This window comes from Vibrio sinus (genome assembly GCF_023634645.1).
Taxonomy (GTDB): domain Bacteria; phylum Pseudomonadota; class Gammaproteobacteria; order Enterobacterales; family Vibrionaceae; genus Vibrio; species Vibrio sinus.
Genome location: NZ_JAMKMR010000014.1, coordinates 1 through 115,343 on the forward strand (window position 1 = coordinate 1; position 115,343 = coordinate 115,343).

Genomic DNA, 115,343 nt, shown 5'->3' on the forward strand with positions numbered 1-115,343 from the left:
ATGTAGACGTTTAGATAACTGGGTTGAATCCGTTTCACCCTGCTAACGTGTGGCTAACTACCACTCGCTAGACGCAAAGAATGTGGGTCATCGCCCCTGTCTGAGTCGGTTTTAAATGTACCCATTAATCGCGTCAGCTTCTGCGCTAAGTCATCCATCGATTGGCTCGCAGCAGATGTCTCTTCAACCAATGACGCGTTTTGTTGAGTCATTTCATCCATTTGGCCAATGGCTTTATTGACTTCGTTAATTCCCAAAGATTGCTCTTCACTGGCTTTGGTGATGTCCTCAATAATTGAGCCTACCCGTTTCACCGATTCCACAATGTCTGCTAACGTGGTACCTGACTCGTTAACAAGGTGGCTACCTTCTTCGACTTTTACCACGCTATCTTTAATTAAGTCGGTAATATCCCGCGCTGCAACACCTGTTCGCTGCGCCAGGTTACGGACTTCCGCCGCGACGACGGCAAATCCACGCCCATCTTCTCCGGCACGAGCCGCTTCCACGGCCGCGTTAAGTGCGAGTAGGTTGGTCTGGAAAGCGATCTCTTCGATAACGGCAATGATGTCGGCAATTTTCTTACTACTTGCGCTAATGGCATCCATTGCTGATACGGCTTGATTAACGATTTCGCCACCTTTTTCAGCCTGGGTACTTGTTTCAGCAGAAAGTTGGTTCACATATTGGGTACTTTCGGTATTTTTCGTTACCGTGGTTGTGAGCTCTTCAAGGCTGGCTGCGGTTTCTTCAAGAGACGCAGCTTGCGCTTCAGTTCGGGTACTTAAGTCTAAATTACCGGTGCGGATTTGTTGTGACGCGGTACTGATACTGTTTGATGAGCCAAGTATCTCTTTAACAAGATTTGAGAGGTTGCTGACACTGGTGTTGACCGCATCTCGCAATATGGCAAACTCACCTTGGAAATCGCCTTTCATGGTTTCGGTGAGATCGCCATCTGCTAGTGCACTCAACACACTTTTACACTCATTGATTGGCGGAACTATCGCATCGAGTGCGGAGTTTACACCGACAATAATATCTTGGAAATCACCTTGGTGCTGCTGCTCATCGGCCCGAGCGGAAAGCTCTCCTTGTACTGCGGCATTCGCGAGTTTATTGGCGTCTTTAACCAGTAGGTTAATGGCGGCAATACAAGTGTTCAGATTGTTCTTGATGTGATTAAAGTCACCTTGATAGTTCGCTGTGATAGGCTCTGGGATATCGCCTTTCGCAATGCGGTTCACGTATTCTGCAGCGGTGTTAAGTGGCGTCACTACTGCATCCAAGGTGGCGTTGACGCCTTCGATGATCTTACGGAAATCGCCTTGGTGTTTGGACTCGTCTGCTCTTGCTTTGAGCTCACCTCTGACGGCTTCATCCACTAAGGTATTGGCATCGCCAACCAAGCGGTTAATCGCAGCTATACAGGTATTTAAGTTGTTCTTGATTTTGTTGAAGTCGCCTTTGTATTCATCGGTAATTGGTTCAGGGATATCCCCTTTGGCGATACGATTCACATAATCGGCAGCCATGTTGAGCGGGTTGACCACGGCATCAAGTGTCGCGTTGACCCCTTCGATGATCTTACGGAAATCCCCTTGGTGTTTGGATACATCCGCTCTTGCTTTGAGCTCACCTCTGACCGCTTCGTCAACTAAGTTATTGGCGTCGTTAACCATCTGGTTAATGGCCGAAATACAGGTATTTAAGTTGTTTTTAATTAAATTGAAATCCCCTTGATATTGTTCAGTAATTGGCGCTGGGATATCCCCTTTGGAAATGCGTTCGACATAATCCGCTGCTACGGTCAGTGGACCAACGATAGCGTCTAACATTTGGTTGATACCGTCGGCTAGGGTATGCATGAAGCCTTGGTATCTAGAGCTATCTAAGCGTTTATCGAGTTGTCCCGAGACCGCGGCATTGATGACGGAAGCAACTTGAGTTTCTGCATCACGCTGTTCAGTCATATCAGCCCATTCAACCACAGTACCCAAACGTTCTCCTTTGTCGCCTAATACCGGGTTGGCCACAATATTGAAGATGCGCCCCCCAATAGTGATTTCCTCGCGATGTGTGCCTGTGATGCCTTTTAGTTGACTGAATACCTGAGTAGATGATTTATCGAAGACATCGATATTGGTGCCACGAAGGTTTGCAATATTGAGAGAAGGTAGGTCTTTTTTAAGCTGATTTTCATTCTGGCTTAGAAGCTGCTTAAACGCATCGTTGTAATAAATGACGGTATTTTTCGCGTCGGATACAATCACATTGGCTGACACATTGTCGAGTGCTTGGCGTATGCGATTGTTTTCCGCCGCCTGTTTGCGTTCTTGTTCTATCTGCGAACTGAGGTTACTTTGCATGGTGCCAAGCGATCTTAACAACTCACCAACTTCGTCAGTGGATGTTGAGTTGATTTCATTGTCGAGCTTGCCATTGGCTATCGCATTCGCAATGTCAACAGAGCGAGATAATGGTTTAGTGATAAGACGTTGGACAAAAATCAAAAATGCAACAGTAAGGCCGAGTGCCACCACTGTCGTTATAATGGACGCATTGAGTGCTTGGCCTGCGTCGACTTCAAGCTCATGTGAAAAGTCGACCAAGTCAGTAGAGAGTCTGTCTTCTACTTTTTTTAACGCATTAATTTTGTCTGTTTGCATTTTGAACCAATATGCGGGGTCTACCCCAAATTGGCCGTTAGCCTCGTTTTCTAAGGCGATTTTACGCATATTATTCGTCGCGTCGATGAACTCGCCTTGCATTGTGTTTTTATAAAATGCGATGTGTTGGGCGGTGGCTAATGATTTAAAGACATCCATATACACATTTTGGATAGTAATGAGGGATTGGAGTCTATTGAATACGCCTGGTCCAAATTTGTCTTGAGAGAAGACGCCTGCTAATACCGCACGCTCTACACCGGCACGCTCTTTACTGTTTAGGAAGTTATAGTAGGCGGCCCCCATGTTTGCTAGCTGACCATCTGAACTTAACAAAGGTAACAAACCAACGATATCCAAATAAGCTGCGTTCTTTTTGTTGTAATAGGCGATGGCATCTTTGAGTGGAATACTGAGGTCAGAAATAGCTGTTCGTTGTTTGTTTAACTCTTCGCTCAGGTTCGTTGCTGCGTTCAACTGGTTGATAAACTTCTCACCAAATTGAGTGGCATCGAAGGTTTTAACAAAATTGAGCAAGGTTGCCAGTCTTTTGTCGACTTCAAGGCGTTGCTGTTGCAGCTCGTTGACAAACTTTTTGCCCCCGCTTCCAACGTAACCTGCGGTATAACCACGCTCTTTTTGCATTTCATGTACCAGAGAACTCGCTTTTACTGATAATTTTGCAAGCTCTTGTATTTGTTTGTTTTCATGCTCGGTTCTCCAGTCCAATCGTATTTCTATTTGGGCAAAAAACAGCATGCAAATGATAGGGAGGAGCACTAGAGTAACGAGTTTCCACTTGAAACTCAAGTTATTGAAGAATTCCATAGCCGATTCCTGACAGATCGTGGTTAATGTAAGTTCCATCTCTTTCTGCGTTTTTGGGGCATTTGCTCTACGACAGACTCACAGTTTGCCTTCAGTACTTTAACGCTAGTACTTTAACGCTAGCACTGATTATGTTATATGCAAGTTCAATCACTCATTGGCGGGGCTGATATACCCAAACTCTCAGCGTGGCCTGGTTTGGGTATATTCACTGGTTAATACTCTATAATTCAGGGGACTGCAGGTGTGTCCGAGTGGGCTGAATATCAGTTGAAAGGCGAATGTCACGCATGAGCATCATGTATACGACGACGCTTAAGGCGATATTAGACAGTGGGAACGCAATCCAAATACCGGTGACGCCGTAGAGCTTGGGCATGACGTATAGAAATGGCAGCAAAATTAACACGTTCCCTATGGTGACAAACATGGCTTTGCCTCCTTTATTGACGGATTGGTAGTAGGCGGCAGCGACAACTAAAAAGCCATCTAAAAACAACGCAAACATGTGTAAATGAATACCAAGTACTGTACTTTCAATGAGTGATTGGTCCGTATTGTTGAAGATAGACACAAATGCGTGTGGGAATAGGTTCAATAAAATGACGAACGCGACACCACCTAGAACGGAACTGCCCATCGCCACCTTGAGCAGTTTGCGGATATTGTCTTGATTTCGCGCCCCGTGATTGTAGCTTACTAAAGGTTGCATACCGTTCGCGATGCCTTCGGCGACCAGGTAGTAAATAATGACAATGTAGCCAACGATGGCATAAGCGCCAATTAAGAGCTCATTGCCATATTGAGCGAACAAAGCGTTGTGTACGGCGACCATCACCGAGCTGTAGGCGTACATGAAAAAGCTTGAAGTGCCAATTAATATAATTTTCGGGATAAGATTAAATTGCACTTTCATATCACGCAGAGTTAAACGTAATTGCGCTTTGTTAGTGAAAAAGTAACTGACACCTAATAGGGTTACTACCAGTTGTGCGATACCAGTAGCAAGCGCTGCGCCCATGAGCTCCCAACCAAGGTAGGCGATAAAAATATAGTCCAGCACAATGTTGACCACGGCACCAATGACCATCAAGGTGGTGGCTAAATTTGGATTTCCATCGTTGCGCAGTAGAAACGGAACCGCAATAGAGCCGAGAGAAAATACACTCGCGATGCTCAATATGTGCAGATACTGAAGCCCGAGTTGATAGACTCGGCCTTCTGCGCCTTGCCAGCGGATAAAGTCGTCTGAGTAAAGTAGCAAGGTTGCGGTGACGATTGGCATTAATGCAACCAACAATAAAAGACCTGTGCTAAGCACACGCTTCGCGCCTTCAATATCGTGCTCACCTTGACGTATTGATGCCAAGGCCCCAGTACCCACACCCACCATCATGCCGATGCCTAAAATTGAACCAATAATGGGCCAGGCTACGTTGATCCCGGCTAATCCATCGGCCCCGACATAGTGGCCGATAAAGACCCCGTCAATCACTTGGTAGAGGCCATTTACTAACATGGCCGCAACGGTTGGGATGGTGTATTTCCAAAACTGTCTATAGATTGAGTTTTTCATGTTCAATACCAATAGTTAGCAAGGCTAACTAAATAGTTAAATTTTTTCGGGTTTTAAGGCCATAGTGCCTAACCGCCTAGGGCCTTGTTCAAAAGTCGCTGAAGCTGCTGAGCTTCTTCGTGACTGAGTTTATGATTCATTTTTTCTGCAATGTCTTTATAAACCACTTCCTCTAAAGACATTTTGTCCGTTACGTCTTTGGTCAACATAACTCGTTTAGAGCGCGCGTCTTCAGGGCATATAATGCGTTTTACTAAGCCCTTTTTCTCTAAACGCGCCACCATATTCGAAGCTGACGGTTTGGTCACTAACAACTCTTTAGCGAGGTCTGTGATACGCACACCTTCAGAGTGCATTTGAATGACACGAAGATAATCAAATTCGTTGAAACTCAAACGCGAAAGCGGATCTTCTTTTGCGTACACACGCCAAGACTTAGCACAAAAACGCTCTAAATCTATCAAGCTTTTTTCTAACGCCATATTTCTAACGCCACAGGTTCGATTATTTAGTTAGCTTGGCTAACTATTCTAATCGAGCTTTGGTTAAATTACAACAAGCTCAAAAACTATCCGCAGCATTTTTTGTATTTTTTGCCACTGCCGCATACACATGGGTCATTGCGTCCAGGCTTCTTACTGCTTGATGGAGCGCTAGTATCGAGTGTGTCGGGAAAGGTGCCATCTATGTAGTACCAAAGGCCATTTTCTTTGACAAAGCGGGAGCGTTCTTGCAAGCACAGTTCTTGCCCATCTTCGATAAGATAAGCTTGAAAAGTAACGAAGCCTTCGTTGGGATGTTGGCTGGATTCAGCGGAGACAACGTTTAGGCTAGTCCAGTGGCTCTCGATTGACTGTTGGATGGCGTCTCTTTGCTCCTCTGCGTGGCAACTTGGGTGATAGGTAAGAATGACGTAGTCGACAAGTTTTAGGACGTGTGCGGAATAGCGCGAGCGCATTAGCTTTTCAGGTGTTGTCGCTTTGGCATGGTCTAAGTGGATAGGCTCGCAACAAGAGGAATATGGCAGGTTACTTCCACAAGGGCATAAAATCATAGCAAAGATCACGATTAAAAATAAGGTGGGATAAGTGTAGGGAGGCTATCAAAAGTTGCAATCTAAATTTGAACTGGAGTCAATCAAGAAACCACGGACAGGAGCTCGGTCGTCCATACGAGCGCTTCGTCATAGCTCTCACTTAGGTCGTCTTCCTGAATGCTGATATTGGATGCCAGTTGAGTGACTTTGTCCCATTCGGCTTTTTCATAGGCTATGGCTAGAGTGAGAATGTCGCCTAAATGCCCTTCACCGTTAACTAGTGCAGACTTCACGGACTCGCCGATGGGCATTTCTTCAACCAGAGCGTCGAGTGGTTGATCGAGCAGGCTATCTAACAGAGAAAACATTCCAGTGAGAAATGCAGAGCCTTCCTCAATTTGCTGTTTAATGTTGCACTTGGAGTAGATCAACTCGCAGTGCCGAGCTCGCTGAATCGATAAGCTGTATAAGTAATCTGGTTTTGAGTTTTCTTCGGTTGATGCGATGGCGACTAAAGAGACAAATTTGCGCAAGCGCTTTTCACCCAGATACACCAAAGCTTGTTTAAAGGATTGAATCTTAGTGCGAACATAAACTGAAGAGTTAACGTAGGTCAGCAATTTGTAGGATAGAGACACATCCTTGGCGACCAGCTGCTCGATGGCGTCGTAATCGATATTTTGTCGCGATATTTCTTTACACAAACTGACCACAGTTAAAAATGAAGGCTCTAGCGATTTTTTTTGTATCAGTTCAGGACGGCTAAAAAAGTAACCTTGGAAGTAATGAAACCCGGCCGCTTTGGCTTGGTTAAACTCCTCGTGCGTTTCGACTTTTTCGGCTAAAAACTCAATGTCTAGCTTTTTAACGCTGCGCATAAAAGTTTTTGCTCGCAGTATCGAAACCAGCTTAATGTCGAATTTAATGATTGAAATATATGGATAAAAAGATTTCCATTCTGGGCTTGGGATAAAGTCATCTAACGCAAGTTTGTAGCCCAGCTCTGACATTTCTTTTACCGCATCTAATAGCTCTTTGGTGGGTTCGCAATCTTCTAAAATTTCAACGACGAGGCTTTCTGAAGGAAACAACGTCGGTATGCGGTTGATGAGACTTTTGTAGGGAAAGTTAACGAAGCCTAGGTGATCACCCAGTGTCTTGTAGTGGGTAGATAAAAAGTGATCAGACAGTAGCCTGCTTGTCGCCAGCTCAGGGTCGATTTCAGGGAAGGTGTTATTGGGACCATCGCGAAATAGCACTTCATATCCGATCGTCTTTTTGTCGCCATCCAATATTGGCTGCCTAGCTATGTATGAATTTTTCAAGTCGACATTACTTATTTTAGTTAGTGAGATGACTTTGAGCTAAATGGGCGCGTTTGCAGTTCATACCCAGTTTTATCATAGACTAATACTGAACCTTGCGTATACCAATCACCTAATACCACACGAGTTTTTTCTCCTTTTGTGCTATTGATACGGTGTACGTTTGGTCTGTGAGTGTGTCCATGTATCATTAAGTCGACATCGTGCTGGTCCATCACTTTTTCCACTTCGCTAGCGGTCACATCCATGATATCGAGTGACTTATCGCGCTTGTCATTTTTGATGTCAGACTGCACTTTGCTAACGATTTTCTCTTTCCATGTAAAGGGTAGGCGGTTGAAAATCCATTGCAGCCAAGGTTGGTGAACCTTTTGACGAAATTTAAGATAATTGATATCTCGTGTACAAAGCGTATCACCGTGAAGAATGACGGCTTTTTTGCCATACAAATCGACGACGGTTTCTTGCTGCAAAATTTGAATGCCCGTTTGTTTGGCAAATCGCTTACCTAGTAGAAAGTCGCGATTGCCTTGGATAAAGTAGCAAGGAATACCCAAGCCAGTAAGTTGCTGAAATTCATGCTTGATCTGAGTGGCAAACTCGGAACGATCATCATCACCTATCCAAAATTCAAACAGATCACCCAACACGTATAAAGCGTCGGCGTGTATCGCTTCTTCGCGCATAAATTGGATGAAACATTCGGTGGTATCAGGGGCGTCGGGGGTAAGGTGTAAGTCAGAAATAAATAAAATGGCCATAGCGATTAAATAGGAGAGCAGTGCCGCTCTCCTTAATAGGTTCTCTTAACTGGTGGATTATTCAGCGATAGTCGTGCCAGTGATGATCACTTCTTCAAGAGGAACATCTTGGTGCATGCCCATTGAACCTGTGCTTACACCTTTAATTTGGTTAACGATTTCCATGCCTTCTACAACTTCACCGAATACACAGTAACCCCAGCCATCAGGTGTCTCTGAGCGGAAGTCTAGGAAAGTGTTGTCGTTCACGTTGATAAAGAACTGAGAGCTAGCGGAATGTGGTTCCATCGTACGCGCCATTGCAAGTGTACCCACTTTGTTGCTTAGGCCATTGTTTGCTTCGTTTTTGATCGTTTCACGAGTTGGCTTTTCACGTAGGCCAGACTCCATGCCACCGCCTTGAATCATGAATCCGTCGATAACGCGGTGGAAAAGCGTGTTATCGTAAAAGCCGTCACGGCAATATTGAGCGAAGTTTGCACTGGTTACTGGTGCATTTTCTTCATTTAGCTGAATTTTAATATCGCCAAAGTTAGTGTGAAGGGTGATCATGACAAATACCTTTTCTGTGTTTATGGTTTGAAGACGCGATTCTATCTTATCGTAGTATACCCAAACAACCTGAAGATGCAGAATTCAAGTAAACGGTATTACCTAAACTCTGAACTATTGATATACTCGAACATCCAATTTTTTTCATCAACTTATTAGATAGAGATCATGTTAAAGATATATAACACACTCACACGACAGAAAGAGGAATTCAAACCAATCAATGCTGGCAAAGTTGGCATGTATGTCTGTGGGGTAACCATTTATGATCTCTGTCATATTGGACATGGCCGCACGTTTGTTTCTTTTGATGTCGTGGCTCGCTATCTTCGTTATGCGGGTTACGATCTAACCTTCGTCAGAAACATCACAGATATCGACGATAAAATCATCAAGCGAGCTGCGGAAAATAACGAAACTTGTGACAGCCTAACTAATCGCCTGATTGGTGAAATGCACAACGACTTTGATGCGCTCAATATGAAAAGGCCAGATGTCGAGCCAAGAGCCACGGAATTTATCAAAGAAATCATCCAAGTTGTAGAAAAGCTCATTGAGAAAGGCTTTGCGTACGTTGCTGACAACGGTGACGTGATGTTTGAAGTCAGCAAATATGATGAATACGGCAAGCTTTCGAAACAAGATCTTGAACAATTGCAAGCCGGAGCCCGTGTGGGCGTCGACCTTGCCAAACGCAGCCCACTTGATTTTGTGTTGTGGAAAATGTCTAAACCTGGCGAACCGACTTGGGAATCCCCATGGGGCGCGGGCCGCCCAGGCTGGCATATCGAATGTTCTGCGATGAACTCCTCTATTCTCGGTGATCATTTCGATATTCATGGTGGTGGCTCGGACTTACAATTCCCACACCATGAAAATGAAATTGCTCAATCTGTATGTGCCCATGGGACTCAATATGTGAATACCTGGATGCACAGTGGCATGGTGATGGTAGACAAAGAGAAAATGTCCAAATCTCTTGGTAACTTCTTTACCATCCGTGATGTGCTTGCTCACTATGATCCTGAAACGGTTCGCTACTTCTTGATGTCTGGCCATTATCGTAGCCAACTCAATTACAGTGAGGAAAACTTAAACCAAGCACGCGCTTCATTAGAAAGGTTATACACATCTCTACGCGGGCTCGACTTAACGGTTGCAGCGAGTGGTGGTGACGAGTACAGAACTCGCTTCGTTGACGCGATGGATGACGATTTCAATACGCCAGAGGCTTACTCAGTGCTATTTGACCTCGCGAGAGAAATCAATCGCTTAAAAGGCGATGATCTGGAAAAAGCCAATCAACTTGGTGCACTACTTCGAGAGCTAGCCGACGTGATCGGTATATTAGGTCAAGAGCCAGAAGCCTTTTTGCAAGGAGGGGCTGGAGATGATGATGAAGTGGCTGAAATTGAAGCTCTCATCAAACTGCGCAATGATTCTCGTGCTGCAAAGGATTGGGCAAATGCCGATCTAGCACGTGACAAACTGGCGGCAATGAACATCGTGTTGGAAGATGGTCCGCAAGGGACGACCTGGCGTAAAAAATAACACCTTTCATATATTATTTTAGGGGTTGTGTATCAGCCCCTTTTTCTTGGCTTTGATACAGAAATTAAGGGTACAACCACGTGGCACAGATGTATTTCTATTACTCAGCAATGAATGCTGGCAAGTCGACCACACTTTTGCAATCTTCTTTTAACTATCAAGAGCGGGGAATGAACCCTGTTATTTTCACCGCGGCATTGGACGATCGTTATGGTGTGGGGCTGGTGAGTTCTCGAATCGGCTTACAGTCTGATGCGCAGCTATTTCGTCAGGATACCAATCTACTTGAGCTTATCGAATCTTTGCATCAACAAGAGCCACGTCATTGTATTTTGGTGGATGAGTGCCAGTTTTTATCCAAAGCGCAAGTATATCAGCTTAGTGAAGTGGTAGATAAACTGGGTATTCCCGTTTTATGTTATGGATTGCGTACTGACTTTCTTGGCGAGCTATTTGAAGGAAGCCAATATTTGTTGGCTTGGGCAGACAAGCTAATCGAGCTAAAAACCATTTGCCATTGTGGTAGAAAGGCCAATATGGTGATTCGCACCGATGAAAGGGGTAAAGCGATAGCGGAAGGTGATCAAGTTGCTATCGGTGGCAATGATAAATACGTGTCGGTATGTCGTCAGCATTACAAAGATGCACTAGGTAAATAAAAACGAAAAACGGAGCAATTAAGCTCCGTTTTTTTGTGTTCGTTATTAATTATTAACGAGCACGGAAGACGATGCGGCCTTTAGATAGGTCGTACGGTGTCATCTCTACAGTCACTTTATCGCCAGTAAGAATACGGATGTAGTTTTTACGCATTTTACCAGAGATGTGAGCAGTCACTACGTGACCGTTTTCTAGTTCAACGCGGAACATAGTGTTAGGTAGAGTATCAAGGACAGTGCCTTGCATTTCAATTACGTCTTCTTTAGCCATTTAATCCTCTTTAGACATCGGGCATTTTTTAACGGCATAGATTCTGCCGTTAAAAGTCAATTATGTAAAGTTGGGCGTATTCTACCCTTGCCAACGCTGATTTACTAGTTTTTGATGGCGTTGAAAACGTGTTTTGTAGTTCATGGCGGGGCATTCATTGATTTGATAACCCAAATAGAGCCATTGTTTGCCCTGTTGTTGACAATGTTGCAGCTGTAACAGGACACAAAGTGTGCCGAGCGAAAGCTTAGCATCAGGATCAAAGAAGGTGTAAAACGCACTCGCGCTATTGGTTAAAATATCCGTTACGGCGACCGCGATAAGGGTGCCTTCCGAATAAATATGCAGGTATTGAGTATTCAGCCATGAACAATTGGAAAATTGGCTAAACTCAAGCTTTTTCGGAGGATACATCGTACCATTAAGGTGTCTTTCATTGATGTACCTCGAGTATAAACCAAACCAGTTGTCATCGAGTTTATCTTTCAGCATCCAGCTAAATGACTTGGCCTTGGCGAGCAAGCGTTTTTGGCTTTTTGAAGGAATAAAGTCGTGGACAGAAACACGAATGGGGACACAAGCCTTACATTGGTCACAGTGGGGTTTGTATATGGTATCGCCGCTGCGGCGAAAGCCGTTAGCAAGTAAAACTTCATAGCTAGATACCGAATGCATTTGATTATCTAATGCAACGGCAACTCTTTCCTCTTTATTATCAAGGTAGCTGCATGCGTGGCTGTCGGTTAATCCGATTCGAATTTCTTGTAAATCTGAACTCATTTACGTACCTCTTAAGCTTTGCATGTTAGCCACTGAGCATTGAAGCATCCAGAATGTAAGGGCTTATCCTTAAAGGATAGCAAGTAATGCATGAATTGATCACGCTCTAATTCAAATGCTCCTAAAGACTTAAGATGAGGGTTCATCACCTGACAGTCAATGAGTTGTCCTCCATGGGCCGAAAAGTGTTGGCAGAAGTACCAAAGGGCAAGTTTTGAAGCGTTAGTTTGCAGGCTAAACATCGACTCACCACAAAATATTTTGCCAATGGAAATACCGTATAATCCACCAATTAATTTGCCATCTGACCAAACTTCTGTGGAATGGCAGTGTCCAAGTTCTGCGAGTAAAGAGTAGGCGTGAATCATATCTTCATTAAGCCACGTCTCTTCTGCTGTGCGTACGCTAGAGCAGCAACGGATCACTTGTTTGGTTGCAGAATTGATACTGACTTGGTAGTTATGCTTGCGTTGAAACTTTTTTAGGCTTTTTGACGGCGTGTATGTGTTAGGATCAAAGACAGCTCTAGGTGCAGGACTCCACCATAAAATAGGCTCTCCAGGTCCATACCATGGGAATATACCGTTTTGGTAACCTGATAAAATTCGGTCAGGGGATAGATCTCCACCGAATGCGAGCAATCCGTTGGGATCGTCCAATGCGCGCTCAGTTGGAGGGAAATGGTGAGTATTTTTGTCGAGTTCAGTTAAATAGATCGCCATAGTAATTAAATTATATTAAGAGGAAAGCGAAGTGAGAAATTGGTTATGGATCTTATTGATTTTTCCGCTCATTGCCAATGCGAGTTATGATCGAAATACCGCGCGGCCCGTCAATAAAATCGTATTTGGTCATGTGGATTCGGTGCGTTACATCAGCAAAGAAGATATCCGACGCTCACATGCGAACGGATGGGAAACATTGTTAGGTGGTGTTATCGGCGGCATTATTGGCTATCAATTTGGTGGCGGAAGAGGGCAACAAGTCGCCACTGCGGTGGGCGCGGTCGCTGGTGCAGGCATTGCACAAAGTCAGCAAAGTCAAGAGTATCGCGTCGAGTATAAGCTTGTTGAATTGCTGATCAAAACCGATAAAGGTAAGTTCATTGATGTGATTCAAGACGTAGACCCAGATATGTTGTTCCATCGAGGAGACAGCGTTCGAATTTTGTATTTTGATGATGGCGTCCGTGTCGATACCACCTACGATTCGAATTATTAATTGAGACCTAGCTCAATTATGCTGGAGTTAATGTACAAATTTCGTTAGTCTGACTCCACGAAGAATTGAACCGCCCTTAAACAACATGAATCTTACGGGCGGTGTAGGAAACTTAACGCTAATGGATACCCTTACTTTAAACCCAATTAGCTCAGTCAATGGTGAAATTAATTTGCCAGGCTCGAAAAGCGTGTCAAATCGTGCGCTGCTCTTGGCAGCGCTAGCGAAAGGCAAAACACGCCTTACTAATCTATTAGACAGTGACGATATCCGTCATATGTTAAACGCACTCACTAAACTTGGCGTGAGCTATTCACTCTCTAGCGATAAAACCGTCTGTGAAGTTGAAGGCTTGGCTGGTGCGTTTAGCTGCGAATCTGCACAAGAATTGTTTCTTGGTAATGCGGGCACCGCTATGCGCCCACTCGCTGCTGCACTTTGTGCGAGTACGGGTGAGTTTGTATTGACAGGCGAACCTCGAATGAAAGAGCGCCCTATTGGGCACCTTGTCGATGCACTCCGTCAAGCTGGCGCTGATGTGCAATTCCTCGAAAATGAAAATTATCCGCCGCTTAAGATCAAAGGTACGGGTATCCAAGGTGGCACCGTTTCTATTGATGGTTCAATTTCTAGTCAGTTTTTAACCGCGTTTCTGATGTCGGCTCCGCTTGCGAGTGATGATGTTACGATTGAAATCGTGGGTGAGCTGGTTTCCAAACCCTACATTGATATTACTTTGCATATTATGCAGCAGTTTGGTGTGGAGGTTATCAACCAAGACTATCAAACCTTTATCATTCGCTCAGGTCAGCAATATGTTTCACCTGGTGACTTTCTAGTGGAAGGCGATGCCTCATCGGCCTCTTATTTTCTAGCGGCTGCAGCGATTAAAGGCGGCGAAATTAAAGTCACAGGTATTGGTAGAAACAGTATCCAGGGTGATATTCAATTTGCCGACGCGCTTGAGAAAATGGGCGCTGAGATAGAGTGGGGCGATGACTATGTGATTGCTCGTCGCGGTTCGTTAAAAGCGATTGATATGGACTTTAACCATATTCCAGATGCGGCAATGACCATTGCGACAGCGGCATTATTTGCTGAAGGTACAACGGCCATTCGTAACGTCTACAACTGGCGGGTAAAAGAAACTGATCGTTTGTCTGCAATGGCGACAGAGCTACGCAAAGTAGGGGCAGAAGTAGAAGAGGGTGAGGACTACATCATCATTACTCCTACCAACAACTTACAACATGCGAGTATCGACACCTACGATGACCATCGTATGGCGATGTGCTTCTCACTGGTTGCCTTGAGTGATACTCCTGTGACAATTAATGATCCAGGCTGTACCTCAAAAACATTCCCAGATTATTTCGATAAACTTCAATTACTCAGTCAATAGACGTTGTTTTATTGATATATCGAGCCCGCCAAATTTTGGCGGGTTTTGTCGTTTTATCCAGCTCTAAGTTTGTCGGTAAAGCCGGACATTATACTGGCTATCCATCCAGTTCTTTATTATCATTCGAATATATATTCTCTAGTATTAGGTATCAATGTGATAGGTCGTCTTCGAGGAACCCTGATAGAAAAACTGCCCCCTGAGCTGCTCATAGAAGTGAATGGTGTTGGCTACGAAGTGCAAATGCCAATGAGCTGCTTTTATGAACTCCCTAACGTTGGTGAAGAAGCCATTATCTATACTCACTTTGTCGTGAGGGAAGATGCCCAGTTACTTTATGGCTTTAATACCGTAAAAGAACGGGCACTCTTTAGAGAAGTCATCAAAGCGAATGGTGTCGGGCCAAAACTGGGTTTGGGCATTCTTTCAGGAATGACGGCAATGCAGTTTGTTTCTTGTGTAGAGCGAGAGGACATCTCCACTTTAGTGAAATTGCCTGGAGTCGGGAAGAAAACGGCCGAGCGCCTTGTGGTGGAGATGAAAGACAGGCTTAAAGGCTGGGGGGCGGGTGACTTGTTTACACCTGCTGACGAAGTCGATTTATCCGATACTGGTTCACCGGTGAGTTCGAACTATGAAGAAGAAGCAATCAGTGCTCTGCTGGCACTAGGGTATAAGCCAACACAAGCATCAAAAGTGGTGTCACAAGTTGCTAAGCCAGAAATGAGTAGTGAAGCTTTAATTCGAGAAGCGCTTAAATCAATGGCATAACAGGAAGACAGTTTATGATTGAGGCAGATCGCTTAATCGCACCCAACAACCCAACATTCAAGGAAGAGGATGTCATTGACCGCGCGATACGTCCAAAGAAGTTAGAAGATTACCAAGGGCAGGATCATGTGCGCGGGCAAATGGAAATCTTTATTAAAGCTGCACAGCTACGCAATGAAGCATTAGATCATTTACTTATCTTTGGACCGCCGGGGCTTGGCAAAACGACGCTAGCCAATATTGTTGCCAATGAGATGGGGGTTAATATTCGGACCACATCTGGCCCAGTATTAGAAAAGGCGGGCGATCTCGCCGCGCTTTTAACCAACCTTGAAGAAAATGACGTCTTATTTATTGATGAAATTCACCGCCTGAGTCCCATGGTGGAAGAAGTGCTCTACCCCGCGATGGAGGACTACCAACTCGACATCATGATTGGCGAGGGGCCAGCCGCCCGCTCGATTAAGATAGACTTGCCGCCTTTTACGCTTATTGGTGCGACGACTCGTGCAGGCTCATTGACCTCACCACTGCGAGATCGATTCGGAATCACGCAGCGATTGGAGTACTACCAAATTGGTGATTTACAAAATATCGTTCAACGCAGCGCGCAATGCCTTGAGCTTTCCATGGAACCTGAAGGCGCGTTAGAAATAGCAAGACGCGCTCGCGGCACTCCTCGAATTGCCAACCGCTTACTTCGCCGTGTCAGGGATTACGCAGAAGTGAAAGCAGACGGTCATATTTGCGCCAGTGTTGCCGATAAAGCGCTCAACATGCTTGACGTTGATGTGCAAGGCTTTGATTATATGGATCGCAAGCTTCTTCTCGCCATTATGGAAAAATTCTCAGGTGGGCCTGTAGGCTTAGATAATATGGCAGCGGCGATTGGTGAAGAAAAAGATACCATTGAAGATGTACTTGAGCCTTACCTTATTCAACAAGGTTATTTGCAGCGGACACCGAGGGGCAGAATCGCGACAGATCGGGCTTATTTACACTTTGGAATTGAAAAGTAAAGTTTCACGCTAAAGTATTTGTATGGCCCTTTCTCGTGTGATAAGGGTCACAAAATGTAACATTATATTTGATCCAATTCGGTAACTTTTCCAGTTGAGTTGTTAACGCTCTGTATGTCAATTAGGACAAAAAATAGCCTGGGTAACCGAACCGTAACATCCCACCCATTTCGACTTTGATCTAAATCAAGTCATGTAATTTTGCAAAAATGTACCTAGTTACATTTTGACCAAAATCAACGCGACAGACATCAATAATTTTTTTGAATCCACCTGTTTTTGACAGTAGTATTAGGTCCGGCTATTAAGGCTGATGCGTAACATTTTTCTAACCACTTTGGTACATATCTGCATCTATTTGGTGCTGTTCTCATCCAGAATAGACAATATGTTGCACTATGTAGAGAGTGTCAAACAGCTGGCACACAGGAGTTATCATGATTGACATAGTTGATCTGTCGCGATTGCAATTCGCGATGACAGCAATGTATCACTTCTTATTCGTACCTTTGACTCTTGGCATGACTTTTATTCTTGCCATCATGGAGTCTTTGTACGTAATGACCAATAAGCAAATCTACAAGGACATGACCAAGTTCTGGGGTAAGCTTTTCGGTATTAACTTTGCGCTTGGTGTGGCTACAGGCCTAACCATGGAATTCCAGTTCGGTACAAACTGGGCATATTACTCACACTACGTGGGCGATATATTCGGCGCACCTCTAGCGATTGAAGGATTAGTTGCATTCTTCCTCGAATCTACAATGGTAGGTTTATTCTTCTTTGGCTGGGACAGACTATCTAAACGCCAACACTTAACCGTGACTTGGTTAGTGGCTATTGGTTCAAACTTCTCAGCACTTTGGATCCTGATCGCAAATGCCTGGATGCAACATCCTGTTGGCGCACACTTCAATTTTGAAACGATGCGTATGGAGATGGTGAGCTTCTCACAAATCATCTTCAACCCAGTTGCGCAAGTTAAGTTCGTGCATACTGTGGCTGCTGGTTACACCACAGGTGCAATGTTTGTGTTAGGCATCAGCTCTTACTACATCCTCAAAGGTCGTGATTTACCGTTTGCTCGTCGTTCATTTGCTATCGCGGCCTCTTTTGGTATGGCAGCCATTCTTTCGACGCTCATACTAGGTGATGAATCTGGTTATGAAGTGGGTGAAGTACAGAAAGTAAAACTGGCCTCCATCGAGTCAGAGTGGAACACTGAGCCACCTCCAGCCGCCTTTACCTTGTTCGGTATTCCTAACCAAGAGCAAGGGAAAACGGATTATGCTGTTCGGATCCCATACGTATTGGGCCTCATCGCGACACGTTCGACCGATACACCAGTTATTGGCTTGAACCAGCTTCGTGAACGCAACGTTGAACGCATCAAAACGGGTATGATTGCTTATGGCTTGTTGGAAAAACTGCGTGGCGGTGACAAGTCGGAAGCAACAATTCAAGCCTTTGATAAAGTTAAGCATGATCTCGGCTACGGTTTACTGCTGAAACGCTATACTAAGCAAGTGACCAACGCGACGCCTGAGCAGATCCAAAAAGCAGCGGATGACTCTATCCCTGAAGTATGGCCGATCTTCTGGTCGTTCCGTATTATGGTGGCGAGTGGCATTATCATGTTGTGTGTATTTGGTGCCGCATTCATTCAAGTATGTCGTCAGAAAATTGGAACGAGTAAGTGGATACACAAAGCCGCGCTTTACAGTATCCCATTGCCTTGGATTGCCGTAGAAACTGGCTGGTATGTTGCAGAAGGTGGGCGACAACCTTGGGCGGTCGGTGGCGTTCTTCCAACTTACGATGCGGCCTCTCCATTAACGGCCTCTGATCTGTGGACATCGATCGCGGTTATCATTGCTTTCTATTCATGCTTACTGGTCGCAGAAATGTATCTGATGATTAAGTTCGCACGTAAAGGACCTAGCAGTCTGAAAACTGGCCGATATCACTTCGAAAATGGTGGCAGCTCTATCGAAGATAAAGTTAATCGCCAAGTAGAATCTTAAGGCGGGAGAAGAACTCACATGTTTGAATACGAAACGTTAAGACTAATTTGGTGGGTGCTGATCGGCGTTCTATTTGCCGGCTTTGCAATCACTGATGGTTTCGATATGGGCGTAGGCGCGTTATTGCCTATGCTAGGAAAAACGGATACTGAGCGCCGTGTAATGATGAACACGATTGCACCGCACTGGGATGGTAACCAAGTATGGTTAATCACCGCAGGTGGTGCGTTGTTTGCAGCTTGGCCTTTGGTTTACGCTACGTCTTTCTCCGGTTTCTACCTAGCCATGATTCTGACGTTGGCCGCACTTTGGTTACGTCCGGTTGGTCTCGATTACCGCTCAAAGATCGAAAACAAAAAATGGCGCGCAATTTGGGATAGATGTATCTCTGCGAGTGGCCTTATTCCACCAATCATTTTTGGTGTCGCGTTTGGTAACTTGCTTCAAGGTGTACCATTTAACTTAAGCGAATACTTGATGCCGACGTACCATGGTTCATTCTTTGGTTTGTTGAATCCATTTGCCATTCTTTGTGGTTTGGTTAGCTTGTTCATGATTTTGCTACAGGGAACAACTTGGCTACAAATGAAGACAACGAGCGATTTGCACAACAGAGCGAAGTCTTTGTCTCAAGTATTGGGCCTTCTTGTTATTGTCACTTTTGTAGCGGCAGGCTTTTGGGTACAACACATTGAAGGTTACGTGATTACTAGTGCAATCAACTACAATGGCCCATCTAACCCGTTGGATAAAACGGTAATAAGAGAAGCTGGCGCGTGGATGCATAACTTCAAAGAGTACCCATTAATGTGGATTGCTCCGGCTCTGGGTGTTTTGATGCCAATCGTCGCTATTTTAGCGTCTCGTGTTGAGAAAGCGGGTATCGCGTTCTTAGCGTCGAGCTTGACTGTTGGTGGTATCATCTTTACCGCTGGATTTGCTATGTTCCCATTCATCATTCCGTCAAGTTTGGCACCAAGCCACAGCTTGACCATTTGGGATGCGACAAGTAGTCATCTAACGATGGAAATCATCACAGTGATCGCATTTGTGATGGTACCGATTATCCTCTGCTATACAACTTGGACTTACTACAAGATGTTTGGTCGTTTGGATACTAAGTACATCGAAGACAACAAAACTTCAGCTTACTAATAGAGGAGCGTTTACAATGTGGTATTTCGCCTGGGTTCTAGGTGTGCTACTTGCTTGTGCATTTGGCATCATTAACGCTCTTTGGTTAGAGCACACAGAGATGATGGATAAAGACAGTGAGTAAACTCGCTGAGCAACTAGAAAAGGTACACGCTCCATTGGATAAGGGGCTACTAAGGCTCTTATCCTTGGTTCTTGGTATTTTCCACGTCGCCATGGTGATGTGGGAGCCCCACCAATATGCCAATAAGATTGGCGGCTTTGATGAAGTCGTCGGTCCGTTACTCATCTGGGCCGTTTGTTCCAGTATGATTTATGGCGTTGGGTTTAAGCCGAGATTCTGGTTGTGGCAAATAGTATTTAGCCCATACATTTCTCTAACCATCCTTATTTATCTAACGGTTTTATACGTTATGTGATAGTAGGGTGGTTTGGAATTGCATAAAATGGCATCGCTTTTATAAGGGATGCCATTTTTTTTAACAATTTTATAGGGATTAAACTAACTAGCGCTTGCAAATCTAAGCGGGAGCTGCGATATAGTAAGCCTAACTGGCAAGGGTGAAAAAACAGGATACGTTGTGCAAAACGATAATACCGTGTTTAGCTGGCCAATAACCGTCTATTACGAAGATACCGATGCGGGTGGTGTTGTATATCACGCGAATTACTTAAAGTACTTCGAACGGGCTCGCACTGAATATTTGCGCTCTATTGGTTTTAAGCAAAATGACTTGTTACAGCAAAACATAAGTTTTGTGGTGAGAAACATCGACGTTGATTTTATCGAACGAGCGAGGTTAGATGAGCAGCTAATCGTTAGGTCCTACGTATCCAAACTAAAGAAAGCTACCGTGATGTTCTGTCAAGAGATCGTAAATCATCAAGAGGTGACATTGTGTAAGGCAATGGTTAAGGTAGCATGTATCGATATTGAAAAATTGAAGCCTATCGCTATACCGCATTACATCTATCAGGAGATTTCAAACGGTGACATCTGATCTTTCTATACTCGATCTTTTTTTACAAGCCAGCTTTCTAGTTAAAATTGTCATGCTCATTTTGCTTGGAATGTCGGTGGCCTCCTGGGCGATGATTTTTAAGCGTAGCCAAGCGCTGACCAAAGCGACTAAAGATACCGATTCATTTGAAGACAAATTTTGGTCTGGCTCTGACTTATCTCAGCTCTACCAGGAAGTGAAGAAAAGAAAAGACTCACTCAGTGGTACAGAAGAAATTTTCTACTCAGGTTTTACTGAGTTCGCTCGTTTGCGTAAAACCAACGCTACCTCTCCGGATTTTATTATGGAAGGAACGGGCAGGGCGATGCGTGTTGCTGTTGCGCGAGAAGTTGAAGAGCTGGAAACCAATCTACCATTCTTAGCGACAGTTGGCTCAATTAGCCCTTACATCGGCTTGTTTGGTACGGTTTGGGGCATTATGCATGCGTTTGTTGCTCTGGGTGCCGTTAAGCAAGCGACGTTAGCCATGGTCGCACCTGGTATCGCAGAAGCACTGGTTGCAACAGCGATGGGTCTGTTTGCTGCGATTCCCGCGGTTATGTTTTACAACCGTCTGAGCAATCGCGTTGGGAAACTAGAGCATAACTTCGCCACCTTCTCTGAAGAGTTCCATAGTATTTTGCACCGTCAAGCAATGGCAGGCAGGGCTTAATCTATGGCTGGTTACCAACCAAAAAAGCGTAAACTTACGGCAGAGATTAACGTCGTCCCTTATATCGACGTGATGCTCGTGCTTCTCATCATCTTTATGGTTACATCGCCCTTTGTCACTCAAGGGGTGGATGTGAATCTACCCAAAACGTCAACGGCGAAACCTGCTTCCGATCTGGCTGGTGATAGTAACAGCGATTTCATTATCGTTCAGATTGATAAAAATGGTGAGCTAGGGCTCAGTTTGAATAATGAACCCGTTCAGCAAGGTATGACGTTGCGAAATCTGATTATTCGCATCAAAGCTGAGCTATCATTAAAGCCAAATTCTCCTGTAGCAGTTGGCGGGGATGCCGCTACACCTTATGCCAACGTTGTCTCCGTGCTTGATCAACTTCGCCAAGCTGGAATTCCTAAAGTTGGGTTGTTAACGGATATTAAGGACAATATTAAATAAGTTCCGATTATTCATGAAAACGACAAAAAATAATAAAAAAGACTATCTGAAACCCACCATTATCTCTGTGGCACTGCACTTGCTGCTTATCGCCATTTTGTTATGGGGAACTGACTTTCATATGTCTGAGCCCAAACCTACGGGGCAAATGGTGCAGGCGGTTGTTATTGACCCTGCGTTAGTTCAAAAACAAGCTCAACAAATTAAACGACAAAGAGATGCGGCGGCGAGAAAAGAACAAGATCGCCTCGATAAACTTCGTCGTGAAAGTGAGCAGTTAGAGAAAAACCGCAAAGCAGAAGAAGAGCGAATCCGTAAACTCAAAGAGCAACAAGCCAAAGCAGCTCAAGCCGCACGCGATGCAGAAAAGCAGCGCATTGCGCAAGAGAAACAGCAAGCAGAGGCGGCGAAAAAGGCCGCGCTTGAAAAGAAACGACTCGCGAAGTTAGAAGCGGAGCGTAAAGCTCAAGCAGCGGCAGCTGCAAAAGCCAAACAAGAGCGCGCTGCACGTGAAAAGGCAGCCAGAGAGCGTGCTGCGAAGGCCGCAGCAGAGAAAGCTCGTCAGGAAAAAATTGCCAAAGAGAAGGCCGCTAAGGCCGCCGCTGAAAAAGCGCGCTTAGAAAAAGAGCGTCAAGCTAAGCTGGCGGCGGAGAAGAAAGCGAAAGAAGCGGCATTGAATGATATCGCAGCTCAATTGAAGACAGAGGCGGCTCAAAGTAATTCAGCGCGAGCTCGGTTTGTCGCCAGTGAGGTCGATCGCTACGGTAGCATCTATACCAATTTAATTGAGAGTAACTTGTACGTTGATGATAGTTATAAAGGCCTAGTGTGCAAAGTGCACCTTAAGCTGGTTCCAGCTGGCACTAGTGCTTTTGCAACCATTTTGGACGTTAGTGGTGATAGAACGGTTTGTGGTGCTGCAAGGCGAGCCGTGGCTCAAGTGGGTAGTTTTCCATTGCCGAATAATGAACCTAAGGTTGTGGAACAGCTTCGTGATATAACCCTAAATGTCAAACTTCAGTAAAAGGAAATGAAAGTGTTAAAGCGATTATTATTCGTCTGTTTTCTATTTACATTTAGCAGCTTTCAATACGCGAATGCGTCTTTGGAGCTATACATCACTGGCGGCATTAACTCCGCCAGGCCAATAGCGATTATTCCTTTTAAATACGAAGGCTATGGGCAGCCGCCACAAGATGTGTCCGCCGTAATTGCATCGGATTTACAACGCAGTGGCAAATTTAACCCTATCGAAGTGAGTAAAATGCCGCAAACGCCTTATAGCGTGGCCGATGTTGATTTTAAAGCGTGGGGCAAACTAGGTGTTGATTCATTACTCACGGGGACGATTACTAAAGCGGCCGATGGCAATTACGTAATTACCTATCAGCTTATTGATATTGCTCGTGGTCAGCTGAGCAAAGGGAAAAACCTCGTTCTTAGTAAAAACGGTCAGTTGATTTCTACACAAGATCACGTGTTGTTTACTAAACGCGCGACTGTGCCACCGAATCGTCTACGTGAATACGCGCATCGTATTTCTGACTTGGTTTATAAGCAGTTAACAGGCGAGCGTGGTGCATTCTTGACTCGCATCGCTTATGTCGTGGTTAATTACAAAGATGCTTATCCATATCAACTCAGAGTGGCGGATTACGATGGCTACAATGAAAGGTTAGTGCTTCGCTCTAAACAGCCAATTATGTCTCCAGCGTGGTCACCGGATGGAAAAGAGCTGGCGTACGTGAGTTTCCAAAATGGTCATGGTGAAGTGTATATCATGAACATTTATACCGGTAAGACTGAACTAGAGTCATCGTTCCCTCGTCACAATGGCGCACCAGCGTTTTCGCCAGATGGTTCTAAATTAGCGGTTGCCTTATCTAAGTCAGGCACGTTGCAAATTTATATTCTGGACCTAAAAACTCATAAGTTCACCCAGCTTACTCATGGTAACTCAAACAACACGGAGCCAGCTTGGTATCCAGATGGTAAGTCTTTGATATTTACCTCTGACCGTGGGGGATTACCACAAATTTATAAAGTGAATTTAGCGACTGATGCGATTTCTCGTGTCACTTGGCAAGGCCGCCAAAATCAAGATGGGCAAATTACCCCTGATGGCCGCTATTTAATTATGGTGAACCGCAGTCCAAGTGGTTTCCACATAGCAAAACAAGATTTAGAAACAGGAACTGTCCAAATCTTGACAAAAACTTTCTTAGATCAATCACCGAGTGTGGCACCTAATGGCAGTATGATTATCTACAGTTCCAGTTACAACAACAGAGACGTTCTTAATTTAGTTTCTACTGATGGGCGTTTTCATGCTAGATTACCGGCCACAAATGGGCGAGTTAAATCGCCTGCATGGTCGCCGTTTTTATAGCAATTATTATAAATAGTAAGGAAAAATAAGATGCAACTTAATAAAGTTCTTAAAGGGTTGATGATCGCGTTACCAGTATTGGCAATGTCTGCATGTAGTTCTACAGACGGCACTACAAGCGACTCTGGTAAAGCTACAAACAATGCGGCGACAACTTCAGCAAGTACTGCAGCAAATCAAAATGGTACAACTGATACAACAGTCGTATCGCCTATCGGTGGTCAACAAGGTCAACTTTCTGAGCAAGAGCTAAAAGAGCAATCACTTCGTGAGAAGAAAACCGTGTTCTTTGCTTTCGACAACGCAGTTGTTTCGAACGATTACAAAGATATGCTAGAAGCGCATGCAGCATACCTAGTTAAGCATCCAGACGTAAAAGTTACTATTGAAGGTAACACCGATGACCGTGGTACTCCAGAGTACAACATTGCACTAGGCGCACGTCGTGCAGAAGCCGTATCTAAATATCTTCAAGCTCTAGGCGTTCCTTCTAGCCAAATCTCAATTGTGAGCTATGGTGAAGAGAAGCCAATCGCTCTTGGTCAAAACCCGAAAGCATGGGCTAAAAACCGTCGTGCAGTTATCGTATATTAATTGAGGAACACCTCATGTTCAGTAACTTCAAGCGCGTAATGACGCTTACGTTACTGGCAAGTGCAGCGGGCTCAGTGTCCGCTGCACCGGCTCCAGTATCCACTTTGAATTTAGGTAGTTCGTCTGCTGGCTCATCTGGTCAAGTTGCAGCGGCGGGCTCACCACAATCTGAAATACAAAGGTTGCAGCGCCTGATTGAAAGCCGCAACCAATTTAACCTGCAGCTGCAACAGCAGGTGTCAAACATGTCTCAAGAAATCAGCCAGCTACGTGGTCAAGTGGAAGTGAATAGCCACCAAATGCAGCAGATGCTAACGAGGCAACGTGAACTATTTATCGAGCTAGACAAGCTGCGTAGTCAAGTAAATGCGCCCAAGATAGATACCACGACGACCGCACAGCAAGAGAGCCACGATACTGCTGCGTTTAGTAGCAATGCGACCGAGCAAGAAGCGTATCAAAAGGCCATCGACCTTATCTTGAATAAACGAGATTACAAAGGGGCGATATTTGCACTGCAAAACTTCCAAAAAGACTATCCGGATTCCAAGCTCACGCCAAACGCAAATTATTGGTTAGGACAGCTGTATTTTGCTGATCAAGAATTTGATAAATCGGCACAAAACTTTGAGGCTGTACTTAAGTTCAAAGACTCGCCAAAACGTGCAGATTCATTGGTTAAGTTGGGCGATATTGCTAAGCAAAATAAAAATACAAAGAAAGCCAAAGCCTATTATGAGCAAGTGCTAAAAGAGTATCCTAACAGCGCTTCCGCCCAATTGGCGAAAGAGCGTTTAAAATAAACTAGGGTATATACAAACGAGGTGCAACAACGCACCTCGTTTAGGTTTATACTTCCTGCGTTCCAAACAACCTTTCTATCTCGTCGATCTGCTTGGTTTTTGTAAGAGCTAGCATAAGCAAAATGCGTGCTTTTTGTGGATTGAGAAAGCCAGACGCTATCGCAAAATCTTTGTGTGTCACGTAGCCATTGCCAGTTCGGGTGGATAAAACAATGGGATAGCCTTGTGTTTTCAATTCCTGTAACTTGCTTTTGACGTGAGTGGGAACCGAACCATTGCCGCTGGTTGCTATCACAAGTCCATCAGATCCAGCTTCTATCATGGCGTTGAGGTGCTTCTCGGAAATATCTTGATAGCAATACAAAATATTCACCTCAGGTAGCTGGTCCATAGCGGTCACATCAAAATTGGCCAGCCCATTCACCCGGCTCGGCTCATAGTAAAATTTAGCCTTACCACCAACAAATTGTCCAAGGTAGCCTTGATCTGGCGCTTTAAAAGTATCCAGCGATGTTGAGTGTGTCTTGCTTATATAGAAGGCTGAGCCGATATAATCATTTAGAGCAATCATGACGCCTCGACTGACAGCATCTGGGCTAGCGGCCAAATTGATAGCATTGAGCAAATTCATTGGTCCGTCAGCACTTATGGCTGTGGCTGGTCGCATCGCTCCAACTAACACGATTGGCTTTGCGGTTTGCGCCGTTAGCTCAAGAAAAAACGCCGTTTCTTCCATCGTGTTGGTTCCATGAGTAATGACGATACCAGACACATTGCCATGTAAAAGGGCATTGGCGCGTTTGCTCATGCTTAATAGAATATCTGAAGTGATATCAGAGCTAGAAGTATTGGTCACCTGAGTGGCAGAGATATTGGCAACTTGGGCAATTTCGGGAACATTCTCCAACAACGATTGAACGGAGAATTCACCGGATTGATAGTCAGTGACATCGGTGGCGCTATTCGAACCGCCAGAAATGGTTCCTCCCGTGCCAAACACTTCAACGTTAGGCAAAGCGCTGTCAGTCAGCGAAGTAAGATTTTCTTGGGTAGAGCTTGTTGGTGTAGCGAGGTTATCTTGCATTATCTAATACTCCTAGCAAGTTTGTGAAAGCGCAATCAGCAATAGGTGATGAAGAGTTGAACAGGCTTAAAACTAAGCATCATTGTTTATAATTATCGAACTTTGATCCAAGGCATCTTTAGGGTGTACAATACTCGGATTATTTCATTGTTGCATAGAACCAACCCTGTGAGCCACATACAAGATAGAATTGAAACGGTTTATCCGTTTCCACCTAAACCTACGCCAATTAGCGACGAGCAAAAACAAATCCATATCTCTAACATTAAGAAGCTCTTAAAAGAACAAGACGCCGTTTTGATCGCGCACTATTACACCGATCCAGAAATTCAGGCTTTAGCAGAAGAAACTGGGGGCTTTGTCGGTGACTCTTTAGAAATGGCGAAATTTGGTAACCGCCATCCGGCTAGCACGTTATTAGTCGCTGGTGTTCGCTTTATGGGTGAATCTGCAAAAATATTAACACCAGAAAAGCGTATTCTGATGCCAACACTTGAAGCTGAGTGTTCGCTAGATTTAGGCTGTCCAGCGGATGAGTTCACCATGTTCTGTGACTCTCATCCAGATCACACCGTTGTGGTTTATGCCAATACTTCCGCGGCAGTAAAAGCACGCGCGGATTGGGTGGTCACTTCCAGTATCGCTCTAGATATTGTTGAGCACCTTGACTCGATGGACAAACCTATCATTTGGGGGCCAGATAGACACTTGGGTTCCTATATCGCCAATAAAACCGGGGCGGACATGCTGCTTTGGCACGGTGAGTGTGTTGTGCACGACGAGTTTTCTGCTGATGCATTGCGCAAAATGAAATCAGTTTATCCGGAAGCGGCTATTTTGGTTCATCCAGAATCCCCTGCTAGCGTTGTTGAATTGGCTGATGCCGTTGGCTCGACTAGCCAGCTAATTAAAGCCGCAAATACCTTGCCAAATAAACAGCTTATCGTTGCGACGGATAAAGGCATTTTCTATAAAATGCAGAAATTGGTGCCAGAAAAAGAGCTAATTGAAGCGCCTACTGCTGGCGCAGGTGCGACTTGTCGTAGCTGCGCACATTGCCCTTGGATGGCGATGAATGGCCTAGCAGCCATTGAACAATCGTTGACTGAAGGTGGAAAAAATCACGAAATTTTTGTTGATGAGTCGGTGCGTGTTAAATCACTTATTCCTCTAAACCGCATGCTAGATTTCGCTGAGACTCTGAACCCATAACAGCGATATTGTTTTTGCCATTTAAACCAGCCAGCGAAATGCGGCTGGTTTTTTCTTTTATGCTCAATCACCTGAGCCTCGCATCTTAGGACGATTTAGGTATAGAATATCTCGAACAAGACTCAAGATTGGATGAATGATGTCTATATGGCTTCTATTTAAAAAATGGTTTCATAGCCGGCTATTCAAGCTCAGTGGTCGCAATATCGCGTTGTTGTTTGTTCTCTATGCCCTAATTAGCTGGGTATTGCTTCATTTCGCGGGAGAAAAACAACTCACTCATGATCTTTCCGCCTTCATTTACTTCCTAGTGGTGACCGCATCGACGGTAGGTTATGGCGATTATTCTCCACAGTCGGCTTTGGGGCGATGGATCGTAATTTTGTTTGTTATACCTGGTGGGTTAAGCTTGTTTGCCGCCTTACTTGGTAACATTGCTAGCGTGGCCGTGGAATATTGGCGAGCGGGGATATTAGGTAAAAGGAGAGTGAAATTGGAGAACCATATTCTGTTGTTGGGCTGGAATGGTCAGCGTACCATGAACCTGATTCGTATGCTGCAGCATGAAGAAACTGGCAAGCGACCCATTATTTTGTGTAGCCGCTCGGATATTGAAAACCCGCTACCTGGTGAGATTGAATTTGTGCGAGTGAACAGTTACACCGATGATCGAGAGATGCAAAAAACCAGCTATACGGAAGCCAGTTGTATCGTTGTAGATAACCTAGAAGACGACATCACCTTATCGGCCGCCCTTTATTGTGCTAATAAAAATCCGGCTGCGCATCTATTGGCCTACTTTAATGATGAATCACTCAGTCAGTTATTGAGTCGCCATTGTCCGAATGTTGAATGTATCCCGGCAGTCGGCGCTGAAATGCTAGCCAAAGCGGCGGTTGATCCTGGCTCTAGTGCGCTTCATCAAGAGCTTCTCGCATCAACGCAGGGGATGACACAATACTCCACCATTTATCCCAACTATCTTGCAACGACTTCAGTACAACCAATTTTTAACTATATGAAAGCCCAGCATCAGGCAACACTGATTGCTATCGATTGTGGTGAAGGAATTAAACTAAACCCTGATCTGCAAAGTACGGTGAGCTCTGGAGCGAAGCTATTTTATATTGCGGATGAGCGAATTGACGACTTTAAGTGGCAAGAACTGGCTTAACGGGTTGATGAGAAGTAGGCGAAGCGTTAAGCGACGCCTAACCTATGCAATCACTGTTCTACAAGCAATGCTGCGCGAATGGCTAGGCCGCAAAGCATCGTTGGCACACCATTAAAGATTTCCGTGAACTGATCTAAGCCTTCGACACCATTTTCTTTTAGTGTCTCAAGTGAGGTTTCTGGATCATACAGCATACTTAGTGACAAAATCACACCGCCTAGCAACGCATTATCTTCGCTATCTTCAGGCATGATGTTCTTCCAATCGTCTTGGGTGAATTGCCAACCCTGTAACACACCTTCACAAAAGTCTCTCGCATATTCGTTAACAATGTCTTCTTCATCCAGCTGGCATCCCGTTGGCCAATCCCAGCTATTTCCCAATAATGCTGGACGGTAATCATTCCAGATAGCAATCATGTGCTCAATGTAGGTTTCTAACTGCTCGCCATCGGAAAAGGGTGCGACTTCGTCGCCGCCCCATAAAAGGGGTAGCCATTCTTCAGGTGGAAGCACATGCGGTGCGGCAGCAATAGAAGTAATAAAACCGAAGGTTTTCGCTTCATTGAGTAACTTACCTTCCAACTCAGGTAAGGCGAGAAGTTGTTGTAGTGTCAAAATTTCGACCAGTTCGAATGAGTTTAATATGGGTATAGTAACAGTCATATTCTGAGATAAAAAGACTTGCGACATTCTATTGATAGCTATACGTTTTATTAAAAGGACAAAGATTCAGGGATATATGAATATACGATCGTCATTAAAACGCAAGAGTATTGTTGCGTTGGCTGCCTACATGTTTTTCGTGATTACTTTAGTTGGTACCGTGAGCTACATGGTGGTTGAGCCTCCTGTTCGATCTAAGCTCATCCAGAACCTGGATCTGAACACTCAGCTGATTTCTAACCAGATTAACGCCCCACTTAGCAGCTCACTTGGTGTGTTGCAAAGCATTGTAAGCATTGGCAATACAGGCACTCCGCAAGCTGAACAAGCCGTAATGTTGCATTCTCTCTTTACGGTACTCGATGGTATTGCAGTCAGCGGTGGATTGTGGCCCGAACCTTATTCCGTCGATCCTAAAAAAGAATACACCAGTTTGTTTTATAACAGAGCCACAGACGGTGTGATTGACAAAATCGATTCATGGAATAATCCGGAGACAGGCGGCTACAATCGGCAAGATTGGTACTTATCCGCAGCGAATCAGCCACTCGGTACGGTGACTTGGTCGCAAGTTTATATCGATGCCTACACCCATGTTCAAATGATCACCGCTTCTTCTCCCTATTATGTCAACGGCAGATTTGCTGGGGTGGCTACCATAGATTTATCGCTGAAAGACTTGGTCGAGTTCGTGAATAAACAAGCCGAGGATTTAGGTCTAGGCGTGTTAGTGAAAGACGGCTATGGGGAAGTCATTACAGAGCATAACTTTAGGGCGGTCAAAGGTATTTATGTTAGCAAGCTGACTTTCGGCAACTTCAATTGGTCTGTCGATGTCGTCAATGCGAAAAAACTGATCAGTGAACGTGTTTTTGAGATTATCAGTAATGTCGAACTTGGCATTATACCGCTCATGCTCCTACTCGTGATGGTCGGGTATTTTTTGATTAGCCGCTATCTCATCAAACCAATCAGTGTGATTGCGCAAAAAGTGGATGACTCGAAAGAAGGCGGAGTGATTGACTTGGCGTACAAAAGTAACGATGAGATCCGACACTTAATCGATACCTTTAACCAAAAAACCGTTTACCTTGAAGCGGAAAAAGTCAAAGCGCAAGCGTCAACCCAAGCTAAGAGCTCATTTTTAGCGACCTTATCTCATGAGATCCGCACCCCCATGAATGGGGTACTTGGTACAGCACAGCTGCTACTCAAAACCAATTTAAATGAAGAACAACGAAAGCATCTCAAAAGCCTCTATGACTCAGGGGACCATATGATGACGTTGCTCAATGAAATTTTGGATTTTTCTAAGATAGAACAGGGGCATTTAGAGCTTGAACGAGCGCCGTTTCCACTGGCTTCTATCATCGGCAGCATCAATAGTGTTTACCACACATTATGCACTGAGAAAGGCTTAGTGTTTAAAGTGTACTCCGAGATATCGCCTGAACGTTGGTATATGTCGGACAAAGCGCGCGTTCGGCAGGTGCTATTTAATTTGCTCAACAACGCCGTGAAGTTTACATCGCGCGGTTTTGTCGAGGTGAACTTCAAAGAACAAACCATTGACGATCAAAGCTATCTATTACTGACCGTGAGAGATACTGGGATTGGTATTTCGCAAGAAGCACAAGACAAGATATTCCGACCGTTTGAGCAAGCAGAATCTTCGACAACTCGCCGATATGGCGGTACGGGGTTAGGGCTGGCTATCGTTAAGCAGATCTGTGAGCTGATGGATGGGGATATTTCGGTAACCAGTCAAACTGGGATAGGGACCAGCTTCGAAGTGAACTTGCAATTGGAAATCTGTGAGCCTGGTTCGGTAGAGATCAAGTTACACCGTAAGCTCAACTATGACGGGTTGCAGGTACTGATTGTTGAAGATAATCGAACCAACACCATCATCATTGACAGCTTTATGAAAAGTAAGGGCTTCACCTGCCATTGTGTGGAAAATGGTGAAGAAGCCATTCGAGCCATTTCCAATCAGCATTTCGATTTAGTGTTAATGGATAATCACATGCCGATAATGGACGGGGTCGAAGCCAGTAATACGATTCGTACTTTGCCCGGAGAGCAGCGCCATACACTGATTTTTGGCTGCACCGCCGATGTGTTTAAAGAAACCCGTGAAAGAATGTTAGGCGCAGGGGTGGATTACATCATCGCCAAACCGATTGATGAGAACGAGTTAGATGATGCCTTATACCGATATTCTGAAAAGCTATACCAGTTCCACCCAGAGCAAAATGCACGCTTAGATGCTATCGATTTTGAGGATGTATTGGTTAATCTCTATGTCTCAATTGAAAACAAGCAATACGAAACCGCTGAATCCTTACTGGAGAAACTGATTTGCAGCGTTGATGACACACAAAACCCTCAAATCGGTGAAGCGCTTGAGAAAATTCTTACGGATTTGCGCAATCAAGTCGAGCCGAGTAAAGAGGACCTAGATCTAATTACGGTTCTTATGGCTGAACAATGTCACATGTAAGCTAAGCAAACTTGCAAGAGCTGGCCTAATGTAAGGTCAGTTAATGAGCATATATGTTAAAGAATAGGCAAATAAACAGATTGGCCGATTTTTTTCAACATTTGGGCTTGACCAACCACTGTAGAATCATTAAATTAGCGCCTCGTCAGCACAACGCTGACACGACATTACGGTGAGTTGTCCGAGTGGCTGAAGGAGCACGCCTGGAAAGTGTGTATACGGCAACGTATCGAGAGTTCGAATCTCTCACTCACCGCCACATTCTTGAAAAAAGACGTCTTCGGGCGTCTTTTTTTGTGCCTGCGTTATATGTTCATAGGAACTATAGATTTATGAGTCCTGAATCAAAAGCGGAAAAACTAGCAGAAAACTTGCTACTCGAATTAGGCAGTTCTGCCGAAAGCTATCAATTTCTTATTCCAGATTGGGAACCACAAGATTGCTCAATGGCCATACGTTGGCTCAAGTCTCAGATATGGGAAGGCTTTAAGGTATCTTTCGAGGTAGACTCAGCCGCGAAAAAGGTTTATCTCAAATCTTGGGAAGAAGGATTTGATTGAGCTCCCGGACTCACAGTAAGGTCATCAGTATCGCTTCCAAAAGGCTAGATTCACAAAATAGACGTCTATCTAGCCAAAGACGGTTCAGAAAAAACGATTCTGAACCGTTGTATTCTTAAAAATTACTTCAAAGCCGCTAAAATAGTCTCTGCTTTGCTCACTTCAAATTGCTTTGGCTCTTCAATGTTTAGCTGTGTCACCACACCATTTTCGATAACCATTGCATATCGCTGTGAACGAATGCCTCCAAACGTGGCGGTATCCTTCTCAAGCCCTAGCGCTTTGGTAAAGCTGGCATCACCATCTGCCAGCATCATAATTTCAGTAGCGTTTTGTGCTTCTCCCCAAGCATGCATTACGAATGCATCGTTAACAGAGACACACGCGATGATATCGACACCTGCTGCTTTAATCTCGTCAGCCAGGACAACGTAACCAGGTAAATGGGCCTCTGAACAGGTGGGAGTAAATGCGCCTGGGACAGCGAAAAGCACCACTCTTTTGTTTGCAAAAAGCTCATCGGTATTGTGGGTGAGCACGCCTTCATCACTTAGCTCGCTTAGGTTGGCGGTTGGTAGTTTTTGACCTTTCTGAATCATGTCTGTTTTCCTTATTTTATTAGCCTTGCACAGTGTATCGATCAAAGTAACAATGAACTACCTAGAGAAAGTAGGGGAATAGTGAGTGTAGGGGGCATACGCATAAACAAGGTGCTTAAGGTTGCTTTCCCGCATGAAGTGTGTTTCTAGTTGCCTATAGGGTAACGCTATATTGTATTTAAAGTATGGAGTACAAATTGAAAACAATCGGAATGTTAGGTGGGATGAGTTGGGAATCTACCGCAAGCTACTATAAAGCCATTAATGAGGGTGTAAAGTCTGAACTAGGTGGCCTTAATTCGGCGAAAATTTGCCTATACAGCGTAAACTTTGACGAAATTGAGAAGTTGCAACATGAAGGTAAATGGGAAGAAACGGCGGTAATTCTTGGTGAGGCTGCAAAATCGGTTGAAGCTGGTGGCGCGGATTTTCTAGTTATCTGTACCAATACAATGCATAAAGTCGCTTGCGAAATTGAAAACTACATATCAATCCCAATTCTCCATATTGCTGATGCTACGGCTAATAAATTGAGTAGCGATGGAATTAAAAAAGTTGGATTGTTGGGCACTCGCTTTACCATGGAGCAAGATTTCTATAAAAGTCGATTGATAGACAAGTTTGCTATTGATGTTGTTGTACCAGACGAGGCTGAGCGAGCGATTGTTCATAATGTTATCTACGACGAATTATGCCGAGGTGTCGTCAGCGCTGAATCAAGAGAGAAATACTTAAGTATCGTTAAAAGCTTACATGAGCGAGGTGCTGAGGCAGTGATTTTAGGCTGCACTGAAATAGCGCTGCTTATTCAGCAATCACATACGCAAGTTCCTTTATACGACACGACGGACATTCATGCCATTAAAGCGGTTCAGTTGGCTATTTCAGATATAGAAAGTTAATAAGCACGATCTGATAGATAAAAGTCCATGCACGCATGGACTTTTTTAGCGATTTTAACGGTGACTTATTGAATTATATGTGTGTAAAACGTGCCATATACAGAAAAAGTAAGTCCCTATTTCGCGATAAACGTATTAAACATCGTGTTGGTTAAATTAGTGATGGTTGTCATGTACGACAGTGCCTTAAGGCTGTTTTCGTTGCAGACTTTGTAGGTGCCGATTGAAACTTGATCGGCGCTTATTCCGCTGATCCCTGCAATCATCGCGCCTTGGAAAATGCCCGAAATAATATCACGAGCGCCGTACTTTGAGCCAACAGGAAGGTTGTCTCCAGGTACGTAATTGCTCATATTGTAGCTGGTGAGGGAGTTTAACGCGTCTTTGGCAGCAGCCTGAGAGGCAGCGAGTTGCGCCGAGCAATCTGTGCTATCTGTCCCTGTCATCGGCAAGCGATAGGAATACATTTCACTACTGATGAAACTTGTTACCATGGAGCTTGCAGCTGCAACGGAGCTTGGATTTCCAGATTTCGCCATTTCGTACGCTAAGTTTATTCGTGCGGCGTATTCAGGGAGAAGGTCAGGGTTCGCTTGTAAGTTCGCTTGAACGTGCGAAGAAGATTGTTGTAAAACGTTTTGCACATCACTGTTAGATAAAACGTTGGTGGTCATCGCATAAGAAGAGGTTGCAATCAAAAGGGAAGAAGTCACCAATATTGTCTTTAACATGAATAAGCTCCATTGTTAATATGTATAAAATACATGGAATTACGTGGAGCTATAGTTTGCTATAAGCGCACATGTTCATAAATGATTTTTTCTGGCTCTAGATCTCATTTTACGTCGCAATTTCGCTTACTTGCTCGGTATGAGCTGTATTTCCCCAGACGAGAGTAAATCTTTGTAAGCCGCCTGTAGCTTATCGACTAAAACCTGATCTGTATTAACATTGGTACCGAGATACAATTCTGTATAAAACGGCGAAAATGTTTTGATGATAGTGCCTTCTTCAATATTGTCTTCTTTGAGTATCGATTCAAGTGGTGCGGTATACATTAAAATGAGATCTGCTCGATCATGTTGCAGCATTTTAATAACTTGTGGCCAGCTATTTGCCGTACTAATTTTTGGAAACTTATTCCTGACTAAATACTCATGGATACTGGTATCAAGTACGGTAGCTAAGCGAAACGCTTTTGCATCTGAAATAGATGTAATTGATTTGATTTTGTCGTTGCTGGCCAGTTTCCAGAACCATATTTTTCGCGGTTCTGATACGGGGAATACCCATTTAAATAAGTGTTCACGCTTTTCTGTTCGTGTCATTGCGTAGATGAACGTGTTTTTGTGTTCTAGTGCCTGTCGGTAACTTCTTGCCCAAGGATAGATGATAAATTTACTCGGTATGCCAGCTCTGTTGAAGACAGGGAGAACAATATCTGTCGCGACGCCCCCGACACTATTGTCACTTTTTCTCACGGTGTATGGCGCATAGTCTTCAGTGACTACCTCTACGATTTCGGCTTGAACGATACTGTTGACGAACAATAGAAGAAGTGAAAAATATCGTTTTTTCATTGCACTTGTCCCAGAGATTGTACTTATGTGATTTGTTTATTAAATTTAGTTCCCTAATATCACCGAGTAATTCGATTTAATTGATAAGACGTTTACCCTCATTTGACATCAATGACCCTGAACAGATTCATAGTATGAATGAAGTATAGTTGCTGCTTATGGGATTGGTATCGATGGGAAGACGATTCCTCTCTGAGGAACTTGGGTATAAGCCACAAATAGGAAAATTCTACAAAGGAAATGAAATCGCTAATGAAATATGTAAAACGCTCACTTAAATCAACACTAGCATTATCTTTAGTCATATTGTCTCACTCAGTGTTTGCCAGCACTGTCCCGGATTTGGTATTAACCAGTATTAAAAATGCATCGAAATCGTTAAATGGTGCAAGAGTCGGCGTGTCTTTCTACGATATGAATTCGGGAGAAGGCTACCAGTTCAATGGGCAACAGCGGTTTCCTATGGCCAGTACATTTAAGGTATTGGCTTGTGCTACCGCACTAAAAAAGGGCGTGATGTCTCAAAAGGAACCGATCCTAAAAAGTGATCTGGAAGAATACTCACCGATCACCAAAAAACATATCAATGAAATAATGACCATTGAGCAACTCTGTGATGCGACTATGTCATGGAGCGACAACACGGCGGCGAACTTAATCTTAAAATCCGTTGGTGGGCCAAAGGGGGTGACTGAATTTCTGCGTGATGCGGGAGATAAAACCACAAACTTGTCTCGGTGGGAACCAGAGCTGAATCAAGCAACACCAGGAGACGATCGCGATACCACAACGCCAATCGCAATGAACCGTACATTGCGAGAGCTGTTGTTTGGAGGTGTCCTCAGCCCAGATCAGCAGAGCCAGTTATTTGCTTGGATGAAAGGTGATAAAGTGGCCAACGATCTGCTGCGTTCGGTATTACCAAAAGGTTGGCAAATCGGCGATAAAACTGGATATGGTGGGCATGGCTCGAGAGGCATCGTTGCCAGCTTGGTTCCTCCTAGTGGGCAACCCCTAGTGATAACGATTTATCTAACTGAGAATAAGGCGTCATTGGCTGAGTTAAATAAAGCCATCGCTCAGATTGGCGATGCAATGATTCAAGACTTCGAACGCAACCACCACACAGCGGACAAACAATCGTCTTAAAGTTATTCACGTATAGTATCGAGCAGAAGGCCTAGAACTAACATGAGACAACAATATCATTTTCGTCGTTCAAATCAGGGATTACTCGCATGGGATGTATCGCGTCTTGTTCGTTTGTCTCAGCACTTGAAAGTGATAGAAGTTAAGGTCGCGAGCATTAAGGAGTTAGATGAGGCGTTTTGGTACGATTTGGGTGGGGAGAGTCCAACGTGCCGAAATATACTTCAGCATATTAACTTAATAAATCGGGTAGACTTGAGATACCCGATTATTTTGTGCCATGAAGGTAGGCTGATGGATGGAATGCATCGAGTGTGCAAATCGGCCCTTTTAGGAAAAAACACCATTTTAGCGGTGCAGTTTCCATCCTACATTGAGCCAGATTATATTGGCGTCGACCCCGATGATTTGCCGTATTGATCTTTGGCCCTATTCCTTCATATATTTGTTATATATTTGATCAAATATTCCGTTCGATTTTATTTTATCTAGAGCGTTTTGAAATAGTGTGATGGTACTATCAGGTGTTTCAAGACTAAAAGCCAAATAATAACTGCCACTATTTGGTAGTGATATTAAAGGCTCAACGAGTTCTATGTTTTTATTGAGTTTTTTTAGCTCATAGGCCATGGCAAGCTTGGGCTTTAATATTAAATCGTCTCGACCAGCAATAAACTTAGCAACAGTGAGGCTTTCTTTGTGCATTGGGTTGAGTTGTTTTTCAGTAAATCCTTGGCTTTTTAGATACATGGTTCCAGCAGACTGAGGGACTGCCGTAATCGTATATTTCTTCGCATCTTCTAAGGTGTGAACAACGATATCTGTTCGTTTTCTAAGTTTCCACATCCAAATGGTGCGTTCGGCGACGGGTCCTACCCATTTAAATTTGTTCTCACGAGCATGGGTGCGGGTCATGGTATATAGCAGAACGTTTTTTTGAGTTTCCGCTATTCGATAAGCCCTTTGCCATGGATACATCTCGATGTTTAGTTGTTCGTTGTTTGTTTCTTTTAAAATTGCTCTGACGACTTCTGTCGTAAAGCCTGTGACTTTCCCATCTTCCATATAGTTATACGGAGCATAATCTTCCGTGAGTATGGTTAGCTCGACACTAGAGGCTGTATTTGAAAATAGAAATACACTGAATAATAAAAGAACGATGGTGGACTTATTTAACATAGACTATTCCTTGTCTTGTTCTTGATAAAAGGATAGCAGCAAATTTTTCCTGAAGCTGAAGTGGAGGTAAGTCCTTGTTATTGTCATAGGCTTTGACATTTTTAGACCAACCAGTGACAGACTAAGACAATCGAATGAAATATAGTGCCGCTTGTTTTTTGTAGGGGGTATTTATGTATATTTCTGCTGAGTTGTTTTCCTTTTTTGGCGCTTGTAATGAAACCTTGGAAAGGTTACATAAGCGCATAGGAAATCAAACGATGACGCTTCAGCAATTTTTGAAAAAAGCGCATATCCAATCTGACGATTATGGTGATCTTATTTGGTATGCGAAAAAGTGCGGAGCAAGTGAAAAAGATATTATAGGGCTTGGTGTGAGAGCAGCAGCACTGACGCTTGGTGAGTTTGAATCTGTCCTTCCCAATGATAAAAGGCCAAGACAAGCTTTGGAAATCGCTGGATCTTTTTGTAGGCAAGAAGTGATAGAAACATCTCTGTCAGTTATGCGTTCAGTAGGGGCCTCTAGAGCGGGAAGGATCGCTTGGGAAATGAAAGAATACGGTGCTTCCGCGGCCGCGATATCCACTGCTCGTCTAGCATGGGCGACATGGGTAATGGGAAAAAAGCCTGAAGCGGCTGAGGAAATGGTACTTAAAGTCATTACTTATGTTAGTGCTTGTTCTTACTCAAACGAGAGACGAGTTAAACGTTTTTTCTCTGAGCTTTTTGAGAAAGTAGACAATGAGTGGATTTAACTTGAGGCAACTATTACACGCCCTAGTTATTTTACGTGGACACTGTACCTTGAAGTAGCTTAGCTATCGAAGTAAAAGGTTACAAATTAACTCAGTAAACGGTTTACATGAAATGCGGGGATTTTTACTATCTCTCTGAATTTCATCAGCAATAGGAGAAATATTATGGATGGCGACAGTCGAAGTTGGGCTATTAAATTTAACAAACGGAGAGTGTTAAGCAGACGACTATAACGTTTACATTGCAGGAAAATCTCTTGCAAAATATCTAGCCGGACAACCTTCCACTCCTCCTAATTTAATAGCCTTATTTTAATTTAAATAACTTATAAATTTAATAATTTAGACTAAGTATAAGGTTAGCTAAAATGAAGAATATTAATCTATTAGAATCCAAGCAGCTAATTTCAGTAATAAATAACGCTAATACAGATAATGCTTGCTTTCGCGATTTTAAAAATAAAATTAAAGAAAATGACTTTCGTACGTTGAATAAACGTTTTCGTGGGGAAGGATTCAAAAAATCTCTATCTTATGTTCATCTCTTGTCTCATCGTGAGTATTTAGCGCTTATCGATATCAATAGCTTTAAGTACAGCGACGATGTGAAAAAGTACATGGAAGCAAGACATCCTGTCTTGGACCGCTGCACCGCAAAGCCAATGCTCATTTTTCATGAAGAGCTTTTGGTTGGTGAGGTGGTGAAGCAATTACATTCGCACAAACCTGGTTTGAGTTATCTGGTGAGCGTGAATAAGTATGGGCTGTATACGGGGTTAGTACCCATTCACCGTCTCTTTAATTCTGATTTAGATCTTAAGCTCAGCGAAGTGACTGAGTTCGTTCAAGGCTGTCATTTGAGCCTCGATCAGGAAGAAGCCGTAAAGCAACTGCATCATAGTGTTAGTGACGTATTACCATTATTGACCGGATTTGGAGAGCCAGTAGGTGTGCTCGATTCACAAAGTGCCATCGATATAGTGATGGACGAGCAAACTGAAGATATGGAACGAATCATGGGGATACAGCAAGAAAGTCATGAATCAAATTATATGGATACATCGGTGTTCACCCATATCAAAAAACGAGTTTTTTGGATTGTGGGGCTTGTAGCACTTGGTTTGTTATCTGGAATGGTCATTCACAGCTATGATGATGCGATTGCCGCATTTACTATTTTGGCTTTGTATATGCCAATGGTGGCGGATACAGGTGGAAATACTGGTAGTCAATCTGCGACAGTGGTCGTTAGAGCAATGGCTTTGGGTTATGTATCGGTTAAAGATTGGCTCAGAGTGTTGTGGAAAGAAACTCGCATCGCCACAGTTATTGGGTTAATCGTTGCTACACTTAGTATTGGAAAAGTGGCGTTTTTGTCTCAAGGGATAGCGCTTCCTGGAAACCTCACATTATTTGCTTTAGGTGGAGCGATTGGTTTGGCACTGTTTTTCCAGGTACTTTCTGCAACAGTCATAGGCGCGCTACTGCCGCTTATAAGCAAGAAAGCTGGCTTAGATCCCGCAGTCGTGGCGAGCCCTGCTATTACCACAATTGTTGATGTGACCGGATTACTGATTTACTTTTATAGTACTACTCAGCTATTAGGCTTAGCGTAATGATACTCAGCCTAAAATTAACGGAGCCACTTAGAATAAAGTCGCTCCGTTTAGTTTCACTCTACATTGAGTCTATTTGGCCATTATAGGCGTTAGACATCAATTTGTAGTCACGCAGATAAATCAAATCTATCCGCGTTCATCACCTTGGTCCATGCTGCAACAAAGTCTTTGACGAATTTTTCTTTATTGTCGTCTTGTGCGTACACTTCCGCGTAGGAGCGCAAAATCGAATTGGAGCCAAAGACAAGATCGACTCTGGTCGCTGTCCACTTCACTTGCCCGGTTTTTCTATCGACGATGTCATACAGATTATTTCCTGACGGTTTCCAAGCGTAGGACATATCGACGAGATTGACGAAGAAGTCGTTGCTTAATGTACCCACCTTGTCGGTAAAGACACCGTGTGTTGTACCGTCATGATTAGTACCAAGCACACGCATACCACCGATCAGCACCGTCATTTCAGCCGCGGTTAAGCCCATTAGCTGGGTGCGATCTAATAGCATTTCTTCCGCAGTAACGACATAGTCTTTTTTCTGCCAATTTCTAAAACCGTCAGCGAGTGGTTCCAGCACTTCAAATGATTCGACATCTGTCATGTCTTGAGTTGCGTCACCTCGACCAGGAGAGAATGGTACATTCACACTAAATCCTGCGTTCTTGATGGCTTGCTCTAGACCAAGGTTACCCGCTAATACAAGAGTATCAGCAACGCTTGCGCCAGTTTCACTAGCGACAGACTCAATGACTTTCAGCACTCTATCTAAGCGAGAAGGCTCATTGCCTTGCCAGTCTTTTTGTGGTGCTAGGCGGATGCGGGCACCATTTGCACCACCGCGTCGATCTGAGTGACGATACGTTCTAGCGCTGTCCCATGCCGTTGAGACCATGTCGCCGATGCTTAGTCCGCTTGCGGCAAGTTTTTGTTTTACCGCTTCAACGTTATATGAGCTTGACCCCGTTGGTACAGGATCTTGCCAAATAAGATCTTCGCTTGGGACATCATCGCCAAAATAGGCGGACTTTGGCCCCATGTCACGGTGGGTAAGTTTAAACCAAGCACGGGCGAAGGTTTCACTAAAGTAGGCTGGATCGTTATGGAAACGCTCAGCGATTTTACGATAATCTGGGTCCATCTTAAGCGCCATATCGGCGTCAGTCATCACTGGGTCTAAACGAATGGATGGGTCTTCAACATCGACTGGCTTATCTTCTTCTTTGATGTTGACTGGTTTCCACTGCCAAGCGCCAGCGGGGCTTTTCGTTTGTTCCCAATCGTAACCAAACAGAAGTTTAAAATAGCCGTTATCCCACTGAGTTGGGTTGGTTGTCCAAGCACCTTCGATGCCACTGGTGACGGTATCACGGCCTACGCCTTTGCCTGATTTAGCATTCCAGCCTAGCCCTTGCTCGCTAAGATCTGCCGCTTCTGGCTCTGGGCCTAAGTTAGCCGCGTCGCCATTCCCGTGGGCTTTACCGACCGTATGTCCACCCGCTGTGAGTGCGACAGTTTCTTCATCATTCATCGCCATGCGACTAAAGGTTACGCGCATATCTTTAGCGGTTTTCAATGGGTCCGGGTTGCCATCGACACCTTCCGGGTTCACATAGATTAGCCCCATCATAACGGCTGCCAATGGATTCTCAAGGTCGCGCTCACCAGAATATCGGCTATGTTTACCGCCACTTGGCTCTAACCATTGTTTTTCTGATCCCCAGTAAATGTCTTTTTCTGGGTGCCAAATATCTTCGCGTCCAAACGCAAAGCCAAAGGTTTTTAAGCCCATAGATTCATAGGCCATGTTCCCCGCGAGAATCATAAGATCCGCCCAGCTGATTTTGTTGCCATATTTTTTCTTGATAGGCCAAAGAAGGCGACGGGCTTTATCAAGGTTACCGTTATCTGGCCATGAGTTAAGAGGAGCAAAGCGCTGGTTACCCGTGCTGGCACCGCCTCTGCCATCGGCTGTACGATAAGTGCCAGCTGAGTGCCAAGCCATTCGGATCATCAAGCCACCGTAATGTCCCCAGTCCGCTGGCCACCAGTCTTGGCTATCTGTCATGAGTGCTTTTAGGTCTTGTTTTAAGGCGTTGCTGTCAAGCTGTTTAAGGGCGGTTTTGTAATTGAAGTTAGCGTCGAGAGGATTGGTTTTGGTGTCGTGCTGATGCAAAATATCTAGGTTAAGCCTTTTGGGCCACCAGTGGTTTTCGGATTGTTCAGTCGACGTCACTGCACCGTGGTTAAAAGGGCACTTTCCGGCTGAATTTTGTTTGTTATTGTCCATAAATTGTTCCTTGCTTCAGTGTGTAATGTAGGGCGTTAGCTCTCGGTTTGTATCAAATAACGCTATGGATTTATCTTATGCTTGTTTATTTAGAGGGTCCAATATAGCTTGCCTATCATAGTAATAGGAAAAATTTTATTGCTGTATATACAAGGAGATAACATTGAAAATTATCGATCAATTTTTATCGATAAGCGGCCTACTTTATATGAAACTATGTTTATTTATTTTAGTGATTTATGTCAAATTATTATTCGTTTTTAATATTGGTCTAATAGACGGAGTCTGGTTGAGGTGATTTGGGTATAAATGATTAGTCGCTACACTAACTGAACATCGATGTACAGACAGGTTAATCATTAACCACAGAACGACATACTATTTTTGACACACTTATTACCTGATTTTGATAGTAAAATGAGCAATTGTAGGTATAACTCATTCAAATATTAAATAAGATTGAAATTCGAGTTGGTGCTCGCCCAATATGAATCAAAGTAGTAAGTTAAATCATGATACTGGTGTATTGACCATATATGCCGACTATTCTCCAACCAGCAACTACCTTTCCCAGCTAGCGAATGCGCATAATTCGGTTTACCCCGATGTTCCAGATGTTTTAACGGTTAAGATCGTTGGTAAATCAGCACCTTCTAAACTTGAGAGTATTAGACAAGATCTTGAAGCAGTAGAACTCATTACTGGCGTTCAATGTTTAGAGTTATTTGATATTCAATGTGATGTAGAAAAAGAAATATACTAATTAACGCTTGTGTTATTAATGTCTTGCTAGAAATAGCGTTCCCCCTCCAAATCGCTGCCTTGAACATATTACGCCCATCAGCCATGCTTATTTAAAAAATAATCAGGTTACTATGATGTGCATGCAAAAAGTAGGGATGCTATTTCTTACACTCATGTTAACTACGTTGTCACTCTCAATTGGGAGTGAGCCTTTACCAAGTTCGGACCCTTGGGGTCAGGTAGCGTTTGTGACAGAGGAGTATCCGCCACACAATTATGTGGATGACCAAGGTCAGCTTACTGGGTTGTCCGTAGAGGTTATTTTGGGCGCTGCAAAGCTGGCGGGTTCTAAGCTTAGTCGCGATCATATTGTGGTACTTCCTTGGGCTCGTGGTTACAAAATGGCCTTAAATATGGAAGACACTTTGCTATTTACTACATCGCGAAAACCCGAGAGAGAGACATTGTTCGAGTGGATCGGACCACTTTCCAAAGGGTCTCCGTCAGTGCTTTTTGCTCGTAAAACGAGCCAGATAAAGATAAAGGCCCCAAGCGATTTATTGAACTACCGAATCGGTGTGGTACGTGGTGATAGTTTACAAAAGAGGTTAGTTTCGTTGGGCGTGCCAGAGAGTGCATTAGTCAAGTCGCACAGCCCTGAAGAATTGGCTAAGCAGCTTAATCGTCATGATATTGATTTATGGGCATATAACCCTTCAGGGGCTGAGAAGATATTCCAAAAGTTTGGATTAGCGAACAATAACTTTGAACATGTTTATCAGTTCAAATTTAATGATAACTATATTGCTGCGAACAAACATACGTCTAGAGCGGTAATTATTAATATACAGCAGGCGTTAGACAAGTTTAAGAAAACCAAAGAATATAAAAATATTTTATCTAAATATCAATGAACTAAATCAAGCAGCTAATTTCTATCTGTATAGCTAGTATGAGTTTAAATAATGGCCGCATCTGTTTAATAAACACTTTGGAAGTGTTGAGCCATTAAATAGGAGAAAGGTTATGTCAGCAAACAACCTATGGACACTTCTGATTTTTATTGCAGTTTTAATAAGTGTCCAATTCAACGCTAGAGCTGAACTACCAAAAACGGACCCATGGGGTGAACTTATTTTCGTCACAGAAGATTATCCACCTCTCAATTACAAAGACGACAATGGTCATTTAACTGGTCTGGCTGTTGAGGTCTTGCTCGGAGCGGCAAAACAAGCCAACTCGGCACTGACCGCATCTGATATCAAGCTGTTACCTTGGGCAAGGGGTTACAGAATGGCTGAAAATGACGCCAATGTTGTTCTATTTTCTACCTCTCGTAAGCCCTCTCGAGAGTCACTTTTTCTTTGGGCTGGCCCCATCGTAAAAGGAACGCCTTCCGTATTATTGGCTCGTAAAGATCGTCATATCAAAGTGAAAGAGAAAAGCGATCTTTATAACTACCGTATTGGGGTGATAAAAGGCGATAGCTTAGAAAACCGAGTGAAAGCTCTGGGTGGACCTGAAGAGAATATCATAAAAATTCATAGTGGCGATCTCTTGGCAGAACAGCTGGAAAAAGGAAGAATCGACCTTTGGGCGTACAATGCACAAGGCGCGGCGAAAATTTTTAAATCACTGGGTATTGCGAAAAACCAATTTGAGATCGTGTTTAAGTTTCCATTTAATGACAACTACTTAGCGATCAACAAAAAGACTTCACCTGAATTGGTTGAGAGTCTGCAACAAGCAATAGATAAGTTTCGAACAACACCAGAGTTTCAAAAACTAATGGAAAAATACAATCATAATATGACGGTATTTTGAATAAATTTAGGCATGCGTGTGCTACTTGGTATCGTCAGTGCCGCTACTTGGCTCATAAGCTTCCCATTTTAGCGCACCATTCGTTTCAAACTTATTGGCAGGATTGCAAACCATATAAAACTTACCTACCTGTAAGATGGCACCAAGTGAATATGCCTGATCTTGATAGTAACAGACACGAGACTTCATGTTTTGCGCGTTGACGACAACGGCATTTCTCGCTGAGTGCTGAGGCAAGCTAATTACCTCGGCAAAGGACATACCGCTGATTAGCACAAAACCAATCCCTATTATGATTCGTTGCATATAAAGCCTCTATGACCTGACCAGATTTTATTCTAAGCATAGATAACCATAAAGTTAGTGAGCGACATCGACGATTCTGAACTCTTTTTATGTCCTAATTCTTGTTTTGAGAAGAACGAGTTATAGACAAGAATTAAGGAGATAGAGTGATAGTTCGTAGTGCCACAGTAGCTGATATTGACGAGATTTTGGAATTGAATCGGCAAATAGGCCAATATCATTATGATAATGCGCCTGATGTGTTTGTTTCTCCGTCAGCGGAAGAAAAGGAGTTTCTACTGCAAGCTGTGCTAGATGAAAAACGTCTATTCAGTGTTGCAGTTGATGAAAAGCACGTTGTGGGTTTTATTTCAGCAAAAATTGATATTAATGAGTCCATTCCTTTTTTGAGTAAACAACCTATATGTCGTATTGGTACCATAGTGGTAGATGAAAACTGTAGAAGCAAGGGAATTGGCAAGCATTTGATGGATCATTGTTATTCCTGGGCTCAAGAAAATAAGGCGTATCAAGTTCGTTTGGAGGTGATGAGCTTTAACTCACGAGCCATGTCTTTCTACCAATCGTTAGGTTTTCAGCCGCAATCCGAAATCTGGGTGAAATAACTTCCTTATTGGATACCCTTACCTTGTGGCGATATTTCTGGTCGCCACCGTCTTGCTATTTTTACTAATGATGGTGTAAACGTGCATTAGTATGGTTATGGCACTAATGCCCAATAGCGTCAGGTGATGTCAAAAACCATAAAGTCATCGAAAATATTGATAGAAAAAAAATAGAAAACTATCAACCTATTAGGTTAATGCGCTCTATTGCATAGGATGCTCAATTCATTCATTTTTCATGAAGAGTAGTGCCGAATTCCTGTGCAATAGGATTTCATGACTTTGAAAGATGACCAAAAATTATGGATGTTTTTGAACAAGCTTTTGCTGAATTAAATATTGAGGCACATTTCGATGAGACTGGAACCTTTAGTTGTACCTACGAAAGGAGTGGGGGTACGACCGATGAGGAGAGTATGTTGTTTCTCGCCGCCTACCAAGATACACAAAATATGACACTGAGGTTGTCTGTTACTACGCACAACGAAATTCCAAACAATTTGTCAGCAGATTTCTTCCGGTATTTTTCTGAAAAAGCGATAGAGCCTTTTAGGGGAGGTGTGGGCGCTGGTGTGCTACCAGGTGAGAATAATGTCACCGTCTACCAATCTATAAAGGCTTCTGATCTCCTTGAAGGCTCATTATTGGAAACCGTAGAGTCTTTGATGGAAGAAGCAGAAGAGTGGGACCAACAGTTAATCTACTATTCTCAACTGGACTCAAATAGTGGTGACAAAACCGTTGATAATGCATCGTTAACGCCTCCTCAGCGCTCTTTTTTCGAATTAGATAGAAAAGCATGAGATCCCGAGCGGTACACAAGGAACTTAGGTTAGTTAGATTAAGGATAAGATCATGGACAATGTAGTATCAGGGTCATTTAGGGCTCCTTTCCAGAGTGTGAATGAAGAAGTTTCAAGTGGTGATAAGAGAATCTTAGGAACCGCCAGTGCGTTAACGGCAATACGAAATTATCTTAACCAACCCCCTGCACTAAGAAGATCCAAATTTAATCCAAATTTTCATCATCGGCATGGTGAGACAGGGATAAAACGAGCACAACTCTTAGAAAAATACCTCATGCAAAACACGCCATCACCCCGATCAAGTCAAGGTTCTTCCGGTGATAGAAGGGGAGCAATCAGTTTGGAGAGAGAGGAGTTTAATGAACTGCTCGATCGACAAGCTTTGCTTTTAGAAACGTATAAGAAGGGTAAAGTGTCGCCTGCTCTTCTAGCCGTTATTGATGGTTCAGGCTTAGTGACGGACAAACACATTAAAGATGCCAAGTTACTCAACGGAGGTAACTCGCATACTTCTTCTTTGAGACGATATGTTATGAACTCAGAGGTGACGGAAGAAGCGCCACCAATAACCAATAAACCGATTGGTGAAGAGATTGCAGAAGATTCTTATCTAATAGATAGGAGCCAACTTAAAAACACCGGAGGGGATGTAAGCCAATCCGCTCATGCAGTGACACGATATAAGAAAGACGACACCTATTATTTTGGCAAGAATTTTCCTTCTGCAGATTCTGTGTCACCAGAAGAACTGGCTGAGACAAAGGAGAAAGCACTCGCAGAGGTGTGCTATTCCATGTTGTGGCAAAGTTTTATCGGCGATCGCGCTTCATCTTCGATGTTTATGAAAAATGAAAATGGTGAAATCGACGGTATATGTTCAAAAGGGCTCCCAGGTTTTAGAGAATATAAGTCCTGTCTGGAAGACGGTGATGCAGCCGCAACGCCTGGTATGCTTCCTATTCTTGTCACAGCATTCTTGCTGGAGGAAGACGATTTACATTCCAAAAACATAGGTAAGTGTGAGATTGATGGGCGTCAGGTCTATGGAAAAATTGATCATGACTATATCGCGGATAAGTATGGCACAGATCAACAGCCCAATTTTCCGATAGAACGTCTTGCTGAGTTTCTGAATTCCCCGACACCTCAAACCGCAGATGATATGGGGAGAGAAATGCGATTCTCTCCAATTACCAAAAATAGCCGATTACTGAGAATGGGCCACGCTATACGCAATTTTTTTAATATTGGACCAGACACCACACTTGGCAAGCACCATAGAAATGAGTTTTACAGTCGATCTTTAACTAGATTTAGGCACGAAGCACAGGATATATCCAGTAAAATCAAGAACTATGATGTCGGGCAAATCGATCGCTTAATTGAATTCGCTGAAAAGCAGCGTGAGAGCATGGGAATTGAGGATACAGATAGTATTGCTGTACCCATTTTGAAACGGATGAAAGCACGGATTGAGTATCTGCAGGAAAACCTAGAGTAAAGCGCTACAATTTTGCTAATTCCCCAATGCTGTTTCCACACAGCTTGGGTATTCCTCTATACACTTTTTTTGTTAAAAAACTGAGCCATCGCCAATTGAAGTTGTTGATATCTTGGATGGTTGATGCAATAAAAGCTTTGTTGTCCCCTAGACTCGGCGAGAATGAGGCCATGCTTTTTCAGCTCTTTGATGTGTTGGGATATGGTGGATTGAGCGAGCGGAATGCGCTCTACTAGGTCGCCGACACATTGATTCTCCTGGGCAAGTATCTCTAAGATCATCACTCTGGCTGGGTGGCTTAACGCCTTTCCTAGATCAGAAACGTCATTATGAGTTTGATTAAATTGATTTTTCTTTGCCTCTGCCATTAGCGCCTCCAAATTTTTTCATCGCTATTTTACGATAGTGCTTGACAGCATACAACTTAAATCGTATTTTTACGATTAAACAAATCGTACAAGTACGATGGAAGAGGAAAAAATCATGAACCTTAGTTTAAGAAATGCTTACTTAGAAGAATCAGAATCGATCAGTCAATTGTTATCTCACTATCTCGATATAGAGGTGAAGGTGAGCCGTGATGAGCTAGGCTCTTGGCTTACCACAGTGGCTGAAATAGAAGGCCGTGTTGTGGCTTTTATGGGGATAGAATTAGACCAAGATGCCACGGTTTCTCAATCCATGTTCTACCTAGATCAAGATTACAGAGACTCTGATGTGGCCGTCAAAGTCATCAAAGATATGAAAAGTAAGTTACGGGAGGAAGAAGTCAGAAGCGTGACCTTGTCTGTTCTAGAGCAAGACGTGGCTTTGTTTGCGGCTTGTGGTGCAAAAGAGCTAACAGATGTTGATTTTGTAAGCACTATTGATACTAAACCAATGCGCATGGTTCATATGGACTTAGTCAGAGCACTACCTAAACATTCTGTCGAAGACACGTTGGACCAACTTTTTTGTTGTGAAGAAAACATCATCCGTACTAAACCCAAGGTTTTGTTTCTTTATGGCTCTACACGAGAAGGCTCATATAGCCGCAAATTGGCCAATGAAGCGGCGAAAATAATAGCAGGTTTTGGTGCGGAAACTCGTATTTTTGCGCCCAATGACATTCCATTGGCCGATACAAGTTTGACCCAAAGTAAGGATGAAAGTCAGTTACCCAAGTCAGTGATTGAACTAAGAGACGCGGTAAGTTGGTCAGATGCTATGGTTTGGATTTCCCCTGAGATCCATGGCGCGATGTCAGCAACGTTTAAGAATTTGATCGATTGGTTACCGTTGACGGTGGACGCAAAGCGTACCTCGCAAGGCAAAGTGGTTGCGCTGATGCAAATTTCTGGTGGCTCTCAATCGTTTAACGCTGTAAACCAAATGCGAGTGCTTGGCCGTTGGATGCGCACTTATACCATCCCAAATCAATCTTCTCTTCCGACAGCCTACAAGCAGTTTCATGAAGATGGCACGCTAAAAGATACCTCTTATCGAAACCGAGTTATTGATGTGATGGAAGAGCTATTTCGCATGACTTTGTTGCTTAGAAATGCCTTACCAACTCTACTCAATCGTTGGAGTGAAACTCCACAATATGATGACGATGAGCCTCGCCCTCACATTACTTTCCAAAGTGCAAAGAGGAGTTTAAGCAAATGATCAACAAAGACATATTTCTCTTAATGGGGCAATCCAATATGGCTGGTAGAGGGCTACAGAGTGAAGTGGAACCTATTGCTGATTCAAATATATCAGTGTTGGAAGAGGGGGCTTGGCGCGTGGCTGAAGAGCCTTTGCATCACGACAGCTCAGAGGCGGGAGTGGGGCTGGCAATGAGTTTTGCCCAGCATTGGCGCTCTTATCACCCTGAAAGTCATGTATCTCTTATTCCTTGTGCGGTGGGTAGTACCAACATTGACGAGTGGCTAGAGGGACCACTTTACGATCAAGCTTTGAACTGCGCCAAGTTATCAAAATCAAACGGAACGTTGCGTGGAGTGCTGTGGCACCAAGGAGAAAGTAATAGCGGCACGTTGGAGAAAGCCGAAGGGTATGCAGATAAGCTCGCTTTTCTGATCAATAAGTTAAGAAGAGATTTAGAGATTCCCAACTTAGCCTTTATTGCTGGAGAGCTCCCTCAATTTTTGAAGCAGCCAAATAGGTTTCAATATGCCGATCGTGTCAACTTGGCTTTGGCTTCTTTAGTCGGTAAAGTGCCGGGTTATCAACTTGCAAGCTCTGAAGGCCTAACGGCCAATGCCGATAATGTGCATTTTAATGCTCAATCTTTACGTGAGTTGGGGGCTCGGTATTTTCAAGCCTATTTAGGGGCTAAAGATGATTAGTCGGCGTCATCTACTGGTGCTAAATTTAGGACAGCTGGTGTTGCCAGCTATCCTATTTTACGCTTGGCCCATCGTCTATGGCACCGTTTCAGTCACTACCATTGATGGGCGATTGGCGAACGATTACCAGTGGTCGTTGATTGCGTTGCTACTTTCGTGGGGAATAGGTTCGGTTCTTTCTGGTTGGATATTTAACCGAGTGGGGACTCGGTTCGGTAGTGGGGTTGGGTTTGCCCTTTCGTTTATTGCTTTTCTGCTACTTGGCGAGTTTTACCGTGGCAACATGCTCATTTTGATAAGCATCATTGTTGGGTTCAGTTTATCTTTTCTGTTTATGGATCCCGTCATTGCTAGATTTAAAGAAGTAGGCTACGACGAAAAAGGATTTAACAAACAAGTGATTGGTCTTACCTTGGTCAGTGGATTTGCCAGCACATTTTCTTATCTTGTACTGGCTCCTGTGTATAGTAAATTTGCGTGGCTTGAGTCTAATGTCATTATTATCGCATTGTTATTACTGTTCTTTATTGGCTATATGACTGCCTTAAGGAAAAGTGCCACTCACAGTACCAACGTGTTGCAAGAAAAGCCCAACTACAAAAGCTTGTTTAGTCGATGTGCGCTTTGGATGACGCTGATATTTTCTTCACAAGGGATAATACAGACTCTAGTATTCTTTGAAATATTCACATCGCTGAATCGCCCGGGAGAGCATCTAGACTATATTTTGTTTTCATTTGCTATCATTGGTGTTGCGCAAGTGGTTGGTAGATTATTTATCATATTGTGGAAAGGCATGTCTGGGGTCAGTATGACCTTGCTATCTTCAGTACTGATGCTTGTTGGTGCTTTGGCATTATTCTACGCCCTTTATGTGAATATTTACCTTATGCCATTGTTCTCACTGTTTTTTGGGGCGGGATTAGGCATTTCAACCATCGCTAAACCTGTATTAATTAATGAAGTATTCAAAGCATCCTTTTCTTTTTTCAACGGCTTTTACTCTGGTGTATTGAATTTTTCTCGGGCGTTAATACCGCTTGCCATCGGTGTTGGTTTGTTGGCGTCGAGCCAGTTGTATATTGTTACTCTCCTCGTATGCTTCACTTTGGTTGCATTGATATCGTCTTTAATCATTGAGTTTTCTTAGCATGGGACTAAATCAGTATTGATGAAGTTAAATAAGGAGAGTTTAACTAAGTATCGTATTATTTTTCGACAAATGATATGGATTAATCAAATTTGTTGGATACCAAATATGAAGCCAATAGTCAGCCGTATTTTTTATCTTCCCCTATTTTTGTTTGTTTTTTATGCAAATCAAAGCCTATCTTCAAACCCACGCCCAACTGTGGGCGTGGCGAGTATAAAGGTAGATGATTTAATCGCGTTAAGCCATGCAATGGGAAAGGAGGTAAAGAAGGAGGAAACCTGTGTTTCCGAAGAAAAAAATTCTCCTGAGTCTGGAGAAACACTCTACCTATTGGATGAAAAATGTGATTTTACCAATTACGTGGTCTATTCCATTTCAACACTATGTCAAAACCTTGATAAGGCGAGCCTTACTCATATTTACACCAACGGAATAGTGCAGGCTCAGTTCACACAAGGCCCAAAAGCCTGTGAGTTAATTGGTGGAAATGAACGCCAGCCAAAAAAAGATAACAGGCTTTATCAAATTCAGTTTTATGCAGGTCGAAATCCAAGACTGACAAAACAATATCAGTGCCTGCCTTATGACATACAGATTGAAACAGATGCAGACTATTTCTACATCAGAAGCGATGCCATGGAGTTAGAAATGGCGAAAATTGCACTGCAACAATCCGAGAGCTGTTCTTTGTCGAGTTGGATACGACCTCATGCCGCCCAATAGGATAGATTGACTGCTCGAAATAGACGTCGTCTATGGCAAAAGTATTGTTTAGTTTTATCTCTGTAGGACGCTTTGCACCTAAACATATTTTTGTTAGGTGAGTCCATTCGGTTCGCATTAAATGTTCGTATTTTGTACGAATGTTCCCGTTAAGAAACATGATTCAACCTTAATGATGTTATTTATCTTATTGATATTAAATCGTAAATATTATTATTGGTGTTCTATGGTTTTTGGCCCCCTATTCATTTTCTGTACTGCGTATATCATGGCGCTTTTTTGAGGGAACAAGATCGCAGTAACTCTATTGCCCCCGGTAGTTTTAAATAACCGTGTACTCGAGTTCAGCGATCGTTTTATACCTCCGCAGGTTCTATCCAATGAGATGGAAAATTGTAACTGTTAGCTGTATGAAAATGATGAACAAGAGAAAACCACGTAACTATTTATATTACTTAAGACATGCTCTTTTTAGTATGTTGGTCGCGTTACTCAGTGGCTGTGGGGGAGATGATAGTCCTCCAGCGTCGTCTGGTGACAATGATGGCAATCGTCAGGGAGATTTGGTACTACAGGCGTTACATCTAGAAACCACACATGACATTATTCCTCAAGGTTTGACTACACCTCTTCGCGCTGTAGCTGTATATGAAGGCGGTTACGTTAAGGATGTGACCGATGACTCGTCATGGTCTTCTTCTGATGAGTCTGTGTTATCAGTTAAAGATGGGAGCATCACTGCCAATCACGTTGGAGAGGCGGAAGTGACCGTTGCCTTCGAAGGTATTTCATCTATGCATCCGATGAAGGTTGTAGATGGAGAAGTCGTGCAGGTGTCCATTTCGCCACAATTCCAAGAATTTCCAGCAGGTTATCAAACCATTTACCAAGCTGAATTGGAATATTTAATTGATGGGGTTCAGTTTTCTTATCCAGTTTCTGATGGTGTGCAATGGTCAGTGAGCGATACAAATATTGCAACGATAGATCAGCAAGGTGTTCTTGATGCAAAAACGTCAGGAGACGTTGACGTTAGTGTATCATTTATATCTCCAGCCCCTGTTTTGAAAAAGAATTCAAGCTCCCAACTTTTGACTAGCGCAAAGTTAAAGGTGATCGAACTTGTTCAAGTTATGGATATCGAGATAACAGGGGGTGATGATCAAAGCGTGCCGATAAATGGAGTTCTTCCATTGACAGCTATGGCTAGTGTTAAAGATTCCCAAAACCAGATAACGCAATTGGATGTCACAGATCTTGCTGTTTGGACATCATCTGATACTAGCAAGGTAACTGTGGACCCATATGGTCAAGTAATGGGAATCCTGCAAACTCAAGGTTCACCTGTACCAGTCACGGCGGAGCTTAGTGTTGGATCCGATAAAGCTTCAGATAGTGTAGCCATTAACGTTACTGACAAAACTTTACAGAATATTGTAATCCTACCTAGTACTGTTGGCACGCATGTCGGTGAGCGAACACAGCTGAAAGCTCAGGGTTTTTATGACAATGGTACGGTAGAAGATCTGACTGATCAGGTTCAGTGGTCGAGCAGTGATGATAAGATTGTTAGTGTTGATAATTTAAATAGCAAGGGTCAAATCAGCGCATTAGCGGAAGGTCAGGGCATTGTTATCGAAGCACTCGATTCGGCCGGTAGTCAGCTTGTCGGCACAGCTACCATTGTTGTTGACGGTTTTCTTGGACAAATTCAATCTATTGAGATTACACCCAAATCTGCCAGTGCCCATATAGGTGATACGTTACGTTATCAGGCGATTGCCACGTTGGATGATGGCCAACAATCAGATATAACAAGTCTAGTAGATTGGCAGGTTGCTGGAGACAGTAACGTTATAATTGGAAGTGGAAATGCTCAAGCTGGAGAGCTGCAGATATTGACGGGAGTGAGTGCTTCATCGGTAACCGTATCGGCAAGTTTTTCGACTTATTCAGACTCCACAACGTTAGCTATTAATCCAGCAGTGCTTCAACAGGTGTTAGTTAAACCAATGGCAGTACGCACACCAGTGGGTGGTAGTCATACATTCTTAGCAAAAGGGTTGTTGAGTGATGGGTCGATCGTTGCTCTAGCGAATGTCAACTGGAATTCAAATGCAACTGGGATCGTCTCAGTTGATCCTACTAGCGGAGTTGCTACTGCTCTTGCCTTAGGCAGAGCTCGTATATCCGTTGAGGCGACGTTGAATGGTGTAACAAAAACGTCGGTGATACCTGCCATTTACGAAGTGGAAGGGACCTTGGGTGATGCAACCTCATTGTCACTTCAGTCTGATTTAGCGACTGTGCCTCTAGGTGGATTAGTGCAATTTACCTCTGAAGCGACGATGACCGATAACGATGTGTACGACGTGACCGCACAAGCGTCATTGGTTATTACGCCACCAGGCAGGCTTGTCGAGGTTAATGGTGTATCGGGATTATATCGTGCTATCGGTACTGGGGATGTATCTGTTACATCATCTCTCAATAGTTTAATTTCACAACCTGTCCAGATAAAAGTAGAGAGTGCTGAACTGAAGCGAGTTCGCCTGTCTCCTAGTTCTCAAATGTTACCAGTAGGCAGTAGTATGACTTTGTCAATATTCGGTGTTTATGGAGATGGGCAAGAAGTTCAGATGTCAAATGCGGATTTTAGCTGGGTCAGTGATTCTAGTAGCGTAATGGTGTCGAGTACTGGTCAAATTACAGCGGTGAACTCAAATAGTGCGGGAGCAACGATCACCGCAATCAATTTATATGACACGAGTTTAGTAGCCTCTGCGCAAGTTTATGTTCCTACACAAACTGTGAAAGCCATTGATGTTCTGCCTGGAAATGTAAGCTTGGTTAAAGGAGAGCGAAAAGCACTACAAGCGTTAGCAACGCTGGATGGTGGTCAACAGATCGATGTAACGTCCGTAGTGAGCTGGAGCAGTGACAAGCCTTCAGATGTTTCTGTGGTGTTGCCAGGTCTTATCCAAGGTGAAGAGGTGACAACCGGTGTTGATGTTTATGCTGAGCTCACAACCGCAAATGGAAATATCGAGGGGCGTTCTTCAGTTGAAGTGACCGATGCTAAATTAGAGCGTATCCTTGTATCACCTATGTCTCGCACCGTGAGTTTGGGTGAAGCGTTGCAATACACAGCAACGGGCTACTATTCGGATAAAAGCCAAGCTAATTTAACGGCTCAAGCAAGCTGGGTAACGGATGATAGCTCTTTAGCCAGTATTAACACTGATGGTTTACTTGTTGGTTTGGCTCCAGGACAGACTAAAGTAACCGCTACATTCTCAGGGGTTGATTCAGTACCAGCTCCAGTAATGATACAAAGCGGAAGCTCAGATATTGTTACCGTAACTAAGGTTGATATCATTGAGCCTGGGCTGGATTTACCAATTAATACAGAATACTCACTTAGCGTCAATGTAACATACATTGACTCACAGGGGCGGACTCGTAATACGAATTTACCATCGCTATTAAGTTGGTCTACTAGTGACTTGTCTAAAGTTGTTGTGTCAGACAACGGTACTGTTGAAGGGGTTGCACTCGATTCATTGGGGCAGGTTGTCACTGCTTCTTTTGGCGGTCAAAGTGACAGCTTAACTGTCACCGTGAATGGCAAATCTCTAGACCGTATAGAGGTACTACCGTCATCGTCTGATATCCCTTTAGTAGGCCTAAGCCAGCAAATGCAAGCGATAGGTCATTACGACAATGGAAGTACGCTTGATCTTACAAGCCAGGTTGCCTGGACAGATGACGATACAACGGATAGCGTAGTAACTTTAAGCGATAAAGGGATAGTAACTGCAGTGGCTGATGGTGGCCCTGTGATGGTGACTGCATCGTACGGACTGCAGGGAAACAGTGCGTCATTAACGGTAGGTCAGACCCCAATGGATGTGATGTCCATTGATGTGGTGCCAGCAGATTTAGATTTAGTTAATGGTGCAACTCAGCGTTATCAAGCATTGGCGAACATGGATAATGGAGCGAGCTTAGATGTTACTAGCATGGTGGACTGGCAAGTTAGTCAGGATACTGGAGGTAACACCGTTGCAACCATTTTCAGCCATGGTACACAAGCAGGTGAGCTTTTAACTCAGAAAGTAAGCTCGAGTACGGTTAATGTAACGGCTCAACTAGGTGGGGTTTCAGGCGTCGGTACTTTAGACGTTACGGACGAAATATTGGAGCGAGTGGCATTGTCTCCTGGACTTAGCCGACTAGGTGTTGGTGCGCAGAAGAGCTACATTGCAACCGGATATTTTTCAGATGGAACGCAAAGTGATATCACTGGAAGCACTACATTTGGCAGTAATTCTGCCGCAGTGACAGTCAATGGGGACACTATCACAGGGGTAGCGAAAGGTGATGCCACCATTACTAGTACAACGACAGTAGGCAGTCAAATGGTTACAAGCAAAGCATATGTGACTGTTGAAGAAGTACCATTGACGGTTCAGAGCTTGAGAGTGGAGCCGTCAACATTAAGTTTACCGGTTACAGACATGCAGCGCGTGAGTGTGATTGCAACGTTATCTGATACATCAGAAACGAACGTAACAAGCATGATTGCTCCAAGTAGTTGGCAATCAACAAGCTCAACGGTGGCCTATAAATCTACATCAGATACCGATACGATAGTGGCAGGCACTGCTACGGGTACTGCGACACTTACTGTACCTTACTTAGGAAAAACGGCAACACTGACTGTGACGACGACGAATGCAACGTTAGACTCGATAACCCTGACGCCAGCCTCTCAAACCTTACCACTTGGGACAAGCAGTTCTGCATATCAGGTGACCGGCCACTACAATGATGGCAGCACTGCTACTTTGGATAACACCAGTCTCGACTGGGTTTCAACCAACCCGGAAGTGACAGTGGTAGATGGTATTGTCAGTGTCAGTAACTCTGCGGCTCCAAATACACCCGTGACAATAACGGTGACCGAGCCGAATTCTCAAGTATCTGGTCGCGCCATTGTTCATGTGTTAGATGCCACTGTGAGCAGCTTACGGATTATTCCTGCAGGGCCCTTGACACTAAAAGTGGGTGAATCACACCAGCTTGAAGCTGAACTGGAACTGTCCGATGGTACGATATTAAACGCGACGAGTATGGTGGAGTGGGGACATGATCCTTTTGTTAGTGTTGATGAGACTGGCTTGCTAACAGCAATTGCGACTTCGCACCTCGATGCCGCAGTAACAGCTAAGCTAGGAAGTACATGGGGAGATTTACCATTAGTTGTGTCAGTGGTTGCGAATACAGATCTAAAGCACATCGTTATTTCACCAACTCAGTCCACTGTTGGGGCGGGCTTAACTCAGCAATATACTGCTACGGGTCACTATATGGATAAATCGACTCTTAATATCACCGATAGTGTTGCATGGAGTAGCGGTGATTCCAGTGTCGCGACTATAGCTTCTGACGGCGTAGTTACAGGTATCGCATCTGGAACAACTAGTATCATGGCGACTCATGCTAGTGGAGTACCTGTCACACCAGCACAAGTGATGGTAGAAGATCAGATTGATTGGAATACGTTTACGCTTGATGACATTACAGTAACACAAGGAGCTTATACGCGAGCAAAAGCAAGCGTGGAAACGTTCTCGGGTAAGCTCCTAGACGTGTCCACGAGCCTGTCTAATATATCATTCGACAATGGATACGGGCTATATTTAAAAAATGGCGTGATACAAGGAGTGACAGCTGGAAGCGATTATGCGACGGCAGTGATTGGGAGCCACCAATCTAACAAGGCGAATGTGGCAGTGAATGCAATGACTCCAGTGGTAGAGCGATTGGAATTAACGCCAGATGGACAGGTAATTACCCAAAACTCTGCTAGCTTAACCCCATACAGAGTGTATGCATATTATAACTCGGATCCTGACATTGCAGTTGATGTCACGAATGATCCTGAGACAATTTTAAGTGTAGATGGCTCTTTCATTACGAATGTTGACAAAGCGACCGGAATAGCAACCGCTGGAAGTCGTGTTTCAGGAAGCGGACAAACTGGGTGGGTCAAAGCAGAATATGGTGGATTTACGTCTTATGTTCAAGCCCATGTGTGGTCTCAAGCAGCTCCAATTGATATATGTAACACCAACGGGAATAATGCAATAGAGATTGATGGCGGTTATAAAGTTGCTTGTCCAGCAACAAAATCACAGCTAGATATGGCTTCAATCAATCCTAACGGAGAAGACATAGAGTTTGGTAATGCCATATATCCAGTTGCTAGAGCAACTGAGGGAGATGATTTGGCTCAGCTGTTTAATCAGTATTGTGACTATCTCTCGGTAAACAATTACGCAGGAAGAGATAATTGGCAAAGCATGGCTTCAGAAAGTGGGGCTGCTTCGTTTGTCGAAATATGGACTAACGGCACAATAGATGGGCAGCCTATCGACTTCCAGAAATTTGGTTTCCCTGATAGAGCGTATATTCATTATGAAACTGATAATCCACAATGCAGTGGTGTACACTCTACTTCTATTCGCTTCGACGGGAACATTCTCAGCAGTTGTACGGCTAGCGCTTCGTTGTCAGGGACATTTAGTTGTGTTTCGCCGCAGTAAAAGGTAGCTTTTTAGTGTACTTAGAAGCCAAAGAGATAATTTAGTGTGTCACTTTGGCTTCTTTCTCTACCATTAGATAATGCACTTCAACGAATAACATATGAATGATGTTGATCATAGTGTATTACAGCAGTGACTACTTGAGGGTATCCATGCCAAAAATTACATCTTCTCATAAAGCCTAGCGGCTTGTTTAGTAAATGAAATAATCCCATGGTCTGTGGAATACAGCTCAGCTTTTTTCGGATGGCTTCCTTTAGTCACAATCACTCTTTCAAATAACACTAAGTCACGATTTGGTAGGATTTTCTCGTGCTCTTTTACGGTCATACGCAGAGTAGAGTCGTCTAGAGTGTAGTTACCTATTACTGAGTATCCGACGCCATTGACTATCATGTAGTAGTTCATTTCACCGCTTCTCGATAATACTAATTGGGAGTACTGATCGATGGGTAACACATTTTCTTTGTTGTAACCGTACAAGATCAATAGCTTGGTATCAGATTTCACAGATAGTGATAGCTTATCTGATGTATAAAAGGACAATAACGTACCCACCAAGGCTCCAGAAAGAGCCGAAGCTAATAGTATTGGTTTATTTGCAAATAATTTCTTTAAATTCATTTGGATAGCTTATCGAATGATTATTGGATGAAATGAGGATGCTTATTTTGTCATTTTTATAGATACTTGGATGTTCATAGATAAACTTTTTTCCTGTGGGGTCAATATAGTAACATTCCTCGAACGTGCCACTTAATAGTTCACTGCCACTCATTATTTTTTTATGTAGCTTTTCGCTTAAAAAATAAGAGCCGATAAGTAAAACAACGAACACACTGATATATTTAAGGATATTGACGCTCGGGATACGGCTACTTGTTTCGCTAGCTAATTCGTGTTCAACACTCCCAACAAACAGGTAGCCCTTGCCTCGCATTGTCTTAATAATATCGCCCTTATTGTCACCAAGGGATTTTCTTAATAGCGAAATAGCGGTCATTAAGCTGCCTTCTTCGACAACGGTACCTCGTTTGGTCCATACATTCTCAATAAGCTGTTCCTTGCTCAGTATGTCTCCTGGGTGATCTAAAAAGTATCTTAAGAGCTCGGACTCGTTCGTCCCCAGCTCATATTGGTGGTTGGTGTTTAAGTCTGTGATGGTTCCAGAGTCAAAGCTGTAACGAGAGTTGATAACGATCATATTAAGTTGTTGTTTTGCTCATGTGGGGGTGCGGTCATTCTAAGGTATTGTTAAAAATATATACGATGGTTGTGTATTCCTCAATTTCTCAAGTAGTGGTAGACATTGGAATGAGGCATAAACCATAGAATTAGAAAGCAATCTTATGGTCTCACAAGTGGAATCATAAAGTTAACGTATTCGACAAACAATGTGTTAGAACGGTTGTTGTTTCTCAAAATTCTTAATATGTGAAAAAATTTCATAATATCAATAAGTTATTTTTATTAAAAAAGTATCATTAAACTTTTTTAATCTTGTAGTGGATTGATAAGCAAGCACTTTGGGCATTTATTAGAGCTGATAGGATAGAATTTGGATCTTCCTATGTGGGCTTGGTTGAAAAACTTATTTTTCTATATGTTATTCAATCGGTTGTGTTTGATTTATTTTTAATGAAGTTTAATCAGTGAGCTTTGGTTGTTGTAGTGGTTAAACTTTAGTCTCTTTTGTAATAATCCTTTTTCACTTTGCGATAGTAATCCAAGTGAAATTTACTTAAAGCAATTCTTTTTCCTAGGCTTGATTGGTTATATGTGGATCAAGCCTATTTTTTATTAAATGAGAGAACAATTGTGAATATATTAATTATCAGTGACTGTCCGTATAGCTGCCATGAGGCAAGAACGACTATTAGCTACTTGTTTACGAGATATGAGATTGAAGAATGCCGCCATGCTGACTCTTTAATTGTACTCGAGCAGCTAAAGCGCGATGGTATTAAACCCAATCTTATTCTTTTTGATATCGATAGTAAGGTTTTATCTGAGGCGGAAAAATCAGTGTTGCTGAATTATTGTAGCAAGAGTGATTACTTTGCAGAGAATCATATACTGCTATTAATCGGTAGCTATAGTCACGAACTTGAAATTAGACAAGCCCCTTTATTAATGAAACCATTTTCGATAAACCAAATGGGTTCATTCCTACGTCGTAATTATGTAAGAAAAGCTCATGCTCAGCCTTATTTGACCAAGCTGGACGGAGAGCTTGGTAAGAGTTTAGCGTTTTAAGCGTGGTATTCATTCCTTTATAGCGCCAAACAGAAAAGTTAGAAACTCCAAAAAATAAGGTGATAATATGGTCACTAAGGTATCAATAAAGTGGTTCATGCCCGTATTATTGTTAGGTTTAGCGTCTTGTACCAAGATTGAATTTGTCGATACACCTAATAAGAGTAGTAGGGTTAAAAATGTCGTTATTCACTACACCGCGGTTGACGAGAAGCAGACGATGAGTTTGTTTGCCGATAAACACGCTAAAGTGAGCGCTCACTTTGTCATTACAGAAGACGAAATTTATCAACTCGCCAGCCTGGATGATAGAACCTTTCACGCTGGTTTTTCTTATTGGAACGGAAGAACATCAATTAATGACACCTCTATTGGGATTGAGCTGGTGCAGGAAATCCACTGTTTAGATGCCTCAATCGATACGAGTGTCTACCCAAGACAAGTTTGTGCTTATCCTCCCTTTTCTCCTGATTTAGTAGACAACCTAATACGTGTACTGGACATCGTTTATGAGGCGTATCCCAACGTCAAACCCACCCACCTTGTTGGGCACCAAGATATTGCGCCAACGCGCAAGTCTGACCCCGGCCCTAATTTCCCTTGGCAATACCTAAATCAAGAGGGATATGGCGCTTGGTATGAACCTTCAGATTTTCTCGAGGAATACCAAGATATGGCCGGGAGAAAGGTGGAGGTAGAACAATTTCATGCAGCACTTCGTATATACGGCTATCCAGAAGTTGAGTCTCACGAGTACCCACATGTGATCAGTGCCTTTCAAAGTCACTTTACGCCCAATATGATAACTGGGGATGTGACAACCGATAGTGTGGCTGCATTGTTAGCACTTATCAAAAAATATTATCCTGACAAATATCCAACAGCGAAAGAAAACTTATTATCGATTTAGAGCGCCGTTTTTGACTTAGCGGGTTAGGTCAATACACATCAGGCTTTTGAATTACTTTATTATGCGCGGCCCTGTTCGACTGATAGGAGCATGCCGCGCATTTTGTTGTGAATAAGGCTAGGGTGTTGCGCTGAAACTCGGCTTGCTTTTTACCACCTTCCATAAAACCTGAGTGAAATATAGTCCGATAGCCATAAAGATTAACCACAGACTGGTTTTGGTGAGAGTGATGAGCGCTGCCGTATCATCGGCCCAGTGATCGAGTAGATAGAGAAATACAATCGATAGGCCGAACAAGACGAGCAGTCCATAGCTGGCTTTGTCTATTTTACCGGGAATAACATACCAACCTTTGTCTTTGATAGGCTTATTTAAGCGAGCGTATTCGGCTTGCTGCCCTTTGACGGTGTATAGGTGCATTGCATCCTGCTTGCCCGTAATCATCAGGCTAGCAACCCACGCAACAGCAGCGTTCACGACCGCGCCAATAACACAATACCATGGCCAGGCAATATCGGTTGCGACTGCGACATACCAAATGGCAAGAAAACTTGCCGCGACACCAATCAAAAGCCCTTTTTCGGTAATGTGCTTGGAGTAAAAGCCTAACACAAACATGCAAAAACTCGCGCCGACAAAGTAAGAGCCAGCTTTACTCAGAACTTCAAGAACCGAGCCAGTACTGGTGGCAAACATAATCGCAGGAATGATGATCAGTATTGCCCAAGAGACGGTAAAGACTCGCGATGCTTTTAAATAGTGTTCTTCAGATTCATTAGGCTTGTACAAGCGCTTGTAAAAATCGGCGACCGATACTGTTGCCATAGAGTTGAAGGCCGAATCTAGGCTCGACATACTAGCGGCCAATATCGCTGCGGCGATTAGCCCCATTAATCCTGGCATGCCGTATTCGCTGGCAAAATGCAAGATGATGGTATTGCCATTGTCAAACGCTTGGCCATCGTAGTAGGCATTGAATAGCACGCCCAGAAAGATGAATACGAAATAGATGAAAAAGGCAAGGTAGCCCATCATCAGCATCGATTTTTTTGCATCACCCATGTTTTTGGCTGCCATGCAGCGCTGAACCATCATTTGGCTACCGCCGTATACCGTGGTGTGGAACATGGTCATTGCGATCACACCCGCCCAGATGGTGGTCACTTGGCTCAGCTCCAAGCTGGTTTCTAACGCATTGGTCATGCCCTTGGATTTCATTTCTGCCATTACTTGTGAGATGGGTTCGGGAATGCCATTCCATACCGCTTCAATAATGATAAACGCTCCAGCAAACAATACTACGGCTTGGATAACATCGGTCCAGATGACTGCGTTAATCCCTCCCATTACCGTATAGATAAGCGCGATAGCCGTCACTATCATGATGCAGTACACGACATCGATGCCAGTGATAAACTCTAGGATGATAGCCGTTGCGTATAACACAGCCGCAGAACTTAGCGACTGCTTCATCAGAAAGATAACGGAAAGTGTCAATCTAGACGCTTTACCAAATCGACGTTCTTGATATTCGTAAATGGACGTTAATCCGTTGTTGTAGAAAAACGGCATAAAAACGGTGACGATAAAAAATATCACCAAAGGATAATTTAAATGGATAGCTAACACGGACAGCCCGTCCGTGTATGACCATGCAGGCCCGCCCAGAAAGGACATGGCACTGACATAGGTGCTGACGACCGATATACCGATTGCCCACCAAGGTATTGACTTATCACCTAACGCAAACTGAGCCGAAGATGTGACCTTTTTACCGATCACAGCGCCGAGGCTCAGTGTGATTACCACGTAGCCACCCAAAATCATCCAATTGAGTAAGCCAAACTCATGCATACTTAGGTCCCTCTAGATTTTCCTTCATCTGACCAAAAACATCGTAGCCGAGTTGATGTAAGATATGAATAATATCAATAGCGACCCAGTTCTCTTTTAGCAGATCGCCCTCTCTGCGCCATATATCCATAACACGCATCTCGATATGTTTTCCAGTTGGAGCGAGGCCTAACCAGCCGCTATGGCCACTATGTGTGCCGTGCATGTGTGGCCAACCACCAGTGGATACGTAGTCATTTTGAGATAAAATATTCAGCTTGATATCCACACTTCTATCAGGGAAGGCAAATACGAATGGCGCTTGGTGCCGATTACGGAAACCTTTAATACCACGGGTTGTACCAATGCCAGATGGCCCGTACCACATAAAGTCACTGTGCCAGTAATTCTCTAAATCCATAGAAAACAGATCTTGGCCATCAAAGCGGCCTAAACAAGTCAGCATATCGTTAACTAAGGTGAGGCTTTTCTCACTTGAATGTGGGCATACATCTTCATTGCATAGCCCATTATAGGTTGCAGGGGAGAGCACCAGACCGGAGTGGCCTAAGCTTTTACGCAAAGGATTGACACCAGCTTGAACCATGGCATCAATAAAGTCGGGAATCACATAATATTCCGTAATTAAACCGTCTTCGACACAGGCCATTTCGGTGTATCTTAGATAAAGTATGTTGCCTGTGGCTGGAATACCAAATAAATCTTTCTCGAACACGCCGACGAAATACCCTGTTGAGTTGAACCATTGTCGGCCTTCGTATTTACCTTGCATAACAATATACGGGCGACGCTCGACATCGGGAAGGGCTTGTTTTAATGGGGCAAGGAAGTGCTTATGTGAAGCTTCAGGGCCCTGTAAGTCATTGATCGGGTGAGCGACAGAGCATTTGATATCGGGGCTAAGGCAGGACGTGGCAGTGGGTAACTGTTGATCTTCCTTTGCTTGGAAATAATCCTGAAAAAACTGTTCGACGACGTTATGTGACATGTTTTACTTCCTTATGTAATGTTGCAAGTCTAGGGCCTTGCGGCCCTTAACTTGAGTCTTATTGTATTAATCGTTTTTGACGTTGTTAGATTTACGATTGTTATCAACCTTGCTGTAATAAGATTTGCTTCCAAATGGCAGTTTCATCAAAAAGCGTGAACTCTCGACGTAAGCCCCAAGGCCCGAATTCGGCGTGGCTTATCCCCATCACGTACACGTCGGCATTCGTGGGTTGGCCAAATAAACCGTAGCCCTCATGTTTGCCTTCGAGTGTCCACCGGATGGCAGCACGTGGGGACATCATAGGATCGTCTCTGCCGATTCTATGCTGAATCTTGAATTCAGCATTCGGGAACGAAGAACGCAGTTGCATCCAAAATTGGTCGATTTCCGAATGCGAAAGCGCAGATCGGCCCGCGGGATATTCACCAATGCAAGCTCGGTCATAGTGTTTGGGAATACTTGAGAATTCGGCATTCATGATTTGGTTTAGAATGGATTCATAGTTTTGTCCCCATTCATTATCGTTACCAACCCCTTTGTAAGGGCCTTGAACATCTTGCTCTGCAGTAAACGGGAACGGGCTTTTTTCTAAGCCACCTTCTACTTCAATAAGATGTTGAGCGTAGGTTTTTGATGTCATGCCAATCTGGTTGGCAATGGCAGCTTGATCGCGGATTAGCCATTCGTCGTTGATCTGGTTATTGATTGCATGGCAATCGGCGATAATACGATAGCGAAGTTTCTTGTTACTTGCGTTTCCATAAAGGCCACTATTGGCGTGAGTTGCCGTTGAGATAATGCGATGTGATGAAAGCATGCCCGTTTCAGGTGTACCGCTCCAGATGATGTCTTCACCAAAAAGGGTGCGATCAGGAAATTCTGCCAGCGTGGCCATGGTGGCATTAATAACATTTTGGTTGCCATGTGAAATCGCACTAGGCGTGCGCACGACAATATCAGGAGAGTAGTAATGCTCTAGTGTATGCAAACCGCGCTTTTCCCAGATTTCTTCAGTAATGCCTAAAATGTAATCGGGAAAATCGTGCCATTTTTTGTCAAAGCCAGACATGGGCATAATAAGTCTCCTTTTGGTTCATTGTTATAATTTGGATACGTACCCAAATTACCTGGAGTTTATTTTTTGTCAATAAATTGTTTAAATTTTGTGTTCTGGTCGTACAAGCACAACTAAACGGCTTTTAGTGAAGAGGTATGAGAGGTAGGAAACGCAACAGTAACACCTCTTATTGAGGTGCTACCGGGTCAACTATCGCGAGGTTAGTGAACCTTGGATCCAGATGCTTTAACAGCTGGCGCGCTCTATCAGCTGGCCTTTTTGCATTAAATATTGACCGGGTTGTTGTTGGCTGCCGTGAATTCTAGACAATAAATCTTCGACCAAAACACTTGCTATCCGATCAATAGGTTGATGTATCGTGGTTAGGTTGTATGCGGGCCAGCCGGACATTTGAATATCATCGACGCCCATTACTGCATAGTCGTTTGGAACACTAAGGCCTTGTTCTCGCAAACCATCGATGACGCCAAGTGCAAGAATGTCGTTTGCGCAAAAAATGGCTTCTGTATTGGGGATCTTGCTGACAATATGTTTCGCCGCTTCAATACCCGATTCAAAACTGTAACGCGCCTCGACGAAATCAGCAGGTGGCAGGCCAAGATCGGTGAGCCCTTTTGAGAAGCCTTTCCAACGCTCTTCACTGGTCATTGACCCCGCATCGCCACTCACGTAGGTCATCTTAGTGTATCCTTTGCTTGCCAAATACTGTGCAGCTTGCAAGCCAGCATCGAGGTTATCTAGTCCAACACTATTGGCGGAAAGCCCCTCTACATAGCGGTTAATCAGGCTAAGTTGTACGCCAAACTTATCGCATTGGGCAATTGCCACGCTGGATAGGCGGCTGGTTGCGATAATCAGTCCATCGACTTGGTATTCAATGGCACGAGTGATCGCAAGATCCAAATTATCTTCGTCAATCGGGCAAAGTATGCCTTGGCAGCCGCTTTTTTGAATAACGTGCGTTAACTTGCGAGCCAGCATGTCATACATTGGGTTGCTTTCACTGTCGAGAGCAATGGCAATTAACCCGGAACGATTGGATATTAGGCTACGGGCGATGGCATTTGGCGTATAGCCGAGTTTGTTTGCCGCCTCCATGACCATTTGACGCTTTTTTTCGCTAATACTGGCCTTGGGGTTAAATGCTCTGGAAACCGTCGACTGAGAGACGCCCAACATATTAGCGACATCAGTCGACGTAATTTTGCTTTTGATAATGTTCTCCTAACCTTCGTTGATTGACTCGATTTTACGACGCTGCTCGTTAAACCCATCAATCATCATTTTGTGTTCTGATGCGAGACCGAAAAAGGATACACCTAAATTTTTCCAAAAGGTAACTTGATTTGCATCGGATACAAACATCCCGACTGGTTTATTGTGACGTCTTGCAACTTCAATAATTTTCATGCTGGCATTGCGCACAGATTCGCTGTTCACTGAAGCCTCACCATAGGCTACCGCCAAATCCACTTGGCCGATAAAAAGTGCATCGATGCCGTCGACAGCTGCGATGTTTTCTACCTCATCGACACCTTCAATGTCTTCGATCTGAACGACGACCGTAGTGTGTTGTGAACTATTTTTCAGATGCTCGTTCATCGGTGTGCTTATGTAACTCGCCGCGCGAGTTGAGCCCGCGTAGCCACGGCCACCTGCGCCGAAGTGGCTTTTTTTCACAATGAGTTTTGCTTGCTCTGCACTACATACATGAGGGACTAATATTCCAGTTGCGCCGCAATCTAATGCGTTGAGTATGGTGGAAGGTGCGTTATCAGGAATTCTAACTAGCGTTGGTAAATCCGATAGCTTGGCAACCATAATGCAGAGATCGAGTGAGGTGCGATCAAATGGTGCATGTTCAGCATCAAGAATTAAAAAGTCGAGTGAGCAATGGCTTAGTACTTCGATAACATGCGGATGAGGCGTTTTGACAAAGGTGCCAAGTAGTGGTGATTGATGAAGCTTAGCAGAAAAACTCATAATATTTCCTTTTAGTGGTTGCACAATGTTAATGACTTGTTTATTGTAATTTGCATTCGTAGTCAAAACAAATTTTATCTAAACTCACGAATAAATCTATTGGAAGCAGTTTTTTTGATTAAAAATGAATACGTAGTCAATTTAGGAGAAGAGTAATGATTACCTATCTTAAGCGAGGAATCACTGAGGAAGTGTCTGCATCAAACGACGCCAAGGTTCAGCAAGTAGTAGAAGGCATTTTATCGGATATTCAAACACAAGGTGACAGTGCTGTGCGTGCGTTATCGGAAAAGTTTGATAACTGGTCTCCGGAACAATTTCGTTTGTCACCAGAGCAGATCCAAGCATGTATCGATAGCCTTGATGCCGCGACCATTGATGACATTAAATTCGCTCAAGCTCAGGTTAAAAACTTTGCTCAAATCCAAAGGGAGTCAATGCGTGATGTGGAAGTAGAGACGCTGCCAGGTGTGGTACTTGGCCACAAGAACATTCCAGTGGAAAGTGTTGGCTGTTATGTACCTGGAGGTAAATACCCATTGGTGGCCTCGGCTCACATGAGTGTACTAACGGCAAAAGTGGCGGGAGTGAAACGGGTTATCGCTTGCGCTCCACCGTTTAACGGCAAACCTAATGCTGAAATTGTTGCAGCGATGGCGATGGCGGGTGCAGACGAAATCTACTGTTTCGGTGGTGTTCAAGCAGTAGGCGCAATGGCACTCGGCACAGAAACCATCAAACCCGTTGATATGATTGTGGGCCCGGGTAATGCGTTTGTCGCAGAAGCAAAACGACAACTGTTTGGTCGAGTTGGTATCGACCTGTTCGCCGGCCCAACAGAAACGTTAGTCATTGCCGATGAAAAAGGGTGCGACCCTGAACTGGCTGCTGCTGATTTGCTGGGTCAGGCTGAGCATGGTTACAACTCTCCGGCTGTTCTACTGACTAATTCAGAAAGCTTCGCTAAAAAAACCGTTGAGGAAATCCAGCGTCAGCTGACAATTCTTCCAACCTCTGAAGTGGCAGGAAAAGCGTGGGAAGATTATGGTCAAGTCATTGTGTGTGATAGCTATGAAGAAATGGTGAAGGTTGCAGATGATATCGCTTCTGAGCACGTACAAGTCATGACACAAGATCCCAAATATTTCCTAGATAACATGGTGAACTATGGCGCATTGTTTTTAGGCAAAGAAACCAACGTTTCTTACGGTGACAAGTGTATCGGTACCAACCACACCTTACCCACTAAGAAAGCGGCACGTTATACTGGTGGCCTATGGGTTGGTAAGTTCCTGAAAACCTGTACCTACCAACGCGTTACAGAAAAAGCCTCTCTTGTTGTTGGTGAATACTGCTCTCGCTTGTGTGAACTTGAAGGTTTTGCTGGGCATAAAGAGCAAGCCGATATCCGCGTTCGACGCTACAGCAAACTTGAAGAAGAAGGACAGCTCAGTGAGTAAATACGCCTTAGTCACAGGTGGCAGTGGCGGCTTAGGGGCCGCCATTTGTAAAACCTTAGCCAGCAGTGGTTATAAAATTGTTTTCACCTACAACTCAAACCGAGCTAAAGCAGAGCGTACTCTGCAAGAGTTGGACGGAGAGGGGCATCAATTTTACTCCTTAGATGTGGCGGATACTCAGGCGATTGAGTCACTAAGGAACAGCTTAGTCGATGACAATATCGATATTGATCTGCTTGTTAATTGTGCCGGAACGACACAGTTTGTTGCCCATCAAGATTTGTCTGGATTGACTGACGATATCATCGACAAGATTTTGTCCGTCAATGTCAGAGCGCCACTTGCAATGGTTCGCGCATTCCAATCATCGTTGGATAAAAAGCGTGGCTGTATCATAAACATTACTTCGATTGCAGCCAAAACGGCGATGGGCAGCAACATTGCTTATTGTGCCAGTAAAGCCGCGTTGGAAAATATGACCTGCTCCTTAGCAAGAGCGCTTGCGCCGAACGTTCGAGTGTTGTCTGTTGCGCCCGGGCTTATCGATACTGAATTTGTCAAAGGTCTTGACGAGGAATGGCGAAATACACAAGAACAAAGCACACCTTTGCAGCGCTTGGCTGATGTGGAAGAAGTGGCAAAAGCGGTGTTGCTAGCGGCTGAACAGCTGACATTCTCAACGGGCACCACCATCAGTGTCGATGGCGGGCGACCACTCAATGGATAATTTGGGTATAACCATCAGTAATAAAAAGGTATGTGGATGAAATTTCAACAACATCTAAATAGTCAATTGGTTCGCTATATGGAATTAGTGCCAGGCACCCAAGCATTCATTGACGCGAGAACGCCAGGCAGTCATTTAAAAGATAACTTTTGTATCATTGGTGCAGGGGTGGCGGAAAGCAGTCGTCAACATGTTCATATTCAAGAAACATCTGGTTTTAATATAGGCGCTGCTGGTCAACCTCCCGGCATAAAAAACTCGCTACACTCTCATACCACCGCTGAACTGTTTATCGTCTTTAAGGGTAATTTCCGCTTTTACTGGGGAAATGATGGCCAGCATGATGCAGTACTTTCCGCGGGAGACATCATTTCGATACCGACCAACTTGTTTCGAGGCTTTGAAGTGGTTGGTCGCGACTACGGCTTTATGTACTCAGTATTGGGTGGCGATGACTCAGGTGGTGGCGTGACATGGCATCCAAACGTGATAAGAGAAAGCCAAGGTCATGGCTTGTACCTATGCAAAGACAAGAGCTTGGTGGATATTCAATCTGGAGATGTAAAGCCTGATGAAGGCCAGTTAATGCCTATCTTAACTGATGATGAGATGGCTACATTTGATGATTATACGGCCGAGCAGATGCGTCCGTATATTGTTAAAGCGTCTGAATACCAGAGTACCAACAGTGATTTCACGGCTGTGGACTGTGAGCAATATGCGTTAACAGGCGGCCCAGAATCAGAGTATGACTTTCAAGTGAAGAGCAAAGATGATGTCAGCATTCATGCTTTTTCTCTTAAAAATGGTTCAACACTTCCTGCTTATCTGCGTCAGGAAAAACAAGTACTGATTAACTTTAGTGGTGACACATTAGTCTCGCTGAAAAAGGGGACTGAGCGAGGCGAAATCTTGCTGACTACGGGTGATGTATTCAACGTGCCATTCGGGGTTGAAATTAGCCTGAGAAACTTAAGAGGTGATAGCTTCGTTTATCAAATCTTAGGCAGTGACGTACCAACCAAGCCGGTAATTCAACAATGACCTCATCAACCCCTTTATTATGGCTGCCCGGGTTTTTGTGCGATGACGCGCTATTCGCTCCGGTGAATGCTTTGCTCGATAAAAGTGTTGAACCAAGTTGCGCCGAATTACCAGCGCTCAATAAAATTCAAGCACTAGCAAAACACGTATTAAATAACGCGCCGCAGACATTCATTCTAGGTGGGCTTTCAATGGGCGGTATTTTGGCGTTTGAAGTGTATCGACAAGCGCCGGATCGAGTAAAAGGCTTAATATTGCTAAATACCAATGCCGCTGACGAGAAAATGGAAGTGACAGAAAGGCGCAATACATTGGTGGACAAAGCGTTAGCCGGGGCGTTTTCAGCAATTACGCGTGATGACTTAATGCCTTTGCTCATCCATCCAGATAGGGCTGCCGACACTCAGTTGGTTGATAGTATATGTCAGATGGCTGAAAATATAGGCGTTGAGCGATTCTGTACTCACGCTCAAGCTTTAGCTACCCGCCCTGATGCTAGACCACTTCTATCCGATATCAGGGTACCGTCACTGATCGTTTGTAGTGAAGACGACTTACTTTGCCCAGTCGAGAATCATCTGCTGATGAGAGATAACATTCCCAACGCGAGGTTTGAATATCTTCCAAGCGGGGGTCACTTAACCACGCTTGAGCAGCCTGATAAAGTGGCGCGAATGATCAATCGTTGGCTTAGCTCATTGAATCTTGCTGGTTGATTTGTTTGTTAGGACGTCTTCTTATGGCAAATACGACATGTCTAACTTAACCACAGAACAAAAGAAATAATAAAAATCTTTACGGGGTTTCTGGAAAATGTGGTGCGGTGATTCATGGGGTTTAGAGGGTTGCTTTAGCTAAACTTACACCAAAACCCATAAATATGCCGCCACTGACAAAATTTAACCATTTGGCCATCTTAGGTGTCGTAAGCATCGTTTTGAGTTTACTGGCGAAGAAAATAACTGTAAGAAACCAAATGGTTACAACTAAAGCTTGAACGAGCCCTAATGTCATGCTTTGTTCTAAAATTTTTCCTTGTGAAACAAATTGAGGAAATATGGATAGATAGAATAGTACGATTTTAGGGTTGAGTAAGTTGGTCAATAGCCCTTTTACAAAGCTACTGATCAATGTTGGAGAGTTGGATGTATTGCTCAGGTTTAGGGTCGTGACGCCAAGTGATTGAATTAGTGTATAATCTTTATCTTTTGCATGGATTGAATTATGGTTACTGTTGAAGTGAAATGTCGTTTTTGTTCTCAGACTGACCCTGTTATGAAGCATGGGCGGAACCCGAGAGGTATCCAGCGATATCGTTGCTTGGATTGTAAGCGAAGTTTCCTTCTCGATTACGCTTATGAAGCCTGTAAACCCGGAGTAAAGGAAAAGATCGTAGACATGGCTATGAATAGCGCGGGACTACGAGACACAGGACGAGTACTTAAGGTCGGCTACAACACGGTTTTGCGCACTCTAAAAAACTCCAACCGAGGCAAGTAACCACGATCCCGTTTGATGCCGCGAATATTGAATTGATTTGCGAAGTCGACGAGCAATGGTCGTTTGTCGGAAATAAAAAGAATCAACGCTGGTTGTGGTACGCATGGGAGCCAAGGTTTAAACGCATTGTCGCCCATGCATTCGGAAAGCGGAACTGCCAAGCATTCAAGCGCCTCCAAAGCTTGCTGGCTCCCTTTACCATCAACTTCTTCTGTACGGATGACTTCAGTGTTTACTCGGCAAACTTACCCCGCGAAAAACACATTGTGGGAAAACGCTACACACAGAGAATTGAGCGGGCCAATCTCACTTTACGTACTCGCTTGAAGAGATTAGTGAGAAAAACGATGGGCTTCTCTAAGTCAGAAACCATGCACGACAAGGTGATCGGTACTTTCATCGAGCGAGAGTATTATGAGTAGATCAACTAATTGGAGTCATGACCCCATTGCCAGTATGAAAACTATACTAGTGAAAGTAGCTAAAGTATGAGCGGTCATTTTGAGGTCCAACAAAGTATTGTGATGTTGTTTGAGAGCAATAAATCAATACATTAAAGCAATGGTGTTCACAAGGTGGTGAATACACTGGTTAATTCCACAATGGTGCTACTGCTCTCCGTTTAATTCCATTAATAATGCCTCTTGACCTAGGGTAAAGGTCAAGAGTTTTATTGTTCTAGATTTAGAGTTGGGAACTTCCTTTGAAAAATTAAAAGGACACACACCACAAACAAAGAGCAAATTTTAATTCAATATCTCTTTAGTTACCTCCTTTCGAAAATTTTGGGTATTCCCACGTACTTGAGTGATTCTTCTCAAGTGATTAACTATATGTGCTTGGTTTTACATCAAGTCGTGATGAATAACATAAAAGGATGTAACTTATGACTTTAAACAAATTGTGTATTTCTGTCTTAGCATTGAGTACTTGTTTTACCACTTATGCGGCGTACGCTGATGATTCTTTATCTTATGAATATGAGATAATTAATAATACCAGTGAGCCGATAACGGTTAAGGTTGAGACCAGCGATTCGACAGCAAATGCTTGTGTAATGATGGATAGTACATATATTGACTCCACTGAATGGAAATGGGAATGGAAGAACGGCACCACCACGGTAGATGCTCATCAAACTGTACCCATTAAAGTAAGTACGAGTTCAAGTAAAGTCTATACCAAGCCAGCAAACCTTGTGTTTAGTGATGTGTCAGGTAATGTATTTGCAGTGAACAGCACCTGTTTTGCACATACTGTGCAGCGTTATAATTTTCTTAAGTTTGTTGGCGGCTTTTGGCAAAAAGCGAGTAGCAATTACCGTCAGCAGGTTGCTGTTAATACCAGCGATCCTACTGTAAGTGTTGTTAAGTATATTATATCGCCTATCAGCGGATAGTATGAAAGAGTAGATGCCTATTTGTGAGGGCAAAATTGTCCTCACAATTGATGTTATATTTTGGACAGAAACTTATCCGTTTATTGCCCATTGGTATCGCTAGATTTTTATTATTCTTGAGTTAGAGCAGGGTACTTCCTTTGATACCTAGGCAGCATACTCTGATTTCCGAGTAGCCCTCCCTGATGAATATATAAAAGCTCGCTATTTTGGTGGCTTTCAATCCAAGGTAACAAGCAACGCCACATCATTGGGTCGTATAACAGATCAAATTCAACGTGAGTTTGGCTGAGAAGCCGTTGCCAAATTTTATAGTCTTGTTGATAAAGCTTGCCAAAATGATGTTTTGATTCGAGCTCGAGTATGGTGGGGAGGGACTCCTTTCCAACCAATTGGCTTATTTGTTCTGTAAGATAAGCCTTTCCACTTACACAAGGGCAAGTGAGCACTTGTATATCATTTGGCGCAAGAAAATGGGCCAAAAAGCCTGCGGTTGTGCCAGTGCCTGATGGTAGGGCCACGGTAAGCTTTTCTATGTGTTGATTGCTTTTCCACTCAAGTATTTCGTTGGCAAGCTGTTCAATGCCCGCTGCTGCCCAGTCGAAATAGCCTCCCTCTGGGATATATAGGCAGCTATCGTCAAGGTTTCGATGCTCAAGTATGTAATCACTAGGGTGGATATTGGGCATGTTTAGCTGTTGTGACACTGAGGAAACTGTCGCACCAAGTTTAAGTGCGCCGAGATAATTGCCTATTGGAGAGGCCTCTAGCCAAGCCGGAATTCTATCGACATAATATTCGAGTTGCCAACCTTTAAGATGTGCGAGGGCGGCGAGTGAATAGAGTGAATTAGCTTGAGGTGAACCATAGCTGACCAATGTGGTAATCTTTTTATCGTCACAGTCTAAAAGAGCCGCGAACTTACGCGCTTTGTTTCCTGAAAAGTGACTATGTAACTTATCATCACGCTTTAGATAGAAAGAAATACCATCAAAACAATGAGAGGTGACTGGGCTATTGGCGATGTTGAACTTGGATTCAATGGATGTACTCTGGTTAGTCATTCGACTCACTTTCAAATCTAATGGTGGCAATACAACCACCCTTAGGGTGCTCGGTCAGCGAAAAATCCCACTGGTAACGGCGGCATAGATCATCAACGATAAGCAAACCTAAACCGTGTCCATCTTTGTTAGGAGTGGATGATAAGCCATGACCTTGATCCGTGATGGCAATAAGCTGTGAGTTTTGCTTCACGCTTATTTGGCCCTGTTCCGTTGCCGCGATGGCATTGCGCAGCAGATTACCAATGAGCATATTCATTACCGGAGCGGTGGCGCGAATGATGGGGCTGGCATCAACAGAGAGTTGGATAGATAGGCCTTTTTCGACGGCTTGTGCCGAGTTTTGTTGGATAATTTTCTCTAACTCTTGCTGGCGAAACTCACGTTCTGGAGACAAGTCCTCACTTTTTTCGTAGCGAACTAAGCTGAGTAACGCATCTACCATGGTCTCCATCTGAGTGGAGGCATCGTTTAGGCGATCTACCTGACGGCTTTGAAACTCGTCGATTTCCCCTCGGGAAAGTAACTTTGATGCCCCTTTAACAACCGTTAGAGGAGTGCGCAGTTCATGGCTGGCATAACGTGCAAACGCTTTTTCTCTTACTAACATAGAGTGCACTTGTTCGCGATAGCCATTCATTTTATCGATTAAGGTGTGAAACTCTTGTGCCGCTTCTTCGGACATCGTGAAAGGGAGCTCAAGATTAGAACCATGTTGTTCAAGCTGAAAATGGATGTCGTTTAGGGGAGAAATCAATCGCCGTGACAAGCGGTTCAGCACGATACCAAAAATCAGCATTAATCCGAGTACGATGACTAAAACGATAGAGCCGGCATAGGCCAGTTCTTTAAAACCAAATTCTATTCGATCGATTTCTGTGATTAAGACGAGAGGAATTTTCTTTCCTTCGACATAATAGTGCCCAACGTAGACCATGTGGTCAGTGGGAAGAGAGTCAAATCCTACTTCGCCCAAGTAGTAATCTTTCTTCTTAACAAAGTCTCGAAACGGCTCAGGCACAGACGCTATGTTATTGTATGCCTTAGTCAAAATATCAATTTTTATGACGCCTGGCTTTATATCGCCATGAGTAAATTTATAGATGGCTTCATCTCGATCTACCAATAACATTCTTTCCCCAGCTCTATCTTCAGACCACTGTAGGGCGAAGATAAAAATGACAAATGTCATTAGTCCGATAGCCAAGGCGACAAACGTAAAAAAAGCGGCCAGTCGTCCGCTTAACGAGCTCGTGTTATAAAATGGGCGAAAGGGCATCCTCATTTTTCCTCTAATCGAAAACCTACCTTTGGAATGGTGGTGAGCATAGGAGAAGGGAAAGGCTTATCAAGTTGATTTCGTAGCTGGTAAATATGACTACGAAGTACATCGTTACTTGGCTCGTTCTCTTGCCATAATTTTTCAGCGATTTCTTGGCGAGTGACAATTTCTGGTGCTTTGCTACAAAGAAGTTCCAATATGGTATAGGTGGTTGGGTTGAGAGCAAGCGGTTTGCCTTCACGATAGGCTTGACGAATTTTTTGGTTTATTTGCAAGCTGCCGTAGTTAATCACTGTGTTAGAGACGGTGCCTCGGTATCGTTTGACCAGAGCGTTCATTCTTGCTTCCAAAATATCCAAGTCAAAAGGCTTGGTCATATAATCATCGGCGCCGTGTTTAAAGCCATTGAGCATGTCGTCTTTGTTATCGAGAGCGGTGAGCATTAATACTGGTGTGTTTTTACCTGCATCTCGCAACTTATTACAAACCGTCAGTCCATCCATCCTTGGTAGCATCAAATCCAGCAAAATAATATCAAAGCTATTTTCAAGTGCGAGCTGCAAACCTAGCTCTCCGTTGTCGGCATAGTCTAAATCCATTCCTAAGCCTTCAAAAAAATCGAAAATGATGCCCGCCACTTCGCGGTTATCTTCAACGAGTAAGATTTTCTTCATCCTGGTTTTTACCTTAATACGATCTCTAGCTTCCAGAGTTTACGTGAAAAATATGTGAATCACATTGTTTTGACATAGAAGTTGATAAAAAGGTTCTACGCCTAGGCTTATCTGAGTAAATAAAGCTCAGAAGACCGTTGGTTACAGCAGCTTAACTTGCGCCTAATTCCTTTTTTGCCGCGCCTTTTATTAATAAGAGTAGTTTGTATGAGCCCAATTTCTCTAATTTCCAATGCAGCGACCCAAAGTGTTGTTCTATCTGTCATTGTACCTTATTACAATGAAATCGACGTGTTACCAGAGTTTCATGCACGTTTAACTAGAGTGCTGGATTCGATAGCCGATGAAAGCGAAATTATTTATGTGGATGATGGCAGCACGGATGGCAGTAAAAACTTAGTGGACACACTGCCAGTCAGTGGCAGCAAAGTAGTTAGCATTGGCTTAAGCCGTAACTTTGGCAAAGAGAATGCCATGAGCGCGGGCCTAGAGCATAGCCAAGGTCTTGCAGTCATTCTTATTGATGCCGATCTGCAAGACCCACCTGAGCTAATCCCAAGCATGCTAAAGGAATGGAGAAAAGGCAATGATGTCGTTAACATGCAGCGCATCAAACGTGAGGGTGAAAGCTGGGTTAAGCGTAAGTCAGCGGCGATGTTTTATCGCCTGCTTAATTGGGTGTCTAAGTCAGAGATCCCCGAGAATGTAGGGGACTTTAGGCTGCTCAGTCGTCAGGTTGTCGATCACATCAACGCGATGCCAGAGCGAAACCGATATATGAAAGGCATGTTTGTATGGCCTGGTTTCAAACAAACGACCATAGTGTTTAAGCGTTATGCCAGGCACTCGGGGAAGACAAAATGGAACTACTTTAAGCTGATTGGTTTAGCGATGGACGGCATTACGTCGTTTTCAATCAGCCCGCTACGTTTGGCAACGGTATTAGGCAGTATCGTGGCAGCCAGCGCTTTTTTTTATGGAATGGTCATTATTTTAAAAACGCTTGTATTCGGCGTTCAAACGCAAGGTTACGCTTCCATGATGGTGGTTGAGCTAGCGTTAGGTGGTGTCCAACTTCTTTGCATCGGTTTGCTCGGAGAATACATTGGTCGAATCTTTATCGAAGCCAAGCGCAGACCACTTTACATAGTGCAATCTGTCAACGAGCGCACTAATGTCACCCGATCTCAAGGCTCTGTGGCGGAGAGACGTGCATGAAATCCAGTAGAGCCTATTTTTGGTTTATTTTATGCGCCACATTTTTTATTCGATTGGTGTCGCTAGGGACCTATCCTTTGATGGATACTACCGAGTCTCGTTATGGTGAGATGGCCCGAATTATGGTGCAAACGCATAATTGGCTGACACCAATGTTTGACTATCATGTTCCTTTTTGGGGAAAACCGCCGCTATTTGCCTGGATGAGTGCGGTCGGTATCAAAGTGTTCGGCTTGAGCGAATTTGCCGTCAGATTTCCCCATTGGTTGGCTGGGGTAGCGGTTCTGGCATTAATGGCATACTTTGCGCGAAGAGTTCGAGTTAATGCGTTAATAACCGCCATGATCTTATCGACCAGTGCGATGTTTGTGGTTTCAGCAGGTGTGGTTGAAACGGATATGGCGCTGACTCTGGGTATGACGTTGTCCATGGTTGGTTTTTATCTTTGTTGGCAAGATGAAAGCAAAGTATGGGGTTACTTAGGGTTTGTGGGGTTAGCGATAGGCTTGCTTGCAAAAGGGCCACTGATTATTGTGCTGGTTGGTTTAGCTGTGATGCCATGGCTGATTTTACAATATGGCTTCAAAGAATCCTTTAAACAGCTATGGAAACGATTCCCGATTGTGGGCGGCACGGTTGTGATGTTAATCATTGCAGCGCCTTGGTATGTGATGGCAGAAAAAGCGACTCCGGGATTTTTGCATTATTTCCTAGTGGGCGAGTATATCGATCGATTCCTTGATAGTGGCTGGAAAGGCGATTTATATGGCACTGCTCATCAGCAAGCACGAGGCACTATTTGGGTTTTCTGGCTGCTATCAGCGTTACCATGGTCGATTGTATTGATGATCGCTTTGTGGACAAAGAGAAAAGTGATTCGTCCCGTTAACGAGAAGATGGATCCTCTTATCAGCTTTTTGTTGCTGTGGCTCATCTCACCAATGATTTTATTCACGTTTGCGGGAAACATTTTGCCAGCTTACGTATTACCTGGTATTCCAGCATTGGGAATACTGTTAGCAGCATTATTGTCAGACAAACAGCTTGAATCGAATTGGTTTAAAACGACGTCGCTTATTATGCCTGTGGCTTTAATTCTAGCTGGAGTGTATATCCACTTTAATGTAGCTGGAGTCAAAAGTGACAAAATAATATTTGCGCATGCGAACAAATCTTTGCCGACCTACTATGTGGGTGAGCGAACTTTTTCGGGTGAATATTATAGTGATGGTAAAGCTAAGTTATTAAAAAATGACACAGTACTAGACAAGCTAGCAAAAGTTCAACTTATTGGTTTTGATAGTCAAGTTGATCCAGTGATAAAGCAAGATAAGCTAAATTGTGTGGTGAAATTTACCGCTCCAAGCCAGCGGTCGTTATTTTTATGTACTCAGTAGTATGATACGAAAGAAATTACTCAAATTCGCCATAGTCGGTGGGGGTGGATTTATTGTTGATAGCTTGGTATTTGCGCTAGCAATATACCTCTTACATACTAACTTATTGTTTGCGCGAGTCATTTCCTTTATTTTTGCCGCAACAACGACTTGGATGGGCAATCGCCTATTTACGTTTTCAGAACGCCGTAGAGAGGCGATCTCAACACAATGGTCTAAGTCGTTTTGTAGTGCGCTCATATCCGCGATACCAAATTTCCTGGTTTTCCAAGCGTCATTACTAATGCTTGGAAATAAAGGAGTGTTTCCATTCATTGCGTTAGTATTAGGCGTAGGAGCAGGTATGTTCAGTAACTTTGCACTCAGTCACTTCTGGGTGTTTAACCGTCGAAACACTTTGTCTGAGCACCCCTAACTCCGAATCGATAATATTTCTATCATCATGATTTTTATAATCTAAGACAAAAAAAAGCCCAGAGTGAATAATTTACTCTGGGCCGATACAAACATAGGAGTTAATAAGAAAAAGCAGTGTAAATAGTAATCAAATTAAGATTTAGGACACTCTACTGTCTAAACTCTAATTGCTCTTGCTAATTACAATATATAAGACGCATTAAATTCAAAACAGTTCCATCTGAATCATAAAAAATTCAATTTTTTTTCCTTTTTTCTTCAAACTTGTCCTCTTCTTAATCTAACTCTTTGTACTGACTGGCTTTTCTTTGAGTACTCTCTCATCTTGAATGCCGACTTTAGGTTTCAAGCAAAAAATGTGATGTTAATCAGTTGTTAATGTTCATGAGTGGCGATATATTTTCAAACACGTGTTTAATACTAGTGATTGAAATGGGTTCAAGTATCGATACAAAAGAAAAAATATTGGATGCCGCTGAGTGCTTGTTTGCAGAGCATGGCTTCAATAATACATCCCTGCGCACCATTACCAGCAAGGCAGGTGTCAATTTAGCTGCGGTTAACTACCACTTCGGAGACAAAAAAACACTGGTGAGAGCGGTGTTAGATCGCTACCTCGAAGCGTTTATGCCAGCGGTCCAGCAGTCATTACTGAGTTTAAAAGACAAAAGTGAAGTGTTGATGGAGGAGGTGTTTGAATCGCTTCGCGAACCTTTACAGAACTTAGATACAGTTCGTCCAAACGGAATGAGCAAGTTTATGTTGTTGATTGGTCGAGGGTACTCCGATGTTCAAGGACATCTGCGTTGGTTCATTACAACACGTTATCAAGAAGCACTTTCCCAGTTTACTGACTTTGTTCTCAAAGCGAATCCGAAATTGGAGCCAGCAAGGCTGTTCTGGCGGCTGCATTTTACTCTCGGAGCTTGCATCTTCACCATGGCGTCAAGCCAAGCTCTGCTTGAAATTGCTAAAAGCGAATACAACCCGAATACGGACGTTAAGGCCATTGTTGATGAACTGATTCCTTACCTAGCCGCAGGTGTGGCGGAATAAGGACAAGTTAGCAGGCTTAAACTACAAATCGTGCCTAAACTTACTAGGTATACATTTAAGATAAATTTCCATTGGTGAAATAAGGATCTGGACATGCAATCGCTACGAAAAAAATGGATTAGTGATCCCACGTTTAAATTGTTTAAAAAATTACTGCCACCTTTATCCGATACAGAAAGAGAGGCAATGGAGGCGGGTAGTGTTTGGTGGGATGGCGAGCTGTTTTCCGGTAAACCCAATTTCACTAAGCTGCATCAGTTCCACAAACCCACATTGACGGATGAAGAGCAATCATTCGTTGATAACGAGCTTGAAACCTTGTTAGGTATGCTTGACGATCACAAGATTGTTAAAGAAGACAGAGATCTGCCTAAAGAAGTGTGGAAATATCTCAGAAAAGAGCGCTTCTTTTCTCTCATCATTTCCAAAGAGTTTGGTGGCCGCCAATTTTCAGCCTTAGCGAATTCGACGATTGTCTCACGCATTGCGACCAGAAGTATTAGTGCTGCGGTAACGGTAATGGTGCCAAACTCGTTAGGTCCTGGCGAGCTGATTTCACATTATGGTACGCAAGAGCAAAAAGAATACTGGTTACCTAGATTGGCAGACGGCACCGATATTCCATGCTTTGCTTTAACAGGGCCTGAAGCTGGCTCAGATGCTGGTGGTATCCCTGATCGTGGTGTGGTTTGTTACGGTAAACATAAGAACAAAAAAGTACTGGGTATCAAGTTAAGCTGGAATAAACGCTATATTACTCTAGCCCCTGTTTCAACCGTATTAGGGCTCGCGTTCAAGCTGTATGATCCTGAAGGTTTACTGGGTGATACGGAAGAACTTGGTATTACCTGTGCGCTGATCCCAACCAACCATAAAGGTGTTGAAGTGGGTGAGAGGCACGATCCACTTAATCTTGCCTTTATGAATGGCCCAACACGTGGTGAAGACGTGTTCATTCCTATCGAATGGATAATTGGCGGTGCTGACTTTGCTGGCAAGGGCTGGAGAATGTTGGTGGAGTGTTTGTCAGCTGGGCGAGGCATTTCACTACCTGCATTGGGCACTGCCATTGGTCACCTTACCTCTCGTACCACAGGGGCCTATTCGTACGTCCGTAAGCAATTTGGTACATCAATCGGTAACTTTGAAGGCGTGGCACAAGCATTGGGCCGAATTGGTGGCTTAACTTACCTACTTGAAGCAACGCGTACACTGACCACCACGGCATTAGATCTAAAAGAAAAGCCAGGAATTGTTACCGCGATTGCGAAATATCATATGACGGAAATGGCTAGGACGATTCTGAATGATTCAATGGATATCCATTCTGGAAGGGCGATTCAAGAAGGACCGATGAATTACCTGTCTTCCCACTATGCTGGCGTGCCAGTTGCCATTACCGTGGAAGGTGCCAATATTTTAACTCGGAACTTGATGATATTTGGGCAAGGGGCTATTCGTTGTCATCCCTTTGTGTTGAAAGAGATGGAAGCCGCTGCCAATCCAGATGTCGCTGACGGGGCGGAAGAGTTTGATGAATTATTGACGTCTCATATTAAATATGCAGCGAGCAATGCGTTTGGTTCGTTTTTCTCGGCACTGACAGGCTCTTACTTTAATTCTGCACATATGTCGGGACCGACTCAGCATTACTACAAAGAAATCACACGCCTAAGTAAAGCGTTGGCAGTGAGCGCGGACTTCGCCATGTTGACGATGGGTGGAGAGCTGAAACGCAAAGAAATGATTTCTGCAAGATTGGGTGATGGCTTGAGCTTCCTATACATGGCTTCAGCCGTACTGAAGAAATATGAAGATGAAGGCAGACAGCAACAGGACCTAGAGTTTGTCCATTACGCGATTCAACACTGTTTTTACAATGCGGCCACATCATTGCAAGAAGCGTATACTAATTTCCCGAACAAGGTCGTAGGTTATCTACTTAAAGGCATCGTTTTCCCTCTAGGTAATCGATTTAAAAAACCATCAGATGATTTGTCATTACAAATTGCCGATAGTTTAATGACCCCGGGAGCTCACCGCGATAGGCTGACGCACCTTTGTTACATAGGTAAAGAGGAAACGGATAGTATCGGCATCGTGGAAGAAGCATTTCAAGCTATGTATAGCATCCGTTCGCTGGAGCGGAAGCTACTTAAAGGCATTAAAGGTGGGCGCATCGATAAGAAAGCGAGCTTGGAAACACGCTTATCTCAAGCGTTAGAGGCGGAAATTCTCACCAGTGAGGAAGTGGACCAAATTCTCGTTGCTGAAAAACTTCGCTCTCAAGCCATTCAGGTCGATCACTTTAGCCACGATTTCTCCGAAGTAAAAACGCAGCAAGTGAGTAAACCTAAGTTGAATAGTGTGGCTTAATCAAAGAGCTTTGCGAGATCAACCACAATGGAAAGCCGGATAGAACTGTTCTATCCGGCTTTCTTTTTACATATAAAGCTTGGTAATTAAAGCAAACATAGTCACTTGGTGAAGTGCATTGGTCTTAGTTTGACGTGGTAGGTTTGTCGATTCTTTTACTTCATTTTCACTTGTTATCTTTGTGGACAAGATTTGGATGCACTTAAAGCACTTTAACATGATTGATTCCCCGATTTTATTGGCCTGTTCGCGAATAGGTTCGTATATGGATTCCTACTAGGCAATTGAAAATCAATAAGTATCGAAATATGATTCTTTTATGGTAATGAGTCGATACGTATGTGGAGACAAGAGTGGAAAATCTCCAAAGAGAAGTCTGTCAACTGTTTAAAAAGCACTTAAAAAAAGCGGGAATTTCATACAGTGACCTAGCTGAATACCTTAATGTGTCGGAAGTGAGTGTAAAACGGTTACTCAATCAGCAGCAGCCGTTGTCTATGTCTAGAATGTTAGAGATCGCTGATCTCATCCAGATTCCACTGTCGAATATTATTCATGATGCGGAGAAAGCAGCGTTAAGTACCCCTTTATTTTCGAAACAACAAGATGAAGCGTTTTTTAACAAGCCTGAACTGTTTACCTTGTTTTCAAAAATATGTTGTAAACAAGCAAACTATAAAGAGTTAATGAAAACCTTTGGTTTAGATAAAAATTCGATGTATTTATATCTAAGAGAGTTGGAAGAACTTAAACTCATTAAGCTGACGTCCGACTTAAATTTTCGCATGGTTGTCCCTAGGCATATCGTGTTCGAAAGTGGTTCTAGGTTTCCTGCTTTCTACAAGGAAAAGGTGATTGATGGCCTTAAAAAGCGTATTCAGGTGCTTGATGTAGAAGATAAAACAGCGTGTTTGAATGTCGCGAGATTGCAGATAACGCAAGATGAGTTTCAGGTACTGAGTCAAAAGATAGAAGAACTATTAACTGAAGCCAGAAACTTGAGTTATAACCGAGAAACGCATTGCGTGAATTCAAAAGAACATACGGTCGTGGTGATGGGGGCGGAAGGTTGTTTCTATCCAACAATGAAGTCACCCAGCACATTAATATGAAACTTAGTTGTTTATTTGTATACAAAGTGGCCCAACCACTGGATAAATATTTTCAAATTGAAAGAAATTTGATGAGATTTTCCTACGAAACTTTTATCCTAGCAGGGTTTTTTTAAGGAAGTTGAATATGATCATCAAACCTAGAATTCGTGGATTTATTTGTACTACAACTCATCCTGTAGGTTGTGAAGCAAATGTACAAGAACAGATCGCCTATACCAAGGCTAAAGGCCCAATTAAAAATGCACCAAAACGAGTGTTGGTGGTAGGGGCATCAAGTGGCTATGGACTATCGTCTCGTATTGCTGCGGCATTTGGTGGTGGCGCTTCCACAATCGGTGTTTTCTTCGAGAAAGAAGGTACAGAGAAAAAGCCAGGCACAGCGGGCTTTTACAACGCGGCGGCATTTGAAAAGTTGGCTAAAGAAGAAGGCCTATACGCAAAAAGCCTAAACGGTGATGCGTTTTCAAACGAAGCCAAGCAAAAAACAATCGACCTGATCAAAGAAGATTTAGGACAAATCGACCTTGTGGTTTATTCGCTTGCTTCTCCTGTCCGCAAGATGCCAGAAACTGGTGAATTGGTGCGTTCTTCTCTTAAACCAATCGGCGACACTTACACGTCAGCAGCGGTTGATACCAATAAAGATACGATTATTGAAGCCAGTATTGAACCTGCGACAGAGCAAGAGATCAAAGATACTGTGACCGTCATGGGCGGGGAAGACTGGGAACTGTGGATCAATGCCTTGTCCGAAGCTGGCGTATTAGCTGATGGCTGTAAAACGGTTGCTTATAGCTATATCGGTACAGAGCTAACATGGCCAATCTATTGGGATGGTGCGCTAGGGCGAGCAAAAATGGACTTAGATCGCGCGGCGACAGCTCTAAACGACAAGCTTTCTGTTCATGGTGGCGGTGCAAATGTTGCGGTACTCAAATCTGTTGTCACGCAAGCAAGCTCTGCTATTCCAGTAATGCCACTTTATATCGCAATGGTATTTAAGAAAATGCGTGAAGAAGGCGTACACGAAGGTTGTATGGAGCAGATTTACCGCATGTTTAGCGATCGTCTATACAAAGAAGACGGAAGCGCTGCGGAAGTTGATGATAAGAACCGCCTGCGTTTGGATGATTGGGAACTTCGTGACGATATCCAAAATTACTGTCGCGAGCTTTGGCCACAAGTCACCGATGAAAATCTAAAAGAAGTGACTGACTATGTGGAATATAAAGAAGAGTTCTTGAAACTATTCGGCTTTGGTGTTGAAGGCGTTGATTATGATGCCGATGTTAACCCAGCAGTGAAGGCAGATTTCATTAACATCTAAACTATGATGTCTATGTTTTGTAGCATGGTTTTATAGTATGACGTAAAAAGGCGCTCATTGAGCGCCTTTTCTTATTGTTCAAATCTTGCTCAACTTAATATGATCAGTACAGTACCTGCCAAGGTCATTAGTATGTTGGCTATGGTATAAGTACCCGCATAGCCAAGAGCCGGAATGGTTGATTTGGTGTGATCATTAACGATATCCATAGCCGGTGCACAGGTTCTTGCTCCAATGATAGCGCCAAATAGCAGAGCGCGGTTCATCTTCAAAACATACGCGCCTACCAGGTAAGCCAGTACAACGGGAACGACGCTGACTAAAAACGCTAAGCTAATGACTTGCAGGCCATTTGAAGATAGGTGAGAGAACATTTCACCACCTGCGCTGAGTCCGAGGCCCACCATAAAGAACATCAACCCAAGCTCTTTAATCATATTCAGAGCGCCTTGAGGTACATAGCCGAAAGTCGGGTGGTTGGCTCTCAAGAAACCCAGCGTGATACCTGAAAGCAACAGCCCCACGGCATTACCTAAGCCAAACGACACTTGGCCAAACGTCATCGTCACCAAACCAAGCATGATGCCAAAGATGAAAAAGCTGCAGAAGGCGAACAGATCAGCGAGTTGGCTGTGAACCGCGATAAAACCGATTTTTTCTGCAAGCCCAAGCACTCGGCTTTTTTCGCCACTGACTTGGAGAACATCGCCTTTTGCCACCACGATATCTTGATCCATAGGCATTTCAATTTGTGCCCGAACGACTCGGTTAAGGAAACAGCCATATTCGGAAAGGTTGAGATCAGAAAGCCTTTTACCTACCATGCTATCGCTTTTAACGACGATTTCTTCTTCCACCACTCTGAGATCGAGCAAGTTGCGATCAAAGACTTCTTTACCATTGCGAAAGCTTGGGTCAAGACGTGCGTGGCTGTCAGGGAAACCTACCAACGCAATTTCATCTCCTTCTTGCAAAATGGCGTCACCGTCAGGATGGGCAAGAATACCGTTACGACGAATACGTTCAATGTAGCAGCCTGTTTGGCGGTAAATACCCAGTTCTCGCAGGTTTTTGCCATCTGTCCATTCGATCAATTCTGGCCCGGCGCGATAGGCGCGAATAATCGGTAAATAGACTTTTCGTTGTCCTGAGCTACCGAGACCACGCTCTTGGGCAATTTGTCTGGCGGAATCTGATAGGTTTTGTCGCTGCATTTTTGGCAAAAGCTTAGCAAACAAGATCATGCTGATCAGGCCAACTAAGTAAGCCATAGCGTAACCGACGGATAGGTTTTGCATCACTGCAGCAAATGTTGTGCCATGTGGGATTGTCGCTAAACCAGAATTTAACGCATCCTGGGCTCCCACCAGAACAGGTGTGGCAGTGAGCGCACCTGCCATCATGCCAGCGGTCATACCAAAATCCAATCCGAAGTAGTGACCTGCAAAGTAGGTGATGGCGATAGATGTCGCAATCACCACCATACTTAGGATGAAGTAATGCTTGCCGTCTCGAAAGAAAATACCAAAAAAGTTTGGTCCCGCTTCTATGCCGACACAATAGATAAATAGCATGAAGCCAATCGTCAGGGCATCGGCGTTAATCGAGAATCCCAGATGGCCAAGAATAAGAGACGTAATAAGTACGCCGATGGAGTTACCAAGCTGTAGGCTACCAAAGCGAATTTTGCCAATGGCTAATCCGATAGCGAGAGCAACAAAAATTAAAAGAATAGGGTTTTGTTGAAGCAAATGTACGATGTCTATGTTCACGGCGCGGCTCTATCTTCTTGCCTGCAAATTAAAAAATCACACCATAGCGGACTGGTGTAAATAAACTGTGTGAATTGTATCGTATTAACGTGAAAAATTAAGTGAAATTTTTCATTGCTAGGTATTAATTTTTCTAGTTCTTTTATCGAGCCGGAACAAAAAAACCGCAGTACAGGTACTACGGTTTTTCAATCAGTGTATACACCTAATACCTTAGTCACGCTTAGGTATTAGATGGAATTAGACTATTCTGCGAATAGGCCTAGGTTTTCTTTCGCGTAGGCTTCGAAGTCATCACATCCACCGATATGATCTTGATCGATGAAAATTTGAGGCACGGTCTCAACTGGCTTGCCAACCGTTTTTTCTAAATCAGCTTTACTGATGCCTTCTGCATGAATATCAACATAGCGATAGTTAAAATCATCGCGTTGAGCTTTTAGTGTTTCTGCGTGCTCTTTCGCGCGAACACAAAATGGGCAGCCTGGACGTCCAAATATAACTACGAACATAAATAATTCTCCTCGGTATTCTTTAGCTGCAACTATGCCTTATCCGACAAGGGAAATAAAGCCAGAATTGTCTCTTATTTTAATAGATAAAACCTATTATGACCAAGTGCGCTTAGGGTGCAGGATTCAGATTGATGCGTAGCGACCTAGCTATCAAAGCGGGGGAGAGTTAATCCCTCGTTAATTGCAGTATGACTTATGGGAGAGATAGGGTGGTTTGGCTCATAAAGCCTGTAATCCCTTAACAGGCTTGGGAATGTAGTGAAGAGAAGATTACAGCTGTGAGAGTTTATCGTAGCGAGAGTCTTTCAATGCATCCTTGACTCGTCTTAGGTTCTTTCTAAAACCGGATCCGCGGCGCAAGGTAAATCCAGTAGCAAGGACATCAATCACCGTCATTTGCACAACTCGACTGGCCATCGGCATGTAAACGTCAGTATCCTCAGGAACGTCTAGGGTAATAGATAACGAACTCGCTTTGTCCAGTGGTGAGTCTTTGGCGGTAATCGCAATCACAGTCGCACCATTTTCTCGGGCTAAATTGGCAATCTCAACCTGACTTTTGGTTCGTCCCGTGTGAGAAATAAGCACGATCACATCGTTGTCTGTGCAATTGATGCAGCTCATTCTTTGCATGACGACATCTTCAAAGCACGTAATTGGGATGTTAAATCGAATGAACTTGTTTTGAGCATCTTTCGCAACCGCAGAAGAAGCACCTAGGCCAAAAAATGAAATTCGTTTCGCCTGTGTGAGAAGATCGACCGCGCGATTGATTTGCATTGGATCTAAGCTGTTCTTCGCCACATCTAAACAAGCCATGGTTGACTCAAAAATTTTATGAGTGTAGGCGTCTGGGCCGTCATCTTCTTCAACATTACGGTTTACATAAGGGGTACCATTTGCAAGGCTTTGAGCAAGATGAAGCTTAAAATCCGGGAAGCCTTTGGTATCTAAACGGCGACAAAATCGGTTTACTGTCGGCTCACTGACATCTGCCATTTTAGCCAGAGTCGCAATACTTGAGTGAATGGCGGTCTGTGGGGAAGCCATAATCACTTCAGCAACTTTGCGTTCTGATTTGCTGAAGTTTTCTAAGTTTTTCTGTATTTTTTCTAATGTATTCATAGATTCAACGAGAGTTATGGATAACAACACATTGGTTGTCTAAATTTAAGCCGAAAGAAACGAGAAACAATTTGTTTCTTAAAAAATTTGCATTAGACCAACGCCATGCCACCAGTATAACTCAACGCTTGATTTACAGTAATTTTTATACAGATCAAATACTGAGAATATGATTTGCCTCAAACAAAAATCGCTATGCACTACGAAATTGAAACAATCAACGAAAATTAATGTAAAAAGTGACGTTAAAATGACAGTAAATAGAAAGAAATTTTCAGTTTAGAGTGGCTGATCAATTCGCCAATTATAGGCAAATTGATCAGTTGGACACGTATTAATGTTGTTGGATAAGATTTACCAAGGAATTGATTCGACCCATCAAGTTTGGAGCCTGAGAGGCGATAGCCCGTTGTTCGGAGATAACAGACTGCAAGATTTCACAACTTGTAAGAGGGTTGGCAAGAACCACTCGAAACACAATGACATCCAAGCGAGACCATTGATCTGGGTTAAGCTTGGTACGCGAAACGAATGATTTGCCAGTTTCTCGTTGTTTTTTCTGAATAAACTTGGTCAACTCGTTAATAAGTTCATTGAGTTCAAATCTTTGCTCATCAGTTGCTTGGCTCAATGCTTGTTGAACGTTTTCTGGTATATATCGGTACGTAAGAAGACATAACTCCGGATTAGAGACGAGTTCAAAATCGTTTTGCTCTTCGATAAGTTTGGCAAAGTACTTGGCTTTTTCTATCCCTTGATCGATCAGCAGCTCATAACCTGGGCGGCTAATGATATGCATTGCAGCGTAGACGAGCATCGCCATGCCTGAGCGAGAACCTTCTAATGTACGGCTACCAAGATCTTTCGAGCCTTTACGCAGAATATATTGTGCGTGATGCTCTATCGAGTCCATAACATCAGGCTGCTTAAACAACACCATGCCAGCTCCCATTGGGATGTAAAGCTGCTTGTGTGCATCGATGGTTACGGAGTCGGCTTGTTCGATGCCTTTTAGAAGATGCCGATAGTTATTCGACATTAAGGTCGCGCCCCCCCAGGCGGCATCCACGTGAAAATGACATTGCTCTTGCTTACAGATGTCTGCAATTTGTTCAAGTGGGTCAATGTTGCCGGTTTCAGTGGTTCCTGCTACCCCAATGACAGCGATAGGTTTAATGTTTTGTTGTTTAAGCTCGGCAATTTTTAGTTTTAAATCTTCGGGGCATAATTGGTTGTTCGCGTCTGTTTTAACTGACACTAGTCCTTCTTGGCCGATGCCTAGCACATCTGCGGCTTTTTTTAACGAGTAATGGCCGCGTTCGGAAACAAGTACGGCAAGGCCTTGGTAGCCGTAGTGAACCATGGCTCTATATAAGCCTTCTTTTTCTACCCCTTTGAATGTGCCTTGTGCACGAAGAACATTGTTCCTTGCTACCCACAATGCCGTAATGTTCGCAACCGTTCCCCCAGAGCAAAATGCGCCCAGCGAATGGTTTGAGCTGTGCATCCATTGTGAGTAAAACGAATCCGGCTGCTGATAGATAAGCCTATGAATCATACCAAGAACTTGCCTTTCTAATGGCGTAAAGGCCTTAGAGGTTTCCACTTTTACCAAATTTTGGTTAAGGGCTATCATGATTTTTGATAATGGCATCAAAAAATACGGCAGTGCCGATGTCATATGGCCGATAAAGCTAGGGGCAGAGGTATGAACCGAGTGTGCAACGAGCGTATCTAATAGATACTCCGTATGGTCTGAAACAAACTGAGGTTGCTCGGGGATTGCAGGGTTCGAAAACGATTTTTCGATTTCTTTGAGTGGTTTTTCCTCTGCAACAATGTGCTCGCGCAAAAATTCATTAAGATTTTGCGAGAGTTTTTCTTCAATCTTTGTAAGTGTGGAGTCTGGCCCTTCTGGTATTGTAAAAATTTTTAGCAGACTCTCGAAACTTACATCAGCTGTTTTCTGTTCCGATACCATACTGTCATCGTTGTAATATTATTTAAGGGCGTCAATCTAAACGAAAACGAGAACAAAGTCTCGTTTTAATTAGGATGATACGGGGGAAAGTGGAGGGCTTTCGGCTATTCACACTTGATCAATTCGATTTTTGTGATCTCAGTATTGTATTTCTGTAAAGAGTCGTTGATTTTCTGTGGGTTACTCAGGAGGTCGGCAAATGCTGAACGCAACTCATAGTTGTCTTTATGTGGTACCGCTTGTCGATCTTCATAGGTGGTCTTTGCGATTTGGCCTAATTCGTCATCACGTGACGCGAGCTGTTTGATGTCTTTTTGTTGTAGTTGCAGCCATTGCTCTACGGGAAGCTCTGTTGCCACTTTATTGGGATCATTTTGTAGATAATACGTGACGGCAACGCGGTTAAGTTCAAAATGGTGCTGTCTGCCTTGTAAGAACCATTCACTCACTTCTTTTAATTCAGGATGTTCTTGGGCAGTGAGTTGGGTGAGATCCGTATACCAAGCGAGTGAAGCATCGATATAGTCATTGTATTTTTCCTGTAGGCAGACTGTGTTGGCTGCGTTGTTTGCCGCATTGGCAAAATAGGGCACAGTAGTGAGTAACACAGTCATAATCAGGCGTTTCATATACATTCCTTGTTGTTTTACTTTTGGGCGCTGTGGTGGGCCCAGTTCCTTGTTATTCCCACCATTTTAGAAGATTTTAATGCGTAATCCTGAGATCTACCCAGCAAGAGATATAAAGAACAGCATCAGGACTGGAACCAGCAGGCTAAGAATAAAGCCACTGACAATAGCGATAGGCACGCAGCGGACGCCTCCTGTGGTTTGAATCACGGGCAACGTAAAGTCTAAGGCTGTTGCCCCAGCGTACCCGATTGCAGTCAGGGGGCGCGTGCCAATGATTAGCGGGATTAAAATGAGTGCGAATAACTCTCGCATTAGTTCGACTAAAAATGATGCGCCGCCAAAGATTGGGCCATAAGCACCACCGATTAAAATGCCCGACAGTGAGTACCAGCCAAAGCCAGAGGACATCGCTAGCCCTTTTAATACGCTGATGCCCAATATTTGCGAGGCGACGATGCCACCAACCATTGAGCTTATTACAATGACAGCTGCTATCAACATTCCTTGTTTGTTTAAGATAATCTGCTTAAGGGTCAATCCACTGTTTCGTAATTGAATACCGATTAGGAACAGAAGTAGCAGCAGTATCCACTGACTGATTGACTCCACAATGTGGATATTCACCGGGAAAAATAACCCGATCACTAGCCCTCCAGCGACTACAAGAACGAGTTTGGCCGATTCTATCGCCATACTAACAAGGGGTAATTTGTTCTGTTTAGAGTCGGAGTGAACAGGAAAGCATTTATCTAGCAAAGGTAAGCAAACTAAATTGCATACGCCAATGCAGAGGAAAAAAACGACCGTATACTGAACAATGAGCTGTAAGTTTTCACTTAAGTTATCTAACGCAGAAAGGCTTAGTCCCATTAACGCAAGAATGATGTATACCAAACGAGAGGTATTTTTAATAATACTGTCTAGCAGCGACTTTTTAGTAATAGGAACCAAATATCCGGCGATGAGGGCTGCAAAGATTAAAACCATTCCTGAGACCATGTTCTACTTCTAGCTCCATTTTAGGTGTAGATATCAGATGGAGTGGCAATATGACATTGAATTTATTGCGAAGCAACCTTGAACAGCGCCAAGGCGAAGTAACTTGGGTATATCTGTAGATTAGGAGAGGAAGTGGTTACCAGCTATAATCCGCTGGCACTGATAATTTGGTCCATTTGTGTTTTAAACTCTACATCACTCAAGTTGCTAAGTTTATACAGAATGTCGGCGCCCATGACATCGACTTCTACAAAATGATCATCCTGCTCTTCTTCATGGTTACGAAACATGAGTAAATGGCTAGAGATACGTGCAATTTCAAGATAGGACACTTTTTCTTCGTTAAAGCTATCTGCAGAATTGGTCGCGACATCGACAAAGTCTTTATCGAAGCCCCAACTTTCTAAGACCAGCTGGCTTGCCATCGCGCACAAGGCACGAAACAGTTGCAGCGCTATGTCTTCATCCAGATAGTTACCATTGTCGAGATACAGATAGTATTCGTTTACTAAGCAAAATAAACCAATGTCGGCTAGGAGCCCAACCAGTAAGGCTTTATCTTCTTCAAGATATTTAAATTTACTCGGATCTTCCTCTTTATAAGTTTTGGTGACCATCACCATCGCGGCCCCAATTTCTCGTGAATACGATGCGCTAGAAGACAGGATACGATTACACTCTTTACTTAGGTTTACAGAGCGTTTGAGCTGCTCGATGGCTTGAGCGGTGACGATATCTCTTACCCTAGCAATGCCTAGCCTTGAAACAGAGGTCATCAAATCGGTACAAGTAATATTGCGCCGATTGAAAATGACTGAGTTGGCAACGCGAATCACTATGGCGGCTAAGCCAGGATCCTCGAGCAAACAATCCGCTATATCCGCAACTGTGGTGCATTCTAAAGAGCTGAGCCTTTGAATTTTCAATACAACATCTGGGATGGGCGGCAAGGTGACTTTGCCAGTGCTAATGGAGCGCTCGACAAGCTGAGCGAATTCGCCTTCAATCCCTTGGATGAGAAGATCACGATTATCAGGAAGCCAGTAAAAAGATAAATGATTCATATGCCCGCTTCTATTCAATTGTAAATTGGCCGTCCTTGATGCAGAAATAGACATTCACTCTAACAGCAAGGTAAAGGAAGATCTGATCATAACTTCTATATAGTTTAGACGCAGTTCCGATAATAGTATTGATTTTGACCCAAGTTTATTGAGAAACCTCTCGCATATGTATGGATAAGTTAATCCTGATCAATATTTTATTGCTGACAGCAACATCTTGGCTGTTCTAGTATCTAAAAAAGATAGTGCTATCTTAATTTATTGTTTTTGTTATACATATTTATAATTTTGTGTTTGAATTTTTCTTATTAAACAAACGTACTATGTACGTGGTAGTTGGTGAGGGAGTGAAGGATGACTGAAAAGATGCTGATGGAGTATATGGCTAGATTGACTACGTTCACAACGAGATCCATGTTTGGCGGAATTGGTTTGTTTAAAGAGGGGGCTATGTTTGCTGCTGTGACAAACCAGAAGCTGTACATTCGAGGAGGAGGCAAACTTGACAAATGCTTTGCTGATATGGGCTGCGGTAAGCTCACGCATGTTAAGAAGCACACGACAGTTAGAGTCAATTACTATGATGTAACGCAGTTTCTAGACGACCTATCCGAGGAACTGAGGAAAGTGATAACCCTAGCGATTGAACAATCAGTGAGTGCGAAGGCCGGTGGCAATACCTTCATTCCTCATCGATTGAGAGATTTGCCCAACATGCGCCTAACGCTGGAAAGAATGGTAAGAAAGGCAGGAATCAACGACATCGAAACGTTTTGTCGTCTTGGCGCCTCGGAAGTGTTTTCGAAAGTTCGCGCTATGTATGGCAATCAAGTCGATGAGAACCTGTTGTGGAAATTTGCAGGAGCGATTGAGGGCAAGCATTGGAAACTCATTCAAGAGCACAAAAAAAGAGAATTGTTGAAGCAGTGTCGAGAGGTGCGCCAAGACAAATCAGAGCCAGTGAAGTGAACACACTGGCTCTGCACATCAAGTTTACCTAGTAATTGAAGCGCGTGGTAAACATCAATTGATCACCGTAGAAATCATTGAAGCGAGCTTCTACACCAATAGAAAATAGCTCGGTGGAATGGAATCGTCCGTAGATGGAGCCAATCCAATCATCTTTTTCATCAATGGATGTGTAACCAGCCTTACCGCCAACTTCAAGTTGTGGGCCTAGCCATTGACGAACCCCTAAGTTGAGCTCCATACCAGTATCGGTACCCTTGAGAGAGTTAGACGTATTTCCTGAATCCGTCATTCTAAATAACATTGCACCTGTCAAATCAGCCCAGTTGTTGATTGGCGCATGAAACCCGAGACCACCCGCGGCATCGTAATCACCATCAAATTCCGAGTCGACTCGTGCAATCACATGAGCATTAGGGTGAATCGAGCGGCTGAAAGCAGCACCGTAAGTGACAGGGCTGACACCAATTCGAGCATCCACGTAGTCGTAGCTAAAGTTGCTCATGGTTGCTGCTGAACCGTATGGGTCATCCACTGCAAATGCTGAGCTTGAAGCGAGAACTAATGCTGCTGCAATTATTGTTTTACGCATACCTACATAAACCTATATCTTAACTAATTCCATGACTTTAGGAGACAAGCTTGTCATCACATCGCGTTTCGCCATCATAATACATTCTTATCTCTACTCTCCATCAAAAAGACAATCTTTTGTCACTGTTTGACAAATAAAGCAACGGTCGTGCCACTTATTCGTCGCTACATGTTGAGTAATAGAGACAACTTCATAGTTCTTGCTTGAATATTAAGCGTATATACCCAAGTTGCTTCGAGATGCGAGTTTCAGCGAGATAGATAAGGCTTCAATGCTAGGCAGGGATGTGAGGCATAGTCATTCTACGTTGAACATCCCTAACAACGCAGTGAAGCCTTATCTACTCGCCCTCTGGGAGCGGTGTGAGTGGCCCACTTTCGCGTCAAAGGCCTTTGAAATGGATGGCCATTCCTGCAGACCTTTTCCTTAAATTGGGCCACTCACATCGCTCTGAATCCTGCATCTTGAAGTAACTTGGGTATAGAGGTTGAGCCACCTAGCAAACAAAAATGCATTTGGCTTAGGGAACTATGTACTAATCACGCTATCTAGAGTATAAGAATGCCAAATGATAGAATTTTGACGAAGCCGCTTTTTAGGGGGGTTAACCTTCAGCGACTTCCAGTATAGAGATAAGGGAACATTAAGTCTTATGAATCGTTTAAAGGTTTTTGGTGCCGTTGGTGGCGCAGTAGCGTTGATTGTTATCTGGCCACTTGCTGTTGGGAAAATCGGGCAAGACGCTATTACTAAAGTCGTGGAGAACGCGAATGGGAAAGCGGTTAGTGCAAAAATAGTAAGTTACGATAGAGGGTATCTAACGTCGGTTGTGAAAACCAAGTTTACTGTTGAAGACCCAGGGTTGGTTGACCAACTAAAAGCCGATGATATGCCAACGTCATTTACTGTGACCAGTGATATTTCACATGGTTTGTACAGTTTAACTGCCCATTCAACCGTGGATAACAACGATAAACTACCGCTTACCATGGATAGTACAACGTTATTAAACGGCAGCACTGACTACAGAGTTGACTTAGGCAACTGGCATTTCTCCTCTAAGGATACAAAAGATCCGTTCAGTGTCACGGCAGCTCCTTCCTATTTGTCTGGTTCAGTAACAGTATCGGGTAAGGCTACGTATAAGTTGAACATTCCGTCCATTGAAATGGACTTTGCGTCGAAAGAAAAAATGCTGATTAGTGACTTGACTGGTGAAGGTCAAGGCAAGCGTGAAAAAGGCTTTTGGTTGGGAAATCAAACGATCAAGCTGAAAAAAGTAAATATTGATGATGCGAAAGGGACGTCAACGTTCTCTCTCGACGGTGCTCAATATAAATTCAATTCAAACTTAGATGACAAAAATACTCGCATCGACAGCCACAACGTACTATCTGTCGACAACATCCAAACTTCTGACGGTGGCAAGGTCTCAGATTTAGTATTTGATGCTACGATAGGTGATATTGACAGACAATCATTTGAAGAGTTGATGTCCTTGTATCAAAAGGATCAAACACTCTCGCAAGATGATTTGAAGAAAGTGGTTCCTTACATCAATACGCTATTTGAGAAAGGTCTGTATCTGTCTATCGATAAGTTTGCCATGCATGTGGGTAAAGGGCAGTTTGACTCTGATTGGAAGTTTGTTATTCCCGAAGGAACCAAAGGTGTTGTGCAAAATCCTATGGTTATCTTGACGGCGTTAAAAGGACATATAAATAGCTTCTTCTCAAATGAGCTTGTGACAGAGTATCCATTTATTAAACACAGTGTAGACAGTGCGTTAGCCAGCAAAATGGTTGAGAAAAAAGATAAAGGTTATGAGTTAAAAACCAAGATCGAAGATGGAAACCTTGTGTTTGAAGGTGGGCAAAAGGTTCCTCTTATTGCTTTGCTTATGTCAGGGATGGCCCACAAGCAGTAAACCGTTTCAACAATACCGTAAAGAAAGAGGCTTTTTGCCTCTTTCTTGCTTTTTATTGGCCTAAAAAAGTGGTATACCCATGTGTTAGGGCCAGAAAAATTGCACGTCATTGGCCGAAAAGTTGTCGTTATAAGAAAGCAGGAGCAAATAAGTCATGAGTTCAACAAAAAATACAGTTTTTAACTTTAGTGCAGGGCCAGCAGGTTTGCCCAGAGAAGTTATGCAGCAAGCGCAATCAGATATGTTGGACTGGAATGGCTTAGGAACTTCGGTGATGGAAATTAGCCATCGCAGTAAAGAATTTATTCAGGTAGCTGAAGAAGCGGAGCAAGATCTACGAGACTTACTCAATATTCCTGATAACTACAAAGTCCTATTTTGCCATGGTGGTGCGCGTGGGCAATTCGCTGCGGTACCAGCAAATTTGCTTGGTGATGCTTCCAAAGCAACGTATATCGATGGTGGCTATTGGGCAGAGAGTGCTGCAAAAGAAGCGCAAAAATACTGTCAGGCGGATCTCTTTAGTGCAAAATGTGAAAAAGAAGGGCAGGTCGCGATATTGCCCGCAGAACAATGGAAGATTGCTGAGGATTCCGCATTTGTCCACTTTTGCCCAAATGAAACCATAGATGGCATAGAGATTAATGATTTGCCAACTACCGACAAGCCTATCGTAGCGGACATGTCGTCTACCATATTGTCGCGTGAGATTGATGTGTCAAAATACGGCGTCATTTACGCAGGCGCACAGAAAAACATTGGACCGTCTGGGTTATGCATTGTCATCGTTAGAGATGATTTGCTCGAGCTTGCACAAGATTCCTTGCCAAGCATATTAAACTACAAAGTCGCAGCGGAAAAAGACTCCATGTTTAATACCCCGGCGACTTTCGCTTGGTACTTATCAGGCCTTGTCTTCAAGTGGCTTAAACGACAAGGTGGCGTCCAAGCAATAGAGAAAGTGAATCGAGAAAAAGCGGCCATTTTATATCGTTGTATTGATGAGTCGAATTTTTACAAAAACAACGTCCATCCAGACAACCGCTCTATCATGAACGTGCCATTTACCCTGGCAAAACCTGAGCTAGACAGCGAGTTTTTGCAGCTTGCTAAGCAAAAAGGCTTGGTCTCTCTTAAAGGACACCGCGCTGTGGGTGGCATGAGGGCGTCGATTTACAACGCCATGCCAATAGAAGGCGTGCAAGCACTGGTCGATTTTATGCGTGAGTTTGAGAGTAACCATGCGTAATCTTACTGCCTAGTGGATGCACTCAAAAGTGAAATAATAATTGCCTGGGTCAGGGGTTTTAGCTACTTGGCCTTTTAAAATTCAACCCTGAGCATGGGGGCTGCGAATGCAAGAGCTGTACTTTGTATATGCAAACGTCGCAGGGCGATGCAGCCCCGATAAAGCGATTACAATTCTTAGTTGAGTTTCTATCTCGCTGAGACTGAAATCATTGGTGTGTATTTTTTGGGTAGTAGGGGACACGTAAGCAGCTCTAATATATGCTGTATCTATAAACTAAACCTTTAAATAATTCGGATTGGACTATGCTTTCTGCTGATTTTCTTAGTCTATCGATATCCTCTTGATTGTGGTACTTGCTATCTTTTGAAATTTGAATCCAAGCGGACTTTGTTGATATGGTTAGAGGAGCACTAAGCTTATTTATAGGCAAGTTTTTTTGAAACATGACGCTTTCTATGTGAAATTTGGTTCCCACAATACCATTTACTCTTCCTGACAATAATAAACTAATACCTTGCTCATAGCTTTTTACTGGAACTTTAATGATTAATGTGTTTTTATCAAAGGCATCTGAATAATTAGCCCCTCTTAATACTGCAATTCTTGAACCTTCAAGATCTTTTAAAGACTGAAAATTTTTGCCGCTAGTCCCATAGACAACATTTTCAAATGTAAATATCGGGGAAATATAGGTGACATGTTCTAGAAGAGAATCATTTTTAAACAAAATAGATATATCAGTGGAACCGGATTTAAGGTCATCCAATACTCTTGCGTATGGCTTTATGGTATTTTCTGGCTCTAACCCTGAGCCCATAGCTACCAGATTGGCGACATCATAGAAAAACCCTTTTCCTTTCTTATTCTCTACGTACCCCATCTTCTCTAGTTCAATCGTTGAAACAATAATTGATTCATAGGCAAATAAGCTTCCATGTGGGGATAGTAAAAGGAAGAGCAAAAAGTATTTCATCATAAAGTTATCAGCCATTTGTGCTTAAGCTATCACTGAAAGTCTGATGCTAAAGCACATAAAAACTCGTTTTCGGAATCATATTACTAAGAGTAGTACTTTAGAGCTCAAATTACCCGATGGGTTAGGACAGTTGGATTGACAGGAGATAGAGGCTGTTGCTAATTGACGGTTTGATTCTTTTCCGTGGAGTTACTTTCTATAAGCTTTCTGACTGGGAGTGGGAGAACATTGTCGCCATGATATTTTTTCATTATTTTTAAATAGGTTCCATTATCTATAATTTTAATTAGTCCTTTTTTGAATATCTCTGCAAGATGTTGTTGATCACGGTGAAAGATAAGGTTTCCGCTTACGGTCTTCAATCCTTTTTCAGATTGGACGAACATTTGCTTCTTCTCTTGATATGTCTCATTGATCACTTTCCAGCCAACAATAGTCGGAGCAATAAATACGTCTATTCTACCGAGAGCGGTTAGTTTTGCTGTTTGTTGGAGGCTGGTAAATAAGTTTGGTTTTAGTCCTGCCTCTCTAAGCAGTGGCACGAGCACACCGCCGAGGACATACCCGATCCTGTAGTTTTGTATATCACTAAGATCATTAAACTTAATACCATTTGGAAATTTTTCTCTTAGGCCAAACAGTCTCATGGTTACAAAGTATATATCAATGGTAATTAAATCTTCATTGATGTTGGAATTGATGAACCAGTCAATTGGCCCTAAGACTATATTGGCGGTTTTAGTTTCCATGGCCCACTGAATTCGCGAGGTGGGATACGATACCATAACAACTTTTGTTTTTTGCACTTGAAATGCTTCAGTAACAATATCAGACATAATAGTATCTTTACTGCCTATCAAAGGGGGATGATCTGCAGTAAAAACTTCTATGATTCTCCGTTTTTCTTCGGCATATGCGTTATGAACATACAAACAAGCGATAATCAAAGCTACATTAAGCTTAAACATGTAGCTAATTGCATTGACTATACGCATGAGCTTTCCAACAAATTCTTAAGTTATTTGTTAGAGTGTAGAAGATAAAGATACGGGTCGCGTGCTGTTTGTGATCCTGCACCTCGGGGTGATTTGGGTATAATTAGATAATTTATCCTCGACGCTCCAGAAGTCCCTTTCTGCCTTTCTGCCTATTTCTATTTAAGGTTTTTTGTTCTTGCTAGCTTATCTAGCCCGCTGCTTAGCACGCGATTTACCTTTACCATTACCATGCAGCTTCTCGAAACCCGGTTGGCTTTTGCTGTGCTTGGTCGCGAAACGATTTGCGCCGTGGCGGCCGGATTTTCTTCTTTGAGCAGGTGTTTTCTTCTGTTCGTCCTCAGCAGGGATTAAACAGCTTTCCTTGTCTCCAATGAGATATTGTTTGCCCATGTCGGTGAGTGCACGTCGAATGATTGGCCAGTTGTCAGGATCATGGTATCTAAGCAGCGCTTTGTGTAATCTTCGCTGCTTTTCGCCTTTCGCTACCTGCACTTCTTCGCGTTTTTTGTATTTGACGCGTTTTAGTGGATTGGTTTCCGAATAATACATAGACGTGGCATTACACATCGGCGAGGGGTAGAAGTTTTGCACTTGATCGCATTCGAAATTGTTGTGCTTGAGCCACAGCGCAAGGTTGAGCATATCCTCATCTTCAGTGCCAGGGTGCGCCGAGATAAAGTAAGGAATGAGATATTGTTTTTTTCCAGCTTCCTTACTGTACTTTTCGAACATTTCTTTAAAGCGATCATAGGTCCCCATACCTGGTTTCATCATCAGGTTAAGTGGGCCTTTTTCTGTGTGCTCAGGGGCAATTTTTAGATATCCACCAACGTGGTGAGTGACCAGTTCTTTGACGTATTCTGGAGACTCGATAGCTAAATCATAACGCACGCCTGAAGCGATCATGATCTTTTTGATTCCATCGACTTTTCTCGCAGAGCGATAGAGATCGATGGTGTGTTTGTGGTCAGTATTGAGCTTGTTACAGATTCCAGGGAATACGCATGACGGTCTGCGGCAATTGGCTTCAGCTTTCGGGTCGCTGCATCCGAGGCGATACATATTTGCTGTTGGGCCGCCCAAATCAGAAATGGTACCAGTGAAGCCAGGCACTTTGTCGCGAATTTGCTCCAGCTCATCCAAAATCGATTCTTTTGAACGGTTTTGAATAATGCGGCCTTCATGCTCGGTAATCGAACAAAATGAGCATCCGCCAAAGCACCCGCGCATGATGTTTACTGATGTTTTGATCATGTCGTAGGCAGGAATTTTCGCCTTGCCATATTTTGGGTGTGGAACTCGAGCATAAGGCAGCCCGAACACATAATCCATTTCTTCTGTAGTCAGTGGAATAGGCGCTTGGTTTACCCATAGTTCTCTGTCGCCATGCTTTTGGATTAATGCACGTCCCGAATACGGGTTGGTCTCAAGGTGCATGATACGGCTAGCGTGAGCGTAAAGAATACGATCGTTATTTAACTTATCAAAATGTGGCAGTCGCACTGCGGTTGTTTTAGCATCGTGGCGCGAGGGCTGTACCGTAATCGGCTTGCTTTTAGCTTGTTCGATCTTGCTGTCGCATTTCTCTTCCACTTGATATGGGTTTGGTGCGACAAAAGAGGCTTTACTTGGTTTCTCAATTCGAGAAGAGTCAACGACTTTGTAGTCTTCAGGGGCATTTTGAAGCACAACCGCTGTGCCACGGATTCGGGTTAAAGACTCGATTGACTCTCCATTGGCAATACGGTGTGCAACTTCGACCAAGGCTCGCTCTGCGTTGCCAAACAACAACAAATCAGCTTTCGCATCAAATAAAATAGAGCGACGGACTTTATCTGACCAATAATCATAATGGGCGATTCGTCGTAGGCTAGATTCAATGCCACCTAAGATAATAGGGGTGTCTTTATATGCTTCACGGCAGCGCTGAGAATACACAAGCGTAGCCCTATCAGGACGCTTTCCACCTTCATTGTTTGGAGAATAGGCGTCATCATGGCGTAACTTTTTATCAGCCGTGTATCGGTTGATCATGGAGTCCATGTTACCCGCCGTGATACCAAAAAATAGGTTGGGTTTTCCTAAAGACATGAATGCGTCTTTATTTTGCCATTCAGGTTGAGCAATGATGCCGACACGAAACCCCTGAGCTTCCAAAAGCCTACCAACAATCGCCATGCCGAAGCTCGGGTGATCGACGTAGGCATCGCCAGTCACGATAATTATGTCACAACTGTCCCAGCCTAATTCATCCATCTCTTTGCGGCTGGTTGGCAAAAATGGTGCAGTGCCAAAACATTCTGCCCAGTATTTTTGCTGCTGATGAATAGGTGAGTCGCTGTTGTACATAATTTAACCTTTGAGATTTGGATGCCGAATTATAACGGCTTGAAGCAGCTTGATCTAGCGTTACCTGATTTAGTTTTATCTCGCAATCTTGCTGAGGTAGGGGATCAGCTTTTATTGGGTTCTATGGGTAATTTAGTCGAAAATAATCTAATGTTAATAGTGTCAATAATGATTAAGTGAACCTCGACATCACGCTAGAGTGAAGGCGCGACGGTGGTACAGTAGCACATGGATGACAACACAGCCTCAATTCGAAAGGCCTCTCAATACAGTTTAACCTGGCAATGGAACGAGCAAAACAAAGACGTTGAGCTTGATAAGACGCAGTTTTCAAAAGTTTTCTTGTCTCGGCTCCCTTATGTTGAAGAGAAGTTTTTATTATCAGCATTGAGCTTGGAATCTCAGGCCGATTTTTATCGCTGTATGGAAAACTGTAAAGCGAAAAATAAAGCAACGACTTACTGTTGTACGTTGCTGCTGGAAAAGGAGCGGGTTTGTTATGCTGAATTTGTTATGAAGCCCCCTGTGAATGGCAATCCGCTCACTGGGTTATTGTACCCACTGTTCTTCTTTCCTAGTAGTGGTCATGATATTGGTACACTGTTTCACCAAGTATTTGAAAATCAGCATCATGGCATCGTAATTACCGATAGTGAGCATCATATATTGGTTTCGAATGATCATTTTGCGACCAACACGGGTTATGCCAAGAAACAGTTAGTGGGCCAGCCTGCTAGCATATTAAATTCAGGTAAACACAGTCCTGAATTTTATCAAGCCTTATGGGCATCCGTTCAGAGTCAAGGCTACTGGACAGGGACGATTTTGATTCGAAAAGCAGGAGGACAAATCGTACCTCAAGAGTTGACAGTGCAACGGATATCTGTACGCAATCGCGTGTTTTATATGGGTTGGTACGTGGATTTATCCGATCATCTTTACCGTGTGGAAGATGTTGAGCATGGCGGTGTGGAGCTGTTGACTCAACTCCCAACAGAAAGCCAATTTATTGAAAGGCTAGTCAGCCGGTGGCTGGACTCAAAGGACAAAACGCTAAGTATGGTGGTGGCGTTTTTGCCCAAGTTCCCGCCCGATCTAGAATTTGACGCTAAAGCGAAACTGTCAGAGCAACTGGCAAGTGGCCGACATGCACACGTGGCAGGATATTTGGGCAATAATCATTTTGTTGTCTATTTAGAATGCGAAAAAGTGATTGGGCCTAGCCAGACTCGCTTAATTCACCAAGCAATTCGCCGATTCTTTTTGACTCTTAACCGTCAAGCTGGGCAGGTGGTTCATGATGCAATTTTGTCCGGTAAGGTAGGTGTATCTGTGATGGAACATGATACACAAAACCCCAAGCTTCTAGTGCCACATGCGGTTCAAGCTATGCTAGAGCAGAGCAACGAACGCAAAGGTATGATCACCTTTTATCACGGTACGATACATCGAGAGGTTTTGCGACGAAAAGGGCTGGAAGATCTTGTTATCAAGGCAATTAAAGAGCGCAAGATTGAAGTCTTCTATCAACCTATCGTGGACACCAAAACATGGGATGTCGCTAAATTTGAAGCGTTATGTCGTTTTAAAGATGCTAAAGGTAGATATCTCAATACTCAGGAGATGGTATCCATTGCCGAAGATTTAGATTTAGTGGCCGATTTAGACTGGTGTGTCGGAAGGAAATCAATCGAAGGCTTGGAGAAAATCCATAAACGTTTTGGTAACAAATTAGGGCTAACGATTAATCGCTCGCTAAATACAAAGCTTGGGGCGGAAAAAGTATTACATAGTGCGGAAAAAATGATCACCTCATATTCGTCGACGCCAGAGCTGATCACCTTAGAGCTAACCGAAAGTGCTTACTTTGACAGTGAATCAAGCCAAGAGCTGCTGATTAAAAGCATTCGCGACCATGGTGTGAGCGTTGCGATAGATGATTTTGGTACGGGTTATTCATCGTTCACCTATTTGAGCGACTGTAATTTTGATTTGCTCAAAATCGATCGCGAGTTTGTCACGGAAATAAAGGTCGGCACGCATAAATATCATATTGTTAAATCGATCACCGACTTATCTCATACCTTAGATGTAAAAGTGGTTGCTGAGGGCGTTGAAACCCGACAAGAGCTAGAGGTGCTTTGCGGTATTGGTGTGGATTACATCCAAGGTTATTTCTTTTCCAAACCACTGCCCATCGGTGAACTAGAACATGCTTGGGATTATCAGGCGCAATTGGAAGATTTTCTGAGTAGGAAGTCCAGTGTTCTGAGTATTGGTGTGTTGAATATTTGTCGCAGCCATGCGCCGAGTTTGAGTCCGGAAAATACCATCAAAGAGGCTAAGGAATATTTTGATTCACGCTCATTTAATATCAATGTCATCCCGATTGTTTATGACAATCGCTGTGTCGGCGTGATTGATCGGGAGACAATTAATCTTTATCTTTCACCCACTGCAGGTTCAAAATTAGAAACAACGAAAGACTTATCTATTTGGAAAAAAACGCTAAACACAATCATGTGTACGGACATTTATCGAGTGACATTTAATACCAAAGTTTCGGAAATACCAGATATGGTAGCAAGCGGCATTATGACTCCTTGGATTGTGGAAGATGAGCTTGGGCAGTACCTTGGTTTGGTTACCGATCAGGATCTCTTATCTCACTTTGCCATTAGATAAATGGCCGCAATTTGCTATCATTTTCTTGCACTTTCTCATCTAACTAACGAACGTTTATACCATGCTCATTCAATTTTTCTCGGCAATAACACCTATGTTATTGGGCACTCAGTTTATTTTGCTGTTAGTTCTCATCAAGGGTGAAATTTGCCCGGGTCAGCGAGGCAGGATACACCAAGTGATGCCACTTGTTGGGGCAGCTTGGTTAGTGGCTGGTGCTTATTCCCCTGTTTTAGTTGTGAATAGTATTTTGACGTTTTACTTTGTTTCAAAAGCAAATATGTCCAAGACGAAAAACAAAGGACCGTTATGGGCGTTGAAGTTATCGGTTGGATTAGCAACGGTCTTTGTCTTGCTTCAAGCCGCTGATCAAGTGACGTTTACGGCAAGTATCGCCGTGGTTTTATTCGCGTTGTTACTTGGCTCAGCTGGTGCTCACCTACTTCTGACAATGGCTCGTACTCGTTTGCAGGCATTTCATCGTATTTTACCTTTTCTTGGAGTGGCGGTCGCTATTGTGTTGACGGCTTTAAACTTTATCCACTCGGCCCGATTGCTAGAGGTTGATGAAGAGCAGCTGGTGATAAACACCATGGTGGGGCTCGTGTTAATGACGATAGGTGTTTTAGTCTGGTGCGGGCACATCGTATTCTCAAAGCCAGCTCAGGTTTGGCAGTTGTTTCTCTGCGTTGTTTTGTTATTCAGTTCAATGACCCTGAGTTGGAAATTTTCTGTCATTTAGGGCTTGCGCTTAAGTTAATTGGCGCAAGCCCTAAAATGACGGTTCACACCGTTAGGGGATGCAGCTTAAAGCCAATGTAACCAGCGTTCAGGTTGTTCTAACCAGCTATTTGGCATAATGACATTTTTCGTTTTGCTCACTTTTTGTGCTTGATGAAACAACTTTTTCCTCAAAATAACGGCAACGTTGAGCAAGATGCAGTAACAGCGAACCTTTTCTATTGATGCAGTGCGAAATGACGTGGGACGTGTTTCAAGGTTAGTTGGTCGCTGCGCTTGGTAGCTTTCTAATTTGTCTGTGTAATTGAACACAATTTCGGTCACTTTTCTGCCGGTTTTGATGGTTTCATAGCCACAGTTAAAACTAGCATGAGAGTTAATTTCAGTGAGTGATGGCGCGAGCACGAAACGAGAGAAATCGGCAAAATTGGTGAGTTTGTTGTTAGATATATTAAGCTTCGCTCTAAGATCGTCTATCGTCACTTTAAAATCAGGTTGCTCTGCAAAGTAGTAGCTTGATAGAAGCTGATAAAGAGCATTGGAATATTTGCTTTTAAAGTAAGCTTGCAGGAGTATCTGCTCTAAATAGTGGGGGTGCTGATACAGGCGTTGGCATACGGGTGAAAATTGGTAACTGAGTTTACCAGGCTGCAAAGAGACAATCTGACAAACAGGCGTTAGACAGACCATAGGTTGATTCTCCTCGTAACTTGTCACTTCAATAACAATCTCGCTTAGCGACAATAACGAGTCATGCAGATCCTGCATGGTTGGTATTCCCTCAAATAAATCAGACAGTTCGTGGTTAGTAATTTGGTATTCGCTATCGAGAGAACCTGAGTCAAACGCATTCAGTAGCAGATAATTAAATAGCCTTCTTACAAGATGCTCTAGCTTGTGGCCACGATAAATTTTTAGACCTAGCGCTTTTTGTGATGGTGAATTCATACTTATTACGAGTTTGATCTGGAATTTCTCATAATATACACTGCGAGCCTTGTTTCGCAACTACGGCGAATTTTTTATACACTTATTTGCGAGCTTTAAAACATAAAGCTCGTAGTTAGAGGTACTATGAACTTATATCTGCTTCTTCTTTGCTTCTTTGCAATTGGAATTGTTGGTGGATTCCAGTTTGGTTTGATGGGGATTGGCACAGGGTTGATCGCATTACCTATTATGTTTTATCTGATACCTAAGATGGGTATTCCGGTCTATTTGGTTAGTAGCGTTTCAATCGCGACGGTCTCAGCGACTTTGGCAGTGACGTCGATTTCAACTGTGATTACTCACATGCGTTACCGGAAGATTCAATGGCCATTAGTATTTCAATTGGCTCCGGTAGCGATTGTGGGGATTGTCGCAGGAGTGTATTTGAACGCAAATTTGCCTTCAGACTTAAGTCGAAAAGTATTGTCTATTCTGATTATGCTAATTGCGGTGAAAATGCTGTTGGAATCTAGAAAATCGGAGAGTCTAGATCAACAAGTCAGCTTTCCGAAATACATTCAAGGGTTGGCTTTTGGGCTAGGGATGTTCACTGGGATGGTAGGCATTGCAAATTTGGTGCTATTGCCTTTTTATAACCATTATCTCGGCATGAAGAAAGCGCTAGGGACTGCGATGGCTTCTTCGCTTATTTTCCTATGTTTTACCACGGCTGTGTATATCGCACTAGGGGTGTATCAAGGCGTTTCAACACACAGAGTTTACCTAGTTGGTTACCTTGATTGGCCAGCCACATTACTGATGGCGGTTGGTGCAGTAATGAGTGCGCCATTAGGAGTAAGACTAAGCCATAAGGTTCCGGTATCTAAGTTAAAGATGGCGGTTGCCATTATGATTTTTGTCGTCGCGATTAAGTTATTCCTTTCTAGTTAAGTAAATGCCAAGAACGGGGCATAAATTACCGCTGCTCGGGTATATACTTACTAGTAATGAGCTGGAATACGAAGGAGCTCACTTATGGATTTAAGTAATGTTCGTACTCTTGATAGCGCTATTTTGCTCGGGATAGTTAACGAGAAGCTACGATTAGAATGTGACAGTTTTGAAGAATTGGTCAGCACGTACGAAATGGATGCAAGTAACGTGGTAGGTAAGTTAGATGTTTTAGGCTACCAATACGATAGAATGACCAACCAATTTAAATCTTATGACAGATAAGCTTTAAACCATCTTGATGCCCTCAAGGTGGTTTTTGCATTGTTGTCTTGCGGTGGTAAAGAAGGCTTGAAGGTAGTGCTTGTCTTTTTCAGAGTGTCTCGTTGCGCTAAACAAGCGTCGCCATAATCCGTTATCGCCTAGTGACTTGCTTTGTACTAGCCCCTGCCTAGAAAATTCACTCACCGCCCAGTTGGGTAGGGCGGCCACGCCTAAGCCCGCTGAGACCATTTGTACGAGCATCAAGGTATTGTCTGCTTGCTTCCATTTTGCAGGCTCAATGTCTGCGGGTTGCAGAAAATGTTTAACTATATCAAGCCGCTGTTTTTGTACCGGGTAGGTTAATATGGTTTGGTCAGCCAAGTCTTCCGGTTGAATATGTGCTTTTTGCCCTAGAGGATGATTAACAGGTGTAACTAGACGCATTTCGAAATCAAACAAGGGTTCGTAGTGTATTTCGGAGCGAGGTTGTATATCAGAGGTGACCACTAGGTCCAACTCACCCGCCAACAAGGCAGGAATAGGCTCGAAACCGAACCCTGATGAAAAATCCAACGAAACACTTGGCCAGTGTATTTGATATTCCTTAATCGCGGGCATTAGCCATTGAAAGCAAGAATGGCACTCGATAGCCATGTGCAGGCGCCCATGCACATCTTCTTTGAGCCCCGCCAGTTCATTTTCAGCGCTGGCAAACTTGGGTAATACGTCATCGGCTAAACGCAATAATATGTTGCCTTCCGATGTGAACTTTACCGGGCGTGTTTTTCTGAGAAAAAGCTGTCCCCCGATACGCGCTTCAATATCTTTTATTTGATGAGAAAGAGCTGATTGAGTGAGGTGGAGCGTTGTCGCCGTGGCAGTTAAAGAGCCGGTATCTCGTAAACAACTGAGTGTACGCAAGTGTTTTAACTCAATCATGAATAATCCTCATTGATACTTCAATTCATTGAATAATATTAAACTAAACCTAAATCTGGCAAATGTAAACGTCTAGACGTCTAAATGAATATGAATTTTCCTAATGATCGAGTTGAGAAATTGAACATTGCCCACAGAGGTAATTGGCGCGATATTTTAGCTATCTAGACATCCAAATGACAGCGGATGTTTAACCTACTCAATAACGACAATGGATAGAAAAATGGCGACAACAACACATATATTAGGTTACCCGCGTATCGGTGAAAAAAGAGAGCTTAAGTTTGCGTTAGAAAAATATTGGCGAGGCGAGATTGATAAACAAGAGTTGGAAGCGCTGGGAGCGTCACTTCGGGCTCAAAACTGGCAAACGCAATCCAAAGCAGGTTTAACAAGTGTCGCTGTTGGAGATTTTGCATGGTACGACCATGTATTATCAACGTCTTTGTTGTTGGGCCATGTACCAAAGCGTCATGAGACGGAATCGGTTGATTTGGATACGCTATTCCGAGTCGCCCGCGGGCGCTCGCAATCGAGTTGTGAATGCACTGGTGCGGCATCGGATATGACTAAGTGGTTCAACACTAACTACCATTATATTGTTCCAGAGTTTCATCAAGCTCAGACGTTTGAGATCAGCTGGACTCAGCTGTTTTCTGAAATCGAGCAAGCGCAAAAAGCGGGTCATCAAGTTAAACCCGTTCTGTTAGGGCCTGTGAGCTACTTGTATTTAGGCAAAGAAGTGGAAGATAACTTTGACCGACTATCCTTGTTGCCTGAATTGATTGACTGCTATCAAACCATAATTGACCGCTTAGAGAGCTTAGGTATAGAGTGGCTGCAAATTGATGAGCCTGTTTTGGCGTTGGAGCTTGAGTCCAAATGGTTGCAGGCATTGACATCGGCCTATCAACAACTGGGTGGAAGCGTAAAACTTTTACTCACTACATATTTCGACTCAATAAAAGATAACCTAGATACCATCACTCGTTTAAACATCGATGGTCTACATGTAGATTTATCCGTTGCTCCAGAGCAGTTAGATAATGTGATTGCGAAGCTGCCAAAACATTGGGTGCTATCGGCCGGCGTGATTAATGGCCGCAACGTATGGAAGGCCGATTTGGAGCAATGGTTATCTCGATTAACCCCAGCTAAGGAAGCGTTGGGAGATAGACTATGGATTGCAAGCTCTTGCTCCTTATTGCACAGTCCTGTTGATTTAGACTTAGAGCCGAATTTGTCCGATGAAACCAAGAGTTGGTTTGCCTTTGCCAAGCAAAAAGTGGCGGAAGTTGCCTTGTTGGCCAAAGCATTAGATGGCGATCAAGCCGCTGTATTGGCTTGTATCGACTACAGTCGACCCGTTGTCGCTAGGCGTACTTCAGAGCAGGTGAATAAACCCCGGGTTCAACAAAGGGTGGCGAGCATTACGCCAGAATCAGCGGATAGGAGCTTGCCTTATAGTAAAAGAGCACAAATTCAGCGTGAAAAACTTAATTTACCGTTGTTGCCTACGACAACCATTGGCTCTTTTCCACAAACCGCGGAAATTCGCGCCCAGCGTAGTGACTTCCTAAAAGGTAAGCTCAGCGAAGACGAGTACAAGGTGGTATTAAAAGAACATATTGCCGACGCAGTACATAGACAAGAAGCATTAGATCTGGATGTGCTGGTGCATGGAGAAGCAGAGCGCAACGATATGGTCGAATACTTTGCTGAGAACTTAGCAGGATTCCAGACCACCAAATTTGGTTGGGTACAAAGTTATGGCTCACGCTGCGTCAAGCCCGCGATTGTTGTGGCTGATATTGAGCGACCTTCACCAATGACCGTCGAGTGGTCATCCTATGCTCAGTCGCTTACTTCGAAAAAAATGAAAGGCATGTTGACCGGGCCTGTGACCATTCTATGCTGGACATTCCCACGAGAGGATATTTCACGCAAACAAATCGCCCAGCAACTTGCATTGGCATTGCAAGACGAAGTCGCGGATTTGCAAGCGTCAGGTATCAACATCATCCAGATTGACGAGCCAGCGATTCGAGAGGGGTTACCGCTTAAGAAACGTGATCAGGCAGAGTATTTAAGTTGGGCGGTAGAGGCATTTAAACTCTCAGCAGCAAGTGCAAAACCTGAAACGCAAATTCACACTCATATGTGTTACAGCGAATTTAACGAGATCATTGAGTCTGTCGCGGCGCTTGATGCTGATGTCATCACTATCGAAACGTCCCGCTCAAACATGGAATTGCTCAAGGCGTTTGAAGAGTTCAATTATCCAAATGAGATTGGTCCAGGCGTGTACGATATCCATTCCCCTAATATTCCTAGCCAAGAATGGATTCAAAACCTACTCAATAAGGCCGCAGAGAAAATCCCTCAAGAAAGGCTGTGGGCAAATCCAGACTGCGGCCTAAAGACTCGCAGTTGGCCAGAGGTTGAAGCGGCACTGAGCAATCTTGTGTCTGCGGCTAAAGCGGTACGCTCACAATGGTCGAGAACCGAAGAAGATCGTCAGGTAGATAAAGCGGTATCTTAATCTATGTCAAATAGTGGCCCTTCGGGGCCGCTTTTTATTACTCAATTTGTCATTTCTTTATCTAAACTGGATATATACCCAGCCATGATGGAACGATTTGGGTCGCACTTATGCTTTTCGCTCGATGGAATGATAGAGGTTGTTATGCCAGAAATGTCCTTTAAACAAAAGAGACAATACTTTCGCCTAAGATACCCGAAAAGAGCTCGGCCAGTGTTTAGAGCCGAAGAAGAACGTTACTCAGTTGCCGAAGTCTCCGAGAAAGGCATTCGAGTAATTATGAGTAACACTTCGATACTGTATCGCGGTATGTCGGTGAATGGTTCATTGCTTCTAGCAGGGGATGATTTCATCCAAGTGGAAGGGGCAATTCTTAGATTTGATAAAGATGAGGTGATCGTAAAGTTAACGAAAGGACCAAGCTTTAAAGATATGGTTGCAGAGCAAAGGAGATTAAAACGCAAGTATCCGTTTCTGTTTAGACATCGTGAAGGGTAAATAAGCCAATGGAATGGGCTGGCAATCCTTGCCAGTTTAATTGCTTTAAGTCATTAGTTGAACATAATTACTTCTACATTGCTCATACTAATTTTTCCTTTGTTCATGGTTGAGCCCCATTGATTTATAGCTACTTCGCCATAGCGCTGTTCAAGCTCCACTGCTTGTTTTCGAATCTTATCTTTAGTGTCAGTTAGGGCACTTTTTGCTATGCTTATATCTGACTTTTTCATTAAAAGATATGTATTGGAAAACCAGGAATGTGCATTTGATAGGTCACGGTAGTGGTTCTCTATCCTTTCTTTACGTGTATTGAACTGGCGCTCAGCGATATTCAGCTCATCTTGCAGAGCGTTCAATCTAGTATTTACAAAGGAATTGATATAATTACTATACCAATTTTTTTCATAGGCACACTGATATATATATGTCGAGACTTCCGTTTTTATATTCGCGTCGAGCTGAAAGTAGTGCCCACCATACACGCATGACGTCGTTCCGACATATGCTTCTAGTGTTTCTCCTAAATTTAGAGAATTGGCTGCTCCCATATATACGCTATTTGCTGTGCCAGCGCTAACGCCAAACTCTTCTGATGTTTGTAATCGAATACCTTTACCCATGATCAAACTCCTCACTATTGGTCAATTAAATTAAGTTGCCATGATTCATAATAATAATGGATATTTTAATTCTAATAGAGGCTTGAAAATATTAAAACCAGTTAGGTGTATATTTTGTCTTATAATGACAAACTATAAAATCAGGTGTTAATTTTGTTTGAAAAATAAATATAACATATGAAAATTAAGGTTAACTGCGAATTTCATGATAAATCCATTGCTCGAATTCGCACACGGCTCGATTTCCTCGTTTGTAATGAGGGATGGTCGTGTAATAACCAAAATGGCTTTCTATACCGTATCCAAGTGGATTGACGATCTTGTTGGCTTTTAGCGCAGCACGAGCCATAAAATCGGGTACGAGAGCAAGCCCTTGATTATCCATGGCTGCGGCCAAGGATAGGTAGTAATGCTCAAATCCTACTGCATGATATTTGGTGACGTCACCAAGTTTATTCTCTAGTTTAAATTGCTCCCACAACTCTGGGCGGGTTATGTGGGGAATAAAGGTATGGCTGAATAGATCATCGTTGTTTTTGATTGGCTTGCGCTTGATGAGTTCAGCAGAGCCAATAAGCAATAACTTTTCCTGACAAAGTAAAGTGGCCTGTTCGTAGTGATGGGAAATAGGTAGGCACCGTATAATGACATCGTTGTCATGTGCCTCACTAATTTTTGGCTCATCGCCCGTTCGAATGTTGACTCTGAGGTCAGAATGCTGAGAAAGAAACGCCTTGATGCGTGGGGTCAACCAGAGGCTGGCAAAAGATGGCGTGACGCTGACAGTGAGAGTGTCTTGCGTATGGTCAGATTGGAGTAAGTTGGCTGTAGAGGACTGGATAATATGTATTGCCTCGGAAACCTGAGGTAGGTATGTTTTTCCAGCCTCAGTAAGTTCGATGCCATTTACCCTTCGAAAAAAAAGTGCTTGCCCTAATTGCTGCTCAAGAGCGGAGATTTGTTTACTGACGGCGCCTTGAGAGATACATAGCTTTTCAGCTGCTTTGGAGAAGCTAAGTGTTGTAGCAACGGTAAAGAACGTTCTTAACGCTTTGGTGGATGGAAGGTGAACCGGCATAAAACCTCCTAGTTCGCGTCTGGATGAGCAACCGTATTACTTTTTTTCATATAGGTTGAAAATTCTTCCATTATTTTGCGCGGTTTTCAATGGTACTAATGAGCCAATGTTCACCATTTGGAGTTGCGAGCTATGACTCATGTATTTCACCGCCACTGTCTACATTCGATACCTAAAGTAGTGAAAGGAGAAGGTGTTTACCTATTTGATAATGAGGGAAAGCGATATTTAGATGCCTGCGGGGGCGCTGCGGTATCTAACCTTGGCCATAACCATTTAGCGGTAAAACAAGCCATGTATGATCAAATTGATTCTATTCCATTTGCTCATACAGGTTTTTTTACCTCTGAACCAAGCGAGCGGCTTGCTCAACGCCTATGCTCACTCGCACCAGGTCCACTTAACCATGCGTATTTCGT

General features: G+C 43.4%; 105 protein-coding genes, 1 tRNA gene and 2 pseudogenes (1 of these 108 running past the window's edge). 63 read left to right on the plus strand and 45 right to left on the minus strand.

The window, feature by feature from the left end; translation table 11 throughout:
- Positions 1–53 precede the first annotated feature (53 nt).
- The 7 genes from M9194_RS14575 to M9194_RS14605 all read right to left on the minus strand — a co-directional run bounded on the left by M9194_RS14575 (position 54) and on the right by M9194_RS14605 (position 8,747).
- Positions 54–3,497, minus strand: coding sequence for a methyl-accepting chemotaxis protein (locus M9194_RS14575; RefSeq protein ID WP_250613417.1), 3,444 nt, complete (start codon positions 3,495–3,497; stop codon positions 54–56).
- Between the two features lie 223 nt (positions 3,498–3,720).
- Positions 3,721–5,073, minus strand: a complete 1,353-nt coding sequence (locus tag M9194_RS14580) for an MATE family efflux transporter (protein ID WP_250613418.1) — start codon at positions 5,071–5,073, stop codon at positions 3,721–3,723.
- 68 nt (positions 5,074–5,141) lie between these two features.
- Positions 5,142–5,555, minus strand: coding sequence for a MarR family winged helix-turn-helix transcriptional regulator (locus tag M9194_RS14585; protein ID WP_250613419.1), 414 nt, complete (start codon positions 5,553–5,555; stop codon positions 5,142–5,144).
- 86 nt (positions 5,556–5,641) lie between these two features.
- Positions 5,642–6,127, minus strand: coding sequence for a YchJ family protein (locus M9194_RS14590; protein WP_250613420.1), 486 nt, complete (start codon positions 6,125–6,127; stop codon positions 5,642–5,644).
- Positions 6,128–6,210: 83 nt separating this feature from the next.
- Entirely contained in the window at positions 6,211–7,434 is a 1,224-nt protein-coding gene (locus M9194_RS14595) for an EAL and HDOD domain-containing protein (RefSeq protein ID WP_250613421.1), read from the minus strand.
- A 20-nt stretch (positions 7,435–7,454) separates the two neighbouring features.
- A complete protein-coding gene (gene lpxH, locus M9194_RS14600) occupies positions 7,455–8,195 on the minus strand; it encodes a UDP-2,3-diacylglucosamine diphosphatase (RefSeq protein WP_250613422.1) in 741 nt (246 codons plus the stop codon).
- A gap of 57 nt (positions 8,196–8,252) precedes the next feature.
- Positions 8,253–8,747: a peptidylprolyl isomerase gene (locus M9194_RS14605; RefSeq protein ID WP_250613423.1), complete on the minus strand. Its 495-nt coding sequence runs from the start codon at positions 8,745–8,747 to the stop codon at positions 8,253–8,255.
- A 168-nt stretch (positions 8,748–8,915) separates the two neighbouring features.
- Here M9194_RS14605 and cysS point away from each other — a divergent pair, with 168 nt between their 5' ends.
- Together cysS and M9194_RS14615 are read left to right on the plus strand one after the other, a co-directional pair.
- Positions 8,916–10,298: a cysteine--tRNA ligase gene (cysS, locus tag M9194_RS14610; RefSeq protein WP_250613424.1), complete on the plus strand. Its 1,383-nt coding sequence runs from the start codon at positions 8,916–8,918 to the stop codon at positions 10,296–10,298.
- A gap of 80 nt (positions 10,299–10,378) precedes the next feature.
- Entirely contained in the window at positions 10,379–10,957 is a 579-nt protein-coding gene (locus M9194_RS14615) for a thymidine kinase (protein WP_250613425.1), read from the plus strand.
- A gap of 52 nt (positions 10,958–11,009) precedes the next feature.
- Here the strand turns inward: M9194_RS14615 and infA are convergent, their stop codons facing one another.
- The 3 genes from infA to aat form a co-directional block, all read right to left on the minus strand.
- Positions 11,010–11,228 (minus strand): translation initiation factor IF-1, encoded by a 219-nt coding sequence (gene infA / locus M9194_RS14620; RefSeq protein ID WP_001040192.1) that lies wholly within the window; start codon positions 11,226–11,228, stop codon positions 11,010–11,012.
- A gap of 81 nt (positions 11,229–11,309) precedes the next feature.
- Positions 11,310–12,008 (minus strand): arginyltransferase, encoded by a 699-nt coding sequence (locus M9194_RS14625; protein WP_250613426.1) that lies wholly within the window; start codon positions 12,006–12,008, stop codon positions 11,310–11,312.
- A gap of 11 nt (positions 12,009–12,019) precedes the next feature.
- Positions 12,020–12,730 (minus strand): leucyl/phenylalanyl-tRNA--protein transferase, encoded by a 711-nt coding sequence (aat, locus tag M9194_RS14630; RefSeq protein ID WP_250613427.1) that lies wholly within the window; start codon positions 12,728–12,730, stop codon positions 12,020–12,022.
- Positions 12,731–12,761: 31 nt separating this feature from the next.
- Here aat and M9194_RS14635 point away from each other — a divergent pair, with 31 nt between their 5' ends.
- The 15 genes from M9194_RS14635 to ybgF all read left to right on the plus strand — a co-directional run bounded on the left by M9194_RS14635 (position 12,762) and on the right by ybgF (position 25,516).
- A complete protein-coding gene (locus M9194_RS14635; protein ID WP_250613428.1) occupies positions 12,762–13,229 on the plus strand; it encodes a glycine zipper 2TM domain-containing protein in 468 nt (155 codons plus the stop codon).
- 121 nt (positions 13,230–13,350) lie between these two features.
- Complete coding sequence (gene aroA / locus M9194_RS14640) at positions 13,351–14,631, plus strand: 3-phosphoshikimate 1-carboxyvinyltransferase (RefSeq protein WP_250613429.1); 1,281 nt, start codon at positions 13,351–13,353, stop codon at positions 14,629–14,631.
- Positions 14,632–14,787: 156 nt separating this feature from the next.
- Complete coding sequence (ruvA, locus tag M9194_RS14645; RefSeq protein WP_250613430.1) at positions 14,788–15,402, plus strand: Holliday junction branch migration protein RuvA; 615 nt, start codon at positions 14,788–14,790, stop codon at positions 15,400–15,402.
- 14 nt (positions 15,403–15,416) lie between these two features.
- Positions 15,417–16,421 (plus strand): Holliday junction branch migration DNA helicase RuvB, encoded by a 1,005-nt coding sequence (ruvB, locus tag M9194_RS14650; protein ID WP_250613431.1) that lies wholly within the window; start codon positions 15,417–15,419, stop codon positions 16,419–16,421.
- A 437-nt stretch (positions 16,422–16,858) separates the two neighbouring features.
- Positions 16,859–18,445: a cytochrome ubiquinol oxidase subunit I gene (locus M9194_RS14655; RefSeq protein WP_250613432.1), complete on the plus strand. Its 1,587-nt coding sequence runs from the start codon at positions 16,859–16,861 to the stop codon at positions 18,443–18,445.
- Between the two features lie 18 nt (positions 18,446–18,463).
- Entirely contained in the window at positions 18,464–19,600 is a 1,137-nt protein-coding gene (gene cydB, locus M9194_RS14660; RefSeq protein ID WP_250613433.1) for a cytochrome d ubiquinol oxidase subunit II, read from the plus strand.
- Positions 19,601–19,616: 16 nt separating this feature from the next.
- Positions 19,617–19,724, plus strand: a complete 108-nt coding sequence (cydX, locus tag M9194_RS14665; protein ID WP_237361459.1) for a cytochrome bd-I oxidase subunit CydX — start codon at positions 19,617–19,619, stop codon at positions 19,722–19,724.
- On the plus strand, positions 19,717–20,019 hold the full coding sequence (gene ybgE, locus M9194_RS14670) for a cyd operon protein YbgE (RefSeq protein WP_250613434.1): 303 nt from the start codon (positions 19,717–19,719) through the stop codon (positions 20,017–20,019). Before cydX ends, ybgE begins: the two co-directional genes overlap by 8 nt.
- Positions 20,020–20,181: 162 nt before the next feature.
- Complete coding sequence (gene ybgC / locus M9194_RS14675) at positions 20,182–20,601, plus strand: tol-pal system-associated acyl-CoA thioesterase (RefSeq protein WP_250613435.1); 420 nt, start codon at positions 20,182–20,184, stop codon at positions 20,599–20,601.
- The gene (gene tolQ / locus M9194_RS14680; protein ID WP_250613437.1) at positions 20,591–21,274 is read left to right on the plus strand and encodes a protein TolQ; all 684 of its coding nucleotides are present in this window, start codon (positions 20,591–20,593) and stop codon (positions 21,272–21,274) included. Before ybgC ends, tolQ begins: the two co-directional genes overlap by 11 nt.
- Before the next feature lie 3 nt (positions 21,275–21,277).
- Entirely contained in the window at positions 21,278–21,730 is a 453-nt protein-coding gene (gene tolR, locus M9194_RS14685) for a protein TolR (protein ID WP_250613438.1), read from the plus strand.
- Between the two features lie 13 nt (positions 21,731–21,743).
- On the plus strand, positions 21,744–22,754 hold the full coding sequence (gene tolA, locus M9194_RS14690; protein ID WP_250613439.1) for a cell envelope integrity protein TolA: 1,011 nt from the start codon (positions 21,744–21,746) through the stop codon (positions 22,752–22,754).
- 12 nt (positions 22,755–22,766) lie between these two features.
- Positions 22,767–24,119 (plus strand): Tol-Pal system beta propeller repeat protein TolB, encoded by a 1,353-nt coding sequence (gene tolB / locus M9194_RS14695; protein ID WP_431769413.1) that lies wholly within the window; start codon positions 22,767–22,769, stop codon positions 24,117–24,119.
- A gap of 30 nt (positions 24,120–24,149) precedes the next feature.
- The gene (gene pal / locus M9194_RS14700; protein ID WP_250613441.1) at positions 24,150–24,713 is read left to right on the plus strand and encodes a peptidoglycan-associated lipoprotein Pal; all 564 of its coding nucleotides are present in this window, start codon (positions 24,150–24,152) and stop codon (positions 24,711–24,713) included.
- Between the two features lie 14 nt (positions 24,714–24,727).
- The gene (gene ybgF / locus M9194_RS14705) at positions 24,728–25,516 is read left to right on the plus strand and encodes a tol-pal system protein YbgF (RefSeq protein ID WP_250613442.1); all 789 of its coding nucleotides are present in this window, start codon (positions 24,728–24,730) and stop codon (positions 25,514–25,516) included.
- 46 nt (positions 25,517–25,562) lie between these two features.
- Here the strand turns inward: ybgF and M9194_RS14710 are convergent, their stop codons facing one another.
- Positions 25,563–26,600 (minus strand): asparaginase, encoded by a 1,038-nt coding sequence (locus M9194_RS14710; protein WP_250613443.1) that lies wholly within the window; start codon positions 26,598–26,600, stop codon positions 25,563–25,565.
- Positions 26,601–26,768: 168 nt separating this feature from the next.
- Here M9194_RS14710 and nadA point away from each other — a divergent pair, with 168 nt between their 5' ends.
- Entirely contained in the window at positions 26,769–27,812 is a 1,044-nt protein-coding gene (nadA, locus tag M9194_RS14715; protein WP_250613444.1) for a quinolinate synthase NadA, read from the plus strand.
- A 139-nt stretch (positions 27,813–27,951) separates the two neighbouring features.
- Entirely contained in the window at positions 27,952–28,986 is a 1,035-nt protein-coding gene (locus tag M9194_RS14720) for a potassium channel family protein (protein ID WP_250613519.1), read from the plus strand.
- A gap of 50 nt (positions 28,987–29,036) precedes the next feature.
- Here M9194_RS14720 and M9194_RS14725 read toward each other — a convergent pair whose 3' ends face one another.
- A complete protein-coding gene (locus tag M9194_RS14725) occupies positions 29,037–29,603 on the minus strand; it encodes a UPF0149 family protein (protein ID WP_250613445.1) in 567 nt (188 codons plus the stop codon).
- A gap of 124 nt (positions 29,604–29,727) precedes the next feature.
- Here M9194_RS14725 and M9194_RS14730 point away from each other — a divergent pair, with 124 nt between their 5' ends.
- The 3 genes from M9194_RS14730 (at position 29,728) to M9194_RS14740 (ending at position 32,714) form a co-directional block, all read left to right on the plus strand.
- On the plus strand, positions 29,728–32,154 hold the full coding sequence (locus tag M9194_RS14730) for a hybrid sensor histidine kinase/response regulator (RefSeq protein ID WP_250613446.1): 2,427 nt from the start codon (positions 29,728–29,730) through the stop codon (positions 32,152–32,154).
- Positions 32,155–32,325: 171 nt separating this feature from the next.
- Positions 32,326–32,413: transfer RNA gene (locus M9194_RS14735), tRNA-Ser, on the plus strand.
- Between the two features lie 73 nt (positions 32,414–32,486).
- The gene (locus M9194_RS14740) at positions 32,487–32,714 is read left to right on the plus strand and encodes a hypothetical protein (protein ID WP_250613447.1); all 228 of its coding nucleotides are present in this window, start codon (positions 32,487–32,489) and stop codon (positions 32,712–32,714) included.
- A 122-nt stretch (positions 32,715–32,836) separates the two neighbouring features.
- Here the strand turns inward: M9194_RS14740 and M9194_RS14745 are convergent, their stop codons facing one another.
- Complete coding sequence (locus M9194_RS14745) at positions 32,837–33,313, minus strand: peroxiredoxin (RefSeq protein WP_250613448.1); 477 nt, start codon at positions 33,311–33,313, stop codon at positions 32,837–32,839.
- A 197-nt stretch (positions 33,314–33,510) separates the two neighbouring features.
- Between M9194_RS14745 and M9194_RS14750 the strand changes: the two genes are divergently transcribed.
- Positions 33,511–34,215, plus strand: a complete 705-nt coding sequence (locus tag M9194_RS14750) for an aspartate/glutamate racemase family protein (protein WP_250613449.1) — start codon at positions 33,511–33,513, stop codon at positions 34,213–34,215.
- Between the two features lie 116 nt (positions 34,216–34,331).
- On the opposite strand, the gene M9194_RS14755 is transcribed toward M9194_RS14750, so the two are convergent.
- Both M9194_RS14755 and M9194_RS14760 read right to left on the minus strand, forming a co-directional pair.
- Positions 34,332–34,946 (minus strand): hypothetical protein, encoded by a 615-nt coding sequence (locus M9194_RS14755; RefSeq protein WP_250613450.1) that lies wholly within the window; start codon positions 34,944–34,946, stop codon positions 34,332–34,334.
- A 126-nt stretch (positions 34,947–35,072) separates the two neighbouring features.
- A complete protein-coding gene (locus M9194_RS14760) occupies positions 35,073–35,795 on the minus strand; it encodes a substrate-binding periplasmic protein (RefSeq protein ID WP_250613451.1) in 723 nt (240 codons plus the stop codon).
- A gap of 252 nt (positions 35,796–36,047) precedes the next feature.
- On the opposite strand from M9194_RS14760, the gene bla reads away from it, so the two are divergent.
- Positions 36,048–36,944, plus strand: coding sequence for a class A beta-lactamase (gene bla / locus M9194_RS14765; protein ID WP_250613452.1), 897 nt, complete (start codon positions 36,048–36,050; stop codon positions 36,942–36,944).
- Between the two features lie 42 nt (positions 36,945–36,986).
- Positions 36,987–37,364, plus strand: a complete 378-nt coding sequence (locus M9194_RS14770) for a hypothetical protein (protein ID WP_250613453.1) — start codon at positions 36,987–36,989, stop codon at positions 37,362–37,364.
- A gap of 9 nt (positions 37,365–37,373) precedes the next feature.
- Here M9194_RS14770 and M9194_RS14775 read toward each other — a convergent pair whose 3' ends face one another.
- Entirely contained in the window at positions 37,374–38,123 is a 750-nt protein-coding gene (locus M9194_RS14775; protein WP_250613454.1) for a substrate-binding periplasmic protein, read from the minus strand.
- Between the two features lie 173 nt (positions 38,124–38,296).
- Here M9194_RS14775 and M9194_RS14780 point away from each other — a divergent pair, with 173 nt between their 5' ends.
- Together M9194_RS14780 and M9194_RS14785 are read left to right on the plus strand one after the other, a co-directional pair.
- Entirely contained in the window at positions 38,297–38,878 is a 582-nt protein-coding gene (locus tag M9194_RS14780; RefSeq protein WP_250613455.1) for a hypothetical protein, read from the plus strand.
- Between the two features lie 368 nt (positions 38,879–39,246).
- Entirely contained in the window at positions 39,247–40,494 is a 1,248-nt protein-coding gene (locus M9194_RS14785; RefSeq protein ID WP_250613456.1) for a magnesium transporter, read from the plus strand.
- Positions 40,495–40,604: 110 nt separating this feature from the next.
- Here the strand turns inward: M9194_RS14785 and katG are convergent, their stop codons facing one another.
- A complete protein-coding gene (gene katG / locus M9194_RS14790) occupies positions 40,605–42,782 on the minus strand; it encodes a catalase/peroxidase HPI (RefSeq protein ID WP_250613457.1) in 2,178 nt (725 codons plus the stop codon).
- Between the two features lie 487 nt (positions 42,783–43,269).
- On the opposite strand from katG, the gene M9194_RS14795 reads away from it, so the two are divergent.
- The 3 genes from M9194_RS14795 to M9194_RS14805 all read left to right on the plus strand — a co-directional run bounded on the left by M9194_RS14795 (position 43,270) and on the right by M9194_RS14805 (position 45,350).
- Positions 43,270–43,545, plus strand: a complete 276-nt coding sequence (locus M9194_RS14795) for a hypothetical protein (RefSeq protein ID WP_250613458.1) — start codon at positions 43,270–43,272, stop codon at positions 43,543–43,545.
- 121 nt (positions 43,546–43,666) lie between these two features.
- Entirely contained in the window at positions 43,667–44,440 is a 774-nt protein-coding gene (locus M9194_RS14800; RefSeq protein ID WP_250613459.1) for a substrate-binding periplasmic protein, read from the plus strand.
- Positions 44,441–44,552: 112 nt separating this feature from the next.
- Positions 44,553–45,350, plus strand: a complete 798-nt coding sequence (locus M9194_RS14805; RefSeq protein ID WP_250613460.1) for a substrate-binding periplasmic protein — start codon at positions 44,553–44,555, stop codon at positions 45,348–45,350.
- Positions 45,351–45,371: 21 nt separating this feature from the next.
- On the opposite strand, the gene M9194_RS14810 is transcribed toward M9194_RS14805, so the two are convergent.
- A complete protein-coding gene (locus M9194_RS14810; RefSeq protein WP_250613461.1) occupies positions 45,372–45,656 on the minus strand; it encodes a DUF1496 domain-containing protein in 285 nt (94 codons plus the stop codon).
- A gap of 146 nt (positions 45,657–45,802) precedes the next feature.
- Here M9194_RS14810 and M9194_RS14815 point away from each other — a divergent pair, with 146 nt between their 5' ends.
- The 3 genes from M9194_RS14815 (at position 45,803) to M9194_RS14825 (ending at position 48,568) form a co-directional block, all read left to right on the plus strand.
- Positions 45,803–46,261, plus strand: a complete 459-nt coding sequence (locus M9194_RS14815) for a GNAT family N-acetyltransferase (RefSeq protein ID WP_250613462.1) — start codon at positions 45,803–45,805, stop codon at positions 46,259–46,261.
- 302 nt (positions 46,262–46,563) lie between these two features.
- The gene (locus tag M9194_RS14820; RefSeq protein ID WP_250613463.1) at positions 46,564–47,064 is read left to right on the plus strand and encodes a hypothetical protein; all 501 of its coding nucleotides are present in this window, start codon (positions 46,564–46,566) and stop codon (positions 47,062–47,064) included.
- Between the two features lie 52 nt (positions 47,065–47,116).
- Positions 47,117–48,568 carry a hypothetical protein gene (locus M9194_RS14825; RefSeq protein WP_250613464.1) on the plus strand — a complete coding sequence of 484 codons (1,452 nt, stop codon included), beginning with the start codon at positions 47,117–47,119 and terminating at the stop codon, positions 48,566–48,568.
- 56 nt (positions 48,569–48,624) lie between these two features.
- Here the strand turns inward: M9194_RS14825 and M9194_RS14830 are convergent, their stop codons facing one another.
- The gene (locus M9194_RS14830; protein WP_250613465.1) at positions 48,625–48,936 is read right to left on the minus strand and encodes an ArsR/SmtB family transcription factor; all 312 of its coding nucleotides are present in this window, start codon (positions 48,934–48,936) and stop codon (positions 48,625–48,627) included.
- Positions 48,937–49,051: 115 nt separating this feature from the next.
- On the opposite strand from M9194_RS14830, the gene M9194_RS14835 reads away from it, so the two are divergent.
- The 5 genes from M9194_RS14835 to M9194_RS14855 all read left to right on the plus strand — a co-directional run bounded on the left by M9194_RS14835 (position 49,052) and on the right by M9194_RS14855 (position 59,391).
- Positions 49,052–50,218 (plus strand): NAD(P)H-dependent oxidoreductase, encoded by a 1,167-nt coding sequence (locus tag M9194_RS14835; RefSeq protein WP_250613466.1) that lies wholly within the window; start codon positions 49,052–49,054, stop codon positions 50,216–50,218.
- Positions 50,215–50,904, plus strand: a complete 690-nt coding sequence (locus tag M9194_RS14840; protein WP_250613467.1) for a sialate O-acetylesterase — start codon at positions 50,215–50,217, stop codon at positions 50,902–50,904. The genes M9194_RS14835 and M9194_RS14840 overlap by 4 nt, the downstream gene beginning before the upstream one ends.
- Positions 50,897–52,054 (plus strand): hypothetical protein, encoded by a 1,158-nt coding sequence (locus M9194_RS14845; protein ID WP_250613468.1) that lies wholly within the window; start codon positions 50,897–50,899, stop codon positions 52,052–52,054. Before M9194_RS14840 ends, M9194_RS14845 begins: the two co-directional genes overlap by 8 nt.
- Positions 52,055–52,162: 108 nt before the next feature.
- The gene (locus M9194_RS14850) at positions 52,163–52,780 is read left to right on the plus strand and encodes a hypothetical protein (protein WP_250613469.1); all 618 of its coding nucleotides are present in this window, start codon (positions 52,163–52,165) and stop codon (positions 52,778–52,780) included.
- A gap of 416 nt (positions 52,781–53,196) precedes the next feature.
- Positions 53,197–59,391, plus strand: coding sequence for an Ig-like domain-containing protein (locus M9194_RS14855; RefSeq protein ID WP_250613470.1), 6,195 nt, complete (start codon positions 53,197–53,199; stop codon positions 59,389–59,391).
- Between the two features lie 162 nt (positions 59,392–59,553).
- Here the strand turns inward: M9194_RS14855 and M9194_RS14860 are convergent, their stop codons facing one another.
- Positions 59,554–60,015, minus strand: a complete 462-nt coding sequence (locus tag M9194_RS14860) for a hypothetical protein (protein WP_250613522.1) — start codon at positions 60,013–60,015, stop codon at positions 59,554–59,556.
- On the minus strand, positions 59,987–60,595 hold the full coding sequence (locus M9194_RS14865; RefSeq protein WP_250613471.1) for a winged helix-turn-helix domain-containing protein: 609 nt from the start codon (positions 60,593–60,595) through the stop codon (positions 59,987–59,989). Before M9194_RS14865 ends, M9194_RS14860 begins: the two co-directional genes overlap by 29 nt.
- Before the next feature lie 614 nt (positions 60,596–61,209).
- On the opposite strand from M9194_RS14865, the gene M9194_RS14870 reads away from it, so the two are divergent.
- Both M9194_RS14870 and M9194_RS14875 read left to right on the plus strand, forming a co-directional pair.
- The gene (locus tag M9194_RS14870) at positions 61,210–61,647 is read left to right on the plus strand and encodes a hypothetical protein (RefSeq protein ID WP_250613472.1); all 438 of its coding nucleotides are present in this window, start codon (positions 61,210–61,212) and stop codon (positions 61,645–61,647) included.
- 67 nt (positions 61,648–61,714) lie between these two features.
- Positions 61,715–62,557, plus strand: coding sequence for an N-acetylmuramoyl-L-alanine amidase (locus M9194_RS14875; RefSeq protein WP_250613473.1), 843 nt, complete (start codon positions 61,715–61,717; stop codon positions 62,555–62,557).
- A gap of 117 nt (positions 62,558–62,674) precedes the next feature.
- Here the strand turns inward: M9194_RS14875 and M9194_RS14880 are convergent, their stop codons facing one another.
- The 5 genes from M9194_RS14880 to M9194_RS14900 form a co-directional block, all read right to left on the minus strand.
- The gene (locus tag M9194_RS14880; RefSeq protein WP_250613474.1) at positions 62,675–64,411 is read right to left on the minus strand and encodes a sodium:solute symporter family transporter; all 1,737 of its coding nucleotides are present in this window, start codon (positions 64,409–64,411) and stop codon (positions 62,675–62,677) included.
- Complete coding sequence (locus tag M9194_RS14885; protein ID WP_250613475.1) at positions 64,404–65,399, minus strand: nuclear transport factor 2 family protein; 996 nt, start codon at positions 65,397–65,399, stop codon at positions 64,404–64,406. Before M9194_RS14885 ends, M9194_RS14880 begins: the two co-directional genes overlap by 8 nt.
- Positions 65,400–65,502: 103 nt before the next feature.
- Positions 65,503–66,477: a nuclear transport factor 2 family protein gene (locus tag M9194_RS14890; protein WP_250613476.1), complete on the minus strand. Its 975-nt coding sequence runs from the start codon at positions 66,475–66,477 to the stop codon at positions 65,503–65,505.
- Positions 66,478–66,705: 228 nt separating this feature from the next.
- Positions 66,706–67,683: a LacI family DNA-binding transcriptional regulator gene (locus tag M9194_RS14895; protein ID WP_431769414.1), complete on the minus strand. Its 978-nt coding sequence runs from the start codon at positions 67,681–67,683 to the stop codon at positions 66,706–66,708.
- 21 nt (positions 67,684–67,704) lie between these two features.
- Positions 67,705–68,466, minus strand: coding sequence for an HpcH/HpaI aldolase family protein (locus tag M9194_RS14900; RefSeq protein WP_250613520.1), 762 nt, complete (start codon positions 68,464–68,466; stop codon positions 67,705–67,707).
- A 152-nt stretch (positions 68,467–68,618) separates the two neighbouring features.
- Between M9194_RS14900 and hisD the strand changes: the two genes are divergently transcribed.
- Genes hisD through M9194_RS14920 form a run of 4 tightly spaced genes read left to right on the plus strand, consistent with a single transcriptional unit; the run spans position 68,619 to position 72,410 of the window.
- Positions 68,619–69,923: a histidinol dehydrogenase gene (gene hisD / locus M9194_RS14905; RefSeq protein ID WP_250613478.1), complete on the plus strand. Its 1,305-nt coding sequence runs from the start codon at positions 68,619–68,621 to the stop codon at positions 69,921–69,923.
- Positions 69,916–70,650: an SDR family NAD(P)-dependent oxidoreductase gene (locus tag M9194_RS14910; RefSeq protein ID WP_250613479.1), complete on the plus strand. Its 735-nt coding sequence runs from the start codon at positions 69,916–69,918 to the stop codon at positions 70,648–70,650. Before hisD ends, M9194_RS14910 begins: the two co-directional genes overlap by 8 nt.
- Before the next feature lie 36 nt (positions 70,651–70,686).
- Positions 70,687–71,694: a cupin domain-containing protein gene (locus tag M9194_RS14915; protein WP_250613480.1), complete on the plus strand. Its 1,008-nt coding sequence runs from the start codon at positions 70,687–70,689 to the stop codon at positions 71,692–71,694.
- Positions 71,691–72,410 (plus strand): alpha/beta fold hydrolase, encoded by a 720-nt coding sequence (locus tag M9194_RS14920; RefSeq protein WP_250613481.1) that lies wholly within the window; start codon positions 71,691–71,693, stop codon positions 72,408–72,410. Before M9194_RS14915 ends, M9194_RS14920 begins: the two co-directional genes overlap by 4 nt.
- Before the next feature lie 121 nt (positions 72,411–72,531).
- Here M9194_RS14920 and M9194_RS14925 read toward each other — a convergent pair.
- Positions 72,532–72,858 (minus strand): annotated as a pseudogene (locus M9194_RS14925) (LysE family translocator); the annotation flags it as partial.
- 60 nt (positions 72,859–72,918) lie between these two features.
- Here M9194_RS14925 and M9194_RS14930 point away from each other — a divergent pair.
- Both M9194_RS14930 and M9194_RS14935 read left to right on the plus strand, forming a co-directional pair.
- A protein-coding gene (locus tag M9194_RS14930) for an IS1 family transposase (RefSeq protein WP_250613482.1) occupies positions 72,919–73,616 on the plus strand; the annotation gives its coding sequence in 2 pieces (ribosomal slippage) (positions 72,919–73,168 and positions 73,168–73,616; 699 coding nt in all).
- 464 nt (positions 73,617–74,080) lie between these two features.
- On the plus strand, positions 74,081–74,593 hold the full coding sequence (locus tag M9194_RS14935) for a hypothetical protein (RefSeq protein ID WP_250613483.1): 513 nt from the start codon (positions 74,081–74,083) through the stop codon (positions 74,591–74,593).
- 110 nt (positions 74,594–74,703) lie between these two features.
- On the opposite strand, the gene M9194_RS14940 is transcribed toward M9194_RS14935, so the two are convergent.
- From M9194_RS14940 to M9194_RS14950, 3 genes are read right to left on the minus strand one after another with little or no spacing between them, the layout of a single operon-like run.
- Positions 74,704–75,657: a 1-aminocyclopropane-1-carboxylate deaminase/D-cysteine desulfhydrase gene (locus tag M9194_RS14940; RefSeq protein ID WP_250613484.1), complete on the minus strand. Its 954-nt coding sequence runs from the start codon at positions 75,655–75,657 to the stop codon at positions 74,704–74,706.
- Entirely contained in the window at positions 75,650–76,936 is a 1,287-nt protein-coding gene (locus tag M9194_RS14945) for a sensor histidine kinase (protein WP_250613485.1), read from the minus strand. The genes M9194_RS14940 and M9194_RS14945 overlap by 8 nt, the downstream gene beginning before the upstream one ends.
- A gap of 2 nt (positions 76,937–76,938) precedes the next feature.
- Positions 76,939–77,613: a response regulator transcription factor gene (locus M9194_RS14950; protein WP_250613486.1), complete on the minus strand. Its 675-nt coding sequence runs from the start codon at positions 77,611–77,613 to the stop codon at positions 76,939–76,941.
- A gap of 207 nt (positions 77,614–77,820) precedes the next feature.
- On the opposite strand from M9194_RS14950, the gene M9194_RS14955 reads away from it, so the two are divergent.
- From M9194_RS14955 to fabV, 7 genes are all read left to right on the plus strand, one after another.
- The gene (locus M9194_RS14955) at positions 77,821–78,831 is read left to right on the plus strand and encodes a glycosyltransferase family 2 protein (RefSeq protein ID WP_250613487.1); all 1,011 of its coding nucleotides are present in this window, start codon (positions 77,821–77,823) and stop codon (positions 78,829–78,831) included.
- Entirely contained in the window at positions 78,828–80,228 is a 1,401-nt protein-coding gene (locus M9194_RS14960) for an ArnT family glycosyltransferase (RefSeq protein ID WP_250613488.1), read from the plus strand. Before M9194_RS14955 ends, M9194_RS14960 begins: the two co-directional genes overlap by 4 nt.
- A 1-nt stretch (position 80,229) precedes the next feature.
- Positions 80,230–80,643: a GtrA family protein gene (locus tag M9194_RS14965; RefSeq protein ID WP_250613489.1), complete on the plus strand. Its 414-nt coding sequence runs from the start codon at positions 80,230–80,232 to the stop codon at positions 80,641–80,643.
- Positions 80,644–81,077: 434 nt separating this feature from the next.
- Positions 81,078–81,701, plus strand: coding sequence for a TetR family transcriptional repressor PsrA (psrA, locus tag M9194_RS14970; RefSeq protein WP_250613490.1), 624 nt, complete (start codon positions 81,078–81,080; stop codon positions 81,699–81,701).
- A 93-nt stretch (positions 81,702–81,794) separates the two neighbouring features.
- On the plus strand, positions 81,795–84,077 hold the full coding sequence (locus tag M9194_RS14975) for an acyl-CoA dehydrogenase (protein WP_250613491.1): 2,283 nt from the start codon (positions 81,795–81,797) through the stop codon (positions 84,075–84,077).
- A 353-nt stretch (positions 84,078–84,430) separates the two neighbouring features.
- The gene (locus M9194_RS14980) at positions 84,431–85,189 is read left to right on the plus strand and encodes a helix-turn-helix domain-containing protein (protein ID WP_250613492.1); all 759 of its coding nucleotides are present in this window, start codon (positions 84,431–84,433) and stop codon (positions 85,187–85,189) included.
- A 127-nt stretch (positions 85,190–85,316) separates the two neighbouring features.
- A complete protein-coding gene (gene fabV / locus M9194_RS14985; RefSeq protein WP_250613493.1) occupies positions 85,317–86,519 on the plus strand; it encodes an enoyl-ACP reductase FabV in 1,203 nt (400 codons plus the stop codon).
- A gap of 89 nt (positions 86,520–86,608) precedes the next feature.
- On the opposite strand, the gene M9194_RS14990 is transcribed toward fabV, so the two are convergent.
- The 7 genes from M9194_RS14990 to M9194_RS15020 form a co-directional block, all read right to left on the minus strand.
- Complete coding sequence (locus tag M9194_RS14990; RefSeq protein ID WP_250613494.1) at positions 86,609–88,291, minus strand: aspartate:alanine antiporter; 1,683 nt, start codon at positions 88,289–88,291, stop codon at positions 86,609–86,611.
- Positions 88,292–88,536: 245 nt separating this feature from the next.
- On the minus strand, positions 88,537–88,803 hold the full coding sequence (locus tag M9194_RS14995; RefSeq protein WP_250613495.1) for a GrxA family glutaredoxin: 267 nt from the start codon (positions 88,801–88,803) through the stop codon (positions 88,537–88,539).
- A 273-nt stretch (positions 88,804–89,076) separates the two neighbouring features.
- On the minus strand, positions 89,077–89,931 hold the full coding sequence (locus M9194_RS15000; protein WP_250613496.1) for a MurR/RpiR family transcriptional regulator: 855 nt from the start codon (positions 89,929–89,931) through the stop codon (positions 89,077–89,079).
- 334 nt (positions 89,932–90,265) lie between these two features.
- Positions 90,266–91,912: a pyridoxal-dependent aspartate 1-decarboxylase PanP gene (gene panP, locus M9194_RS15005; RefSeq protein ID WP_250613497.1), complete on the minus strand. Its 1,647-nt coding sequence runs from the start codon at positions 91,910–91,912 to the stop codon at positions 90,266–90,268.
- A 104-nt stretch (positions 91,913–92,016) separates the two neighbouring features.
- The gene (locus M9194_RS15010; protein WP_250613498.1) at positions 92,017–92,541 is read right to left on the minus strand and encodes a hypothetical protein; all 525 of its coding nucleotides are present in this window, start codon (positions 92,539–92,541) and stop codon (positions 92,017–92,019) included.
- Between the two features lie 96 nt (positions 92,542–92,637).
- Positions 92,638–93,543 (minus strand): LysO family transporter, encoded by a 906-nt coding sequence (locus M9194_RS15015; RefSeq protein ID WP_250613499.1) that lies wholly within the window; start codon positions 93,541–93,543, stop codon positions 92,638–92,640.
- 143 nt (positions 93,544–93,686) lie between these two features.
- Positions 93,687–94,607 (minus strand): HDOD domain-containing protein, encoded by a 921-nt coding sequence (locus M9194_RS15020; RefSeq protein WP_250613500.1) that lies wholly within the window; start codon positions 94,605–94,607, stop codon positions 93,687–93,689.
- Between the two features lie 354 nt (positions 94,608–94,961).
- On the opposite strand from M9194_RS15020, the gene M9194_RS15025 reads away from it, so the two are divergent.
- Entirely contained in the window at positions 94,962–95,576 is a 615-nt protein-coding gene (locus M9194_RS15025; RefSeq protein ID WP_250613501.1) for a TfoX/Sxy family DNA transformation protein, read from the plus strand.
- A 28-nt stretch (positions 95,577–95,604) separates the two neighbouring features.
- On the opposite strand, the gene M9194_RS15030 is transcribed toward M9194_RS15025, so the two are convergent.
- Positions 95,605–96,168, minus strand: coding sequence for a hypothetical protein (locus M9194_RS15030; protein WP_250613502.1), 564 nt, complete (start codon positions 96,166–96,168; stop codon positions 95,605–95,607).
- 655 nt (positions 96,169–96,823) lie between these two features.
- On the opposite strand from M9194_RS15030, the gene M9194_RS15035 reads away from it, so the two are divergent.
- Positions 96,824–98,098: a DUF945 family protein gene (locus tag M9194_RS15035; RefSeq protein ID WP_250613503.1), complete on the plus strand. Its 1,275-nt coding sequence runs from the start codon at positions 96,824–96,826 to the stop codon at positions 98,096–98,098.
- A 154-nt stretch (positions 98,099–98,252) separates the two neighbouring features.
- Positions 98,253–99,347: a 3-phosphoserine/phosphohydroxythreonine transaminase gene (gene serC, locus M9194_RS15040; RefSeq protein ID WP_250613504.1), complete on the plus strand. Its 1,095-nt coding sequence runs from the start codon at positions 98,253–98,255 to the stop codon at positions 99,345–99,347.
- Between the two features lie 253 nt (positions 99,348–99,600).
- Here the strand turns inward: serC and M9194_RS15045 are convergent, their stop codons facing one another.
- The 3 genes and pseudogenes from M9194_RS15045 to M9194_RS15055 all read right to left on the minus strand — a co-directional run.
- Complete coding sequence (locus M9194_RS15045; protein ID WP_250613505.1) at positions 99,601–100,341, minus strand: substrate-binding periplasmic protein; 741 nt, start codon at positions 100,339–100,341, stop codon at positions 99,601–99,603.
- A gap of 143 nt (positions 100,342–100,484) precedes the next feature.
- Positions 100,485–101,321 carry a substrate-binding periplasmic protein gene (locus M9194_RS15050; RefSeq protein ID WP_250613506.1) on the minus strand — a complete coding sequence of 279 codons (837 nt, stop codon included), beginning with the start codon at positions 101,319–101,321 and terminating at the stop codon, positions 100,485–100,487.
- 207 nt (positions 101,322–101,528) lie between these two features.
- Positions 101,529–103,673: pseudogene (locus M9194_RS15055) on the minus strand (YgiQ family radical SAM protein); the annotation flags it as partial.
- 228 nt (positions 103,674–103,901) lie between these two features.
- On the opposite strand from M9194_RS15055, the gene M9194_RS15060 reads away from it, so the two are divergent.
- Both M9194_RS15060 and M9194_RS15065 read left to right on the plus strand, forming a co-directional pair.
- The gene (locus tag M9194_RS15060) at positions 103,902–106,358 is read left to right on the plus strand and encodes an EAL domain-containing protein (RefSeq protein WP_250613508.1); all 2,457 of its coding nucleotides are present in this window, start codon (positions 103,902–103,904) and stop codon (positions 106,356–106,358) included.
- A 61-nt stretch (positions 106,359–106,419) separates the two neighbouring features.
- Positions 106,420–107,100: a hypothetical protein gene (locus tag M9194_RS15065; RefSeq protein ID WP_432579465.1), complete on the plus strand. Its 681-nt coding sequence runs from the start codon at positions 106,420–106,422 to the stop codon at positions 107,098–107,100.
- Positions 107,101–107,165: 65 nt separating this feature from the next.
- Here the strand turns inward: M9194_RS15065 and M9194_RS15070 are convergent, their stop codons facing one another.
- On the minus strand, positions 107,166–108,047 hold the full coding sequence (locus M9194_RS15070) for a replication initiation protein (RefSeq protein ID WP_250613510.1): 882 nt from the start codon (positions 108,045–108,047) through the stop codon (positions 107,166–107,168).
- Between the two features lie 126 nt (positions 108,048–108,173).
- On the opposite strand from M9194_RS15070, the gene M9194_RS15075 reads away from it, so the two are divergent.
- Together M9194_RS15075 and M9194_RS15080 are read left to right on the plus strand one after the other, a co-directional pair.
- A complete protein-coding gene (locus M9194_RS15075; protein ID WP_250613511.1) occupies positions 108,174–108,980 on the plus strand; it encodes a sulfite exporter TauE/SafE family protein in 807 nt (268 codons plus the stop codon).
- A gap of 84 nt (positions 108,981–109,064) precedes the next feature.
- The gene (locus M9194_RS15080; RefSeq protein ID WP_250613512.1) at positions 109,065–109,265 is read left to right on the plus strand and encodes a DUF4250 domain-containing protein; all 201 of its coding nucleotides are present in this window, start codon (positions 109,065–109,067) and stop codon (positions 109,263–109,265) included.
- A 3-nt stretch (positions 109,266–109,268) separates the two neighbouring features.
- Here the strand turns inward: M9194_RS15080 and M9194_RS15085 are convergent, their stop codons facing one another.
- Positions 109,269–110,183: a LysR substrate-binding domain-containing protein gene (locus M9194_RS15085; RefSeq protein ID WP_250613513.1), complete on the minus strand. Its 915-nt coding sequence runs from the start codon at positions 110,181–110,183 to the stop codon at positions 109,269–109,271.
- Between the two features lie 223 nt (positions 110,184–110,406).
- On the opposite strand from M9194_RS15085, the gene metE reads away from it, so the two are divergent.
- Both metE and M9194_RS15095 read left to right on the plus strand, forming a co-directional pair.
- Entirely contained in the window at positions 110,407–112,725 is a 2,319-nt protein-coding gene (gene metE / locus M9194_RS15090; RefSeq protein WP_250613514.1) for a 5-methyltetrahydropteroyltriglutamate--homocysteine S-methyltransferase, read from the plus strand.
- A gap of 144 nt (positions 112,726–112,869) precedes the next feature.
- Positions 112,870–113,223, plus strand: a complete 354-nt coding sequence (locus M9194_RS15095; protein WP_250613521.1) for a PilZ domain-containing protein — start codon at positions 112,870–112,872, stop codon at positions 113,221–113,223.
- Positions 113,224–113,276: 53 nt separating this feature from the next.
- Here the strand turns inward: M9194_RS15095 and M9194_RS15100 are convergent, their stop codons facing one another.
- Positions 113,277–113,846: a hypothetical protein gene (locus M9194_RS15100; RefSeq protein ID WP_250613515.1), complete on the minus strand. Its 570-nt coding sequence runs from the start codon at positions 113,844–113,846 to the stop codon at positions 113,277–113,279.
- A 190-nt stretch (positions 113,847–114,036) separates the two neighbouring features.
- Complete coding sequence (locus tag M9194_RS15105) at positions 114,037–114,924, minus strand: LysR family transcriptional regulator (RefSeq protein WP_250613516.1); 888 nt, start codon at positions 114,922–114,924, stop codon at positions 114,037–114,039.
- Positions 114,925–115,056: 132 nt separating this feature from the next.
- Between M9194_RS15105 and M9194_RS15110 the strand changes: the two genes are divergently transcribed.
- Positions 115,057–115,343: the 5' portion of an aspartate aminotransferase family protein gene (locus M9194_RS15110; RefSeq protein WP_250613517.1), read on the plus strand. It continues 1,060 nt past the right edge of the window; 287 of the gene's 1,347 nt are visible here — the first part of the coding sequence; its start codon is at positions 115,057–115,059; its stop codon lies beyond the right edge, outside the window.

Coding starts and splice junctions, on each gene's coding strand:
- M9194_RS14825 (WP_250613464.1), top strand. CDS start 47,117: ATGGACAATGTAGTATCAGGGTCATTTAGGGCTCCTTTCCAGAGTGTG.
- M9194_RS14770 (WP_250613453.1), top strand. CDS start 36,987: ATGAGACAACAATATCATTTTCGTCGTTCAAATCAGGGATTACTCGCA.
- cydB (WP_250613433.1), top strand. CDS start 18,464: ATGTTTGAATACGAAACGTTAAGACTAATTTGGTGGGTGCTGATCGGC.
- M9194_RS14775 (WP_250613454.1), bottom strand. CDS start 38,123: ATGTTAAATAAGTCCACCATCGTTCTTTTATTATTCAGTGTATTTCTA.
- M9194_RS14945 (WP_250613485.1), bottom strand. CDS start 76,936: ATGCCCTTTCGCCCATTTTATAACACGAGCTCGTTAAGCGGACGACTG.
- M9194_RS14810 (WP_250613461.1), bottom strand. CDS start 45,656: ATGCAACGAATCATAATAGGGATTGGTTTTGTGCTAATCAGCGGTATG.
- M9194_RS15070 (WP_250613510.1), bottom strand. CDS start 108,047: ATGAATTCACCATCACAAAAAGCGCTAGGTCTAAAAATTTATCGTGGC.
- serC (WP_250613504.1), top strand. CDS start 98,253: ATGAGTTCAACAAAAAATACAGTTTTTAACTTTAGTGCAGGGCCAGCA.
- M9194_RS14590 (WP_250613420.1), bottom strand. CDS start 6,127: ATGATTTTATGCCCTTGTGGAAGTAACCTGCCATATTCCTCTTGTTGC.
- lpxH (WP_250613422.1), bottom strand. CDS start 8,195: ATGGCCATTTTATTTATTTCTGACTTACACCTTACCCCCGACGCCCCT.
- M9194_RS14625 (WP_250613426.1), bottom strand. CDS start 12,008: ATGAGTTCAGATTTACAAGAAATTCGAATCGGATTAACCGACAGCCAC.
- tolA (WP_250613439.1), top strand. CDS start 21,744: ATGAAAACGACAAAAAATAATAAAAAAGACTATCTGAAACCCACCATT.
- M9194_RS14915 (WP_250613480.1), top strand. CDS start 70,687: ATGAAATTTCAACAACATCTAAATAGTCAATTGGTTCGCTATATGGAA.
- M9194_RS14745 (WP_250613448.1), bottom strand. CDS start 33,313: ATGATTCAGAAAGGTCAAAAACTACCAACCGCCAACCTAAGCGAGCTA.
- M9194_RS14885 (WP_250613475.1), bottom strand. CDS start 65,399: ATGTCACATAACGTCGTCGAACAGTTTTTTCAGGATTATTTCCAAGCA.
- M9194_RS15065 (WP_432579465.1), top strand. CDS start 106,420: ATGCTCATTCAATTTTTCTCGGCAATAACACCTATGTTATTGGGCACT.
- M9194_RS14795 (WP_250613458.1), top strand. CDS start 43,270: ATGAATCAAAGTAGTAAGTTAAATCATGATACTGGTGTATTGACCATA.
- M9194_RS14755 (WP_250613450.1), bottom strand. CDS start 34,946: ATGTTAAAGACAATATTGGTGACTTCTTCCCTTTTGATTGCAACCTCT.
- M9194_RS14800 (WP_250613459.1), top strand. CDS start 43,667: ATGCAAAAAGTAGGGATGCTATTTCTTACACTCATGTTAACTACGTTG.
- M9194_RS15025 (WP_250613501.1), top strand. CDS start 94,962: ATGACTGAAAAGATGCTGATGGAGTATATGGCTAGATTGACTACGTTC.
- cysS (WP_250613424.1), top strand. CDS start 8,916: ATGTTAAAGATATATAACACACTCACACGACAGAAAGAGGAATTCAAA.
- psrA (WP_250613490.1), top strand. CDS start 81,078: ATGGGTTCAAGTATCGATACAAAAGAAAAAATATTGGATGCCGCTGAG.
- tolR (WP_250613438.1), top strand. CDS start 21,278: ATGGCTGGTTACCAACCAAAAAAGCGTAAACTTACGGCAGAGATTAAC.
- M9194_RS14575 (WP_250613417.1), bottom strand. CDS start 3,497: ATGGAATTCTTCAATAACTTGAGTTTCAAGTGGAAACTCGTTACTCTA.
- M9194_RS14805 (WP_250613460.1), top strand. CDS start 44,553: ATGTCAGCAAACAACCTATGGACACTTCTGATTTTTATTGCAGTTTTA.
- aat (WP_250613427.1), bottom strand. CDS start 12,730: ATGGCGATCTATTTAACTGAACTCGACAAAAATACTCACCATTTCCCT.
- M9194_RS15000 (WP_250613496.1), bottom strand. CDS start 89,931: ATGAATACATTAGAAAAAATACAGAAAAACTTAGAAAACTTCAGCAAA.
- metE (WP_250613514.1), top strand. CDS start 110,407: ATGGCGACAACAACACATATATTAGGTTACCCGCGTATCGGTGAAAAA.
- M9194_RS15015 (WP_250613499.1), bottom strand. CDS start 93,543: ATGGTCTCAGGAATGGTTTTAATCTTTGCAGCCCTCATCGCCGGATAT.
- M9194_RS15020 (WP_250613500.1), bottom strand. CDS start 94,607: ATGAATCATTTATCTTTTTACTGGCTTCCTGATAATCGTGATCTTCTC.
- panP (WP_250613497.1), bottom strand. CDS start 91,912: ATGGTATCGGAACAGAAAACAGCTGATGTAAGTTTCGAGAGTCTGCTA.
- M9194_RS14995 (WP_250613495.1), bottom strand. CDS start 88,803: ATGTTCGTAGTTATATTTGGACGTCCAGGCTGCCCATTTTGTGTTCGC.
- M9194_RS14940 (WP_250613484.1), bottom strand. CDS start 75,657: ATGACTAACCAGAGTACATCCATTGAATCCAAGTTCAACATCGCCAAT.
- M9194_RS14710 (WP_250613443.1), bottom strand. CDS start 26,600: ATGCAAGATAACCTCGCTACACCAACAAGCTCTACCCAAGAAAATCTT.
- M9194_RS14835 (WP_250613466.1), top strand. CDS start 49,052: ATGAACCTTAGTTTAAGAAATGCTTACTTAGAAGAATCAGAATCGATC.
- M9194_RS14740 (WP_250613447.1), top strand. CDS start 32,487: ATGAGTCCTGAATCAAAAGCGGAAAAACTAGCAGAAAACTTGCTACTC.
- M9194_RS14865 (WP_250613471.1), bottom strand. CDS start 60,595: ATGATCGTTATCAACTCTCGTTACAGCTTTGACTCTGGAACCATCACA.
- infA (WP_001040192.1), bottom strand. CDS start 11,228: ATGGCTAAAGAAGACGTAATTGAAATGCAAGGCACTGTCCTTGATACT.
- M9194_RS14730 (WP_250613446.1), top strand. CDS start 29,728: ATGAATATACGATCGTCATTAAAACGCAAGAGTATTGTTGCGTTGGCT.
- M9194_RS14720 (WP_250613519.1), top strand. CDS start 27,952: ATGTCTATATGGCTTCTATTTAAAAAATGGTTTCATAGCCGGCTATTC.
- pal (WP_250613441.1), top strand. CDS start 24,150: ATGCAACTTAATAAAGTTCTTAAAGGGTTGATGATCGCGTTACCAGTA.
- M9194_RS14975 (WP_250613491.1), top strand. CDS start 81,795: ATGCAATCGCTACGAAAAAAATGGATTAGTGATCCCACGTTTAAATTG.
- M9194_RS14875 (WP_250613473.1), top strand. CDS start 61,715: ATGGTCACTAAGGTATCAATAAAGTGGTTCATGCCCGTATTATTGTTA.
- M9194_RS14585 (WP_250613419.1), bottom strand. CDS start 5,555: ATGGCGTTAGAAAAAAGCTTGATAGATTTAGAGCGTTTTTGTGCTAAG.
- M9194_RS14820 (WP_250613463.1), top strand. CDS start 46,564: ATGGATGTTTTTGAACAAGCTTTTGCTGAATTAAATATTGAGGCACAT.
- M9194_RS14855 (WP_250613470.1), top strand. CDS start 53,197: ATGATGAACAAGAGAAAACCACGTAACTATTTATATTACTTAAGACAT.
- bla (WP_250613452.1), top strand. CDS start 36,048: ATGAAATATGTAAAACGCTCACTTAAATCAACACTAGCATTATCTTTA.
- M9194_RS15095 (WP_250613521.1), top strand. CDS start 112,870: ATGCCAGAAATGTCCTTTAAACAAAAGAGACAATACTTTCGCCTAAGA.
- ruvB (WP_250613431.1), top strand. CDS start 15,417: ATGATTGAGGCAGATCGCTTAATCGCACCCAACAACCCAACATTCAAG.
- M9194_RS15010 (WP_250613498.1), bottom strand. CDS start 92,541: ATGAAACGCCTGATTATGACTGTGTTACTCACTACTGTGCCCTATTTT.
- M9194_RS14605 (WP_250613423.1), bottom strand. CDS start 8,747: ATGATCACCCTTCACACTAACTTTGGCGATATTAAAATTCAGCTAAAT.
- M9194_RS14950 (WP_250613486.1), bottom strand. CDS start 77,613: ATGAAGAAAATCTTACTCGTTGAAGATAACCGCGAAGTGGCGGGCATC.
- M9194_RS14840 (WP_250613467.1), top strand. CDS start 50,215: ATGATCAACAAAGACATATTTCTCTTAATGGGGCAATCCAATATGGCT.
- M9194_RS14655 (WP_250613432.1), top strand. CDS start 16,859: ATGATTGACATAGTTGATCTGTCGCGATTGCAATTCGCGATGACAGCA.
- M9194_RS14935 (WP_250613483.1), top strand. CDS start 74,081: ATGACTTTAAACAAATTGTGTATTTCTGTCTTAGCATTGAGTACTTGT.
- M9194_RS14760 (WP_250613451.1), bottom strand. CDS start 35,795: ATGAAAAAACGATATTTTTCACTTCTTCTATTGTTCGTCAACAGTATC.
- ybgF (WP_250613442.1), top strand. CDS start 24,728: ATGTTCAGTAACTTCAAGCGCGTAATGACGCTTACGTTACTGGCAAGT.
- M9194_RS14830 (WP_250613465.1), bottom strand. CDS start 48,936: ATGGCAGAGGCAAAGAAAAATCAATTTAATCAAACTCATAATGACGTT.
- M9194_RS15035 (WP_250613503.1), top strand. CDS start 96,824: ATGAATCGTTTAAAGGTTTTTGGTGCCGTTGGTGGCGCAGTAGCGTTG.
- M9194_RS15080 (WP_250613512.1), top strand. CDS start 109,065: ATGGATTTAAGTAATGTTCGTACTCTTGATAGCGCTATTTTGCTCGGG.
- M9194_RS14920 (WP_250613481.1), top strand. CDS start 71,691: ATGACCTCATCAACCCCTTTATTATGGCTGCCCGGGTTTTTGTGCGAT.
- M9194_RS14845 (WP_250613468.1), top strand. CDS start 50,897: ATGATTAGTCGGCGTCATCTACTGGTGCTAAATTTAGGACAGCTGGTG.
- M9194_RS14880 (WP_250613474.1), bottom strand. CDS start 64,411: ATGCATGAGTTTGGCTTACTCAATTGGATGATTTTGGGTGGCTACGTG.
- M9194_RS15100 (WP_250613515.1), bottom strand. CDS start 113,846: ATGGGTAAAGGTATTCGATTACAAACATCAGAAGAGTTTGGCGTTAGC.
- M9194_RS14780 (WP_250613455.1), top strand. CDS start 38,297: ATGTATATTTCTGCTGAGTTGTTTTCCTTTTTTGGCGCTTGTAATGAA.
- M9194_RS14860 (WP_250613522.1), bottom strand. CDS start 60,015: ATGAATTTAAAGAAATTATTTGCAAATAAACCAATACTATTAGCTTCG.
- hisD (WP_250613478.1), top strand. CDS start 68,619: ATGATTACCTATCTTAAGCGAGGAATCACTGAGGAAGTGTCTGCATCA.
- cydX (WP_237361459.1), top strand. CDS start 19,617: ATGTGGTATTTCGCCTGGGTTCTAGGTGTGCTACTTGCTTGTGCATTT.
- M9194_RS15060 (WP_250613508.1), top strand. CDS start 103,902: ATGGATGACAACACAGCCTCAATTCGAAAGGCCTCTCAATACAGTTTA.
- M9194_RS14955 (WP_250613487.1), top strand. CDS start 77,821: ATGAGCCCAATTTCTCTAATTTCCAATGCAGCGACCCAAAGTGTTGTT.
- M9194_RS14960 (WP_250613488.1), top strand. CDS start 78,828: ATGAAATCCAGTAGAGCCTATTTTTGGTTTATTTTATGCGCCACATTT.
- fabV (WP_250613493.1), top strand. CDS start 85,317: ATGATCATCAAACCTAGAATTCGTGGATTTATTTGTACTACAACTCAT.
- M9194_RS15085 (WP_250613513.1), bottom strand. CDS start 110,183: ATGATTGAGTTAAAACACTTGCGTACACTCAGTTGTTTACGAGATACC.
- M9194_RS14580 (WP_250613418.1), bottom strand. CDS start 5,073: ATGAAAAACTCAATCTATAGACAGTTTTGGAAATACACCATCCCAACC.
- M9194_RS15030 (WP_250613502.1), bottom strand. CDS start 96,168: ATGCGTAAAACAATAATTGCAGCAGCATTAGTTCTCGCTTCAAGCTCA.
- M9194_RS14785 (WP_250613456.1), top strand. CDS start 39,247: ATGAAGAATATTAATCTATTAGAATCCAAGCAGCTAATTTCAGTAATA.
- M9194_RS15045 (WP_250613505.1), bottom strand. CDS start 100,341: ATGGCTGATAACTTTATGATGAAATACTTTTTGCTCTTCCTTTTACTA.
- M9194_RS14850 (WP_250613469.1), top strand. CDS start 52,163: ATGAAGCCAATAGTCAGCCGTATTTTTTATCTTCCCCTATTTTTGTTT.
- katG (WP_250613457.1), bottom strand. CDS start 42,782: ATGGACAATAACAAACAAAATTCAGCCGGAAAGTGCCCTTTTAACCAC.
- M9194_RS15075 (WP_250613511.1), top strand. CDS start 108,174: ATGAACTTATATCTGCTTCTTCTTTGCTTCTTTGCAATTGGAATTGTT.
- aroA (WP_250613429.1), top strand. CDS start 13,351: ATGGATACCCTTACTTTAAACCCAATTAGCTCAGTCAATGGTGAAATT.
- M9194_RS14965 (WP_250613489.1), top strand. CDS start 80,230: ATGATACGAAAGAAATTACTCAAATTCGCCATAGTCGGTGGGGGTGGA.
- M9194_RS15050 (WP_250613506.1), bottom strand. CDS start 101,321: ATGCGTATAGTCAATGCAATTAGCTACATGTTTAAGCTTAATGTAGCT.
- M9194_RS15105 (WP_250613516.1), bottom strand. CDS start 114,924: ATGCCGGTTCACCTTCCATCCACCAAAGCGTTAAGAACGTTCTTTACC.
- M9194_RS14890 (WP_250613476.1), bottom strand. CDS start 66,477: ATGCCCATGTCTGGCTTTGACAAAAAATGGCACGATTTTCCCGATTAC.